Below are 115,343 nucleotides of genomic sequence, written 5' to 3'. Positions count from 1 at the left end.
GCTCCTCCAATCGAAGTATTTAAAAATACTTTTGCTGATAAAACATTAGACTCTAGATATGATGGAACATTTGCATATGTTTTACGAGGAAACTGGAATAAAGCCGGGCTTACCAATCAAACACTCTATAATGCAAATGGTTTACCTGTAAAACAAGGAGATGCAATTCTTACTTTCTTGGATGAAGAACCAGCTACGGCAATTGATTATTCAAACACGACTTACAAAAGCAATGTAGGAGCAGGAGTATTGCCGGGTAGAGCAGACTATGTTGTTTCTCCAAACGGGATCAGTAGATATATGTGGCCAAACCTTTGGAAGATTGGGACTTACAGAACAGATAACGGAACCGGACTTGGACAGCCCAATGGAGGAATTACCCGTCCTTTCCCGATTGCGAAATTCTCAGAACTTTATTTTGTAGCTGCTGAAGCTGCTGTAAAAGGAGCAAGCGGAGCAATGTCGGCAAGAGACCTTATTAATGTAATCAGAGCAAGAGCAGGGAAATGGAGATGGAGCAACAACGGAAATGTTGTTAAAACAGAAGATAACAGTGCTGCTATGATTGCTGCAACGCCTTCTACAATCACTATTGATTACATTCTTCAGGAAAGATCAAGAGAATACTTCGGAGAAGGATTAAGATGGCACGATTTGGTAAGAACGCAGAAATGGGGAGATGTAGCAAAAACATATTCGATTTCAGGAACTGCAGTAGGAGCTCATACTCCGCAAACGTATACAAGAACAATTCCGAATTATTTATATCTGAGACCTATTCCGCAAAGCCAGATGGAAAGGTTGGATTTAAGTGGAGCAGAATTGGCAGCCTACCAAAATCCGGGATATTAAAAATAACACTTATATTTTCACATTCATATTTAAGAAACAAAGTGGGAGATTCGGCCCTCCTGCTTTGTTTTAATTTAAAATTTAAAAAAAGTTATGGAAAAAGCATGGCGTTGGTTTGGTAAAAAAGACAAGATTCAGTTGAATATGCTTCGTCAGATCGGGGTGGAAGGGATTGTTTCAGCACTTCACGATGTTCCGAATGGAGAAATTTGGTCTTTAGAAGCCATCAATGAATATAAAAACTATATCGAAAGTCACGGATTACGATGGTCGGTTGTGGAAAGCCTTCCCGTAAGTGAAGCGATCAAATATGGCGGTGAAAACAGAGATCAATTAATTGAAAATTATATAAAAAGTCTTGAAAATTTAGGAAAAGCAGGAGTAACAACGGTTTGTTACAACTTTATGCCGGTGCTAGACTGGGCAAGAACGGATCTTTTCCATCCTTGGGAAGATGGTTCTTCATCATTATTTTTCGATAAAGCAAAATTTGCCTATTTCGAAATCCATATTCTTCAGAGAGAAGGTGCGGAAAAAGATTATACTTCAGAAATTTTATCCAAAGTTGAGGCTTTGAACGAAACGATGACGGAATCAGATAAGAACGATCTTATTGATTCCATTATTGTGAAGACTCAGGGTTTTGTGAATGGTAATATTAAAGAAGGAGATCAGAATCCTGTCGCTATTTTCAGAAGTTTATTGGCTTTGTATGATGGGATTGATAAAAATAAGCTTCGTGAAAATATGAAATATTTCCTGAAAAAGATAATGCCTGTCTGCGAGGAATGGAACATCCAAATGTGTGTACATCCCGACGATCCGCCGTTTGCATTGCTTGGATTACCAAGAATTGTAACCAACGAAGAAGATATCGATTGGATATTACAGGCAGTAGATAATTCCCATAACGGCTTAACTTTTTGTACAGGTTCGTTAAGTGCTAATTTGGATAATGATGTTCCAAAATTGGCTCAAAAATTCGCATCGCGAACAAAATTTGTACACCTGAGAAGCACGGAAGTTTTTGATAACGGAGATTTTATCGAAGCTGATCATTTGAAAGGTCGAGGAAAATTAATCGATGTAATCCGTGTTTTTGAAACAGAAAACCCAACGCTTCCTATGCGTCCGGATCACGGAAGATTATTGTCCGATGAGGTGGATAAAGGTTATAATCCTGGTTATTCTTTTTTGGGAAGGATGTTGGCGTTGGGGCAGCTTGATGGTGTTATGGCGACCATTCAAAACGAATTGTCCAAAAATCTTTAGCAAACAGAACCTGAAAGGTTCAAAACTAATAGCCGTAGGTGAAACCTATGGAAAACAGAATACGATTTTCAACGAACCCGATAGGGTTCAATATTATTTAATTATTATTTCATAACAATGAACGAAATATTCAGCATAAAAGATAAAGTAGCGGTGATTACCGGAGCTTCCGGTGTTTTAGGAGGAAGTTTGGCGAAGAGTTTTTTACAGGCCGGAGCAAAAGTGGTGGCTTTGGGAAGAAATCAGGAAACTTTGGATGCCCGTGTTAAAGAACTGACAGAATCTGGCGGTGATGCATTTGCTGTGGAAGCTAATGTAATGAACATTGAAAGTTTAGAAGCAGCTTCCCAAAAAATCATTGAAAAATACGGTAAAATCGACATTCTGTTAAATATCGCGGGCGGAAATATTCCCACAGCAACCTTATCTCCTGACCAATCTTTTTTCGATATGAATATGAACGGATGGGATGAGGTGACCGATCTCAACATCAATGGGACTGTTTATCCAAGCTATGTTTTCGGAAAAGTGATGGCAGAAAACGGGAGCGGAAGTATTGTCAACATTTCTTCAATGGCAGCTTATTCAGCGATTACAAGAGTGGCAGGATATTCTGCCGCAAAATCTGCAATTACTAATTTTACCCAATGGTTGGCTTCAGATTTAGCTTTGAAATATGGAGATAAAATCCGTGTAAATGCCATTGCTCCGGGATTTTTTATAGGAGATCAGAACCGGGCAATTTTATTGAATCCGGATGGCTCATTAACGGACAGAAGCAAAAAGGTGATCGCAAAAACTCCGATGGGACGTTTCGGTGATGCAGAAGAACTCAACGGTGCAGTACAGTTCCTTTGTTCGGATGCAGCAAGCTTCATTACAGGTGCTTTGCTTCCGATTGACGGAGGTTTCAGTGCTTTTAGTGGTGTTTAAAAAAGGTACAATCAATTTTATATAGTTAGCGAACGAGGTCATTCATTTTTTTGCTTGACTTGGCCTTGTTTTTTTTCAGGTTTGAATTAAATCTATTTCACTTATTTCAACGTAAAAATGAAAGATTATCTAGAAATAAGTGATTTTAAATGTAAACTAAATTTTCTTTATTTATAATCGTAAAATACTATGAGAAATCATTTTACAAAATCTTTCTTGGCAGCGGCTGTCTTATTTTTATCCGAAAATAATTCGGCTCAGGTTTTCTCAGATTTTACCTATAAAGGAAACGATAAAATATACACGGAGAATCCCCTCAAAGAAGATGAATTCTATTCTCCGATTTTACAGGGATGTTATCCGGATCCCAGTATTACCAGAAAAGGAAATGATTACTATCTGGTAAATTCTTCGTTTTCAATGTTTCCTGGTGTTCCGATTTTTCATTCTACTGATTTAGTAAACTGGAAACAGATGGGTCATGTATTGGACAGACCATCACAATTGAAAGTGGAAACAGCGGGAGTTTCCGAAGGAATTTATGCTCCCGATATTAAATATAACAAATACAACGATACGTTCTATATGATTACCACACAGATTGCCAGTGGAATCGGAAATATGGTTGTAAAGACAAAAGATCCCAAAAAAGGGTGGAGCGAAGTTCAGAAACTGAATTTTGACGGAATTGATCCCTCTATCTATTTCGATGATGACGGAAAAGCATACATTGTTCACAATGATGCTCCACCAAAAGGAACCGAACAGTACAGCGGTCACAGAGTAATTAAAATTTGGGAATATGATCTGCAAAAAGATCAGGTGGTTGCAGGTTCAGATAAAATTATTGTCAATGGGGGAGTAGATATTACTCAAAAACCGATCTGGATTGAAGGACCACATTTATACAAGAAAAACGGAAAATATTACCTCATGTGTGCAGAAGGAGGGACAGGAGGCAATCACAGTGAAGTTATCTTTATGAGTGACAGTCCGAAAGGTCCTTTTATTCCGGCAGGGAACAATCCTATTTTGACCCAGAGATATTTTCCTAAAGACCGAAAAGACAAAGTGGATTGGGCAGGTCATGCTGACCTGGTAGAAACTCCCGATGGGAAATATTACGGAGTTTTCTTAGCCGTTCGTCCCAATGAAAAAAGCCGTGTGAATACAGGCAGGGAAACCTTTATTCTTCCCGTTGACTGGAGCGGAACGTATCCTGTTTTTCAGAATGGTTTGGTTCCGATGAAGCCAAAATTAAAAATGCCGGATGGTGTTAAAAATCTTACCCAACAAAACGGTTATTTTCCCAATGGAAATTTCACTTTTACAGATCCTTTAAAAAACGCTTCGCTGGATGATCGTTGGATTGCCATGAGAGCGCCTAAAGAAAACTTTATTTCTTTAACTAAAAATGGAGTGAAGATCAATCCTTTTTCTACAAACATTAAGGCAAAAGCTCCTGTGTCGGTTTTATTTCACAGGCAGCAACATGCCTCTTTTGAAACAACGGTAAGTTTAGATTTCAAACCAAAATCAGAAAAAGAGTTAGCGGGAATTACTTGTTATCAGAATGAAAAATTCAACTATGTCTTTGGAATTACGAAAAAAGACAAAGATTTCTACATCGTGCTGGAAAGAACTGAAAAAGGAAACTTAACCCTGATTTCAAGTGAAAAAATCTCATTATTAAAAAATATACAGCTTCAGGTTGTTGCCAGTGGAGATGATTATCAGTTCAATTATTCATTGGATGGGAAAAACTTTACCAATCTTGGAGGTCATGTTTCCGGAGATATTTTATCAACGGATGTTGCAGGCGGTTTTACAGGAAGCCTGATTGGATTGTATGCAACCTCTTCAAATGATATTAAATTATAATAATTCAGAAAATCAGATGCTATGAATTCTTTATCAAAGTCAATAACAATGCTGGTTTTAATTCTGTTCTTCGGAATTAAGATTCAATCTGCGCAGCCGTTTATTATGTTGGAAAAAAGTTCAGACGTAATGGTTGTGAAAGAAAAATCTACCCAGCTTTCTATTTTTTTTGATAAAACAGCGGATAAAGGAATTATAAGAGCGATTCACAATCTTCAGACTGATTTTCAGAAAATAACAGGAAGTTCTCCCCATTTTTTAAATCAAGTTTCGACTTCTCAATCTCCGTTAATGATTATCGGAACAATCGGAACAAATTCTGTAATTGATGAATTGATCAAAAAGAAAAAAATCAACGAAAAAGACTTAAAAGGTAAAAAAGAAAAATTTATTATTCAGAATATAAAAGATTTCAACGGAATCTCTGAGGCAATCGTAATTGCAGGAAGTGACAAACGCGGAACGATCTACGGAATCTACGAATTTTCAAAACAAATAGGTGTTTCTCCGTGGAATTATTGGGCAGATGTTCCGGTAAAAAAATCTGAAAACCTTTATTTTAAAAAAGGAATTTATACCGATGGAGAACCGGCTGTAGAATACCGTGGAATCTTTTTAAACGATGAAGAACCTTCGTTGGGAAGCTGGGCAAGAGCAACTTTCGGAGGAATTAATGCTCAGTTTTACGAAAAGGTTTTTGAACTGATTTTAAGATTAAAAGGAAACTATTTATGGCCTGCAATGTGGGGAAAAGCATTCTATGACGATGATCCTCAAAACGGAGTTTTAGCCGATGAAATGGGAATTATTATGGGAACTTCTCATCACGAACCTATGGCTTTAGCACAAACAGATTGGCATCGCTATATTAAAAAGAATAATGTGCCGAATATCTGGGATTACTCTAAAAATTCTGAAGTTCTTCAACAGTTCTGGAAATCAGGGATTGAAAGAAGTAAAAACTGGGAAAAGCTGGTTACAGTGGGGATGCGCGGAGACGGTGACGAAGCAATGGGAGATAAAACCAATATTGCTTTGCTGGAGAAAATTGTAAATGACCAAAGGAAAATCATAGAAAAAACGACGGGAAAAAAAGCGGGAAAAACACCGCAGGTTTGGGCGCTGTATAAAGAAGTTCAGGACTATTATGATGAAGGAATGAGAGTTCCTGATGATGTTATTTTGCTTTTTTGTGATGATAATTGGGGAAATGTCCGCAAGCTTCCCGATCTGTCAAAACCTTTACACAAAGGAGGATACGGAATGTATTATCATTTTGATTACGTAGGCGGACCCAGAAATTCTAAATGGATCAATATAAGCCCGATTCAGAGAGTTTGGGAACAGATGAATCTGACCTATGAACATGGGGCAGACAAAGTTTGGGTGGTTAATGTAGGCGATTTGAAACCAATGGAATTTCCTACCAGTTTTTTCTTAGATATGGCCTGGAACCCGAAACAGTTTAATGCCGGAAATCTTATCGAGTATACAGAAAAATGGGCTTCTGAACAATTTGGAGCTCAATATTCCAAAGAGATTGCAAGAATGATCAATCTCTATGCAAAATACAATAGAAGAGTGACCCCGGAAACATTAGACTGGAAAACATACAGCCTTGAAAATTACAATGAATTTGAAACCGTGGTCAATGATTACCAAAAATTGGCTCTTGATGCAAACAGGCTTTATAACGAAATTCCTCAGGAATATAAAGATGCCTATTTTCAATTGGTTTTATATCCGATCGATGCGTGTAGCAATTTGTATGAAATGTATTTTAACGTTGCTAAAAATAAACAGCTCGCTTCCGGAAAAGACGTAAAAGCAAATGAATTTGCGGATAAAGTAAAGAAGAATTTCGATTATGATACTTTTCTTCAACATCAATATAATAACGAAATTTCCGGAGGGAAATGGCAGCATATGATGGATCAGACCAGAATTGGATATGAAAACTGGCAGCAGCCTGAAAAAGATAAAATGCCTGAAGTCATCTATATTTCGAAAGAAGAAAGTACAAAAAATAAGATATTTAAAGAGAGGAACGGTTATATTTCCATGGAAGCTGAACACTTTTCCCGCAAAAATCAAACAGAGAAGATTGAATGGAAAGTTATTCCTGATTTTGGGAAAACGCTATCCGGAATTACAACTTTTCCACAAAATATTTCTCCCAAAGAAAATGAAAATGTTTTTGTTGAATATGATGTAGATTTTTCTTCTACAGGAACTTTTGAAGTCCAGTTGTTATTAGCCCCGACTCTTAATTTTAACAGCAACAAAGGACTTCGTTATGAAATCTCTTTTGACGGCGAAAAGCCACAGATAGTAAACTTCAACGGAAATTATCGCGGAGAATTAGGACAATGGCAGTCGGAGCACATTATAAAATCAATAACAAAACATACCATCATGAAACCGGGAAAACATACGTTGCGTTTCCGTGTATTAGATTCCGGAATTGTTTTAGAAAAAATTCTCATTGATACAGGAGGTTTAAAGCCCTCTTATCTTGGAGCTCCAGAAAGTGATTTTGAACAATAATTTACCCTTAATAGTATAATATAAAAGAAACCCAACAATGAGAACGATTCAGATTTCAGATTTTGGAATAACGAAAAATGGCGATGAAATCAAGAAATACACACTCATCAATAAAAACGGAATGCAGGCAGAAATCATCAATTATGGAGGAATTGTCACTTCTCTTACTGCTCCGGATAGAAATGGAAAATACGAAGATGTTGTATTAGGCTTTACAAAACCTGAAAACTACTTCAATGATAACGGATATTTTTTCGGTGCATTGATCGGGAGATATGCCAACCGAATTGCTCATGCAGAGTTCAGTCTTGAAGGTGAAGTTTTCACTGTTGATAAGAATGACAATTCCAATTGCCTTCACGGAGGACGAAATGGCTTTCATACCCAAATTTGGAATGTAGAACCTATTGAAAATAATGAATTTTCTGCATTAAAGCTTACTCATACAAGTGAAGACGGAGAAAGCGGATTTCCCGGAAAATTATTGGTGACAGTGATCTACACTCTTACAGATGACGATACTTTGGAAATTTTTTATGAAGCAACGACTGATAAAACGACCGTGATTAACCTCACTCATCATTCTTATTTTAATCTTTCAGGAGATTTTACTAAGACGATTGTTGACCATGAAGTACAGATCAATGCAGATCAGTTTTTACCCATTAATGATGTGTCAGTTCCAACGGGAGAAAAGAGAATGGTAAAAGAAACCCCTTTCGATTTTACCACTTTTAAGAAAATAGGGAAAGATATTGATGAAAAGGATGCTCAATTGGAAAAAGCAAACGGATATGATCATAACTGGATATTGAACGGAGAAGGCTTGAGAACGATAGCTAAAGTATATCATTCGAAAACAGGAAGAGCTATGGAAGTCATTTCTGATCAGCCGGGTGTTCAGTTCTATTCAGGGAATTTTTTGGACGGAAAATATGAGACGAAAACAGGCGGGAAAAATGCTTCAAGAACAGGATTTTGTTTAGAAACACAACATTATCCGGACACTCCGAATCAATCCTCATTTCCTTCGACAGAATTAAAGCCAGGAGAAAAATATCAGTCTCAGACGATCTATAAATTTTCTGTAAGAAATGATGAGGAAGATTAAGTTTCTTCTAATAACTGTTTAAATTTCTAAGAACACAAGAAATATAGCTTGTAAGTGAATTTTTGGGAGAAAAAAATATGACTTTATTATTTGATTTTCCTCTAAAAACACATTAAAAATACATAAACTTAGTGTTAAAAATATGTTAAAATTTAATGATTGATAAACAGAAAATTTTTAGGTAGGAATTTTTAAGCTTATCCTAAAAAATACGATAAGTTATCAATAGGAATAGTAAATATTTTTTCAAAACTTTCAGTAGATATTTATATAAGGTTAATTGCTTTTTAAAAGGAATTTTTTAGAATAAAAAGGTATTCTTATTTTTTATGATAAGGTAATGTGTTTAGCTCTTATTTTAAAATGAAATCATCTCCATTGTTAAAGCGATTAAACGCTGTAAAAACTGAAAATGTTTTGTATATAAATACTTTCTTTTATTTTAGAAATGTTGAAAATAAATTGTGTTTAAGAATCAATTATTACTGGTAATAGTTTAAAGTTTAACTCATTTTATTTTAAATAATAAATCAAATAAAATAATTCTATCGAAATACGATAAATTGTTAAAATCAAGTAACCTTATTATGAATTGGAATAAAGCAATGGTTCTTTCAGGTGTTTTTCTGTCATTTCTCGCGAATGCTCAGGAAAAGCCTCGTTTGCAGAAAAAAGGAACTGCAACACAGCTTGTGGTTGATCAGAAACCGTTTCTTATTTTAGGAGGAGAATTGGGAAATTCTTCGGCTTCCTCATTTCAGGATATTGAACGAGACTTTCCAAAGCTTCAGAAAATGGGACTGAATACGGTTTTGGTTCCGGCATATTGGGATCTGATCGAGCAGGAAGAAGGAAAATTTGATTTCAGTTTAATTGATAAAGCGATTGATCAGGCTAGAAAAAATGATCTGAAAGTTGTTTTCCTTTGGTTTGGTGCCTGGAAAAACTCAATGTCATGTTATGCACCACTTTGGTTTAAAAAAGACTATAAAAAATATCCTAGAGCCTATTCAAAAGCAGGAAAACCGATGGAAATTGCCAGTTCTTTTTCCGAAAACGTATTGAATGCAGACAATAAGGCTTTTGGAGAATTAATGAAACACATTGCTTCCGTTGATCAGTCTCAGGGAACGGTGGTGATGATTCAGGTGGAAAATGAAATCGGAATGCTGGAAGGTGCAAGAGACTATTCGAAAGAGGCCAATACAATCTTTAATGCACAGGTTTCTGCAAATCTGATACAATTCCTGACAAAAAATAAAAAAGAGCTTCATCCTTCATTATCCGAAAAATGGGGAAAACAAGGTTTTAAAACAAAAGGAAACTGGCAGGAAATCTTCGGAAATGATTTATATACTGACGAATTATTTACCGCGTATTCTTATGCTCAATATGTAGAAAAACTGGCAAAAACTGCCCGTTCCATTCACAACATTCCTTTATATGTAAATGCTGCGATGAACAGCAGAAACAGACAGCCTGGAGAATATCCTGCAGGAGGACCTTTAGCGCATCTGATTGATATTTGGCATGCCGGAGCACCAAGTATAGATATGATTTCTCCTGATTTATATGATGGAGAGTTTACAACGTGGTCTTCAAAATATAAGCTTCACAACAATCCTTTGTTTGTCCCGGAAATTAAAATGACACAAAATAATGGAGTTCAGGCCTTTTATGCGTTCGGAGAACATGATGCCATTGGATACAGTCCGTTTTCTATTGAAAATAATTCTGAAGCCGGAAGCAAAAGATTATCAGAAGCCTATTCAAAATTAAAAGAATTGATGCCTGTATTGGCGAAATATCAAGGACAGGGACAATCTAAAGGATTGCTTTTCGACCAGAAAAATCCCGAACGAATTATCAATTTTGACGATTTAAAAATTACAGCAAGACATTTTTTCTCGCTTCCATGGGATCCAAGAGCAAAAGACGGAAGTGTTTGGCCGGAAGGAGGCGGATTGATTCTGAGATTGACAAAAGACGAATACATCATTGCCGGAAGCGGAATTGTGGTAGAATTTGAAAAAGAAAATGAGAAAAAAGAAGTTCAGGCAAAAGACTTAGGAGAAGATGGTTTTGCGGCTCAAGGAGGAAAATCTCAGGCTCAAAATTCCTGGAATGGCGGAAAAAGAGCAGGAATCGGTCCTGTAGATGAAATCAGTATTGATGGAAATGGAAAATTTAAGTATGTAAGAAGATTGAATGGTGACCAAACGCATCAGGGAAGACACGTCAGAATTGGTGTTGATGATTTTCAGATTCTTCATGTGAAACTCTATGAATATCAATAAGATTGTCAATAGAAACGGGCTTTAGCCCGTTTACGAAATAAAAAACAATTCATAAAGGCTTTAGCCAAAACCTATCTAAATGAATAAAACAAAATTCTTCAAAATCATATTATTTTTCATCAGCATATCCTTCATTGATGCAAAAATTAAACTGCCCCGATTAGTTTCAGACGGAATGGTTTTGCAGCGTGATCAACCTTTAAAAATCTGGGGTTGGGCTGATTCAGGAGAAAAAGTTGAAATCCTGTTTCAAAATAAAAAATATAATACAGTAGCCGACAAATCAGGAAACTGGAAAGTAGATCTTCCGAAAATGAAATCAGGCGGACCTTTTACCATGACGATTAATGAAATTACATTAAAAAATATTCTGATTGGTGACGTTTATGTATGTTCAGGTCAGTCGAATATGGAGCTTCCGATGCGAAGAGTCAAAACATTGTATCCTCAGGAATTGGTAAATGCCAATAATACCCATATCCGTTTTTTTACAGTTCCTCAGAAATATAACTTTAAAGAAGCACAAAATGATCTGGACGGTGGAATTTGGGAAGAAACCAATCCTCAGACTGTTCATAATTTCTCAGCAGTTGCCTATTTTTTCGCAAAAGAAATGTATCAGTACAATAAAATTCCGGTAGGAATTCTTCATTCAAGTTTGGGTGGATCTCCGGTTCAGGCTTGGATGGATGTCAATACATTAAAGAAATATCCTGAATATATTTCTGAAGCTGAAAAATGGAAAAGTGATGATCTGATCTCTCAAACCGAATCTTCAGAAAAAACGTTGAGCAATAACTGGTATGCAGAATTAGAGAAGCTTGATCCGGGAATTGAAAACCATTGGGAAAAATTCGATCTGAATGATGCTGGCTGGAAAAAAATGAATGTACCCGGTTCTTGGGAAGATTTGGAAAAACCTTTTGATGGTTCCGTGTGGTTCACAAAAGAAATTAATCTTCCGAAAGGAGCGGATGAAAACGCTGCATTTCTCAATTTAGGAAGAATCAAAGATGCTGATGTTACCTATATTAACGGGCAAAAAGTAGGAAATGTTACCTACGAATATCCTCCGCGTTGGTACGACATTCCTTCAGGAATTTTAAAAGAAGGTAAAAATATCATCACGGTAAGAATAACTAACGGAAGCGGAAAAGGGGAATTTATAAAAGATAAAGACTATTTCCTGCAAATCGGTTCCGAAAAAATTGATTTAAAAGGAGAATGGAAATATAAAGTAGGAGCTATGATGGATCGTCCTGCTCCCGGACAAACGTTCATCCGTTGGAAACCTACAGGATTGTACAATGCTATGTTGAATCCTCTTATTCAATATCCTATAAAAGCTGTTCTTTGGTATCAGGGAGAAAGTAATACGGCAAAACCACAGGAATATCAGGATCTTTTATCAACGATGATTTTAGACTGGAGAACTAAATGGAATCAGAAAGATCTGCCTTTTTTCATTGTTCAGCTGGCGAATTTCATGCAGACAAAATCCGAACCTGTTGAAAGCAATTGGGCAGAATTAAGAGAACAGCAACGAAAAGTTTCTCAAACTATTCCTAATACCGGACTTGCGGTAACCATCGATGTCGGTGAATGGAATGATATTCATCCGCTCAATAAAAAAGAAGTGGGAAAAAGGCTGGCTCTTCAGGCAGAAAAAGCGTTGTTTGATAAGAATATTATTGCAGACGGACCCGTTTACGAATCCATGAAAATTGAAGGAAATAAAATCATTTTAACCTTTAAAAAAGGAACTGACGATTTTGCACAAGCTTCACAATTAAAAGGTTTTGCTATAAAAGGAAACAACGGAATTTACAAATGGGCAAATGCAAAAACAGAAGGAAATAAAGTCATCGTCTGGAATGATGAAATTAAAAATCCTGTAGCTGTTCGTTACGCTTGGGCAGATAATCCCCAAGATGCCAATCTGAAAAATAAAAAAGGAATTCCAGCTTCACCATTCGCTACTGATTAAGAATCTTAGCTAAGTGAAACGCCTTTGCGAACTTAAAAATATACAGAATAATATAAAAAGAATCTTAGCGCTCTTAGCGTTAAAAAAATAAAATAAAACTATATGAGCAATTCTCAAAAAATATCAGTCATTGAAAAAGTAGGCTACAGTCTCGGTGATTTGGCAGCCAACCTTGTTTTCCAGACATTGGTGACCTATTTGGCCTATTTCTACACAGATATTTATGGCTTAAAACCCGAAGACGCTTCAATTATCACTTTGGTTGTTGGGTTAATCGCAGGTTTTGGTTTCAATCCTTTGATTGGAGCTTTGGCAGACCGTACGCAAACCAAATGGGGAAAATTCCGTCCATGGATTTTGTTTTCTGCCGTTCCGCTGGGAATTGCGGCTTTGATGGCTTTCAGTACGCCAGATTTTTCTTACAAAGGAAAAATGATATATGCAGCGATAACGTATACACTATTGCTATTATTATATGCTTCCAATAATCTTCCGTATTCTGCTTTAAGTGGGGTAATTACCGGAGATATGGGCGAAAGAAACAGTATTTCTTCCTATCGTTTTGTGGCTGTGATGTTCTCACAGTTTTTTGTGCAGGTGTTCATGTTGCCTATCATTTTATCAGTTGGAAATGGTGATAAAGCAATCGGAATCGAAATCGTAATGACTTGGTTGGCAATCATTGGTTCTGTTATGCTATTAATTACTTTTTTTACAACGAAAGAAAGAATTATTCCTAAACCGGAGCAGCAGTCAAGCTTTAAAGAAGATTTAAAAGATCTATTTAAAAATAAACCTTGGCTGATTATGCTTTCCGTTACGGCGTTGATTTTCATTACTCTGGCGATGAAAGGAGGTTCTTATGTTTACTATTTTAATAATTATGTAGATGAAACGGCTTTAAAAAACTTCATTTCTCCCATTACTTCATTTTTTAACTCTATTGGAATGAATTTCTTTGGTGAAGACGCAAAATCTGCCGGTTTCGGATTGTTTAATGCCGGTGGAATTATTATGATGATTATCGGGATCACTTTTTCAAAGGGATTCGCAGATAAATATGGAAAAAGAGACGTTTTCATGGCATCGCTTTTCATTTCTACACTATTCGTTTTAATCTTTATTTTCTATCCTCCGAAATCTGTCGGCTTGATGTTCTTATCGCAAATCTGTCACGGGTTTTTCTATGGAATCAGCACACCGATTTTGTGGGCGATGATTGCCGATGTAGCCGATTATTCAGAATGGAAAACCAACCGTAGAGCGACGGCAATTATTTTCTCTGCAATGATGGTGGGTTTAAAGGTTGGATTGAGCATTGGAAGTGCTTTAGTGGCATCAATTATTGGAAAATACGGATATATTTCCGCATCAGGAAATCAGCATATTGTTCAACCTGAAACGGTAGCAACAGGAGCAAAAATGCTGGTGAGTGTTTTCCCGGCTATTCCTTTTTTTCTGGCTTGCGGACTTCTTTTCTTTTATGAAATTAATAAGAAAATGGAAGTGGAAATTGAGAAAGACTTAGCAGAAAGAAGAAAATAAAGTAATGAATATGAAACGTATCATTTTATTAGGTTTAATGACTTTAGCTGTTTCGAATGTAACAGCTCAAAAGTCGGAAGGTTCTTTGAAGAAAGCTTATCAGGATAAGTTTTACATCGGAACAGCGATGAATCTGGAACAAATTAACGGAACAGATAAAAAATCGGTAGAGATCATTAAAAAACAATTCAGTTCTATTGTTGCGGAAAACTGTATGAAATCGATGTATCTGCAACCTCAGGAAGGACAGTTTTTCTTTAAAGATGCTGATAAATTCGTTGAGTTTGGAGAAAAAAATAAAATGTTCATCATTGGTCATACGCTGATCTGGCATTCTCAGGCTCCCGATTGGTTTTTTGTAGACAAAGATGGAAAAAATGTTTCTCCTGAAGTCCTGAAACAGAGAATGAAAAATCATATCACAACCATTGTTTCCCGATACAAAAGAAGAGTGAAAGGTTGGGATGTAGTGAACGAAGCTATTTTGGAAGATGGTTCTTACCGAAAATCTAAGTTTTATGAAATTTTAGGTGAAGAATTTATTCCATTAGCTTTTAAATATGCTCAGGAAGCAGATCCGAATGCCGAATTGTATTATAATGATTACAATGAATGGCATCCAGGAAAAGTAAAAAGAGTCACTATGTTAGTTAAAGATTTAAAATCAAAAGGAATCCGGATTGATGGAGTAGGAATGCAGGCTCATATTGGAATGGATACGCCTTCTATAGATGAATATGAAAAAGCGATTCTTGCATACGCAGAAAGTGGCGTAAAAGTAAATATCACAGAACTGGATATCAGTGCACTTCCTTCACCGTGGGGAACTTCCGCGAATATTGCTGATAAAGTAGCTTATGACGAAAAAATGAACCCTTATAAAAAAGGACTTCCAAAAGAAGTTCAGACGCAATGGGAAAATCGTTATGAAGATTTTTTCAGTTTGTTTTTAAAGCATAAAGACAATATTCGAAGAGTAACTCTGTGGGGAGTAAGTGATAATCAATCCTGGAAAAACGACTTTCCAATTAAAGGCAGAACGGATTATCCTTTACTTTTTGACCGTCAATTTAAAGCAAAGCCTATTGTCAGAAAACTGATTAAACTGGTAGAAGAAAGTAATTAAGATTTCTCCCGCAGATCTAGCAGATTACGCAGATTCTTTAACACAATTAATCATCTGCAAAATTTGCAAAATTCGCGAAAGATTAAAAAAATAGATGAATGAAATATTTCACTATAAAGCAAACATTTCAAAATAAATTAAACTTAAAATATAATGAACAACTCAAAATATCTATTTCCAAACGACTTCATGGCAGATCCATCCGTTCACGTTTTTGAAGGGAAACTTTACATTTATCCCTCTCACGATCGCGAAAGCGGTATTGAAGAAAACGATAACGGCGATCATTTCGATATGAATGATTACCATGTTTTTTCTTTGGATGACGTGGAAAACGGAGCAATTACAGATCACGGCGTAGTCCTTTCCGTAAAAGATATTCCTTGGTCGGGAAGGCAGCTTTGGGATTGTGATGTAGCGTACAAAAACGGGAAATATTATATGTATTTTCCATTGAAAGATAAAAATGATATTTTCAGAATTGGGGTTGCGGTGAGCGATAAACCTTACGGCCCTTTTGTTCCTGAAAAACACCCGATGATGGGAAGTTATAGTATCGACCCTTGTATTTTTGAAGAAAACGGAAAACATTATATATATTTCGGAGGAATTTGGGGCGGGCAATTGCAACGGTACAGAAATAACAAAGCGTTGGAATCTGCTGTAATTCCTGAAAATAACGAACCTGCAATTCCGTCAAAAGTGGCTCTATTAAGTGAAGATATGCTTGAATTTGCTGAAGAGCCAAAAGATGTTTTAATTCTTGATGAAAATGGAAATCCTCTGCTTCATGGAGATGAACATCGTTTCTTTGAAGCTTCATGGATGCACAAATACAATGGGAAATATTATTTTTCTTATTCTACAGGTGATACCCATCTTTTATGTTATGCGATTGGGGATAATCCTTACGGACCTTTCACGTATCAAGGAGTGATTTTGACTCCAGTTGTAGGATGGACGACACATCACAGTATTGTAGAATTTAAAGGAAAATGGTATTTGTTTTTCCATGATTCCGTTCCGAGTGGGGGAAGAACCTGGCTTCGAAGCATGAAAGTGGTGGAACTGGAGTATAATGAAGACGGAACTTTCAAAACAATTGAAGGATTGGTCGATAATTAATTAAAAATCAATAAGCTAGAAGACTTTTGATCTCTCGCAGATTTAGCAAATTATGCAGATTTTTTAACACAATCATCTGCATAATCACCATAATCTGCGAGAGAAAAATTAATAAAAATAACAAATCAGAAAAACTTTCCTATGAACAATTTCCGAAGGTATTTATTGATCTTTCTTTTATTTCCGCTCCTGTTTTTTGCAGAAGACGGAAGTAAATTGTGGCTTCGTTTTCCCAACGCAAAAACCGGTATTTCTGCGGATAAAATTATTTCAAAAGGTAAAAACCCAACGATTGAAATTGCGAAGAAAGAATTGATGAATTACTGGCAAGGTCAGACCATTGAATTGCGGACAGAAAAATCGTTAAAGAATCTGAAAGATGGCTATACCATAAAATCGAATTCAGATAAAATCATTATTTCAGCAGCAAAAGAAAGTGGATTATTGTATGGAGTGTATCATATTCTAAGACTTCAGCAAACGAAATCTGATGTTTCTCAATTAAATATTACAGAAAAACCTTCTTATGATGTAAGAATTCTGAATCATTGGGATAATTTAGACGGAACCATCGAAAGGGGATATGCTGGACATTCTTTATGGAAATGGGAAGATTTGCCGAACAAAATTTCACCGAGATACGAAGAATACGCAAGAGCAAATGCTTCAATCGGAATTAATTCAGTGGTTTTGAATAATGTGAATGCTTCGCCTAATATGCTACGTACAGATTACTTACAAAAGGTAAAGGTCTTGGCTGATATTTTCAGACCGTACGGAATTAAAGTATATCTGTCGGTTAATTTTTCTTCACCTAAAGTTTTGGGTGGACTGGAAAATTCAGATCCGTTGAATAAAAATGTGCAGCAGTGGTGGAAGGAAAAAGCTTCTGAAATTTATAAACTGATTCCGGATTTTGGAGGATTTTTGGTAAAAGCCAATTCAGAAGGACAACCCGGACCGCAAGATTACGGAAGAACGCATGCAGACGGGGCCAATATGATGGCAGATATATTGAAACCTTATGGCGGAATTGTAATGTGGAGAGCTTTTGTGTACAGTCCGAGTAAAGAAGACCGCGCAAAACAGGCACATTTGGAATTCGTTCCTTTGGATGGAAAATTCAGAGATAATGTGATTGTTCAGATCAAGAATGGACCGATTGATTTCCAGCCTCGGGAAGCATTTAATCCGTTATTCGGAGCTTTAAAGAAAACTTCGGAGATGGTAGAATTTCAGATCACACAGGAATATCTTGGCTTTTCCAATCATTTGGTGTATTTGGCTCCATTGTTTAAAGAAACTTTGGAAAGTGATACCTATTCTGAAGGAAAAGGCTCTACGATTGCCAAAATCACAGACGGAACTTTAAGACCTAATAAAATTACAGGGATTGCGGGAGTTGCCAATATCGGAGAAGATGAAAACTGGACGGGAAATCATTTTGCACAGGCCAATTGGTATGCTTTCGGAAGATTAGTATGGAATCATGAATTAAGTTCTGAGCAGATTGCGGATGAGTGGATTAAAATGACGTTTACAGACGACCAAAATTTCTTGAATCCTGTAAAAGAAATGATGCTTTCTTCAAGAGAAACGACGGTAGATTATATTATGCCTTTAGGATTGCACCATATTTTTGCTTCCGGACATCATTATGGCCCAGAACCGTGGGGAGATTACAAAGGTGGAAGACCTGATTGGTCACCTGTTTATTATCATAAAGCTGATGCAAACGGAATAGGATTTGACAGAACGGAAACCGGAAGTAACGCGGTTTCACAATATTTTCCTCCGTTAAATGAAATCTATGGAAACATCAAAACCTGTCCTGAAAATTTGATCTTATGGTTTCATCATGTACCATGGAATTACCAGATGAACGATGGGAAAACATTGTGGGAGGAATTGTGTTTCAAATATGATACGGGGGTGAAAAATGTAAGAGATTATCAGAAATTATGGGATAAAATGCAGCCATATGTTGATGAACAAAGATTTACGGAAGTTCAGTCAAGGTTAAAAATTCAGGCAAGAGACGCGGTTTGGTGGAAAGATGCTTGTCTGCTGTATTTCCAGACTTTTTCAAAAATGCCGATTCCTTATGAAATTGAACGTCCTGTTCATGAACTTGAGGATTTGAAAAAAATTAAATTAGATCTTAAACATCATAACTAATAAGAAAGCTGTTCCAAAAAAAATGGAACAGCTTTTTTCATTTTAATACTATTTTTTAATCACTTTTTTGGTCAATTCTTTTCCGTTGTCCAGTTGAATTTTGATAAGATAAGTTCCTTTTGGAGTATTGGAAATATCAATGGTATTTTCTGTAGTGGGAGAAGCAATTAATTGTCCAGTAATGCTATAAGCCTGTGCTGATTTTATTCTTTGTTCACCTTGCAAATGAATAATTCCTGAGGTTGGATTTGGATAGATTCCTACATTCTCTTTTTGAACATCTCGTACTGAAAGATTCGTAAGAGAAAGCTTTTTTACCATAATCCCGCTTTGAGAATAGGTAAGTATTAAAGTATTACTTACAGGATCTATTGCAATATCATTGAAAGTAGCGGCTCCGTCTGAAATAATATCTCCTCCGATTTTTATCCAGCTTGTTGTAGCCGAATTATATTTGTATACCTGATTTTTGGAATGATTGGCATTGCTGCTGTCCCATATACTTGCAGCAACATAAGGCGTACCATCCGAAGATACCGTTAGTGAAGTATAATTAACTACAGAATCAGAAAAGTTGGCGTTTCCAATTTGCACCCAGTTAGTACCATCAAACTTTTTTACATTAAGCTTTCTTCCTTCAGCGGTACTGGAAACATACGCCACATAAGGAACATTATAGCTGTCTAATGCTATATCTGAAAACGAATTATCAGAAGAATAAGCAGTACCTACAGAATTTCCGCCTACTAAAGTCCATGTATCAGAACTCGTAGCAGTAGTGCTTATTTTATAGACTTTAACACCACTTGCTACATGACATACATAGATATTGTTGTCTGAACCGATCACCATTTCTGCAAAAGTAGCTCCGGTGGAAAATCCTGCATTTCCAACTTGTTCCCAAGTTCCGTTATTATATCTTCGTACAGTACCGGAACCATCTGAACTATAGGAAAATAAGGTATTATTTGAAGAAACAGCAATTGCCTGATAATTCACACTTGCTGTGGTAGCATTAGTTAATTGAGACCAAGCTCCTGAGCTGAACTTTCTGACTTCCATTCCTGTTCCCGGATAACCAAGTTGATTGCTGTAGTAGAGATTTCCGATTCCATCCATAGATAATGCACTATAGGTTGCCGTTCCGGAAGTTATTCCTGCAGCTCCACCAAGATAAGACCATGAAGAGCCATTGAATTTTTGAACAGAAGCTTTAGATACGGAAAGATCATAATAAGAAACGTAGTAATTTCCGGAGTTGTCAATCACAAGATTGTTATAGCTGGAACTGCCCGCTGAGATAATACCGGGAGTTCCTACACTTTCCCAAGTTTGGGCGTTGGCTGAAAAAAAAGTTAAGCTTATTCCGCCGATAAGAAACATTTTTTTTAATGATAGAAAAGAGTTTTTCGTCATACTGGTAGATTTATATATATTCAAAAATTATTATGATTTTTTAGAAATGTTAAAAGAGAATTTTCTTTTGTTTTTCTTGTGAAAGAGATCATAACAAATTTATGAGGATGACGATGAAAACACGGTTTTTGTTGTGGAAATGAAACTTATTTACATACTCATTACATACTTTTTATGTTTTTTAGAAGTGATTTTGAATGTTATTTTACGGTAAATGTAATTTTATGAGTAACGAATGGGAGAGAAGATTAATCGTTTTTAGAATGGTTTTTAAAATAAAACGGATTGTGTTTAATATAATGAAAACGGGTTTTATTTATTAAATTAAAACTGGTTGATCCAGATGTAAATGTCAAGATTTGACGGAATTTCGAATTTTTTTCGGAGTCTGTATTTTTTGTTTTGAACCGTGCGAGTTTCGATGAAAGTGTATTTGGCAATTTCTTTTGTGGTTAACTGCATTTTCAAAAGCGCACAAAATTCAATTTCTGATTGCTGAAGATCTGAGTTTTTAGCTAAAAGGTTTTCCTGAAATTTTGGATATACTTTTTCAAAAGCAAACATAAATGCAGGATCTTTCTTTTCCAAAAGATCAATAAGATGATGATAGTATTCAGGTAAAATGGTCTCTGTATTCAGAATTTCCGATGCATTTTTAGTTTTTCTTCTAATGAAGTAATAGGTAACACCTCCGACAATTCCCAAACCAAGAAAAATCCAGAGAAAGTAATTTTTTGAAGACTTTTTTTCTTCCTTTTTGTCTCTGTTGATTACTTCTTGTAGCGAATTGTATTTGCTGTTCAGGACTTGAAGATCATATTCCTTTATTTTGTTTTGATAGAAAGCGGCGCTGTCTTTCATGCCTAATTCCTGGTACATATCCTGTAAAGGTTTGTAGACTTCACTCATGTTGAGATCCGTACCATTATTTTTATTGATAAAAAGAGCTTTATTAAAATTAGAAATGGCAGCTTTATAATCTTTCTTGTTCTTAAAATAATTTCCGATGACTGAATAATTGGTGATCATGGACTGATCATCCGGAGAGTTTTTTGCTTTTAGTTGTATCGATGTTTTCGCATAATGATAGGCAGAATCTATATTCAGCTGAGCATAAATATTGGCAAGATTAGAATAATTTAAATATTGAAATCTGTTTTGTTCTTCAGGATTGGTAATTTCTTCTCCGCTTTGTATCTCTTCAAATATCTTTTTGGCGGCATTTTTAGGCTCATTTTTATCCAAATAGATATTGGCAAAACTATTTAATACATTTGCTTTTGCGTAAAATATTTTTTCACTTTTCGGATTTTCTTTTTGCAGGAGATCATAGGCTGAACTTAAATATTTGATCGCTTTATCATGAAATTTATTCATAGAATAGGTTTCAGCCATGTAGATATTCGACATTGCTTCATAATAAGCATTGTGATACTCACTTGATTTTTTCTGAAGTTTTTCTGAAGAAATAATGAGGCTGTCTAATGTATTTTTGCTGTAAAAATATCTGCATTTTCTGTCCAGTATTTTTAATTCAGAAAGAGAATCTTTCAATTGCTGAGACTCTTTAAGTAAAGGATTTAATTCTTTATACGCTTTGTCAATATTGGTTTTAAAAAGCTTTGAATTGGAAACGATTTTATTTTTAAGATCTTTTTTGGATTGCGCATTGCATATACTTCCAATGATGAAAATCAAAAGTAAAATCGCTCTGCCCAAGTGTTTCATGTTTCTCTTAAATATAATAAGAATCAGTGTAAATATTGTAAAAAGTAGTGTAAAAGTAGCGAAAAAGTATTAATAATTCAATAATAAAGGCATAAAGGATTTATTACTGACGAACAACACATCAAATTTTTAAAATAAATTTCGCGTAGGGATATGACAAAATGTATAATCTATTTACATTCATTTTGTTAAATAGTATTATATAAGTAAGCCCCAAAAACAGCTAATTAAAATCTTAAATTAAAAGGTTTTAAAATTGATAAACGAAAGCATTAATATTCATTCCTGCACCTACAGAAGCAAACAAAACTACATTTCCTTTTTCTATTTGATGTTTTTCCAGTTCTCCTTTTAAGATCATGGCGAGTAGAGAAGGAATGGTTGCCACACTGCTATTTCCTAATTTATCAATCACCATGGGCATGATATTCGGCGGTAGTGGTGTGTTGTACAATTGATAAAATCTTTCAACAATGGCTTCGTCCATTTTTTCATTGGCTTGATGAATAATGATTTTATCTAAATCATGAATTGAAAATCCACTTTTATCCAGACATTGTTTCATCGCTTCAGGAACGTTGGTCAGAGCAAATTCGTAGATTTTTCGTCCATCCATTTTGATGTATTTTACACTTGGACAGCTTTCATTATTATATGATTTTCCAAAGTATAAATAATCTTTTTCCTTGTATGTGAAAGAAGCTGACAAATGAGATTGAATTCCGGATCCGTCTTCCACAGATTCCAGAACAACGGCTCCAGCACCATCTGCATAGATCATACTGTCTCTGTCGTGGATGTCAGAAACTCTGGAAAGTGTTTCAGCACCTATGACAAGACATCTTTTTGCTATTCCGGATTTGATAAAAGCATTGGCTTGAATTACCGCTTCAATCCATCCAGGACAACCAAATAATACATCATAGGCAACGCAAAAATTGTTTTTGATTTGTAAGGAATGTTTCACCCTTGAAGCGAGACTGGGAACCATATCCGACTGAATGGTACCAAACTTTACATCTCCAAAATTATGGGCAAAAATGATATAATCTAAAGTTTCAGGATCTATTCCTGAATTCTCAATCGCTTCTTGAGCGGCAATGAGCCCCAAATCGGAAGTTACTTCATTGCTGTGAGCGTAGCGTCTTTCTACAATGCCTGTTATTTTTTGTAATTTTCTGGTGATAGAGGCATTATCTTCTTTTAAAGCATCTCCTTGTTCGTTTAGAAAAATATGTTTATCGAAAAATAAATTAGTAATGGTTTCTGAAGGGATGTAATTACCTACGCCGATGATTTTGCTTGTCATTAAATGTAAACTTTGACTTTTTCAGTCTTTTAAATAAGGTGGTTAAGCGAATAATTGAGTAAAGATACTAATTAAAACAGGTGAATTATATTTTTAACTAAAAATTAAGTAAAATTAATAGAGTTTTGCATAGTATTGAAGTTTTTTATAAATGGTTTTTAAAAAAAATTAACTTTTTTTGAAACCTTTAAAATTTGAATTTTAATACAGATTGTAGTTAATGTTTTTAATGTGAAATATAATGGCTGAAAAAAATAAAACCACTGCAATTAATTTAATTACAATGGTTTCGTTGAATATAGTAAGTGAAATTTTTTTCTTTATTGCTTCATATTTGCTTTAATTCTTTCTTCAATAATTCTCCAATCGTACAGATGAAAAACTTTGCCATTGCTCATGGCAACAAAAACTCCTTTGGGAAATTTTGCCCCAAGATTTACATTCGTAACTTCGGAACCATCACTTTCCTTTGTGGAAACAGGAATTTCTGCAATTCTTCCTTTCGTAGGATTTTCTCTTAAATAGACATTAAAAGTGTCTTTCTGCTGATTGGAAACTAAAATGTAACCTGTATTAGCAGAAGTAGTGTAGATGGAGATTCCTTCCACATCAGATTTAAAATCACCTTTTCCGAAAACAGCCAGTTCTTCAGTTCCTTTTTCGGGATCAGTGTAATATTGATGAACCCCAAACATTTCGTCAGAATAATAAATGTATCCCATTTCATCATCTACAGCAATGCTTTCGATTTCTTTTAAACCGCTGTATTTTCCAAATTTTCTTACAGCTTCTCCTGTTATTTTACCGTCTTTTTCAATCAGTTTATATTGCCAAAGATAGCCGTCATTAGGTCCTGATTTTCTTCCTACAATAGCGAAAATTTCTCCGGTTTGAGGATTTTTATACATCGAAATTCCCATGGGACCACGTTCGGTTTCACCCTCGAAAACAGAGATTTCTCCAACCTCTTTTAAATCAGGAAGTGAGTACAATTTTACCTTATTGGTTTCTCGCTCCGTTGTTGCAGCAATGTCTGTTTTTTGTCCGTTTAGCTCAAATCCATATTCGATATCAACATTATTCGGACGCTTTAATCCTAGTACTTTATTAATGATTTTTCCATCCAGATTGAAAGCGTACAACCCTCCATTGGTATCTTTATCGGTACCGATAATAATACTTTTTGAAGCATCTTGAGGATTAATCCAAATCGCAGGATCATCAGTGTCATACATTACAGTTTCTGTAACGACAGTAGGTTCTAACTTTTTTCCTAATTGGCTTTGCCCGACGCAGCTTACCACGAATGGTAAAACGGATAAGGCTATACTATAATTTACTTTTTTCATTTAAATTGTAAAACGGGTTTACTTTTTCTAACAGTTGTTTGTCATTCTGACGAAGGAGGAATCTCAGCAATATAAAGATTCTTCACTCCGCTTCGGTCTGTTAAGAATGACAAACTGAACGGTTGGTTTGGATGTGTTCAATTAAAAATCAAACTTCACTCCAAGATTAAACTTCGGTCTGTAATATTCAACCTGAGCTGTTCTGTCTTTAATTCCCTGATAATATCTCAACGGTTGATTGGTTAAATTATTCGCTTCAGCAAACACTCTTAACTGACTTGTGATTTTATAGGAAGCATTGGCGTCAAGGAATAATTGATTGTCATAATAACGGTCTTCAAAAGAATTTCCACCCAGCTCATCAATATAATGAGAAGCATAGTTCATAGAAACTCTTGCAGAAAAACGTTTGTTTTCCCAAGAAAGAGATCCATTGAACATATGCGGAGCCGTTCCCGGAAGTCCTACATCTGTTCTTTCCAAACCATCTTCATTTGTGATTCCTTTTGCTTTAGAATGTGTATAGGTATAGTTTACATAAACTCCCAACCCTTTCCAGAAAGCGCCCGGAATGAAATCCAATTGTCTTTGTAAAGCAACCTCAAAACCGTATAATTTTACATTATCTCCGTTTCTTTGCTGTGTGAAGCTCCAGTTGTTTTCTCCTGCCGGAATGGGGTTGTTTTGTCCTCCAAAATCGTTAGCAAAGTCATTCGCAGAGTAATTTCTTCTTGAATACGTATAAATAAAATCCTTTAAACTCTTATAGAAAACACCTCCGGAAAGAATACCTACCGATTTGAAATATTTCTCTGCCATAAAGTCGAAATTATAAGCATAAGTGGCCTTCAGATTCGGGTTTCCTGCAGAAATTGCTTCGTCTCCTGAAATGACATTCAGGTAAGGAACCAAAGCGTAATAATTCGGACGTGCCAAAGCGGTAGTAAACGCTGCACGAAGAACCAAATTCTGAACCGGAACATATTTAAATGATACATTCGGAAGGATATTGGTGTACGTATTGGTATTGGTGATTTTTCCTACTAAATCCTCTTCATCCAGCACATAATTTCCCGTGTAATTAATTTTTGTAGTTTCAATACGGGCTCCAACAATCATTGAAAGTTTATCGTTGAAATCCTGATCCCAACGAATATATCCTGCATAAATATTTTCTTTGGCATTATAGTTTCCGGAAAGGAATTCTTCAGGTTTCGACTCTGAATTAAATAAATTAGGATTAAATAAATCTAATCCTCCCAGATAAGAAGCGCTTGCAAAAGTTCCTGGAACATAATTTCCCGGTTGGAAGTTGTGTCCGTTGAAATAGGTGGTGGGAACATTCAACAAACTTCCCATATCGTTGATGGGTTCGAAAGCGAAATAATCATTTTCTCTTTCTTTAGTTTTCAATCGTAAACGTCCACCCACACGGATTCTTCCTTTTTGATCTTCAATCACAGAGAACGGAAAGCGTAAATTAACTTTTGCTCCAAATTCTTTTTCCTGTGTAAAACTGTTGGAATCTGAAAGATCACTCAATTGGTAATCTCCAAGATTATCAGGAGAAGTTGGAAGAATCATTGGTTTTCTAGGATCAAGTAAATTGGATGAAAAACTTAGATCTTCATTTTCAAACTCAATATATCTTTCATGAGGCTTCTTTTCACTTGCTATGGCATAGTTCATTGCCCAGTCCAGGTCAATCTTTGAACCTAAAAGATGTTCTCCTCGTAAAGCATAGTTTTGCACTTTCTGTCGCTCCAAACGGGTATTGTCATTGTTATAATCTCCTGCTTTATCCTGTCTTGTGATACTTCCTTCCCAATCCTCGATCGTTGATTTGTCAGCACTGTAGATAGGTTTTATTTTGTAGCCTAAAGCATAGCGGTTTTCCTTATCATTTCTGAAATTGTACATCGCAGAAGCATAAATTTTGTTCTTTGAGTTGAATTCATAATCCAAATTCAGGTCAAAACTATGTCTGATACGGTGTTCATTGTAATAACGGATTCCCATTTTGCTTACATAAGCAGTTTGTGCTGCGTCTTTCGCAAGACTCCATGTAGGCTCTATATTATCTGAACCAAAATTGTTGTTATTGTATGAAAAACTGAATACAGCTCCCAGTTTTTTGTTTAGAAAACGGTCTCCGTACACCAATCCTGCAGTATAATTTCCTTTTTCACGAATCGGACTGTAACCTCCTGCAACGGTCGCCGAAATTCTCCGTCCATTCGGAGAAGCTCTTGTGATTAGATTTACAGAACCTCCGATAGCATCGGCATCCATATCGGGAGTCAATGTTTTATTAACTTCAATCGTAGAGATCATGTCTGAAGGAATCAAATCCATCTGAACATTCCTGTTATCTCCTTCGGCAGAAGGAATTCTATCACCATTTAAGGTTACCGAGTTCAGATTGGGAGCAAGACCTCTGATGATTAGATTTCTCGCTTCACCCTGATCATTTTGAATGGTGATTCCCGGAACACGTTTTAAAGCATCACCGATATTGGCATCAGGAAAACGTCCGATCTGGTCAGAAGAAATAACATTGGTAATATTGGCGTTACTTTTTTGTTTATTTAAGGCTCTTGCCTGATTTTTTAAGGTTGCTCCTGCTACTACCACTTCTTCAATCGTGGTTTCCTTTCTTGCAAAAACAATATTCTGTTTCGTATTTTTATCAGATTCTACGGTTACATTATATTCGTGGGTTCCATAACCGAGATAATCAATTTTCATCGTATAATTTCCGGCAGGGACATTTAGGAAAACAAAATTTCCATGATCGTCTGAAGTTGTGTAAATATTTCCGGGAGTCAGGGAAATTTTTGCTCCGGGAAGTGCAATTCTTGAATCATCATTAATATTTCCCGAAACAGTACCTGATTGTGCGTAAAAATAAATGGAAGCACATAAGAGAACTGAGGTAAAAATTTTCTTCACTTTCGTTAGATTTAATCTTGGCAAAATTAAATGCTTGTTTAGAAAATGATTTGAAGAGAACTTTAAGATTGTTTTAATGAATTGTTACGATAAACAGGTGTTTTCAGGGTTGAAATTAAACTATTGTTAAATCTTTTGTTGTTGAATTTTTTACGGTTATTTTTTATTATTTAAAGTAATTTTTGACCAATATGATAAATTGGCTTATTATTTTATGCATAATTAATTTTAAACTGATACTTTTGCAGAAGTGAATAAGTTGATGGGAATTTAAGGTAAAGACATTTATTTTAATCAATATAAAAAATGATCAAAAAACCTTTGCACAATTTCCATATTCCCGTGATGGGTTTGGCGTACACCATAGACAGTCCTATTCGTGTAGCGCAATACGGCATTTCTTCCGTAGTTTCTATAATTGATGATGAGATTATAGAAAAAATGAAAAATTTTTACAGCAAGAAATTTAATCTGAATTATTCAGGGATTTCTACTAAAATTGATGACTATCGTGCCAAGAGAATTACGGCGTATCTTGACATGATGGATGATATCGTCAATGAAAAATTTGAAGCCTTTAAAGAAGAAATTTCGAAAAGTAAAACGACTCTGAAAAATTTCATGGAGATGCTTCCGAATACTTCAGAGCTGAAAAACCACTTTCAGGTTTTCCTTAATCAGAAAGAAAATATTACTTCTTCAATCAAACATTTTGTTGAAACCCATCTTTCTCCTGGAAGTATTGATGTCAATATTATGACAAAAGTAGATAAGGATAATTTTCACAATAATGAACAATTGCCTGTAATCTATAACGATGCGCATGCTTCGCTGAGAGGATTTGCAAACAGTAAATTGTCTTCTTCGATGGTACTTTCCGCAGGAATGAATCCCCGTTTGTACAGTTATATTGAAGAATTTGAAGACTTTTTTCCGGATGAAAACGGTTTCCTAAAGAAGAAAATTATTCTGAAAGTCAGCGATTTTCGTTCTGCAATGATTCAGGGGAATTTTTTAGCAAAAAAAGGACTTTGGGTTTCTGAGTACAGAATAGAATCAGGTTTGAATTGTGGTGGACATGCCTTTGCAACAGAAGGTTTGTTGCTCGGTCCGATTATGGAAGAATTTAAACAGAGAAAAAACGAACTGATAGAATCTGCTCATTCTTTAATGCTTAAAACGTTGGAGCAAAAAGGAAAACATTTGGTTTCTGAACCGTTGGAGATGAAAATTACGGTTCAGGGTGGAGTAGGAACCGCAGAAGAACACGATTTTCTTTTAAAAACGTATAGTGTTGACAGTATTGGTTGGGGATCACCGTTTCTTTTAGTTCCCGAAGCGACTTCAGTAGATGATGAAACCCGTGAGTTATTGGCAAAATCTAAAGAAAATGATTTTTATCTGAGTCATCTTTCCCCTTTAGGAGTTCCTTTTAATACGGTGAAAGGAACTTCAAACGAAACTTTTAGACGAAGTAAAGAATCCAAAAATAAATATGGAAGTTCATGCCCGAAAAAGCTCTTGGCATTGAGCAAAGAATATTCTTCACCACAGGGAATTTGTACAGCTTCTAGAAAGTATCAGGCGATTAAGCTTGGAGAGTTGGAGCAGGAAAAAGAACAAATGAGTGAAGGTCTGTTTCAAAAAAAGAAAGAAAAAATTACGGAAAAAGCTTGTCTTTGTGTAGGGTTAGTAAATTCGGCTTATATGGAACAAAATTTAGAAATAAAAGGGGAGAAGCAAGGTGTCGTTATTTGTCCGGGACCCAATCTGGCCTTTTTTGATAAAGAAGTTTCCCTTTCCAATATGGTGCAGCATATTTATGGAAATAGCAATGTATTGTCCGATCATCACCGTCCGAATATGCTGATCAATGAGTTGAAGCTATATGTAGATCATCTGAAAAAAGAAATCACTGATTTTTCAGAAAAAATAACCAATTCTCAGATCAAAAAGTGGAAAACTTTTAAAGAAAATCTTCTTAATGGAATTGCTTACTATCAGCAAGTTCTTTCTACTTCAGATTTCTTTAAATTGGAAACAGATACGATTAAAAAGCAATTGGATAGCTATAGGGTGCTATTGGAAGAGATTGAAATTCCTGAGAACTAAAATAAAGAATGAATAAAGAGGCGGTTATATTAAACTGCCTCTTTTATTTTTGAATATCCCACGAAGTTTTCCGGAAAATTTTAAAATAGAAAATATAATTTTTTATCCTGAAACATAGAGTTATAAGTGCTTTTTTAAATAATTGTTAAAAAATAATTTTGGCAATATCAAAAATAGTTCTATATTTGCACCACTGAAAACGACGATAGAATCGGAGTTTATGGAGAGTTGGCAGAGTGGTCGATTGCGGCAGTCTTGAAAACTGTTGACTGTAACAGGTCCGGGGGTTCGAATCCCTCACTCTCCGCCATTTGGAAATCCAAAATAAGCTAAAACGCTGTAAGCATGAATGTTTACAGCGTTTTTTGTTTTAACGCTAGTTTCAAAAATTAGGATTATGCTAAGGGTTAGAAAGTTTTTTAGTCTAGTTTGAGATTTTCATAAATGAAAAACAGAAAATTTATCTTTTGTATAGAAATATTATGGTTTTGTATAGAATAGTGGTTGAAATTTTTAACAATTATATAAATTAGTACGTTCAAAAGTAATAATGGAAGGGCTGAATAGTGAAATTAAGGAGAGCGCAGTTCTCAATTTTTTTATACATGAAAAATTGAGTGTTTATCGTAGAGCTCTTTTTTTTTCAGTGGTTTTTGTGTTTTTTATATTTACTTTAATTATTACTCACGACGAGAGTCTGAAAACTTTGTGGCTTTTTAATTTAGGACTTCTTATTGCTATTTTTTCACCCATAATTTTTAATATTTTTTATTTTATTCCTAAGATTTTATGTAGAGGAAAATATGGAAGGTATATTGTTTTATTATTTTCTTCAATTGTTGTATTTTATATAGTTTTAGTCTTTTTTACCTGGATTTATTTTATTTCAAACCCTCAAATGGAACCGGAGTATATTTCTCAGAAAACCTTTTGGTGGGGAGGTTTAGTATACAGTATCGTTATCGTTTTACTTTGTGCAGCATCTGCTGCTTTTAAATTATTTCAAAAGTGGATTAAAGGTCATTATGTTATTCTTGAGCTTAAAAATAATCTGATACAAACAGAACTCAATTTGTTAAAGGCTAATATAAGTCCTCATTTTCTTTTTAATATGCTTAATAATACGGAAGTTTTAATAAGAACGGAACCTGCAAAAGCAATTTGCATTCTAGGTGAGCTTTCTGATTTTTTAAGATATCAACTTTATGATGCAAGTCGAAATATGGTTTTGTTGAGCTCAGAGATCTCTTTCTTGAGAAATTTTTTAAACCTAGAGAAGGTGAGAAGAGATTGTTTTAATTTCGAAATTGTGAAAATCGGGATTCATACACAAGTCGAAATTCAGCCACTTATATTCATGCCTTTTGTCGAAAATGCAGTAAAACATAACGCGAATTCTGATAGTAAAGCATTTGTTGATATTGTATTTGAATGGTCATCTGAGGAACTGGTTTTTACTTGTAGAAACCCAAAAGAAAATAATTCTAAGCTTCGAAATCGACAGGAAGGATTTGGGCTTCCCAATGTTAAACAGAGATTGGCAATACTTTATCCGGATAGACATAATTTAACTATTGAAGATGAGAAGGATTTTTATACGGTTATTTTAAAAATCAATTTATGAAATGTATTATTGTAGATGATGAACCATTAGCAAGAGTAGGATTGAATATGTTACTTGAAGAGTATCAGAATATTAAAATCATAGGTAGTTTTAGTAAAGCCGCAGAGGCATTGGCTTTTTTGGTGAATAAGTCTGTAGACCTTATATTCCTTGATATACGTATGCCGGGAATTAACGGTATTGACTTCGCAAGATCTATACGTAAAAATGCAATGATTATTTTTATCACCGCACATGCAGAGCATGCTTTAGACAGTTATGAGGTGGAGGCAATAGACTATTTAGTAAAACCTATAAATAGAAATAGATTTCATAGGGCTGTTAATAAAGCGATTGAATACTCAGATTTACTAAAAAATAATTCTGTGGATTCGTCAGTCGAGTTTTTAAATAATTATATTATGGTAAGAGCTGACCGTCAATTTGTGAAAGTTGACATGAATACAATTTTATATATTGAAGGGCTAAAGGATTACGTCATTATATTTCTTGTGGATGGAGAGAGAATCCTCACCAATCTGAACCTTAGAACCATTCACAATCAACTTTCTTTAGATTATTTTATAAGGGTGAGTAAATCGTATATAGTTAATATTTCATACATTTCCAGCTTTGATAATAACATTATAAAGATTCTTGATCGGGATATCCCGATTGGAAACATTTATCGGGATGAGTTTTTAGACAAGCTGGTAAGAAAAAGTCATAAGAAATAACATAAAATATTTAATTACAAACATCTAGTTGATGCTTTACCAAGTTGTAGTAAGTGGATTTATTTTTCAGAAGACTTTGATGATTTCCGATTTCAGCGATTGTACCATCTTTTAAGACAACAATTTGATCAGCACTTTTTATGGTGGATAGTCGATTAGCAATAACAACTACCGTTTTATTTTTAAAACATTCCTGTAAATTATCATATATTATTCTTTCATTATTGGAGTCAAGTGCGCTCGTAGCTTCATCAAAAAAGAGGTACTTAGGATTTTTATAAATAGCTCTTGCTATCAATATTTTTTGCTTTTCTCCTCCCGAAATAGGATGTTCAATACCAATTTTTGTAGTAAGACTTAAAGGGAGATTGGCAATAAATGGCCCAATATTCGAAATGTATATTGATTTATCTAACATTTGATAATCGATATTTTTAGCTCCGACTGTAATGTTTTTTTCTATGGTATCTGAAAAAATAGTTCCATTTTGCATTACTGCACCGCAATGATCCATAAGATTTAAGTGGGAAACGTTCTTAATCTCAGGATTATTATATTCAATCATACCATTAGTCGGAGTGTAGTGCATTAATAAGATTTTCATTAGAGTAGTCTTGCCGCTTCCGCTTTCTCCAACTATTGCTGTGGTTTTTCCTTCTGGAATAAAAAAGGAAATATCATTTAGAACAGAAGATGATTGAAAACCTCCAAATCGAAATGAAACATTTTTTATAGCAATACCTTTTAGGTGGTTTGTTGTATTTTTTAGATCATTTTTATGTGTGGTATAATGTTTTAACTTGGTTGTATACTCGTTTTGGATGTGTAAATCTTCCATTTAATTTTGTGAAAAAGTGTTTATTCTTGCTAAGGTGAAAAAAATAGATATAAATAAAATTAAATCTATACAAAAGCGAGTATTTACTAGACGAAACTATGTGTAATCTTTTAAAGTAATCAATTTATTGCATCAATATATTGTATCTTTCAAAAAAAAATAAATGAAGATAACCCGACTACTGATTTTCCCTCTTTTTATTGCCAATTTCAGTTACGCCCAAACCATATTAATGGATAGTTTAGTTCAAAAAAACTATTCTACCTTTCAAAAAAACAATACCAATACTTTCGAAGGCAAAGGATGGATAACCCTACAGGATGAAATCAACAAAAACAATTCTGTGTTATTAGGTGAGGCGCATTTTACCAATGAAGTCCCTTACTTTACGAACGCCATCATCAATACGGTTAAGTTCGACAACTATATTCTGGAAGTTGACCCTTATACAATCAACACTATATCGACAAAAATTAAAACTTTATCTCCTGCTGAACTAGACAAATTCCGCAATGAATCTGGTTCGGCTTTATCTTTTTTACAAGGCGAAGCTGAGTTTGATTTATTCAAAAATATAATTCAGCATAATATCAAAGCATACGGAACAGAGCAAATTAGTTTATTTTCAGACCGATTATTATTTTCGGAATTGAGTAAACAGTCCAAAAATGCAAAAGCAAAAGAAATTTATGCGCAGTTGATCGCTAATTCCGCTGCTTATGATACAAAAAACAATACCACATTCTATTTGTTCTCAGATGATTTCCTGGCAAAAATGAACGCATTGAGCTCTCTCAATTTATCAGCCAATGAGAAAGAGCAGCTTGAAGCGCTAAAACTAAGCAGGAGTTTCTATTTAAATCGAATTCATCGGTTAAGAGTTCAATATATGAAACACCTGGTTTTTGAAAAACTCCCTGAATGGAAAGACAAAAAGAATCTTTTTAAATTTGGAGCTAATCACATGCCTAAAGGAGAGAGTTTGATGGAAGTATTCGATATTGGTAACCTGGTTTCTAATATTGAGGAAGCAAATTACCGAAATTCATTACACATCATGATCGTTGGAAAAGAAGAGGATGATAAATATAAATCTTTCTTATCCGTTATAAAAGATGACAATTGGTATGCTTATGATTTAAGACCTTTGAAACAAGCAATTTCTAAAAAGAAACTTAAAGTTGAGGATTTGGAACTGGATAGAATTATAAAAGGGTACGACTATTTGATTTTCATTCCAAACATTACCAAAACTCCAAAAAGAGGTAAGCAAGACCATTAATTCAAAGATATAGAAGGTTACGATTGAAAGTTTTCATCTACACTGAAAATAAATAAAAACCTACTGAATATCAGTAGGTTTTTTATTATCATAAATATTTTTCACTATTGCTATTTAAAACAAAAAGGAATAGTCATTAATTTGATTTCTCAGTCGGTGCTTGACCAATCAATTCCATGAATTGATCCAGTTTTGGAGTGATGATAATTTGCGTTCTTCTGTTTTTAGCACGTCCGGCTTCCGTATCATTGGCAACCAAAGGATTGTATTCTCCACGTCCTCCGGCGGTTAAACGGCTCGGATCAACGCCATATTTATTTTGAAGTTCCTGTACCACGGATGAAGCTCTTAAGGTACTTAAGTCCCAGTTGTTTCTTATGTTTTCTCGGGATATAGGGACGTTATCGGTATTCCCTTCAATAAGAACGTCATAATCTTTGTAATCTTTAATGATTTTTGCGATTTTAGTTAACGTAGCTCCTGCTACATCGCTTACGTGGTAATCTCCTGATTTATAAAGCATATTATCTGAAAGTGAGATATAAACAACGCCTTTAAGAACTTGTATATCAACATCTCTTAGTTCCTCTCTACTCAATGAACGCGTAAGGTTATTGGTAAGAACCATATTTAAAGAGTCACTTTTATTTTTGGTATTTACCAAATGCTGAATATATCTGTTAGACTCTTTAATCTCATCTACCAGCTTTGCAATATTAGCGCCTCCTTGTTTGCTTCCGGCTAAACAGTCAGCCAATAAGTTTTGTGAAGAACTTAATGTTTTTTGCAGTTGAAGATTAGATTTCTTTTCAGATTCAATGGCTTCTTCAAGGCTATTTATCCTTGTTTTTCCCGAAGCGAGTTCAGTTTTATATCTTACATTTTCTGAATTCGCAGCATCAAATCTCGATTGGAGTTCTGTATACTTTTTTGAACTTACACAGCTTGTTAAAGCCAATGCAATCACAATTAGAAAAATGGGTGATTTCATAATAATATGTTATTTGGGTTAGTATGTATGTGAATGAACGGTAAAGGCCATACATGACAAAAAAATATTCCTATGAAGAGGCAGACTCTAATTCATACAACATTCAAATCAAATGAATTAGGAATATTGTAATGATGTAATTATAGTATAAAGGTACTTGATTTTTTTTGAAAAATACTTCAATTTAGTATGATAAACATCAAGATATTGAAATGATTTACTATAGATTTGAAAAAATAAATACATTTTATTTGATAAAAATTTAATGGTTTTATGTCCATTTTTTTACGACTATACTCATTGTACATATCATAGGAATAGGGCAGATTATTACTTCATGGAAATAAATGAAATCGGTTATTATAATGAGCTTTTCGTTCAATTATTTTATTGCCTTATCATTTTTTAATATTCTTAATTTTGATTTAAAATATTAAATAAAAATTAACTTAAATAATATATTTTACTAACTTATTTTTAGATTTAATTTTTTATTTTAATTATTATTAATGAATAAAATTGAATTAAATATAGTAATTGATTTATTTTTTCACTACATTTGGATAAAATTAACTAATCAGATAATCAGTGTATTAAATTTTTATGGTGATAAAAATGATCACATAAAATTTAATTTCGACCCTTAACAATAATTTAATATATAACTATTATAATTAGATTATTTGTATTTTCTTATAAGGATACGCAGAGTATATATTTTTCTTCTGGATCATAAAAATATAAAAGTTACATTTTCTCATAATATTAAGATTTCCCCTCAAAATAAAAACTTAATAATAACCCAAATGCACAAAAATTATGAAAAACAAAGTAACGTTGTTGGCATGTTTCATGCTGACGGTAATCATCAAAGCCCAAGTAGGTGTTAATACGCCCAATCCGCAGGGAGTCCTGCATGTAGATGGGGCAAAAGATAACCCTTCTACCGGAGTTCCCTCTACTACACAACAAGCAAATGACTTTACCATTACCTCTACCGGAGCTACCGGGATTGGAACGACATCTCCGGATGCTTCTTCGATGCTGGACATCGTTTCAACCAACAAAGGGATGCTTGTTCCAAGGGTAAACTTAACCTCTTCTACCTTCCAGCTGAGTGCTGCTGCCAATGCGACAGGATTATTAGTCTATAACAGTGGGAGTACTCTTTCACAAGGTTATTACTTTTGGAATGGAAGCGAATGGAGAGCCTTAATATCCGCAACATCTACACCGCCTTCTATTTCTACTTTGGAATGTGCCGGAGCTACCTTAAGTCCGTCCAGTTATATTTCAGGGACGCCTTATGCAGGAATTGTGAAAATTCCTTATACCGGAGGAAATGGAGGAAAATACAGCCCGGGAGTTTCGGTGACTTCTAATGGCTTAACACTTATTCTGCAGGAAGGATTACTTGAAGCGGGGAATGGAGAATTAACCTTTGCTATCACAGGAACTCCAACTGTAAGTTCTCCAACCACCACCTCTTTTACAATTGATAATACGGTAATCCCTTTCTATTCCGGGACATGTACCATTACTATAGGGCAGCAACAGCTTGCAGAAGTGAAGAATATTGCCGTAATGGGGCCTTTGGTTGCCACTTCAGATAATGGAAGAAACGGATATGCGCTCTCAATCACCACTCCTGACGGTAAATTTTCCGTAAGAACCTTTATTCCGGAAGGAGTTGCCTTTTCACAAGTGAATTTGCAAATACGAAATAACAGCAGTGCGAATGTTGAAGTGATTTCAAACGGACACTATTTATGGAGCGGAGCAGGAGGGTACCAACACAATCAGCTTAGACTTCCTCCTAATGCCTGGGCTGGTGATAATGCGACATCAAGTGCGAGTCTCATCGACGCTACTACAGGAGCAAGAATTCAGACCGGATCTACCAACCCATTTTGGGGAGATCCTGAAACCTATGCCGGAGGAATGCCGGAACAGCGTCTATATTCTTGGACGACGAATGATGGAAATGAAAAGGTATTCTATAAACTGTATTATATGATGGGTTCTTCATCTCCTGCCAGTGTAGGAAATACAACAACATGCCCTTCAGGAACATGTAGTACCACTAAAGCATTCTTTATGATCGATCAAATAATGGCACCATAGAACACAAATCTTTATATATTCTATTGAGGGAGTCTTTTCGGCTTCCTCAATTCCCCCAAATAATAGAGGCTAAAGCAATCAGTTGCTTACAGCATTCAACAAAAACTAATAATTCAATATATACCATAAAGCAGGAAGAGCATTTTTTCTTCCTGCTTTTCTCTTTTATCCGGTCAATATGTGATGTCTGAATGGAGTTCAGCCAGGAATAGCGTAGAATAACCGATTTTAAATCGGGAAATTATCTTATATTTCGTTTGGTTATCCATCAAACTTCTCAATCAACGCTATGGAAATAAAATCATTAAGCAATATCAGTTCAGACGTATTATTCGATACTTTTCAAAAAGCCTTCGCAGCCTATGAAATGCAGTTGAAAAAAGAAGAGCTTCTGGAGATGTTGAAACGTCGTGGCTTTACTCCCGAATTATCTTTTGCCGCTTTCGATGGCGATGTGATGGTTTCTTTTACATTTAACGGAATTGATACTTTTAATGGAGTTCAGACTGCCTATGATACCGGTACGGGAACACTGAAAGAATATCAGGGAAAAGGATTAGCTACTCAGGTTTTTAATCATTCCATTCCCTATTTAAAAAAAGCGGGCGTTGAAGAATATGTCTTGGAAGTATTGCAGCACAATACAAGTGCCGTATCTGTATATACAAAGATCGGTTTCGAGATTGTACGCGAGTTCTATTACTTTAGAAAAAAAGCTGAGGAAATAAAAAATACGGTCAAGACTGATGGAGCAGAGATTGAATGTAAATCTTTGCGTTAAAAAAAATGAGTGATCGCAATCTCAACGCAAAGTTTTAATAGTAAAAATAGATGATTTTAAGGGAGCAAAGATTGGCGACAAAGTCGCTGATGAAGCAAGCTTCTTAAGAATCAATGAAGTTGATTCCATTCTTTGCTCTCTTATTACATTCAGAATTGGATATAAATCTTTGCGTTAAAAGAATAGGGGTGCTTGAATAAGGATATTTTCAGCTAGTTCAATAGAAAAAGTAATATAAAAACTTGAGTCTTTAAACTTTGTATTTGTTTCTATTCTAAGAATAAACATTGGTGATTATTCCATTTGCAATAATCCCGGAGTTATCGGAAATTTCAAAATCCATTCCGGTGTATAATTTATCCAGAAATGAATCTGCGTTAATCAATGCAATATCAAGGGTAGCAGAGTCACCTGGGAAAATAAGGTCTTCTTCTTCAAAAATATGAACACCAATATAAGTTTGTAATTCAAAAGGAAATTGAAAAGCTGCACGAAATCCGGTTGATATAGGACTTACCAATCCTCCTTTTTCAGTGGAATAGTAATTAATGAGCGCTTTAAAGTGTGAAGGTTGTTTCATAATATTTAGAAAGCGCAAATCTAGAAAAGAATTTTTAAAGTTTTGAACATTTGAAATTCATTTACGTGAAGTGATTTAAAAAAGTAAGAGATTAAATCAAAAAATCACTTTTAAATCCAATAGATAGATTTGCAAAGTGATTTTTGATATCAAATTAAAAGGATAACTTCCTTAGAATAATCTGTTGTGTAAAGATCTTAACCCCTCAATTTTATGAATGGAAGGAATCAATAATGATATATTATTTTCACTTCCTCCGTAAGAGATCATTCTGATAGGAATATGTTTTACAGCTTCTGAAACTACAGTGGCATATCCGTGATTGTTTTTTCTGAAATCGCCGACAATACAAATAATAGATTGGTCATTATCGATTTCTACCGTCGAAAACAGTTCCAGTTCTTTTACGATTTCAGAAAGAGAGCCTGTTTCGTCAATAGTAAGCGAAACCGCGACTTCAGAAGTAGTGATCATATCAATAGGAGTTTTGAAACGCTCAAAAATTTCAAAAACCTTTCTTAAAAAGCCATAAGCCATTAACATTCTCGAAGATTGGATACGAATAGCGGTAATCCCATCTTTAGCGGCAATCGCTACAATCTGATTTTGATTGGTTGTTTCTCCTGAAATCAGTGTTCCTTGGGCAGTAGGATTCATCGTATCTAATAATCTTACGGGAACATTGTATTTTCTTGCAGGGAAAACACTTTGTGGATGCAAAATTTTGGCTCCGAAGTAAGAAAGTTCTGCCGCTTCATCAAAGCTAAGTTTGGCAATAGACTTTGTATTCTGAACATATCTCGGATCATTATTATGGAATCCGTCAATATCTGTCCAGATCTGAACTTCTTCCACTTGTAACGCTGCACCTACTAATGAAGCGGTATAATCTGAACCTCCTCTTCGTAAATTGTCAATTTCCCCTTGAGCATTTTTGCAGATATATCCTTGGGTAATAAATAGTTTTTCTTCAGGATATTTTGAGATTTCCTGGCTTAAATGTTCTCGAATATATTCAACATCGGGTTCGTTGTTTTCATCAATCAACATAAATTCCAATGCGGGTAGTAATACGGAAGGAACTTCAATTTCTTTTAAATGTAAATGAAATAGGGTAGTAGAAATGATCTCTCCCTGAGCCAAGATGATTCGTTCGGCAGCTAATGTGAAATTCTTATTTTTAAATTGGTAAAACAGATCAAATATTTTATCAATAAATGTCAACGCTTCTGCAATCCCTTCTTCTGTTTTGAATAATTGATGAACAAACTTTTTGTATTGTTCGTAAAGTGCATCAATGTGTGCATGTGCAGCTTCAATATCTTTTTTTGCATATAATGCAGACAAAGCTACCAGATCATTGGTAGTTCCGGATACCGCAGATAAAACAACCAAATGTTTTTCTGCTTGCTGAGAATTGATAATAGGTAATAACTGCTCGATTCTTTCCGGGCTTCCTACTGAAGTCCCTCCAAATTTTAAAACTTTCATAAATATTTAAAAATGTTAATTATTAAAACAAAAAAAGGAGCTTGTCGTGATGACAAGCTCCTGATGTATTTGATTTCTAACCAAAGGAAAATGACTCACGACGTTTGACGTAAGTACTGTTTCTTTCCCTTTTTTAAGTTAGATAGTATCATTTCTTTTTTTGCTGGGCAAATATAGATAATAAAATGGATATTTTTGATTTTTTTTCATTAATCCAGATTAATTTTAATCATTTTGATGAATATTTTTATTTCAATGTACTAGCTAATGTAAAGCTAGAAAGACTATTACTGAGTGTATATTGCTTTTACTCATTAGGTTGGGCCTTAACGATTTTATCGTAATTGGTATATAAACAATACTTTTCTGGTGAAAATCTATTTTATTTTAAAACTAAGACAAAGTCTGTAAGTTATTAGCCTGCCCAACCTTGTAAAAATTCTAAAAGCAAAGCATTTACCTCTTCCGGACGTTCTTCATGAGGAAGGTGTCCGCATCGTTCGATAGGTACTGCTTTTAAATTACTAGCCATTTCTGCCCAAACTTTAGGCATGTCAAACATCTTACCCACAGCGCCAAAGTCTGCTCCCCACAGCGCTAATGTTGGACAATTTATTTTGACATCAGCATCTTCTTTATCTTGTTCTACGTCAACGGCATTGGCTCGATAGTCAGCCATAGCGCCACGTACTGCGCCCGGAGAACGGTAAGCTCTCACATAAGTGTCAAATGCTTCCCCAGAAATAGTTGCTGGATCATAAGTCCAATCAGAGAAAAACCAACGCAACCATTGTTCTTCTTTCCCCGAAATAAGAACTTCAGGTAAATCGGGAACAAGATGAAAGAGAAAGAACCAATAGGCTTTTGCTATTTCAGCATTTAAATCCCGAGCGACGATACGGGTGGGTACATTATCCATTACAACAAGCCTGTCAACACGTTCAGGATAATCTTTGGCAAATCGGGTTGCAACACGAGCGCCACGATCATGTCCTATGAGGGAAATTTTTTCAATCCCTAGCTTATCCAGCAAAGCAGCAAGATCTTTTGCCATATTTCTTTTGTCATAGCCTGTTGCGGGTTTTTCTGTCTCACCGTAACCACGAAGATCTGGAGCTATCACACGGTATTTTTTACTAAGTACCGGGATCTGATGTCTCCATGCATAATTCGTTTCAGGGAAACCGTGAAGAAGTACAACGGGGGCTCCTTCTCCGGCATCGATATAGTTTTGGCGAATACCGTTTGCATAAATGGTATGATTGGTACCCAATCTATTATTTTCCATTTTTATTATATAAATAATTAAACTTTTTACCAAAAAGGTTGTCGTTAGAAGCGACAACCCTTTGATAAATTTATACTGAATGAAATTATCTCTTTAGCAGATATTTATGTTGCCCTTCAAGTACCAATTCAGATTTTTGATTATATACCGTTACTTTTGTTGTTACAATTCCCTGATTATCTTTTGGAGTTAGGTCTGTTATTGTAAGTGATGAGTATAAGGTATCACCTGAATGTACTTCTTTCAAAAAGTTGCAAGACAGTTCTAAAAAAGCGATGAAAATGTTTCCAAAATAATGAGGAAGCAAAGTAGCACCAGGAGCGGTAAATGCCAATACTTGCAACCCATGAACTACCGGAGCTTCATGCCCAAATCTTTTGGCATACTCAACATCATAATGAATAGGGTGGTTATCACAAGACACCGTTTGAAAGGCAGAGGCATGTGCATCTGTTAATGTTCTGCTTGGAGCTCTGAAAACTTCTCCTACCACAAGTTCGTCAAAACTGCGAAGAGGAACAATAGCAAAGTCGTCCGGATTGAATGTAGATTCTTGAGTATTTGAATTTTCCATCTATAAAATTATTTAAAATAGAGTGTTATTCTTTAATCTATCCTTCAATAAATTCCAAAAGATCTTTGTTAATTGTTTCGTGCTCTGTAGTTGGCATTCCGTGAGGGAAACCAGGATAGGTAATCAGTTTTCCGTTTTTCAAAAGTTTTGCAGATTTTATAGCGGAGTTTTGGATAGGCACGATCTGATCATCTTCACCGTGAAGAACCAATACAGGAATATCAACAGATTTCAGGTCTTCAGTAAAGTCAGTTTCAGAGAACGCTTTAATTCCATCATAATGTGCTACGATTCCGCCCATTAATCCTTGTCTCCACCAGTTTTTCTGGATTCCTTCTTTTACTACTGCACCTTCTCTGTTGTATCCATAGAAAGGAACTGTTAAATCAAGATAAAATTGGTTTCTGTTATTTAAAGTCTGATCTCTGATGTTGTCGAAAACTTCGATTGGCACTCCATCAGGATTGGTTTCGCTTTTCACCATAATTGGAGGAACTGCACTGATTAAAACCGCTTTTTTTGCTCTTCCTTTAGCGTATTTGTTAACATAACGAATGACTTCACCACCACCTGTTGAGTGACCGATGTGGATAACGTCTGTCAATCCTAGAAAATCAACCAGTTCAGCTGCATCAGAAGCGTATTGTTCGATGGTATGATTGTAAATATTCTGGCTAGAGCGTCCGTGACCTCTTCTGTCGTGTGCAATTACTCTGTATCCTCTCTGTAAGAAGAAAATTACCTGTGCATCCCAGTCATCAGATGATAAAGGCCATCCGTGGTGAAACATCAATACTGGTCCTTGTCCTTGATCTTTGTAAAAAATTTCTGTTCCGTCTTTTAATGTTAATGTGCTCATGTTTTTAGATTTTTAATGTTTGTAATTAATATTTTGTTGAATATGTTATGTCTGAATTGTTTAACAAATGTAGTAAGGTTAGATTCAATCCATCTTAACCTAAGTTAAAATCGTATATGTTAATAAAAATTTATTTTTGTTTAATTTGGGCGGTGTAATATTCGCCTAGTTTGTATTTTCTCTTATCAATTGGAGTAAATCTGTTGCACCTCCATTGAATTTTTTATCGTTTATAAAGAAAGAAGGGGTTCCGTTTACTCCGCTGATCACGCCGCTTTCAAAATCTGAATCTACTTTTTCTTCCAATTCAGCTTTTTGTATATCTTCTTTAAATTGAGAAATATCTAAGCCTATTGCTTCTGCCAGTTCGAATAAGTATAATTCATTCAGGTTTTGCTGATTTTCATAAATGGCATCGTGCATTTCCCAGAATTTGCCCTGTAAATTAGCTGCTTCTGCTGCAATGGCTGCAGGTTTTGCATAAGGATGCATTTCTGATAACGGAAAGTTTCTGAAAACAAATTGTACCTGACTTCCGAATTCTCTCATTAATTCTTTCAGCACAGGATAAGCTGCTCCGCAATAGGGACATTGATAGTCGCCGTACTCTACAATGACCAGATCAGCATTTTCATTGCCTTGAGTATGATCATTTTTGTTGACTGATGGTTTTAGTGACATAATTATTTAGTTTTTTAAATTTTCTAACGCTTCTAGAATTCCGTCTGCTCCGGGATTGATAGCCGTTGGAGAAAGATAGCTCCATTGGATGATCCCTTCTTTATTAATGACAAATAAAGCTCGTTTGCATTCTCCTTCTTCATCGTCATAAACGCCATATTTCTTGGCAGTTTCCCCTTTGGCTTCGAAGTCTGCAAGTAAAGGAAAGTGAAGGTTTCGGGATTGTGAAAATGCCAGGTGACACCATTTGCTATCTACAGATATTCCGAAAATTTCTGCATCATACTTTTTGAAAAATTTCAACATTTCATTATACAAAGCCATTTGATCACTACAAACCGGGCTCCAGTCTGCGGGATAGAATGCCAGTATCACGTTTTTACCTTTGAATTCAGATAAAGTAATTTTTTGATCAGGAGTTGCAAACAATGTAAAATCGGGAGCAACAGTATCTTTCTGTAACATAAGGTTTAGTTTTTTTATTTTTTTGTGCTGGTAATTAATCTATTACAAGTTAGTAATAAAACTGCAGGTATGATTAATATCCAGTTTTTTAATACCTGAAGTAGAATAGGAGAGATGGCTGCTCCTGATAAAAAACCGATCCATAAAAGTAAAAGATGAATAGCATTGGCTTTAGATTCTTTCCTTTCATGTTCATCATTACTCATTGTGAATATCGCAGTATTTTTAGCAAGACTGTTCAAAGTTCCTGTTACAAAATCAGTGTTCACTTTCAGATCTCCTACCGAAGTCACGATCGTATTCATCATTCCCATGGCAAAACTGATGAGGGCAACGGAAGGGATAATAGCAATTTGATGATAATACCATATTACAGAATAGAGCATCAGGATTATGGAAACAATGTAAATGGGAATAGTTTTTATTTTACATTTTTCCCACATTGACAAGCAGGTTCCTGCATAAATTCCGATAACAAAACTTGTAATGACAGTTAATGAAGTGATGATAACTTCTGATTTCTCACTGAAAAAAGCGGTTCCTAATTGTGTAGTATTTCCACTCATAAAGGAAACATAGGTTTTCCATTGTATCAATCCTGTTGCATCTGTATATCCTGCAATAAAGGCTAAGAATATTGCCAATTTCTCCTGTATTCTAATCTGTTTGGAAGACAGAAGAGATTTCTCCGCTATCAAAACCTTTATTTTTCAGGTTGAATGAAGACTTTCTTCGCTGGAAATTTTTCAATTTCACCTTCTTTCAACCCAAAATTAGTTATTACGACATCCTTTGGATTTCCGGCTAACCATTCGCTTAAATCAATAGATTCGTAGACTCCGCTGTTGAATCCTATCAAGACTTTGCAAACAGTATCACCTGTATTTTTAATATAATGTCCGGCTCCCATCGGAACATATCCGACATCTCCTGCGTTAAACTGTTCTGTAACAATAGTTCCTTCTGCTAAGAACACCGACATTTCTGCCTGACCGGAAATAAAATACTGCCATTCATCTGCATTCGGATGCCAATGCATTTCTCTTAAAGCTCCCGGTTGCAATTCCAAAACAGAACCTGCCATTGTCTTGCTGATCGGAAATTCTTTACTGGTGACCAATCTTTGCAAACCTCCTCCGGGAATAATTCTTGGCTGTTGAGAATGTAAAGGATAGCGATGTAGATTAGTGAGTTCAATATCTGATTCTTCAGGACGTGCAGTGGCATTGAAAGATAATTCATCAGGAACAATTCCTGCGGCAAAATAAGCTTCTTTTTGAGGTAATGCGGCTACTTCTTCAAGGGTTAATCCTAAATTCTGAGCGACAATTTCCGGAGGAACACTCGAAACAAAATCTGTAACACTGAACGTGTGATCTTCAGAGAAATTTCCATTATCAAAAATCAAAATGAAATGGCATTCTTCTGTTCCTGTTGCCTGAATAGAGTGTCCGTATCCTTTTGGGAAATACCATACATCTCCGGGTTCAAAATTATCTGTATAGCTTTTTCCGTCAGGATGAATGATGGTTGTACGTACCGTTCCGGAAATCACATAGGCCCATTCTGCAGCATTGGCATGCCAATGAAGTTCTCTCATGCTTCCAGGCTGCAATCTCATTGAAACTCCGGCAATACCTATAGAAGCAGGGAAGTCTTTTACAGATGCTCCTCTTGTTGTCCCTCCATCATTAGTGCGGGGTTCTTTTTTTTCTAATTCATATTTGAAACTAAGTAATTCGGTGTTCATACTATTTTTTTTTAGATTAATAAAAGTTTGTCTTTATTTCTATTGTAAAGCTACTCCTGAATCAGCGGATTTTCAGATCTCATTCGATGAATGGGCAAAATGAGTCGTTGAGTTTTAAGATGAAATAGTCAGAGAAATTTGAATGGTTTCTGCATTGAAGTAAAAGTGTTTTTCAAACAGGATTTTTTAGCCAATATAAAAGTTATTTAATCTCAAAAATCATCAGCTTTTATGAGACGTTGGCTTTAGAAATAATGAATCTTTTGAAAGTAACATGTAATAAGTAACGATCAATACTGCGGGAATCAGCATAGAAACTAAACCAAAGGTTGAAGATATTAATGCTCCCAATAGGCAACCTATCAAAAATCCGGTTAGAAGAACTAATGATTTTTTTAATTCAATCAGTTTTTCCAAAGTGTGTTGTGTAGAGAAATAAGAAAAGAAATCTAATAATGCTTTAGTCACATTTCCTGTCATTACTGTGGTTGAACCAAATGTTGAATTCGCGTATAATCGATTGGCCGTATTTTGAATTCCCATGGCAAATACGATCAACATCAGCATTAAATGATAGATAAAGCCGGTTTCAATATGATTTTGTTTTAAAAGAAAGGCAATACAGCCAGCTATAATAAGGAAAAAGCCGATGGATGCAAAGATTCCCCGTTCATTTTTATAAATATTGTCAATTTTTCTGGTTAAAATTACTGCTGAAATAAAAACAGGAAAACTTACCAGGTTGGTAAAGTCGCTCAATGTGTGATGATGAGACAATTTATAGGCAAACACAACAAAGTTTCCCGTAATATGAGCAGAAAACAAACCATCTGCAACAGTAAAGGTACTTGTATCGACAAAACCGGCACTGAACGCCATGAGGAGAGATGAATAGAAGATGGCATCTTTTTTCATTTTTGATGATTTATAAATGGATATAAATAAAATGAGCGTACCTAAGCACGCTCATTATTTTTTTTAGTTCAGATTAAAAAGGCTGATTGTATTTGCCTGTTAATGCTTTATTTTCAATGCTTTTTGCGAAGTTTGGGGTTTCTTCGTGGTTGTGGGCATCGGAAGCTGCCTGTCTAGATGCGGCTGCATCAGCAAGATTTACGTTATGTTCTTTTAAATATTCGAACATTTCGGGAGTGGCTGTCGCGTGAATTTCATTGGTGTACAACGTTGTATTATCATCGATTTTTGTGGCTTTCAGTTCCCATAACACCTGAACTTTTGTTCTTCCGTTTTTGGTAATAGAATCTGAAATAGATAACATTCTGCAATAATCAGGTCTGTACACTGTAGCAACATAATGCTGAACCATTAGTGCATCACCAATTGTTTCCACGTTTAAAGAAACGGGTTCGCCATCATACGTAGTAGAAATAGCTGCTCCGATGTGTTGTGTTGAGCATCTTTGGTATTCTGCATCGGGAAGATTAAGCAACCAGTCAGCGATGTTAACTTTTTCGATAGGGGCACTGATGATAGCTGTTACACTTGAATGAGACAATGCGTTTTCGGGAGTTTGTAAGATTTCCATAATAATTGGGTTTTAATTGTTTGTATTATTTGATGATGTAAAGCTACAAGCAACCTTGTGTAAAATCAATTGAAGTTCGATGAACAGGCAGAATGAGTCGTTGAGTAATGATAAATATTTAGTGGAGAAAAAGAGAGGATGCGATCGCTATAATATTTGACTCTTAATATATTCTAGATTATTATTTTAAATGTCTGGCTGAGATTCCTACGGAATGACAAAAATGATGTTTTAAATAAAAAATCACTGCAAAACGCAGTGATTGTATTGGTTATATAATTTGATAACTTCTCGAGTAAAATTCTGAAAGAATTTTACTCGAAGTGACGAGTGGGGTTAATCATTCTGTAAGAAAATTTTAATTAAAAAGCCATTTTCTGATAAGTTTGGTATAATTAGGCATGACTACGAAAACCATCATAAAAACAATACAACCGGAAATGAAAAGTCCATCATAATAATGATTTGCAGGAATTTTTAATAGTCTTAAACAGGGAAGAAGCAATAAAGGAATCAATAATGATAAAGGATAGATTGCAGACCAAGTGACTAAAAACTGTTTCCAGCGAACGGGAACTTTTGTTTCATTTTCGTTTTCAAATAAGAAGTCGAGACCGGATTTTATTTTATAATGATCATTTTTCCTGAACAGAGAATTGGCTTTTTCGATCTGTTTTTTTCTGTGATCAGATTTCATCCAGTTTCTGAGGTTGTCAATCGTGTCAAATCTTATAATTATCGTATAAACATACGTTAAATCGGGAATAGGTTTTATGACTTGCCAATCGATAAAGCCTTTTGAATGTTTGGTTAATGGGACGATCTCATGTAACCATTTTTCGTATTCCTGCTGTTTCCCATCCAGAATATGATGGGTAATGACTACAGATGCACCATGAGTTTCCATTTCTTCAGATTTTAATTAGGGTTAAAAAGCGCGTTTGTACTGCCAAGGAATTTTTGTATCGAGTTCCAACTCTATAGCAGAATGAATAGAGAAATAGGGATCTCTTAAATGTTCTCTTGCTATAATGACCAGATCTGCCTTATTTGAGGTAATAATTTCATTAGCCTGTTTAGCACTGGTAATCATACCAACGGCTCCGGTTAAAAGACCTGTTTTTTCTTTAATTGTTGTAGCAAAAGGAGCCTGATATCCCGGGAAAACAAGATCTTTGCTCACATTTGTAAAACCTCCTCCTGAAGCGGTAATAAAATCAACCCCGTTGTTTTTCAAAATTTCAGAAAGTTTTATGCTGTTGTCCAATGTCCATCCTTCTTTTGTTTCTACATAATCTACTGCTGAAATCCTTACCAGTAATGGCATTGATTCAGGAATTGCTTTTCTGATTTCCTGAACGGTTTCTACAAGAAACCGGATTCTGTTTTCAAAGCTTCCACCATATTCATCTGTACGTTTATTAATAAGTTCCGAGTAAAACTGATGAAAAAGATATCCATGTCCTGCATGAAGTTCAATGGTGTCAAAACCAGCTTCTACAGCACGAATGGCAGCTTTTGTAAATTTGTTTTTCAACTCCTGAATTTCTTCAATGGTAAGCTCCTTTGGAATGACTCCGTTAATTTCTGTAGGGGATGAACATTTCACAATCCAGCCACCTTCTTCAATAGTGAGAGGCTTCATGCGTTCATTAGGATGTTTTAAGCTTCCTTTTCCTCCTGAATGCCAAAGCTGAATTCCTATTTTTGCCTCTTGTTCATGTACAAAATCTACAATATTTTTCCAGGCATCTTTTTGTTCATTATTCCAGATTCCTACATCGCTTAGGGTTGCCAAGCCTTCTTCTGAAACGGCGGTACATTCTGTCAGGATCAGACCGGCACCACCTACGGCACGGCTTCCTAAATGTACAAGATGCCAATTGCCGGGAATCCCGTTTTTTGCACTGTATTGTTGCATAGGAGATACTACAATCCTGTTTTTAAGTACAAGACTGCGAAGTTGTATCGGACTAAATAGATTCATGGTTTTAAATTTTAATATTCTGTAATTGATGCAATAGTTTTTCAGCTTCCGAAATAGAAGATAAAATGATGTTTTTGACTTCTTCCAAAGCTTTTTCTGATACTGGATTTTGATCAACCGTATTTTCTAAAAGTTCCAATTTTTCTTCCAATAATGGCAGTAATCCCATTATTGCAACACTGGATTTCATATCGTGTGCTCTGAGTTTTACTACACTGAAATCCTGATTTTGATAGGCTATTGTCAATTCTTTCAAATGTGGCGGAAGATTATCGATGAACTGTTGAGTAACAGTTTTCTCAAAATCGTTATTTCCTCCACTTATAGACTGCATATAGGATAGCTCAATATATTGGAAAGTAAGGGAACTATTCTGTTGATAAGAATGGTTGGTAAGGGTTTGTTTGATTCCGAATTTAGAGATTAAATTAAACAATTCATGCTCATTGACAGGTTTTGAAATATATTCATTCATTCCTCTGCTAATGCATTTTTCTCTTTCTCCTGCCATTGCATGAGCCGTCATTGCAATAATAGGAACATCCAGTTTTAGAACTTCTCTTATTTGTTGAGTTGCTTTATAACCATCCATTTGAGGCATCTGAAGATCCATTAATACTAAGTCTGAATGATTTTTTTCAAGATACTCAACGGCTTCCAATCCATTTGAAGCAACATCAAAATCAATATTCCATTGATTCAATAAGTGTTTCATCAGGCTCTGATTGATCGCATTATCATCTACGATAAGAACTTTTAATGGAGTATTGGATCTATCTTTGAATACTTGAGGATCTACCGTATGTACCTCATGAAGCTGTTCTTCAGCAATAGCATAGGGAATATAGAAATGAAATGTTGTTCCTCGTCCAGGTTCACTTATCACTTCAATATTTCCGTTTTGAATTTCTATAAGTTTTTTTACAATAGATAATCCTAGCCCGGTTCCTCCATAATTTCGGGTAATAGAATCTTCGGCCTGATTGAACCTTTCAAAGATTTCGCCCAGTTTTTCTTTATCAATACCGATTCCTGTATCAGAAATTTTAACGCCAAGAACAACCTGTTTTTCTGTCTGATTTTTGTTGTAAACTTCGATAATAACTTCTCCTTTATGGGTAAATTTGATAGCATTTCCGATGAGGTTTACCAAAATTTGGGTCAATCTTGTGGCATCTCCTATGAGTGTATCCGGAATTGTAGCATCTACTTTACTGGAAATTTTAAGTCCTTTTTCTTTTACTCTTTCTAAGAATAAAGTCTCTACAGAGTTGATCAATCCGTTGATGCTGAATATTCCTGGAGTGATTCTCATCATTCCGGCTTCAATTTTTGATAAATCTAAAATGTCATTAATGATGGTCATTAAATTTTCTCCTGATCTTTGAATAGACGATACGAATTCTGTAGAGGTTTCGTCCAAAGGTCTTTTAAGCAAGAGATTGGTAAATCCTAAAATTCCACTGAGAGGAGTTCGGATTTCATGGCTCATGTTGGCCAGAAAATTTTCTTTTGTCTGTGCAGCAATAGATGCTTTTTTCTCTGCAATATCTAAGTTCTGAATGAGCAAGCGTTGACGTTTGAACTGACGAAGGATATGATAACCAACAATGGAACCGCTTAATATTAGAAGAATTAACAAAGAAATATCATAAAGTCTGGCTTTTTGACCCATTTCTTCATTTTTCTTACTGAGGTCTACCATGTGAAGCTTTCTGCTTTCATAGATTTTTGCAGTAATAGAGGTGATTTCATTCGAAATTTTTCTGGCTCTTGGATTGGCAATAGAAGTATTGTCATCCATATTGCCAAGAGTAAGGTAACGGTGGAGTAGTTTGTCCTTCGTTCTCTTTTTGTCCATCGCCAAAACACTTAATCTATGAATAAGTCTTTCTTCTCCAGTATCTGCATTGTCTTTGGAAAGAGAATCCAGAAAGTTTTCTATTTGATAAATCTTTTGATCAATGCCTTCCAAATGAGTGGTGTCATTCGTTGCAATAGAAGCTCTGATTCTGCTTTCAACGCCTAAAATATCTCGGTCGATTTCACGTAAGTGATTGCTGGAACGTAATTCATTCAAAAGTTTATTATTATTTTGAATAAGTTCTTTAGTATTTTTGGCAGAATTGATTTGAACAGCTATTAAGAGTAACGAACCCGCAATGAAGCTTATAATGATAAAATAACTAAATCGCTTGTTGCCCATTACTGAGAATATTTTTTTCATAAATTAAATTTTAAATTAATGAGCAGAAGGAAGTTATTGTAAGAAATAAATGTTTAAAAAACATTCATTCTTTTGTTAAGAGCTTTCCTGTAAGCGTCTGCTACGGGGATAAATTTTCCGTTTATCTTAATTCCGCCATCTTGTAAGGTATCGATTTTACCAACAGAGATAATATACGATCTATGAACTCTGATGAAGCTTTCTTTGGGTAATCGCTCTTCTGCGGCTTTCATTGTCCCATGAATGGCAAACATTTTTTCTTTGGTGTAAAATTTTACATAGTCGCCCATTGCTTCTGCATAAAAAATATCATCCAGTTTCAATCTCCTTGTAATATTGGAGTCTCTTACAAAAAGAAATTCATCTTTGGTAACCTCTACATTTTCTTTTCTACTTTCAAGAATCGCTTGTGCTTTGCTTACGGACTGTAAAAATCTCGCAGGCATTACTGGTTTTAGAAGATAATCAGCAATATTAAGCTCAAAAGCTTCTAGGGCATATTCTTTATTTGACGTCGTAAAAATGATAATGGTATCTTTCCCTGAAAGGTTTTTCGTAAGTTCGATTCCGGTCATTTCCGGCATTTCGATATCCAGAAAAATTAGATCTACAGGATTGGATTGCAAATAACTGTAAGCCTCAATCGCATTTGAAAATTCACTCACAATTGTAAGATTAGGAACCTGCTTTGCTAAGTGTGCTAAAGTTGTTCTTGCAATATCATTATCGTCTACGATAAGAGCTTTCATAGGGCTATTTATTTATGATGTACACAAATATAATTATTCCTTTTTATTTTCTGAAGTATGAACGGATCATCCAAGCCATTTCTTCGTGAGTTTCCATCAATCCGGTAATGAAATCGCTAGTACCATAATCTTTGTATTCTTCAGCAAAAGGAGTGATGTTCCCGCGTAAAAATTCGATGACACTTTCATGATCGCTCAACAAATCTTTCATGTAACCCAATCCATCATTGGTTCTGTCACTGTATTCTGTAAGGTGTGTTAATTCCAAATAGATTTTCATGGCTGCAGGAGCGTAATGTCCTATTTTTCTCATACGTTCTGCTACACTGTCGATGATTTCGTCTAGCTGTTTGTATTGCTCTTCAAAGAAAATATGATTGGCGTGGAAGTTGTCTCCGGTTACATTCCAGTGTGCATTTCTGGTTTTGATGTAGAGTAGGGTTTCGTCAGCCAATAATTTTGCCAATTCTGCTGCAACAGCGTCTGCGTTGGTTTCTGTAATTCCGATTTTTGTTTTCATAATAATAAAATTTAAGGTGAGTAGTATTGTTTTTTTCTGAAGTAAAGTTCTGTCCAAAATCTATTATTTTGAGATTATTTTCGATGAACGGGCAAAATGAGTCGTTGGAGTCGTGATAATTTTGACTTCTTATGAAAAAACAAAAAATCAGCCCCCATTTCTGAGAGCTGATTCTATTTTAAAAATAATGAATTATTATGATTCTTATTCTTTAATGAACTTCTTCTGTACTGAAGTTGAGCCATCCTGAATATCGATCATATATACTCCGTTGATCAGAGCATGAACATCTACCTTGTTGTTTAAGATAATTCCGCTTGAGATTAATTGTCCAGCAGCACTATAAATCTTATAATTGGCACGTTTGCTGATATTCTTTACATTCAATACCGTTGTTACGGGGTTAGGGTAAATCAAAATATCTGTTTGATTCAATAGGCTTGAAGTAGCCTTCTTGGTAATTCTTACCGTATAATCTTCTACTTCTCCACTGTCAAAGTTGGTACAATTTACAGGAAGGCCTCCTTTCATCAATGCTACTCTCATTATGACATACATATAGTCTGCATTGCTTACAAAAGCATCTACTGGCACATTGAATGTGGTAGTCGCTGTTGCTGCTGTGTTTGGTCCGGATACTAAGATTCTTTCATTGATATCAAATTCTCCGTTTCTGTTAAAGTCAATCCAAGCTACTACTCCTGCATCTGCTGTTGCTACTTTATCAATCGTTAACTGATTATTTGATGAACCTTGAATCAATTCAATTTGAGCTTTGGTAACGGCTGTATAATCCGTATACGTTGATCCCGCCGAAGGATTTTCCATCTGTGGTTTTCCGTTAGGAGTAACCGTTACTTTAGAAATGTAATCTCCTGCTGAATTCACTGCTGCCTGCTGACAATAGATCACTGTAGGTGTTGTAAAGTAATACGGCAAAGTAAAGTTACCTGGTGTACCACTACAAATATTCGCTACTTCCATTTCATATTTAGTCAATTCCAATAAGCCGGTAAGTGTATGAATATTATTTGACACTGTAATATTCGTCCATCCCGGAACTCCTATTTTTCTGTATCTCAAGATATACTGACCTGTTGCATCCGGACCGTTGTAAGGATCCCATTGAATTTTTGCACTTGTTGGCTTTAATTCAAGAATAGTTAATCCCGGTGGAGCAATATCACAGGTTCTTTCTGTTGTAAACCTTGATAAGCTTGACCAAGGATTAGGTGTTGTAGAACTCACACATGTACTTCTTACCTGAACTTCATACTGAGTATATGGTGTTAAAGTATTACCAGGAGAAGGAAGAGTGTACGTGTTTGCAGGTGGGTTTGGTAAATTAATTGGCCCAATCCATGCTGATGGGGGATCTCCTACTTTTTTCCATTGCAATTGATAGGTTGCACTTGCCGCTAATGGAGACCAGTGTACAACTGCTGATGTAGATGTAATATTGGTAAATGTTACGTTGGGTGGAGTCGGGTCACATGTTGTTGTAAATTCATTATGTGAATATGCTCCAACATTAATGGTATTACAAACTGCTGCTACTTCCACTTCATATAATGTTGCAGGTAATAATCCCGAAATCGTAATATTTTGAGTAGGATAGTTTGGCGTTACATCCTGACCAATATTTGAAGGTAGCCATCCTCCAGTAGAACCAACCGGACGATATCTTAACTTATAAGACGCTCCACCATCATCCTGTGACCATGTAATTACAGCTGTATTATGAGTGATGGTAGCTGGAGCTACTGTAACTACAGGAGTAGCTGTACTACAAACTCTTAACACAATATTATCTACTGCCGCCGGTGGTTGAGTTCCTGTAGCCGCATTATTTACCCATTCAAATACCAAACGCATTACGGTACCTGCATAATTGGTAAGATTTAAACTTGCATTGGAATAAGATTGCCAAGTTGTACCATTTTGATTGAATTGACCAACCTGAACTCTTCCCGGTGCTGTCGGTGTTCCGGTTACTGCTGTAATCTGCGTTCCCGGTGTTGGTAAGAAGGTGGCGGGTACCAACCACACTCTTAAATAATCTACGGTCGTCTGTCCATCAGCTTTCCAATCAAAAGACAATGTAGCAAGAGAAGTTCCTGCAGGAATCTTAATATCTCTGTATGCTTGCACTATACTCGTTGATGTAATGGTATAAGCATTTGTGACTCCATTGTCATTAGAAATATAAATAGATTTTCCTGTATTTCCTGTGGCAGAACCATGAGCCCATTTATTGGTTTGTGTTCCGTTCAATAATCCTAAATCATTTGTCCCTTCAAAATTCTGAAGATAAGGAAGCGTAGCAGGAATTTGTGTCGTCATAAAACTTGGTCCTTCTGCCCAATAACTACTATCTGTAGGAGAACAAACTGCTCTTACCCACCAGTAGTAAGTAGTATTCGGAACCAAAGTAGGAGTTAAATCTACAGAAGTAGTTGCTGATGGTCCTGTAGGAGCTGCTCCAAAAGCAGGTGGAGTAGGCGAAGTAGAGATATAGTATACATATCCATTTCCAGGTGGAGTTGTTGGAGTTGCCCAGCTGATAATAGCACCTGTTCCTTCTATTGAACTAACGGTCATACCTGTAGGTGGCAAACAAGTAGGAGGTACTCCCACTTCTAAACTATAATCTACATAATTACCATACGGTGCTGCTCCACAAGAAGTAATAGCACCTGAACCTGATGTTGCAAACCTTACTCTATAAATTCCATAGGGTAGTGCGGCAGGTACGTTGATCACTGTTGAAGCACCTGTATTAACAGTAGTAGTGGTTGCCAGAATAGTTTCTCCTACATCATCAAAATCCATATCATTATTCCAGTCTACCCATACATAATAACGATAATAATAGGTGTTTGCTCCTTTTAATGTTACATTAATTGCACTTCCTGGTGAAGTGTTGATTGTATTTGGTGAATTATTAACATATGCTGTATAGGCCGATGCTGCATAATTTAAATTTGTCCATCCTCCGGTTGTTGTAATTTGTGACAAATAATACAATGACGAGCTTGTACCTGCGGAAGGTAAACAATAGGCTGTATACGCCGTAATCGGTCCTGCCCAAGGACTTGCATCGGTAGCATTACATCTTGCTCTTACCCATATATAATAAGTAGTATCTGCTGCTAAACCAGGAATGGTGTACGTTGTGCCTGTTATTCCTGTGATTTGAGGAGCAGTTCCTGTGTTAGGAGCGATATTGGTGGTATTATAATAAATTTCATATCCTAAAGGAGCAGATGTAGAAGCTGTCCATCCAATACTTGCTGATGATGTGGAAGTGGCATTTAAAACTAATGCCGTAGGAGGCATACAAGTTGGTGGAGCACCAATTTCTAAATTATAATCCACATAACTCCCATAAGGAGCTGCTCCACAAGAAGTAATCTGACCGGAGCCTGAAGAGGCAAACCTTACTCTATAGTTTCCGTAAGGTTGTGCAGGAGGTACGTTAATAACTGTTGAACTTCCGGTATTAACTGTTGTAGTCGTGGCCAAAATAGTTTCTCCGGCATCATTAAAATCCAAATCGTTATTCCAATCTACCCATACATAGTAGTAATAATAATATGTACTTGCGCCTTTTAATGTTACATTAATTGTACTCCCAGGTGAAGCGCTAAGTGTATTAGATGAATTATTAACATATCCAGTATAAGAAGATGCCATATAGTTCAAATTTGTCCATCCTCCTGTCGTACTAATTTGTGATAAATAATATAATGACGAGCCAGTTCCGGCAGAAGGTAAACAATAAGCTGTATATATCACTAAAGGTCCAACCCAAGTACTTTGACTGGAAGCACTACATCTTGATCTTACCCATGCATAATATGTTGTATTTGCAGTCAATGGTGAAAGCGTAGCCGTAGTTCCCGTAGTCACTGTCTGAAAAGGTGCAGCCGTAGCTGTTGGTATAGCTGTAGAAGTTGTATAGTATACATCATATCCTCCTGCAGGAGCTGTGGTCGGAGCTGTCCAACTGATTCCTGCATTTGTTGGCGTTAATGTGGTCAAAGTTAAACCTGAGCCTGATGGAGGTGGTACACATGTGGGAGCAGCACCGAATGTCAATCTTATATTGGGTCTATTGGAAGAAGTGTATCCATTAGTGCTTTGCGGCACATTATTCCCATAATAATACATATGCTTAGTCGTAGCTGAAGAATACGTAATTTTACTTCCTGTACTACTTGTTGATCCTCCTGAAGATCCACCAAAGTTTGTTTCAACAAGAACCTGTAAATTATCTGTTCCATTATAATAGTACTGGTTTTGCAAAGTAATTGTATTCCAACCGATCGGTAAATTATTTACCGTTCCATCATAAACTAATACAGCACCTGCTTTTGTAGTCGTCCAAGGCTGTGCTGTCAATGTTGTTGTGGTGCTTGGAACAGATTTTAAATAAATTTTTATCGGAAGATTGAAGCTCATTGCTTCAGTACAGTTCCAGGCTACAGATTGAACACTTCCTCCTGCCGGTAAACTTATTTCCGCAGCAGTATAAAGTGATGCCGACATTTCGTAGGCATAATAAGATCCTAGAGGGTACCTTTGGGTGCTCGCTCCTGTACCGATTGTAACTGTTTGTGCCTGTACAAACAGTCCTAAAATCATACAAGACAATGCAACCAAGTTCCTCAGGAATCTTTTGGTTTTAATCATTTTCATATTTTCAAATTTAATAGTGATAATAGTGTAAAGAAGTAAGTATAACTTTTTCATGAATGTAGTTATACGAATAAAAAGTAATTTTCATTTCATATTAATTATTTTATTGATTTCTCAAATTTAAATATATTTTTCGATTAAAAAATTTGAAATATTTTAATTTATTTGATTAAACGTTATTTAAATATATTTATTTTAATGAATAATTAAAAAAAATATTTTCTTTAAAAAGTATTTATTCCTTACAGATATGAGTTAAAAATTCTCTTATTTGTGAATAATAAAATAGGAAATTAGATTTTTTAAAGAAAAATTTCATTCAATAGCTTATTGAAATGTTTGTTTAAAAAAATATTCACAAAAAAAAAAATCAGCTCCCATTTCTGAGAGCTGATTCTATTTTAAAAGTAATTAATTATTATGATTCTTATTCTTTAATAAACTTCTTCTGTGCTGAAGTGGATCCATCCTGAATATCGATCACATACATTCCATTGATCAGAGCATGAACATCTACCTTGTTGTTTAAGATAATTCCACTTGATATCAACTGACCGGCTGCACTATAAAGCTTATAAGTTGCACGCTTGCTGATATTCTTAACATTCAATACCGTGGTTACCGGGTTAGGGTAGATCAAAATATCATCCTGATTCAACAGATTTGTAGCTGATTTCTTGGTAATTCTTACTGTGTAATCTTCTACTTCTCCACTAGCAAAGTTGGTACAATTCACAGGAATACCTCCTTTCATCAAAGCAACTCTCATTATAACATACATATAGTCTGCATTGCTTACAAAAGCATCAGTAGGAACATTGAATGTGGTAGTTGCTGTTGCTGCCGTGTTTGGTCCGGATACTAAGATTCTTTCATTGATATCAAATTCTCCGTTTCTGTTAAAGTCAATCCATGCGACAACGCCTGCATCTGCTGTTGCTACTTTATCAATAGTCAGCTGATTATTTGATGAACCTTGAATCAATTCGATCTGAGCTTTTGTAACAGCTGTATAATCTGTATACGTTGAACCTGCTGAAGGATTTTCCATCTGTGATTTTCCGTTAGGAGTAACGGTTACTTTAGAAATATAATCTCCTGCTGAATTCAATGCTTCCATCTGACAATAGATTACCGTAGGCGTTGTAAAGTAATATGGCAAAGTAAAGTTACCTGGTGTACCACTGCAAACATTTGCTACTTCCATTTCATATTTTGTCAATTCCAATAAGTTGGTAAGCGTATATGTATTATTTGATACTGTAATATTCGTCCATCCCGGAATTCCTACTTTTCTGTATCTCAAGATATACTGACCTGTTGCATCCGGACCATTATAAGGATCCCACTGAACTTTAGCACTTGTAGGTTTTAGTTCAAGAATAGTTAATCCTGGTGGCGCAATATCACAGGTTCTCTCTGTTGTAAATCTCGATAAGCTTGACCATGGGTTAGGCTCTGTAGAATTTACACAGATATTTCTTACCTGAACTTCATACTGTGTATATGGTGTTAAAGTATTACCAGGAGAAGGAAGAGTGTACGTGTTTGATGGTGGATTTGGTAAATTAATTGGGCCAATCCATGCCGATGGGGGATCTCCTACTTTTTTCCATTGCAATTGATACGTTGCACTTGCCACTAATGGAGACCAGCTTACCACTGCTGAAGTAGCTGTAATACCAGTAAACGTCACGTTTGGTGGAGTCGGGTCACATTTTGTTATGAACTCATTATGTGAATAATTTCCAATATCAATTGTATTACAAACTGCAGCTACTTCTACTTCATACAATGTTGCTGGTAATAAGTTTGGAATCGTAATACTTTGATTAGGATAGTTTGGCGTTATATCTTGACCGATATTTGAAGGTAGCCACCCTCCCATAGAACCAACCGGACGATATCTTAATTTATAAGACGCTCCACCGTCATCCTGTGGCCATGTAATTACAGCTGTATTATGAGTGATGGTAGCTGGAGCTACTGTAACTACAGGCGTAGCTGTACTACAAACTCTTAACACTATATTATCTACTGCTGCCGGAGGCTGAGTTCCTGTAGCAGCATTATTTACCCATTCAAATACCAGACGCATTATGGTACCTGCATAATTGGTAAGATTTAAGCTTGCATTGGAATAAGACTGCCAAGTTCCATTTTGATTGAATTGCCCAACCTGAACTCTTCCTGGTGCTCCCGGTGTTCCGGTTACCGCCGTAATCTGAGTTCCCGGTGTAGGTAAGAAGGTGGAAGGTACCAACCATACTCTCAAATAATCTACAGTCGTCTGTCCTTGTGCTTTCCAGTCAAAAGAGAAACTAGCCAGGGTAGTTCCTGTCGGAATCTTAATGTCTCTATATGCCTGAACTACACTTGTTGATGTAATGGTATAAGCGTTTGTAGTTCCATTGTCATTAGAAATATAAATAGATTTTCCGGTATTTCCCGTGGCAGAACCATGAGCCCATTTATTGGTTTGGGTTCCGTTCAATAATCCTAAATCATTCGTTGCTTCAAAATTCTGAAGATAAGGAAGGGTTGCCGGAATTTGTGTCGTCATAAAGGTAGGACCTTGCATGATATAGCTACTATCCGTAGGTGGGCAAATTGCCTGTACCCACCAATAATAAGTAGTACTAGGAAGTAAATTGGCAGGCAAATCTACCGAATTTGACATTGTACTACCCGAAGGAGTTGATCCTGGTAGGGGTGGTGTAGATGATGTGGAAATATAATATATATATCCACCAGCTGGAGGAGGGGTTCCCATGATCCAGCTTATTGTAGCTGAGTTTCCTGTAATTCCGGATACTGTTAATCCTGTAGGAGGATAGCAGCTAGGTGGAGCTACAACAGTCAATGTGAAGTCTACATAGTTTCCATAGGGTGCTGGTCCACAAGGTGTAACTGTGCCACTCCAAGAAATTGAACATCTTACTCTGTAATCTCCTAGGGTTGTACCAAGAGGTACAGGTATTGTGCCAGTTAATGTTGAAACAGAAGAAGTATTTGAAATAACTAATTCTCCCGGATTAGCAAAAACACCATCTTTATTCCAATCTACCCACACTTTATACAGATAAGTACTTGTCGGTACAGAGCCTGATAAGTTAAGATTTATATTATTTCCTGGAGATGTCAATGCAGCCATATTAGAATTAGTATATGCATTATAAGAGTTTGCTGAATAATTAATATTCGCCCAAGCTCCGGTTGAAACAACATTTTTTAGGTAATAAGTAGTAGAAGTGGTTCCTGCTGTTGGTGTACAATAACATTGTATAGGAGGATTTTGTCCTACAGTAACTGTATTAGAGGTTGCACTTTGGCTGGTATTAGTACATGTGACTACGCATCGATAATCGGTAGCCACTGTTTGGCTGGTTACAGCGTAATTAGGGGCTGTAGCACCTGCAATCGCTGTAAAAGTACCCGCGCCGGCAGGACTGCTATACCATTGATAAGTTATGCCTACTGCAATTGTGTAACCTGTGAGTGCTAGATTAAAAGGAGCACCTACACAGGCATTAGTAATTGTTGCTGCGGCTGTACCTGTGACAGGTGTTCCTGTACAATTCACTGATGGAATAACCGTAATATCGTAATCTTCTGTTTCACCAGATCCGAAATTCGTACAAGCATCGGTTGGAAGGTTTGGATTAGAACTTCCTCTAGTTCGAATACGCATACGGGTAGTTCCTAATGTGGCTGTTACCGGAATAGAAACAGGTACACTTAAAGTTGTTCCGGACGGAATCCCTGCGGAACTACTACCAGGTCCTACATAGAAATGTTCTGTAGAACTTAGAGTTCCATCCTGATTCCAGTCAATCCATACAGAGGTAATGGCACCACTATAAGTGCCTGAAGGTCCTATTGTTATACTTATGTTTTCAGTAGTCCCCCTCATCACAGAAGTCGTTGCACTTGGATAATAAGTATAATAAGGAGATGCTGTGGGCTGAGAAGCGGAAGAATTATTATTAATACCGCCAAACTGTACATTGTTAATAAAGGTACCTGTGCTACCTGAGCTTACTGGTGCACAGTAATTTAAACATGCTATACCAGAGTTTTGTCCTACAGCAACTATATTGGAAGTTTGTGTACTCCCTCCATTGGTACAGGTTACAATACATCTGTAGTCTGTAGCAGCAGTTTGATTAGTTACCGTATGAGAAATGGATGTAGCCCCAACGATATTAGTAAATGTAGCAGCTCCTGCAGGAGAACTTTGCCATTGGTAAGTAACGCCGCTTCCTATTGTAGAACCAGTTAAGGAAAGGTTGAAAGGCGTATTTGCGCAAATATTACTAACGGAAGCCGATGCTGTACCAGCTGTTACTGATCCTGAACAAGTTGTTCCGGGTAAAGTAATATTCCATGTTGTGCTAATTTCAGCTTGGGTAAGTGCTCTATTGTACATTCTGAATTCATCCATAGTACCATCAATTGAAGTACCCTGAGAACCCACAACAAAGTTTGCCCCTACTAATGGATAACTAGCTCCTACTGTTACAGATTGTTGAAATACTCCATTAATATATCCGGATACTGTACCTGCGGTTTGATCATATACATAGTGTATTACACTCGTTCCTGAAGCCCAGGCGGACATATCTAACGTAATGGAAGGAACTCCTCCTGTTAGTCTGATTTTATTTGCAGCACCACCTATAAAACATCTAAATGTTCCGTTCCCGGTAGTGTTCCCAAACATATAACGGGTCGTTGGTGGGGTAGGAACATTCATCCAGAATGAGATGGTCCAACTGCCATTATGAGTCCCTGTCCAACCCGGATTTACTCTATTGGTAGCTGTAGCACCTGCAGCTCCTTGTAGTCCGGTACCAAATTGACCGGTACCGCCTATAGTAAGTCCTAAGATAGGGGCAGGGTTAGTTCCTACCGGAGCACTGGCATTATTTGCTACAGCTGTTCCTGGTGTGTCAAATTTATAATACATTAATTCCGGAACTGCTTGTGCTCCTACGAAATTGTATAGTAAAATATTAAATAACAATAGGATACGCAAATTAGGTTGCGCAAACATTTTTATTGATAACGAAATTGTTGAAAAAAATGAGTAGAGTTTTTTCATATTTATACAATTCTTATTGATTAAACATTAAATTCATTTGATTAAAAAAATGGTTTTTTAATTACTGTGTAGTTTATTCACTGTATTTAATTTAGGTGGAATTAAAGAACAGGTGGTTGGTCATGTTGTTGTAAAGTTTTTTCATAGGCAATATTATTTAAATGTTAAAATGTAGAATTACTTTTAAAGCAAAAAACACCTTCCAAGATTTAAGTTTTTAATTTAAAAAAGGAAGGTGTAACTATAAGCGTATCTTTAAATTATCTTTTAATAATTAATTTTTCAGAAACAACGGTTTTTTCTCGGTCTTTGAGTAGAATCATATACATTCCATTTGCGAATGAGAAAGGATTGCTTCTAGTAGCATTAATATTATTAAAGTCTAAGGTACCTATATGGATATATACTCTATCCAAGGTTTGCAAAAAATCATAATGAGAATTGCCATTTGTTCCGCGATATTTGGGAACTTGTGAATAGAGAATAGTACTGAAATAGAAACAAAAAAGAAAAATAGTAGATTTATATTTCATTCGCATGTGATTTGTTAGTTATTTAAATATAGCTAAAAATTAGTTTGAATAATGTATGATTGTTTTTAAATTAACACTTATGTAATATTTTAATAAGCTTATTGGTTGTTTTTTTATAATCAAAAAGGTTTAGATTTGATAATTTATATTAAGTGAAAATATCAAGCTTAACAATACTTTAATAATTGTTGTTACTAATATAAAAAGGATCTAAATGAACATAAAATTAAAACTAACAACTGTTCTTTTTAATTTAGTAAGTGTGATGGAATTCCTGATAAGTGTGATGAATAAGTTTTGAAATATTTTTGATAGGAAAGGAGGGAGAAAATTAATAACAAAAAAGACTTCCTTATTCATAAGAAAGCCTTTTGTACTTTAGTTTTTGGATATTTTAATTCTAGATTTCTTTTTAGGTTTTTTCTTCTTTTTATTGATATAAATAATAAAACCTGTAATAGGCAATGAAGTTGCTATGAAGGCTGCCAAAAGATAAATCAGTCTGGTTGGAGTTCCGAGAATACTTCCTGTATGCAGATCGTAATTTCTCTCCCTTAATGCAGAACCGGATCCCATATGATCTTTATAAGACTGATATTTTAAAACCTCACCGGAATATTGGTCAATATTATAATGAATATTCCGATAGTATCTGTTGTCAAAATTTACTTCAGCATAATAAGTTCCTTCTTCCGTTCGTGGAAAATTAATCATGGCAGATTTTTTATCATGAAGGTCTTTCAGTACTTTGTCACCTACTAGATTCAAAATATTTTTCTGATGGATGAATTCTCCGGCCGGAATTTTACTTTCAGCTTTTTTTTCCTTGATACTATTGTCGTTTAATGTGTTTTCTACCCATTTATCAATATCTTCAAAGCTCCATATCAATGCGGAATAGCATATTAATAATAACGGAATGACAGCATAGAATCCCAGTACATTATGAACATCATAATTGATTCTTTTCCAGTTGGCTGAGGTTTTAATAAAAAACATCCCTTTCAGCATGGCCTTGCTCATTTTTCGGGGATACCAGATGACCAGTCCGGAAAGTAATAGGATCGTAAATATAAGAGTAGAATATCCCGTTATCATTTTTCCTATCTTCTCTCCGAGTAAAAGTCTGCGGTGTAGATCCAGAACAATTTCAAAGAAATCTTTTTTTGCATTTTCCACCTCCTGAATTTTTCCTGAATAAGGATCTACATAGACTCTGTAATAATAAATATAGGTTCCCCAAAAGGAGAGGGCCTCGTTATTCATTTTCAGAGTACGGAACATATAGGTTCTTGATGGATCGGAGGAGATTTGAACCCTTTTTATTTTCAGACTGTCGGGGAGTGCTTTTTCTGCTCTCAGAGTCAATTCTGAAAGCGGTAATTTTTTCTGTTCTATTTTTTCTACAAAATACCTTTGAGGATGTATAAACTGTTTCAGCTCATCTTCAAAAGCGAGGATACATCCTGTTGCCGCTATAATAACAATGATAAGCCCGGACGTGAGTCCGAGCCATACATGTAATTGATAAGCAATTTTTCTGAATATAAGTTTCATTATTAAAATTTAAGAGTAACCTCTGCAACAAAGTTACGAGGCATCTGGGCAACTATAACACCCTGTCCTGCAAAATACTGGGTATTTCCTAAATTATTCATTTTAAATCCTACTCTGTATCTTTCTTTTTCAAGAGACACGGAAGCATTCACCAAAGTATACGCTGGGAATATAAACTGTCCGGTGGTCACATTGTCTACACTAATCTGCTTCCCAACACGATTGACCCCAAAGCCTAAACCTAATCCCTGAAGCCCTTTAATCGGCAAAATATAACTGACCCATGAATTGAAAACATTAGCAGGCCCCGAAGATGAAGGACGACGACCGTCAACAGACGCGGCAGCTCTTACAAATTTGCTGTCGTTATAAGAATACCCTGCTATAATATTCAGCCCCTGGATCGGGTTCATGGTTGTTTCAATTTCGAACCCTTTGCTTCTTTGTTCTCCATCCTGGATCGTCACATTGTAGTTCTTTCCGTCACGGGTTATTGGTTCTACTCTTAACATATTATCCACAAGAATATCATAATATCCTACGGTAAAATTCACTCTGTTTCTCCAAAGATTTCCTTTGAATCCTGCTTCCCACTGATTGGATCTCTGTGGCTTGAAATCCCCGCTGTAGTCGGCAAGCGGCTGCGCAACAGGAGCGACATTACTGAATCCATTCATATAGTTGGCATAGGCAGACAAATGTTCTTTGATGATCTGATAAGATAAACCAAATTTAGGAGACAATGCATTCTGGTTGAATGTTCCTGTATTGATGTTTGTGTTCAGGTCAAGCTGCCCCTTACTTTCATAATGGTCAAAACGTAAGCTTAGCAAAGCAACCAAACGGTCTGTAATATATACCGCATCAGAAACATAGGCTCCATACATATTACTTGATGCCGTATTTCTTACCAAAGGAGCTGTAGAGCTTTGAATCTTCTGCAATGCCAGATCTCTGGATATATTTCCATATGTACCCGTTACTGGTGATGCTATTGGCGCAGTAGGGTTTCTAGGGTCAATGTAATCAAATACAACAATCGGAGAAAGGTTATTATTCAAAGACTGGTTTAAATAATCTAAGCCAACAAGCAGTTTATTTTTGATGCTTCCTATGTTAAATTCTCCGTTAAAGTTCTGCTGAATACTTGTAGACGCACCTTCACCATTCTGCCACTGTACATTACGTTCCAAAAGGTTATCTGTAGCTCCTCTCATGAACTGGTACTGATACAATCCTTCCGTTTTTCTATAGTTTCTTGAAATTAAAGTCTGAGAACTCCACTGATCTGAAATTTTATAATTCACCTCAGCCTTTATGTTGATAGAAGGAGCCTTTAAGCTCATATCATTATTAGAATATGATTTTTTCCAATCGTATCCAAGCTGATCCGGAGTTGTTGCAATAAATGGTCTGGTTCTCGGTAAAAAGATAATCGGGGTGTTCGTTCCTTCATAGGTATAAATCTGAGCACCAAGGTTGAATTTTAACCGGTCATTCACCTGATAGCTGAATGTAGGTGCCACAAACATGGATTTTCTGAACTCAGAATCTCTGAAACCATTCTGATACTGGTAGGCGGCATTCAAACGGAACAAAGTTTTCCTTGAATTCGTGATCGGACCGTATACATCAGCTGTAACACGGTTCAGATTATAACTTCCCAAAAGATATGAAGCCTCACCTCCAAAATAATCTTTCGGTTTTTTGGTGGTCACATTAATCAATCCTCCAAAGGAATTTACGGTACCTCCGTACAGAGTTCCGGAAGGACCTTTAATCACATCGATACGTTCAATGTCCGCAGGATCAATTTCTGAGTTGGTCGTTGCAGGAACACCATCTACCATAGAAATTCTGGTAGGAAACCCTCTTAAATTATAATAAAAGCTTCCATCTCCTGCTCTACCGGCGCTTCCCTGCATTTTTACAATACCGGGAGCATTTTTTACCGCATCCGAAACATCATAAATAAGCTGCTCTTTAAGAACCTGCTGGTTAATACTTGTGTAAAACTGGGGATTTTCAATGTTTTTTAACGGCATTTTGGCGACGGTGGTACTGTCCCTATCCAAAAATTTGTTTCTGCTGAAAGCATATACTGTAATTCCTTCAATGACGTTGTTTTCTACTGAAGAAGTATAGATTGGAGGAATTTCAAACACATCTTTTTCAATGTGAATCTGCTCACGCATTAACTCAATATCATTCAAAACCACCTGAAGTGTATATTCTCCCGGCGGCACATTATCAAAGTAATATTCTCCTGAACTATTGGTCTTGGCCTGATACGGTGTATTGACTAATCTTAAAAGTGCGTTTTTCACAGGCACTTTTTCAGAGAGCATGATCTTTCCGTTTACACGTTCGCTCTGCTGGGCAGAAACAACCATTGGAAGACCAATAAAAAATAAAAGTAATATAGGGGTTTTAAATATTTTCATGCTGTAAGTTTTGTAGTAAGGGGTAGTTGATTTTACCGTTTTGTGATAGTGGAAATGACTCTATGTATTCTGTACGTATGTATTGTGGGTTGATACTCAGTTTGTTTTTTATGATGTCAATAATATGTTGCGGATCTATTTCCGGATTGTCATACAGAACAATGATTTTTTTATCGCGATCATTAAGACAGGCAAACGTATTTTCTTTCAGTTCATTTTTAAGAATGAATTCAACCTCATCCAGATTCAGGCGGATACCGAAAAGCTTCATAATACGTTTTATCCTTCCTGTGATATAATAGATTCCATCATCACTTTTTCTGGCCGTATCTCCGGTATGAAGTATCCTAGGTTGATTATATGAAATAAGATCTTCCAGTGTATTTGCATATCCTCCAAAAATACTTTTATGGGAGAACAGTAGTTCTTCGGTATCAGGATCAATCCTGAAATCGCCGCCATGTACCGGAGTTCCAATAGAGGTTTCATCATTTAAAAGCCCTTCAGTGGAAAGGTAAGCCATTCTTCCTCCGGCTTCAGTCTGTCCGTATTGGGCAAAGAATTCCTTATTGTACTCATTACAGTATGAAAAAATGATTTTTCTTAATTCACTGTTGATCACTCCGCCGGTATGAGTTAAATATCGTAAGCTGGGAGAGTCTTTTCTGAAAAAACCGATTCTGTTGAGGTTTTCATAAAGGTAAGGAACGCCTCCTAAAGTACTATATCCGTACAGATCCATTTCATCCCAAAAGGCTTTCTGCATGATATCCTTATCAGAACATACGATTCTTCCTGCACGCATACAGTTGGTGGTAAATATGGAAAATCCGTACACGAAGTTAATCGGAACATTTAAAGCCACCACATCAGAGTCCAGAATAGGCATATACTGAAGAATACTCAAAGCATTCTGATAAAGACTTTCATCCGAGAGTTTTACCAATTTGGGATTTCCTGTTGTTCCTGAAGTACTCAGAAGGATCTTGATTTCGGGATTAATAGTCACTTCATGCTTATAATCATCCTTCATAAAGATGCTGATCGTCTCTGAAAACTCTTTCAGGCTGTAGCCGAGAATTTCATTTCTTTGAGGATCAAAGATGTATTTGGGACGATATTCTGCTTCAAGACGGTCTTTGAAATCTGTATGCAGTTTTTGCCCGAGCAAAGCAATGGTATGTGCTGTTCCATAAAAATTAAGAAGCACCTCAATACCCGGAAGCTGATTATCATTATATAGAAATAACAACCCTTTTTCGACGGGGTTTAATCCCAGAGACCGGTACAGTGTTCCCACCGGAATCGTTTTGCCAGTAGAAGCCTCTGTGAATAAGAGGCTTTTATTGGCAATTATATTTTCTAAAATTTTCATAAAATTAGTTTTCTACGAATACTTCGTATTTTTTCATTTTCTCACGGATTTTTCCCACGGTGCCCATTTCCATGATATCGTTAAAGTCAAACTTTACCTGATAGTATTGTTCAAGAGCTTCTACGATAAGAAGATGAGACATAGAATCCCACTCCGGGATTTCCTGATAAGTGAGGTCTTCATTCACCAGTTCTTTTTTTACTGCGATGGCAGCAGCAATAATTTCATAAAATTCGTCTGTAGTGTTCATTTTAAATTTTTATAGTTTTCCATTTTCCATTTTTAAAAATCATCAGGAATAATACAGCCAGTACGATTTCAGAAGAAACAATAGCGGCAAATATTCCTTTCAGTTCCCATTGCAGCCGCACTCCTAAGAGATACGCCATAGGAAGCTGAATGACATAAAACATAATGATGTAAAGCAGCGTAACCTGCATAATATTTCCGGCTGCATTCAGCGCACGGCTTATGACCATGGTAAATCCTAACAGTAAATAAGCCATAGAAACAACATGAATATACTGTACAGCATATCTCGCAACTTCTGCTTCTGTAGTGAATAGCTTGACAACATATTCAGCCGCGATTTGCCAGAATAAAGCTACGGCAACCAAATAGGTCATATTGATGGTTCCGGCTCTCCATACCGTTTTTTCAGCGCGTTCCGAATTGCCGGCTCCTAGATTCTGCCCTGTAAGCACTCCGGCTGCGTTTCCTATTCCCCAGGCAGGCATTGTTGCTACTGAAGCAATACGCTGGGCGATAATGTATCCTGCAAGAGCTGTTGTTCCGAAAGTGGCAATGATTTTCACCATAATCAGCCAGCTTGAGGTGGGAATGATATACTGAACAAGTCCTCCAAAGGCAATTTTCAGGATCTTTTTCAACAATGGAAAATCCCATTGAAAAGGAGTCATAATACGGATACTAGTCTTCCCGGAAAAGAAGATGTATATCTGATACAAAACGCCTAAAAATCTCGACAGTACAGTTGCATAAGCCAATCCCATCAGTCCGAAAGCGGGGATAACTCCTAATCCGAAAACAAGGATAATCGCAAAAATGATGTTGGAAATATGGCAGATCCAGAGAGATTTCATGGCAATATCGGCATCACCTGCTCCCCGAAACAGTCCATTGACAGAAAGGCGAACGATAATTAGTCCTATGCTGAGAAAAACCAACCTTGAAAACTGCAATCCGTCATTGACGCCATGACTGTTTACTCCCAGAAAACTTACAATTTCAGAGGAGAATAGACAGGAAAGTCCGCCAATTAAAACAGCAAAAAACAAAGCCAGCAAAATAATATACTGCGCTGTTCTTCCCATTCCTTCGTAATCTTTTTCACCGGCTCTTCTTGCAGTTAATGTTGCAGCAGCAATCCCGATACCCACCGCAATGGCATAAGCAAAATTGATATAGTTGTCCGTAATCCCGACAAGACCAAGAACTTTATCACCCAATTTGGCAATGATCAAAAGATTGACGCTCACGAAGACGGATTCCATCACCAATTCCATCACCATAGGAATTGCCAGGCTAAAGATGGAACGGTTAATACTTCCGGAGGTCAGCTCGGTTTTTTTTCCGGCTAAGGCTCTATAGGTAAAAACCGATCCTTCTTTTATGAGCGTAAGGAGTTTCCTCATCATACAGATACCGAATTTTTATTGGCAATCTCATACAGAGGATTAGGCAGTGCTCCGTCTTTCCTTGGAATTGCGAATGCTTTATTTTCGCTGTATCCGTTATTTTTCAGACGCAGACTGTTGATGTAAAACCTTTTGAATGTAGGCACATACAAATCATATTTTTCATAACGTTCCTGTAGATGAGTATTTTCTGTTTTATAATGTTCCACACAGTCATGAACAAGCGACCAGAAGGTTTGTTCTTTAAAGTTTGAATACGTATGTAGAATATTTGAAAGATACCTGAAGAAGGCATCAAAAACGCCTAATAAAATAAAAAGAGGAATGTTTTCTTTATTGGAAGACTGGATAAGTCCGTCTGCAAGATGCGGCGGAAGTTTTTCTCTGGCTTCTTTGGTAAGCACAATATCATCTACAAAATCTTTGATGACAATCCTCTGCGGAACACCATTCTTTAAAACCACCATGATGTTTTCTCCATGTGGAGTTACACACAGTGAATGAGTGTAATAAATGTGGAGCAGAGGCGTAAGATAAGCGTCAAGATAGCTTTTCAGCCATTCTTTAATACTCATTCCTGATTTTTCAGCAAAAGCCTGTACTAAAGGAATCCCGTGATCATCTACATAAAGGAGTGATGCCATCGTTACCATTTGTTCATCCTCTTGAAGATAATTTTCAGCACTTTCACGCCATAAAGCCCCAAGAAACTCATTATACTGATAAGGTACTTGTTCTATTGATGAATATTGCGGATGTAAGTATGTAATTGAAGCTTCTTCCCCTAAAAATATAGTTCCTTTGTTTTCTAAATAAACATCATCTTTGATCAGGCTTTTTACCCATTCCGTGATAGAAGGGGCTATTTTCATCTGTTTGGGAGAAAGTCCTCGGATGTTTCCTGTACTCAGAATAGAAACCGCAGTTTTCAGATATCTTTTTTCAGGATGATCTACATTGAACAGTGTACGGATGCTTTGTTGTGGACTGTATACATCTTTTCCTTCCCCCAGATTAATTAAAAGTCCGGTCGCGATATCTCCGGCAAAATGAACCTGAAGCTTATGCTCCCATTGCCACGGATGAACAGGAATAAAAAGATAATCGTCAGCAATTTTTCCTTCATCAGCAAGCTTTTGTGTAAAGTTTTCATATAAATCATCTCCGATTTCTGAACGGTAGAATGCTTCTCTTTCAATATATTCCAATGACTGGAAGGTTGATCTGCTGCGGTGTGAAGCCAGCCAGATAATATGCAGGTTTTCTTCTGCTTCAGGAGCAAATGTCTTAAAATCACGAGGGGAAAACCCAAGTCTGCTTTTGTTAACAATGACCCACGGATGTCCTGTCATATTGTGTTCCACAGTCTGGTAATCCGCCATTGCCAAATCTTTTGAAGAAATGATTCCTTTTGACAGGATCAAAGCATCGCAATACAAAGTATGAAGCAGTTCTTCCGTATATTTAGCCAACGTATTCGGATCTAGATCAAAAACAGGATGCATTTCTCTGAAGAAGTTCGCTACATCGATCAAAGAAATTTTTTCTCCGTTTTCTGTTTTTGTGATACTGTTTTTATCAATATGCCAGTAATCCATCATCCTTTCCTGTCCTCTGAAGCTGTATATAATATTTTCAAAACCTGTTTCGATGGTAAAGACGGAATATCCTGCTTCATCCTCGAAAGAAAAAATAGGTTTCAAAAGTTCTTCATGCATGAGTTCTGCAATCGTTTTTGCCATTAAGTTTCTGTTGGCTTGGTGCCAGTTTTCCTGGCTTATGGTGTTTCTTAACTTGGTGTTCATTGTTTCTGTTAAATTTGGGCGGTTGATATCTGAGCATATTTTTCTACATCAAAATCCTGGAAAGCAATTTTTTTCTCGATATGATAATGCTCTCTTCCCAGAATATCATTAATGATAGAGGAGTTCCTGTAAGCAGCCATTCCAAGATCGGTTGAAATGTAACTATGGGTATGAACTTCTGCATGAAGCACATAGATTTCTCCACCATTATGATCGATAGAATAATTTCTGTTTACATCAAACAAACCATTTGCATCTCTTTTAATTCTGTCCTGAATGTTTTCTAAAAATGCGGGTTCATGGTAACGGTACCCGGTTCCCAGAATCAGATAATCGGCTTCCTGTTCGTAAGGGATTTCCTGCTCTAACTGGGTAAATTCAAGATTGATGAGGTTGTCTCTGCTGTTATCAACGGTATTGAGCTGACTGTTTGGAATAATTTTAAGATTCGGATCGGCATTATCAATAGTAAGATCGTAAATGAAATCATAAATATCATTGATCAGATCATAATTGATTCCTTTAAACTGGCTCTGCTGTTTGCTTAAGATGGTTTTCTTTGCCTCAGGGTTTCTGTTATAAAAATACTCAACATAATCTGGAGAGGTCAGTTCTAAGGTTAGTTTAGAATATTCCATAGGGAAAAACCTGTCCGGTCGCGAATACCAACCTAATTCTGTTTTTATATCTCTGCTCTGAAGAAGGTCATAAAAAACTTCAGCCGCACTTTGCCCTGAACCGATTACGGCTATTTTACTTCCTTTTGAAAGAAGCTCTTCCTTACGGTAAAGATAGCTGCTGGTATGCAGTATACGCTGATCATCTTTAGGAATAAAAGAAGGAATATGAGGCTGCGTTCCGGTTCCTAACACCAAACGTTCCGTCCTGAAAACTGTTTTTTCCTTGGTTTGAGTATTAACCGTAGAGACATGATAAAGACCGTCTTCATAATGAATATCTACAACCTGAGTTGAAAACCGGCATTGTGGAAGCTGCTCAATTACCCATTGGCAATAGCGGTTGTATTCTTTTCTCGGGACAAAGAAATTCTCACGGATGAAGAACTGATAAAGCCTTCCCGTTATTTTAAGGTAATTCAGTAAACTTAAAGGATTGGTAGGATCTGCCATGGAGACACAGTCGCATAAAAACGGAGTCTGTAAAGTCACATGATCGATCATCAATCCGGGATGCCAGTCAAAACCGTCTCTCTGATCAAGAAACAGCGTTTTCAATTCCGGGATGGGGTGGGATAAAGCTGCCAATCCCAGATTAAATGGTCCTATTCCAATGCCAATGACATTATAAATGGGTTCATTATTCATTTTTTATGATGTTTGTGGTGATTTGTATATTTTTATTTTGTGGAAACTTTTCCCAGTACCATTCTCTGTAGCAGAAATTAAGATTGGCTTTTTTATGAGGCATTTCAATGACTTTATCTACTTTGAAGCCTACATGTGCTTTATTCATCATCGAAGCAAGAGAATCAACAGATCCTTCACCAACCATTTTTCCAACTTCCGGCTGTGCAAATACATAATCAACCATAGATTGGGTAGAAGGGGATACGTATTTTTTCTTCGGATCGGTCGGAGCAATGAACTGATGGGTTCCGTAATCTGTAGGTAAAACCTCATAATAATCTCCAACGATATCTCTACACGCCCAATACACTTCAATATTACAGCTGGGTTCATCGTTACTTGCAATAATGTAGCTATGTGCTTCGTCGCTTGGGAGCATCAGTCTGTAATAGGTTTCGAGCTCATCGATCGGCCAGTTCATCTGCCATATTTTTACGGCGTGTTCCCTGTTAAACCATTCATGAAGCATTTCCAGATCATTTTCCAGATCGATAGGTCTCATGCTGATGGTGACGTCTTCTTTAGGAAAATACCGTTTAAAGAAAACTTCCTTTCCCTGAGGATGAATCAATTGTTGTGAAAAGAAATACCTGTGAAGAAGATTGGGAACTTTAGCATAAGAAATAGAAGAAGCATTAATGCCTCCGTCTACATCAAGAATGGCAGACTGAAGATTTGATTTCACCGCCCAATACCTTTGGTGTAAAGCGTAATCTGTAAGATCTGACGGTTCTGACTGATGAAGACTGCTGAATTCGTCATAAAGAATATGGATGAGTTTTTGCTCTTCAATTAATCCTGTTTTGCCTAATGAAGAGATCAAAGCTGCAAAATTGCTTACCAGTAAATGATGGGAAATAATATCCAAAAGACGCTCATCTCTAATGAAAAGATCTTCAATCTCAGGACATTCTTCTATCGCTTTTTTGTATTTTTCTTTGTAGCTTTCCTTCAAAAGATATCCCTGTCCGTCTCTCACATAAATAGTTTGAGGAAGCAGTTCGTCATTAAGCTGGATAAGAAGATTCTGCTGATGGACTTCGGGAGCCATTCCAAATTCTTTAAATAAAGTATTTAAAGGAGGAAGCAGCAGTTGCGAATATCTTTTAAACCAAGTTAGAATTGCCTGTTCCGGTGATGTCTGTAAGGTTTCAGCAAGGTTTTTAAAGAAATCTGTAGTAAAATTATGATCTGTAGACTCGTCCTGACATAATCTCGCCAGTAAAAGCACTTTGTCCTGAGATGAAAAAGGATTTTCACGGACTAAAATATTAAAGCTGTCAATATTTTCTTTTTTAAAGAAAACACTTATGGTAGAAGGTTCTGAAAGCAGTTTGAAGTCTGGAAAAGTCTTTTCAAATAACGTTTTTCTGTCATTCCACCAGGCGGAAGAAGCATATCCTCTTCTGAGATCCTTTAAACTGTTGGTTCTTACAGATCCGGTCATCAAAACATGTAAAGAAAACTTTAGCATCCAGTTGAATTGCGGGCTGTAAAGTGTCCTGATCGATGAGGTAGCATAAAACTCTTCGCCCAGTTTACCGATGTGAATGACTAGTCCGGATCCTATGATTTCAGGATATTCTTCTGTTGACATTAAGTATTTTGCTTCCCAGGGATGGCACGGAACAATATAGTAATCCGCAATATTGTCAAAATAATATTCTTCGGGAACGGATGCCAGTGTGGCAAAAATCTCTTTTGCAGATATTCCAGAAAGAGATTGTTCAGAGATACAGTCTTTATGAATCAGGAAATAATCCAGCTGAAACCCATTCTCAAATTCAGGGGCATACAGTTTTTGCTCTTCTTCAGAAAATCCCATTCTTGATTTGGTGAAAGGATGTAGATTATGTCCTGCAGGAAGAATCTGCTCTGACTCCAAAAATGAATAACTGATGGGGTGTTGTCTCTCAGAAATTGCTTCTGAGGTTATTTGAAGATTCCTGACACTGCTTTTAATTCTTTGGGTAAAACGATCCAGTCCTTCTTCCGTAAAAGTATCGCAGAATTCTATGTAGATCATTTCGATTAATTCTTCCAAATGAACTTCAAAGATTTCGTTGTTGTTATGATCTACTGCCCAAATGGGAAAACCATATTCATGGAAGGTTGTTTTCGATCGATACGAAATGGGAGCGAATAAAAATATTCCGTTTTTCTTCATCTCAAATCTCATGTGAAGCGGATACTTGCTTTTTTCAAGAGCCTGTGCCGTCAACAGATCATGCTTCGGAACTCCCTGATAAAATTTTCCGTTTCCCAGTTCTCTCAACATTCCGTTGAGTACTACTCGAGCCGTTATTTTTTTGGCGCTTTCTCCAGTTTTACTTTTCTGTATTAAAGTCTTTTCCATGTTTTTTGATTGTAGTGAGAATTTGATGAATGTCTTCTGTGGTTGTAATAGGATTTAACAGAGTAAACTTTAAATAGAAGTTTCCGTTCACCTTAGTACTTGCCACCAAGATTTCTCCGCTGTAAAACAGTTTCATCTTAATAAAAAGGTTCAAAGCATTCGTATCTTCAATATCTGATCTGATATATCTGAAAACGAGTACACTCAGATCTGAATCAGAAAGGATTTCAAAATCAGGATCTTCAGAGATCATTGAAGCCGTATCTTTTGTAAGATCAATAACGGTGTCGGTATATTCAGCTAATTGCTCTTTTCCCATCATTCTTAACGTGAACCATAATTTCAAGGCATCAAATCGACGGGTACTCTGAGTGATGGATTTATTAATTTGAGCAGGAATTTCCTCTTCATCCATCTCTTTCGGATTCAGGTAATCGGCGTGATGTTTAAGAATAAGCAGTTCTCTTTTGTTTTTTACGATAAAAGCACTGCTGCTGATAGGCTGGAAAAATGATTTATGGTAATCAATCGTTACAGAATCTGCCCTTTCAATTCCGTTCAAAAGATCACGGTATTTTTCACTTAGCAGTAAGGCACATCCGTATGCGGCATCTACATGCATCCAGATATTGTATTGTTCGGCAATATCGGCGATATCTTCCAAAGGATCAACATTTCCGAAATCTGTGGTTCCTGCTGTCGCAACAATTCCGATAGGAATATTTCCCAGCTGTTCTTCTCTTTTTATGTATTTCTTCAATAAAGAAATATCCATACGGAAACGGTCATCTGTAGGAACTTTAATGATCGATTTTTCACCCAATCCCATGATAGAGGCATTTTTCAGATTACTGAAATGAGACTTATCCGAAACAAATATTCTGAAACGACCTGCTTCCGGCGATAAACCATCCATTTTTATATTGTGATTGTATCTTTTCTGAGAAAAACAGTCACGCATCATTACAAGTCCCATGAGATTACTTTGTGAACCTCCGGCTGTAAAAACTCCGTCACTGTCATTCACATCATAACCAATCTGTTTCGCCGTCCAGTCAATAAGTTTTCTTTCCATAAAAGTTCCTCCTGCACTTTGATCATAGGTATCTTGTGACGAATTGATGGCACTTACCAAGATTTCTCCTGCCAAAGCCGGAATAACTATAGGACAGTTAAGATGCGCTACATATTGAGGAAGGTGAAAAGCTGTAGCGTGTTTTACATAAATATCATCTACTTCAGCAAGAAGTTCATCATACGTTGAAAGTTTTTGATCAAGGTCAATCTGTTGTACCTTTTCTTTCATTTCTTTTGCTTCTATACCGCTGAACGGTTTTTTATTTCTAGAAAGAAATTCCTGAACAAGATCTGTAGTGGTATTGATCGCATTTCGATAATGCTCAGAATTGGCAGAATGAAAAATATTCTCAAAATTCCCCAAATTGTGAGGTAAAACTGCGTTTGAGAGCTCCTCTGAGGATATTAAATTGTTATTCATATACGTTTTTATAAAGTGATTTTGTAAATAGATAGACGGTCTATTATTTTGTATTATTTAAATTAATTTTCTGGTTATCAGTTTTTTAAGTTTTCATTTTTTTGTATTTTTTATTTGGTAGTTTATAAATTATTTCTAAATTTGAACTCGCTATTGTTATTTAGAATAATTAAAAACAAATATATTAATTATTAGCTAACACCAAATTTTTTTTTATGAATTCTACAGAAATTTTAAAAAAAGACCCAATTTCTCAAGTAAAAGTGCTTCCAACAGTGATTGAACTGACTTCAGAGGAACGAAAAATGATCAAAGACGCAGCAAAACATCTTCAGAAAAAATATGAGAACTATGAAAACCGTGAATTTATAAAGCAGATTCATCAGCTAGCTTCTTATTTTTTGCCCGAGAGAATATTAAATATAGCTGCCGATTTTTCCAGTGATTTTTCTAAGAATCAATATGGAGCCTTAATTTTTAAAGGGTTAATGGATATTGATCAGGAAAGTATCGGAACAACGCCTCCTAACTGGCAGTCAGCAGATTATTCAAAGTTCAGTTTATACGGTTTTGCGTGTGCACTGATTCATGGGGCGCTTCCTTCGAAACCTGTACAGTATTATTCGCAGCGTAAAGGAGGAGGACTGATCCATGCGATCATTCCTGACGAAAAAATGAGAGAAACACAGACTGGATCGGGCTCTTCGACGGATCTTTATGTGCATACGGAAGATGCATTCCTGAAACATCAGGCAGACTTTTTAAGTTTTATGTACATTAGAAATGAAGAACAGGTTCCTTCAACTCTTTATTCTATCCGTTCTCACGAATCCATTGGAGAAAATTACAGAGCTCTTTTTGATCGTATCTATAAAATTCCTAAGGATGCCAATTTAGAGAATGAACTTGATGAGGCAGACACATTAGATTCGGTTTTATATGGAAATCATCAGCTTCCATTTATGAGATTTGATGCAGCAGAACAGTTATTTAATCCAAGTATTAAACAAACTGAGGAGGCTCATTATCATCTGAAAGAATTTTGGGAAGAGGCGCGACATCTCATTTATTCAGGATTTACTCCACAAGCGGGAGATGTGATATTGGTTAACAATCATTTATGCGCTCACGGAAGATCTGCTTTTAAAGCCGGGGTGAGAAATGTAGACGGGATAGAAAATGAATGCGAAAGAAGAATTATGCTTCGTATGATGAGTAAAGTGAGTCTTATTGACATGAGAGCGCATACTTTGACAGAAGACCCGTTCTTTGTGATAGAAGAGCATTTAGGGAAAAATTTCCAACATTTTTAACAGAATAAGGAATATTTGAATACTTGATCAATGATTAAATCCTTTTTAAGTTTTATCTTAAGAAGGGTTTAATTTTTCATCAATATGATAAGGATGGAACCAGCGATCATAATTAATGAACCAAAAACTTTTTTTCTGATATCTTTTTCCTGAAAAAATTGATATCCAAAGATTATACTGACAATCGTAGACAGTTGAAACAGGGATAAAGCATATCCAACAGGCATATGATCGAAAACAAAATTGGTGGTGAACTGCATCGTTCCTATGCAGATAATAAGTAACAGAAACTTGAAGATGTTTCCGGTTTGAAGTGTGTATTTTAGCTCTTTACCTACTTTTATTTTGGCGAAAAATAGAACGATAAAGGAAAATAAAGCGCCAAAAGTACACCAGCTTATAAACGCTAAGGTTTTAGAAGAGACTAAAATGATTTTCTTTACAAAAATAGCTTCAATAGCGGTTAAAATCATTGCCCAAACTCTAAACTGAATTTCAGGTTTTTTGAAAAGTTTCCAGAAAAATTTTTCATCGGTAGTGTCTAAAACATAATAGCTTCCGTAAATAATTAGAATAATCCCCAGAATTCCCCAAATGTTTGGAATTTCAGAAAGAAGAAAAATTCCAAAAATAATCCCGACCACAGATTTATAGGAATTTATAGGACCTAAAACTGACAAATCACCCATTTGAAGAGCTTTCACCAAAAATCCATTTCCAACAGCACCTGCAATTCCTCCTAAAATGGAATACATCCAAAAATTTTTAGGTAAAAAAGGAACATCTATAAAGAAAAGTAGAGTACAGCAAAAAACGGATAGTAAAAAGTACGTTAAAAAATTGACGATTAATGGATGATTGTTTTTTGAAGTAAGCTGCTTTTGGTAAACATTTGCTAAAGGATTTGAAATGACTCTCAAAACTACTGCAATTGTTACTGAGACTGTTTCTATCATGTAATCGGCGACTTTTTTATTATTATGTGATTATTTTCTGAGTAAAGTTTTTAAGGTGCTTCAGGTGGTTCCGGAAAATTATTTTTACTCTTAAAATCAAAATTTCGTTTAGTTTCAGTTAATTTCAACGATTTCTTTGTTTCATATATCCAATATGCAAATTTCTCTAAAGACTTTGGAATAGAATGACTGTGAGTTTTAATGGTTTTCTCAATCCCATCTTTTTTTATGTGAAAATTATAATATTCACCATCTGAGTATCTTTCAAAATAAAGAGTGTCAAGAGTTTTAAAGTTGATACTTTCTACAAAACTATCTAGTTTTATTTTTTGTGATGTATTTAAAACTGCAAGATAGTTTGTTTCGCTTTTAGTGGTTTTATTTTGAAATGATGACCAATTTTCACGAATATAAACAGAATCATTTTTGCTGTCAAATTTTATTGAAAAATCTGTTTCAAAAGTATTTCCAAAAGAAAAATCAAACTCATCAAAGGTTTGCTTTTTACAGTTTAAAAGGGAAATTAATAAAATTAAGAGTGATATTTTTTTCATTTGTTTTTTAGAGAGGGAAGTAGGATCAAATTATAATACTCAAAGATAAAAAGTTTTATTGGGCTGCAATTCTTTTAAACTTCAATTTTTCAAATGTAAAATTTTTATACATTTGCCCTAATGTATTTATTCAGATTGCTTTTAACATTCTATTTCGTGGCATTGTCTATCATGCCATGTAATGATGTTGCTGCTAAGCAACTGAATGCTAATATAAGTTTTACTTATGTAAATAATCCGCAGGAACATTCCCATGCAAGCAATGATGCCTGTTCGCCGTTATGTTTTTGCAATTGTTGCCAGATCACGGTAACCTCTTTTAAAATAGAACCGATCATTACCTTTCCGGAGCAGGTTCGTAGCTATTTTTCAAAGAAAATCTTTTTCCAGAAAAATGATTTTGTCTATTTGGTGTATGACCAAATATGGCAACCTCCTAAAATTTAATTTTTATTGATTTTTCATGGAAGACTTCTGTCTTTCATCAATTCGTTATGAAATCTTTGCAATTCCGTTGCATGGAGTTTCTTTTCATTTTTGTCATTCTGTTTAAAGATTTTAAGCAGAACGACTTCAATAAAAATTACATTCAATGTTAGATAAAATCATAAGATTTAGCATCAAGAATAAAATAGTCATTGGAATAATGACTTTGATGCTGGTCATTTGGGGAACTTGGAGTGCCTCAAAATTACCGATTGATGCTGTACCCGACATCACCAACAATCAGGTACAGATTATTACTGTATGTCCTACGCTTGCAGGGCAGGAAGTGGAGCAGTTGGTTACATTTCCTATTGAACAAAGTATTGCCAATATTCCTGATATAGAAGAAACGAGAAGTATTTCAAGGTTTGGGTTATCTGTGATTACGGTTGTTTTCAAAGAAAATGTAGATATTTATTTTGCCCGACAGTTAATCAACGAACAGATAAAGCAAGCCGTTGAAGAAATCCCGAAAGGAGTAGGAATGCCTGAATTAGCTCCTGTAAGTACAGGTTTGGGAGAAGTCTATCAATATATTCTCCATCCGAAAAAAGGAAGTGAGAAAAAATATACCAGCAAAGAACTGCGAACTATGCAGGACTGGATTATCCGAAGACAATTAAACGGAACTCCGGGAGTGGCCGAAATCAACAGCTTTGGTGGAGAGCTTAAGCAATATGAAGTAGCCATCAATCCGGACCGTTTGAAAGCAATGGGAATCAGTATTACCGATATTTTCACAGCACTGGAAAAAAATAATCAGAATACTGGAGGCGCGTATATTGATAAAAAACCGAATGCCTATTTTATAAGAGGAATCGGCATGGTAACGTCAATAGAAGATATAAAAAATATTGCCGTAAAAAATGAAACGGGAAGTATTCCTATTTTTATAAAAGATGTGGCCAATGTAGGTCTTGGACATGCCATTCGTTATGGTGCTTTGACTTATAATGGAGAAGTTGATGCAGTAGGAGGGGTTGTGATGATGCTGAAAGGAGCCAACAGTAATGAAGTCGTGCAAAGAATTAAAGATAAAATTCCGACGATTCAGAAATCGTTACCTGATGATGTGATTATTGAGCCGTTTCTGGACAGAACTGATTTGGTTGACAGAGCAATTAATACTGTAGAGAAAAATCTAATTGAAGGAGCCTTGATTGTCATATTTGTTCTGGTACTTTTTCTTGGAAATTTTAGAGCAGGATTAATTGTAGCTTCGGCTATTCCGCTTTCTCTTTTGTTTGCGTTAGGAATGATGAATGTTTTTGGTGTAAGTGCCAATTTAATGAGTTTGGGAGCGATCGATTTCGGGTTGATTGTAGACGGAGCGGTCATTATTGTAGAAGCAACCATCCATCATTTAGGACTAAGAAAAACAACAAGAATGCTGACTCAATCTGAAATGGATGAAGAAGTCTTCTTATCCGCTTCAAAAATCAGGAGCAGCGCGGCTTTCGGGGAGATTATAATTCTGATTGTTTACATCCCTATTTTAACATTAGCGGGGGTAGAAGGAAAAATGTTTACACCGATGGCCAAAACGGTAGGATTTGCCATTTTGGGAGCCTTGATCTTGTCACTGACCTATATTCCGATGATGAGTGCATTATTTTTATCTAAAAAAATATCTCGAAAAGAGACTTTTTCGGATAAAATGATGAACAGATTGCAAAGAATCTATAAGCCATTGTTGGAGAAAGCTTTAAAAATAAAATATGTTTTAGTAGGAGGGACCATTGCTCTATTTGCGGTATCGATTTTCCTATTTAACAGGATGGGTGGTGAGTTTATTCCGCAATTGCAGGAAGGAGATTATGCTTTCCATTGTATTCTTCCACAAGGAAGTTCACTGAGTCAGAGTATTGAAACCTCAATGCAGGCTTCAAGAATCATCAAACAATTTGATGAAGTAAAAATGGTGGTAGGAAAAACAGGATCGGCAGAAGTTCCTACAGATCCCATGCCGCCTGAAGCTTCCGATTTGATTATCGTTTTAAAGCCGAAAGAGGAGTGGAAAAGCAAAAAATCCTATGATGAATTGGCCGATGAGATTTCCGAAAAACTGGAAACCATTCCGGGAGTATTTTTTGAGAAGAATCAGCCGATCCAAATGCGTTTTAATGAATTGATGACCGGGATCAGACAAGATGTAGCTGTAAAGATCTTTGGTGAAAATTTGGATTCACTGGCAATATATGCAGATAAAACAGCAAAAATAATTTCATCGGTTGAAGGAGCGACTTCGCCGCAGATCGAGCGGGTAAGTGGTCTTCCGCAAATCAATGTGGAGTACGACAGAACCAGAATGGCAAATTACGGATTGAATATTGAACAGGTCAATAATGCTTTAAGCACCGCTTTTGCGGGGCAGACTGCAGGTCAGGTTTTCGAGAACGAAAGAAGGTTTGATTTGGTGGTGCGTTTAGACAGTCTCCACAGAACAAATATTGATGATGTAAATAATCTGATGATTTCTACGAATTCCGGAGCGCAGATTCCGCTTTCTCAGGTGGCGAATGTGAGTTACAAATTAGGACCTGCCCAAATCAGCCGTGAAGAAGGAAAACGTAGAATTGTAATAGGCTTTAATGTAAAAGACCGGGATGTAGAAAGTGTTGTAAAAGATATTCAGGCAAGACTGGACAAAGTGAAATTACCATCAGGATATTATTTCACGTACGGAGGTCAGTTTGAAAATCTGCAGGCTGCAAGTCAACGATTGATGATTGCGGTACCGGTTTCATTATTGTTGATATTTATGCTGTTGTATTTTACATTCCATTCCTTTAAACAGGCGGCATTGATCTTTACAGCGATTCCGATGAGTGCAATAGGAGGTGTTTTCGCTTTATTGCTTAGAGATATGCCTTTCAGTATCAGTGCCGGAATAGGATTTATCGCTCTATTTGGTGTGGCCGTTCTTAACGGAATTGTTTTGATCGGAACTTTCAACCAATTAGAAAAAGAGAGAGAAACCAATATGATAAAACGTGTCATTGAAGGCACAAAAACAAGATTACGACCTGTACTGATGACAGCAACTGTTGCTTCATTAGGATTTTTACCGATGGCCATTTCTACGGGAGCCGGAGCGGAAGTTCAGAAACCTTTGGCAACAGTAGTAATAGGAGGTTTGATTACCGCAACTTTCCTTACGCTGTTCGTATTACCGCTGCTGTATATTATTTTTAATACAAAAGTTGATATAAAAAAGATAAAACCTAAATCAGTAACGACAGTTGTCGTGTTAGGATTTTTATGCTTTGGACAGACTTTTAAAGCACAGCAAAGAACCTCTTTAACCGAGGAACAGGCTGTACAAATGGCGTTGATTAATAATGAGTTGGTCAAATCAAAAGATCTAGATATCAAAGCCAGTGAAGCTTTACAACCTACTGCCAAAGAACTCCCAAAATTGAATTTTGATGCACAAGTAGGGCAATATAACAGTAAAAAGTTTGACCAGTCTTTTTCGATCTCGCAAAATATTCCGTTTCCGACCTTATTTAAAGCTAAAAAAGAGCTGATTGCTGAAGAGATCAAAGGAAAACAGATTAATAAAGAGATCTCTGTCAATGAACTGGCAAAACAGGTCAGAACCTATTATTATCAGATTGAATATTTGCAGTACAATCAATTAAAGCTGAAAAACCTCGATAGTCTGTATCAGGATTTTATAAGAATTGCTACGGTACGATTTAAAGCCGGAGATATTAAAAAAATTGAGATCAATACGGCAGAAACTCAAAAAGGAGAAATTAACCTGTTGCTCAATCAAAATGAGGTATATCTTACCAATGCTTATAAAAGTTTAAAAACATTGCTCAATACTTCAGAAGAGATTACCGTTCCTGCCAATAAAAATTATTATCCTCTAAAAGCTGATGATGTTCTTGACAGTCTTTCTATTGCGAAACATCCCACTGTGAAAGCATTCTATCAGGAAATGGAGATTGCAGAAAAAAATAAGAAGGTTGAAAAGTCTCAGGGACTTCCGGAATTTACGATCGGGTATACCAATCAGTCTTTGATGGGTTTTCAGACAATCAACGGGATGGAGCGGTATTTCAATGGAGGAAACCGGTTTCATTCAGGAACGATAGGAGTTTCCATTCCATTGACTTTCGGGGCAACAAAAGCGAGAATGCAATCCTGGGAACTTCAGAAGCAAATGGCAGAATCTAATGCGAAATTACAGACAAAGCAACTGGAAACACTTTTGGAAAATGCATTCAATCAATATCTGCAAAATGTAAAACAATATGAGTATTATATGAATCAGGCAATTCCGAATGCAGAAAAGATTATAAAAGCAGGACAGCTGGGATATAAAACAGGTGAAATATCGTATGTGGAATATCTTTTCGCTCTGCAAACTGCTGCCAATATTCAGCTGAAATATCTGGAATCCATCCAAAAGGTAAATGAATCTGTAATTACTATCAATTCTATAATTAATAAATAAAATGAACATTAAATATCATATCATCGCTTTTGTATTTATTTCACTTTTTGCCATAAGCTGCGGAAAAAAAGAGGATGCAGAAAAAACGGTGGAACAACCCAAAACCGAGCAGAAAGAAGAAAATCATGAAGAAGCTCCCCAAACGATTGCAGAACTGACCGAAGAGCAAATGAAATCGGTAGGAGTGAGTCTGGCAACGATTGAAATGAAAGAACTGACCTCAACCATTAAAGCCAATGGTTTGTTAAGAGTTCCTAACAATAGAAAAGCAACAGTAACTTCTTTGTATGGCGGAGTTATTAAAACCATTAACGTTCAGATCGGTGATTTTGTGAGAAAAGGTCAGGTATTGGCTACCATAAGCAATCCTGAATACATTCAGCTGCAGGAGCAATATTTGACGATAAACAGTAGAATTACCTATGCAGAACAGGAATACAGAAGACAAAAAGAACTTTTCGATAATGATGCAGGAGCAAAAAAGAATCTCCAAAGTGCAGATGCAGAATTAAAAAGCCTGAGAACTCAACGGTCTTCTGTAGAAAGACAGCTTCAGATGATGGGAATAAGCCCGGGAAAAGTAACAAATGGTAATTTACGATCAGGATTGGTTATTACCTCACCAATCAGCGGGACAGTGAGTAATATCAATGCACAGATCGGAAGTTATGTAGATGTTTCTTCTCCGGTGTTGGATGTTATTGATAATAATTCCATTCATCTTGATCTTCAGGTGTTTGAAAAAGATTTGCCTAAAATGAAAATAGATCAGATCGTTCATTTTAAGCTGACCAATAATCCTGAAACCGAATATGATGCAAAAATATACAGCATCGGTTCCTCTTTTGAAAATGAAAGCAAAACAATCTCAGTTCATGCCAATGTTACAGGAAATAAAGAAGGATTAATTGACGGAATGAATATCACGGGAATTGTAAGTCTGGATAAATCGGTTACTCCTGCAATTCCCAATGAAGCAATCGTAGAAGCAGATGGAAAATATTATGTCTTTGTACAGACCAATAAAAAAGCAGAAGCGCATGAAGAGGAAAAAGGTCACGGGAAAGAACCGAAACAGCATTTAAATACTATGAGTTTTGAAAAAATTGAAGTGGTAAAAGGATCTACGGATATGGGATACACAGCAATTACTCCAGTAAGTACAATTGATCCTGATGCAAGAATTGTGGTAAAAGGAGCCTTTTTTGTGAATGCAAAACTGTCTAATTCAGGAGAACACGAGCATTAAATTTTTCTAAGTGAAATTCTTTTCGGAGGATTTCACTTTTTTACTATTTTTATTTAACCACAAAAGACACAAAAGAATCAGATAATCTATTTAAAGTTTATCATTAAAATGAAAAAAGAAAACACCAGTCTTTAAAAATCTTTGATTTTTATTCTTTTGAGAACTTTATTATCTAATAGCATCTACTGATATAGCTTTTGTGTCTTTTGTGGTTAAATTCAAAGAGCCGATTAATTAAATAGAAAAAGTATAAGCAAGTTTTCTATTAATTTTCAGAAATTTGCCGCTTAGCCGGAAATCAGTAATGGAATTATCAGAAGAATATATACTATTCAATACCAATATCAGTACACTTTCAGTGTATGAATTGCTGAAACATACCCAAAACGGAAGTTTTATGGAAAACAGAGACTTCCAAAATATTTATCCCATTGCTCTTGAACTGAATGTTGGCGTGTTTACTAAAAACAATGCAACCTTTGATTTTCCCAGAGTTTCGGTAAGCCAGATCGGAAATGATATTATTTCATCCTGCTCCTGTGATCATGATGATCAAAAATTGTGTGAACATCAGGCTGAGATCATTCATTGTATTCTTGAGAAAGAAGACTTTCGGATATTCTATGATAATAACCTTCGCCGTAAAATGTTAGTACGATCAGCGAAAGGATATGGCTTGGAAAATGAATCGAATCTGGATGCCTACTTTCAATTAAATTATGGGGATGGAAAGCTGAGTATCGAAAGTAAAATAAAAGAACTGCTGAAAATAGACGAACAGGCTTTTAAGAAAGATCTCATTCCTCAACAACAATCTCTGATCAAGAAATTAGCGGCTCAGGAAACAGATAAAAAACAGATCCTTGTTATTGGAAGGCACCGCTATTACAACCAACTGAGCTTTTTGCTCATGGAAGCGGATATCACACAGACCGGAAAAATTAAAAATCCGGTAAGCAGTACAGATCCGATGAATCTGATATGGAAGGCTGAAAGTACTTTAGCCATTAAATTTTATACAGCCCTTGTTGTTTTCCAGAATAAATACAATGAAGACAATACCGATACTGAACTGGATGCTTTACAGCAAATTATTAAAAATCCCTTAGATTTAGATACCTATTTTCATGACAGAGAGATTTCTGAAACGATATCTTCAAAATCTCTGATTCCTGTAGATGTAAAGGTTTTAAAAGCTGAAATACAGCTGACTGTATTTAAAAAAGAACCGTTTTTTGAAATTACCGGTGAACTTGTTTTTAATGATGTTTCAATTCCTTTCAAAAATGTGGTGATCCGGAATGAAAACTTTGTCTATCATCAGCAGACTTTTCATTATGTAGATCATCCCGATATGCTTCGGGTGCTTAAGTTCTTTAAAGCTAATAATGAAATTTTATTGGTTCATTCTTCCAAATATGAAGAATTTGTTCAGCATGTTTTGGCTCCTTTAGAGAATCTGGTTCATATTAATTACAGCTATATCCGAAAAGCCACTTCTGTAGAACTTATTGAGAAAAAATTTGAAGTAGAACGCATTGTTTACCTTAATCAGACAGGGAATTTCATCTCCATTATTCCTGTCATGAAGTATGGGGAAGCAGAAGTTCCGGTTTATTCCAGAAAGCAGATTTTTGATACTGATCAGAACGGAAATGAATTTACAATAGAGCGCGATTATAATGCAGAAATTGCTCTCACTTCGGTGATCATGAATCAGCATCCTGATTTTAGTGAACAGTTGGAAGGACGTGAATATTTCTATCTGCATAAAGATAAATTTTTAGAAGAAAACTGGTTTCTCAACACTTTTGAAATATGGAGAAATGAAGGAATTAGCATTCTTGGATTTAATGAAATTAAAAATAACAGGCTCAATCCTCACAAAGCCAAAATAACCATAGAGGTCAATAGCGGAATTGATTGGTTTAATGCTAAATTGAAAGTTCATTTCGGAAAAAAGAAAGCCACGCTGAAACAGGTACACAGAGCGCTCCGAAACAAAAGCAAATTTGTACAGCTGGATGATGGTTCTCACGGGATTTTACCCGATGAATGGATCGAAAAAATAAACAGATATTTTCAGGCAGGAGATATAGATGAAGACTTACTAAAAATTCCTAAAGTCAATTTTACGGAAATATCCGATTTATTTGAAAAAGAAGTGTTGAGTGAAGAAGTACAAAATGAAATTACGACTTACCACGAGCAATTTTTAACTATAAACCGATCTGAAATATCAGTTCCTGCTGAGTTGAATGCAGAACTCAGAGATTATCAGCGGGAAGGACTGAACTGGCTGAATTTTTTAGACAATTTCAATTTCGGAGGCTGTCTTGCCGATGATATGGGATTGGGAAAAACCTTACAGATCATTGCCTTTATCTTATCACAAAGAGAAAAATACGGACATACAACCAATTTGGTGGTGGTTCCGACCTCTTTACTGTTCAATTGGCAGGAAGAAATACAAAAATTTGCCCCTTCTCTGAAAATATTTACGCATTACGGAGCAGAAAGGGAGAAAAGTATCACAAAGATAAATGAATATGAGATCGTATTAACGACGTATGGAATGGTATTGTCTGATATTCGTTTTCTGAAAAATTTCCGTTTCAATTATATCTTTTTAGATGAATCACAGGCAATTAAAAATCCCAATTCAGAAAGATATAAAGCCGCGCGTTTATTACAGTCCAGAAACAGAATCGTCCTTACAGGAACGCCTGTTGAAAACAATACGTTTGATCTCTACGGGCAGCTTTCTTTTGCCTGTCCCGGATTGTTGGGAAGCAAGCAGTATTTCAAAGATATTTATGCAATCCCGATCGATAAATTTGAGTACAGCAAAAGAGCATTGGAACTTCAGCAAAAAATAAAACCTTTCATCCTCCGAAGAACAAAAAAACAGGTTGCCAGTGAATTACCCGAAAAAACGGAGATGGTCATTTACTGTGAAATGAATGCGGAGCAACGCAAAATTTATGATAATTACGAACAGGAACTGCGCGAATTTATTTCCGCTTCCAATGATGACGATATCACAAAAAATAATATGCATGTTTTAACAGGGTTAACGAAACTCAGACAAATATGCAATTCTCCGGTACTTTTAAAAGAAGGACATTCCGGAAATAATGCCGTGAAGATTGAAATCCTTACCGAACAGATTGAAAATAAATCCAAAGAACACAAAATATTGGTTTTTTCCCAATTTGTAGGAATGCTCGATCTTGTTAAAGCGGAACTGGAGAAAAAGAATATTCCGTTTGAATATCTTACGGGGCAAACGAAAGACAGAGGAACCAAAGTTCAGAATTTCCAGACCAATGATGAGGTTCGGGTATTTTTAATCAGCTTAAAAGCAGGAGGAGTTGGTTTGAATCTTACCGAAGCAGATTACGTATACCTTATTGATCCATGGTGGAATCCGGCCATCGAAAATCAGGCGATCGACCGAAGCCACAGAATCGGACAGACAAAGCATGTAGTCGCAGTTCGGCTGATTTGTGCGAATACGGTGGAAGAAAAAATCATGAATATGCAAAAGAAAAAACATAAGCTGGCTCAGGATTTAATTAAAACAGATGCTTCTTTTTTTAATAATCTGTCAAAAGACGAGCTGCTGGAAATTTTGTAATTGAAATTAATCTTTAAAAACAACTTTACTGTCAGAGTAAAATAGAGGGAATTCTGCTGATAAAACTATTTTACCAATGATCATATTGAGAAAAAGACTATCAAAACGATAGTCTTTTTTATTTCTAATTATCATAGAATTTAATATAACTATTTGATTTTTAGATTGTAATTTTTTGCTCGTCGAAAAAGGAATATAAATTGGCATCAATGATTCAAAATAATTCTAAAAATGAATCATACAGAAGCAATACAGGAAATCGTAAAAGTAATTCCGGAATCAGAAGAAGAATTCAAAGATACCTTTAGAACCAGAAACTCTTTTATGGTAATTAATGTTTTCACAAAACAAATAAAGAAACTTATTGGGAATAAAGATCAGAAAGTTTTGATTCTCTGCCTTAATAAAATGGATGAGATGTATAAAAAGGGAGATCAGGCTTTGAAAAATGCTATAGAATCTGTTTTTATCTATTCTTTAGACAGCCTTACGTTTACCTGTGACAAAGCATACAAAAATCTGATTTTTGAAAAGATCCCTGTGCCTTTGAAAAATGCTTACCTACACCAAGTTTATAAATCAGGAATTTAAAATATTTGACTATGAAAATAAGAAAACACGGAAGTTGGGAACAGTGGAAAAAAACTTCCAAATTACACGGAACAGAAGTTTTTGCTACCCATATTATTGTGATTGTAGGAGTATTTGTAATTGCAGCTATCATGCAGTATATGTAATTATTTCGCAGTTAATTTTGTTAGTTTTGATAAACAGCAGGCAATTTTCCAGTCTGCTGATTTTTTGTTTGTAGACCTGCCTTCAAAAAATGTGGCTAAATTTTTCATAAAAAGAAAAAACAGGAAAAGATAATTTTAAATTTGTAAATAAAATAAAAGCAGTGAGTAAAATACTGGTTATTGACGACGAAGAGAAAATAAGAACTTTATTATCCAAAATTCTAAGCCTTGAAGGATTTGAAGTATTTCAGGCTTCCGATCTTGCGAATGCCTCAAAGAGATTAGAATTTAGCGACATCGATGTGGTGGTTTGCGATGTCAAATTGCCGGATGGAAGTGGGGTTGATTTCGTAAAAAAAATAAAAGAGAAATATGATGTTGTTGAAGTTATTTTATTAACCGCTTTTGGTAATATTCCCGATGGCGTTCAAGCGATCAAAAATGGTGCTTTTGATTACATTACAAAAGGAGATGACAACAATAAAATCATTCCATTGGTATATAAAGCATTGGAAAAAGCTTCTCTGAATAAGCGTATTTCTCAGTTGGAAAAACAATTGGGAGATAAACATTCATTTGATTCAATAATCGGACATTCAAAAAAACTTAAACTAGCCGTTGAGTCAGCAAAAAAGGTGGCCGTTACGGATGCAACCGTTTTGTTAACAGGAGAAACAGGAACAGGAAAAGAAGTTTTCGCCAATGCTATTCACAATGCCAGTAAAAGAACGAAATATAACTTTATCGCGATCAACTGTTCAGCTTTCAGTAAAGAATTATTGGAAAATGAATTGTTTGGACATAAAGCAGGAGCCTTTACAGGAGCGATAAAAGATTCTAAAGGAATTTTTGAAGAAGCAAATAACGGAACTGTTTTTCTGGATGAAATCGGTGAAATGCCTTTGGATCTTCAGGCAAAACTTCTTCGTGTGTTGGAATCCGGAGAGTTTTTGAAAGTAGGAGACAATAAACCTACGAAAATTGATGTTAGAATCATTGCAGCGACCAATCGTGATCTTGAAAAAGAAATTGAAGAAGGTAATTTTAGAGAAGACCTTTATTACAGAATCAATATTTTCACCATGACTCTGCCTCCGCTTCGTGAGAGAATCAATGATATTGAAGATTTGGCGTATAGTTTTTTAAAGAAATTTTCGGTTAAGATCGGAAAAAAGATTTCAGAACTTTCCCCCGATTATCTGGAAGCGCTTAAAAGGCATCCTTGGAAAGGAAACATTCGTGAATTAAGAAATATTATTGAAAGAAGTATTATTCTGACGGAAGGAGATCATTTACAGGTGGAATCATTGCCTTATGATTTTCAGAATCTAAATGAAGAAAAAATAAAAGGGAAAATCTTGTCGGCTTTTGAATTGGCCAGTGCAGAAAAAATTCATATTCAAAAAGTTCTTAATTATACAAACGGAAATAAAACCGAAACCGCTCGTTTACTCAATATAGCATTAACGACTTTGTACAGGAAACTTTCTGAATACGGAATCACTTCATAAGATGATATAACCCTTTCAAAATACTATTAAGACCCTTTCAAAATGAAAGGGTTTTTCTTTTGGTATATCTGCTGTTTTAATTTTAATGAATTGAAATATAGTTTGTTGTGATTTTTTATTCTTGGCGGTCTTATTATTGAGAATATTCTGGCATACAATAAAAATTTTGGTATGCAAAACTGGAAATTAAAAATAATAAAAAGGTTTAAACCTTGGCATTTACTCTTGCTTCTTTACGGATCAATTGTGTTTATAGGACTTGCGATAAAAATCTTCTAATATAAGAACAATGACAGCTATTTTGACACTTACAGGATTAGTACTGTTTGTACTTTTCTTTTTAATCATTAAATCTTTCGAAAAAATATGATCGCACTATTCGTTATTGCCATTGCCGTATTTGCCTATGTATGCTACGTTTTGGTAAAACCAGAAAAATTCTAAAAGAATGATGAGTCCAAATTCTAAAGAAAAATTGAAGGATTGGCTAGACTTAATTTTTTGGACATCCTTCGTGATAGCCTTTATTTATCTGGTACTATTTGTTAAAGGCTTAGCCTTAACATAAGACACCACCACATCACAAACAGATAAACTACAATAAATTATTATTTAAAAAAATGAATACAGAAATTACAGGAATTGTTCTCATGTATGCTTTAGTGGTTTTGCTTGCAATTCCTCTGGGAAGATATATCGGGAAGATCTTTACTAAAGAAAAAACCTGGCTGGACGGGATTTTTAATCCTATCGACAAAATTTTTTACAAAATCTCCGGGGTAGATCCTGAAAAGGAAATGAACTGGAAACAACATCTTGCAGCATTACTGACGATAAACGTTGTTTGGTTTCTGATCTCAATGTTTGTTCTTACCAATATGAGCTGGCTGCCTCTCAATCCGGATCATAATCCGTCTATGAGTGGAGATTTGGCATTTAATACCTCGGTAAGCTTTGTTACGAACACCAACTTACAGCATTATTCCGGCGAAACAGGAATGTCATATTTAGGACAATTGGTTTTAATGCTTTGGCAGTTTATCTCTGCAGGGTGTGGTATTGCGATTGCTGCCGTAGTTTTTCTTGCCATGAAAGAAAGAGCAACTGATAAATTGGGAAATTTTTACTTCTTTTTTGTAAGAAGCTGTACAAGAATTTTATTGCCAATTGCCATTGTAGTAGCAACATTATTGGTATTCAACGGAACCCCAATGACATTTGAAGGTAAAGACACAATAACCAATTTACAAGGTGATAAAATAGAAGTCAGTCGTGGTCCGGTTGCTGCATTTACGGCAATAAAACATTTAGGAACAAACGGTGGTGGGTTTTTTGGACCTAATTCGGCTCACCCTTTCGAAAATCCTAATTACTTCACCAATATCGTAGAAATTGTAACTCAGATGCTGATTCCTTTGGCAATGGTTTTTGCAATGGGATATGTTGTCAGAAGACGAAAATTAGCTTGGACAGTATTTGGAGTCATGACAATAGGTTTCTTATTGCTTACCATCCCGACGGTTATTACCGAAGTAAATGGTAATCCTGCGATTTCTCATATGGGAATTTCTCAGACCATGGGGAATATGGAAGGTAAAGAAGTTCGTTTTGGTTCTGCAGCATCTGCTTATTGGAGTATTGCAACAACCGTAATTTCTACAGGAAGTATCAATTCTATGCATGATAGTTTTATGCCATTAAGCGGTATGAATCAAATGCTTGGAATGATGGTGAATTGCTTCTACGGAGGAGTAGGAGTCGGATTTCTGAATTTTTATATTTTCATCATTCTTGCCGTCTTTATCAGTGGATTGATGGTAGGAAGAACACCCGAATTTTTAGGAAAGAAAATTGAAGCAAGAGAAATGAAAATAGCCATGATTATTGCGCTTCTTCATCCTCTTTTAATCCTTTCAGGAACGGCGATTGCGAGTTATTTATACTCTCAGGATCCTGAAACGTACGGAAGTTGGTTGAATAACCCGGGGTATCACGGTTTCAGTGAAATGCTATATGAATTTACCTCGTCCAGTGCGAACAACGGAAGCGGTTTTGAAGGACTAGGAGACAACACTCCTTTCTGGAATATCGCCTGCGGAATTGTAATGCTAATGGCTAGATACTTACCAATTATTGGTCCGGTTGCTATTGCAGGAAGCCTTGCCGCTAAAAAATATATTCCTGAAAGTGCGGGAACATTAAAAACAGATACTTCAACATTCGGACTGATGGTATTTGCAGTAATCGCTATTGTAGCAGCATTGTCATTCTTCCCGGCATTGGCTTTGGGACCTATCGCAGAATATTTTTCTATGTAGAAAGAGAAGTGAGAAGTGAGAAGTTAAAAGTTAAAAGTAAGAAGTGGAGTCACTACAGCTCACTTTTTACATATAACTTCTCACCAAATAAAAAAAGATATTACTCACTAAGCAACTTTCGCTTCAAACCATAAACGAGTTTTCCAATTAAATCAAGCTTATTATTTAGCAAATGGAATTCTTCATTAGATAAAAATTCTAATTCAAATGAAATGATCAATAAAGTATCAAGTTCAGCAATAGATCCAATGGATATATCAAGAAAGCGGACAAATTCTTTTTTACTGGTTCTTGCAGCTCCTTCTGCGATATTTAAAGGAATGGATAATGCAGCTCGCCGCATTTGTGAAGTGGTGCCAAAAAGTTCTTCTTTAGGAAAAGATTTGGTAACAAGATATACTTCTTTAATCAAAGAAATACTGTCGCCCCAGGCTTTTAAATTTCTATGTGGTTTCATCAAAAATGTGTTAAAAAATAAATATAAGTATAAAAACTTGAATGTGAATGATTTTTACTCTTTTCACATTTTACTTTCTACTTCTAACAAATAAAAAAATGAAAGGAAATAATAACAACTTGTTTCAGGCTGATTTAGTGAATGAAGCATTGAAACAATCATTTATAAAATTACACCCTGCAAAAATGTTCCGTAATCCGGTTATGTTTATGGTGTATATCGGAACATTGGTAATGGCTGGAGTTTGTGTTTGGATTGCAGCTGGAGAAACTTCTCAGGGAAGCATTATCTATAATATCATTGTAACAGCAATATTATTTATCACCCTGCTTTTTGCCAATTTTGCAGAAGCCATAGCAGAAGCAAGAGGAAAAGCTCAGGCAGATTCTTTAAGAAAAACCAGAGAAGAAACCCCTGCAAAAATGTTCTCTTCCAACGGGGAAATTACAATAGTTCCTTCTAATCAATTAAGAAAAGGAGATGTGTTTTTCTGCGAAACAGGAGATATTATTCCTTCAGACGGAGAAATTATTGAAGGATTAGCTACAATCGATGAAAGTGCGATCACAGGAGAAAGTGCGCCGGTAATTCGAGAAGCGGGAGGTGATAAAAGCAGTGTAACCGGAGGTACGAAAGTACTTTCAGATAAAATTAAAGTAAAAGTTACCACAGAACCCGGAGAAAGCTTCTTAGATAAAATGATTGCTTTGGTTGAAGGTGCATCAAGACAGAAAACTCCGAATGAAATTGCTTTAACGATTCTTTTGGCAGGATTTACATTAGTATTTATCATTGTTACTGTTACGTTGAAGCCATTTGGTGATTACGCCAATACACCGATTACTATTGCAGCATTTATTTCATTATTTGTTTGTCTGATTCCAACTACAATTGGAGGATTATTATCAGCAATCGGTATTGCGGGAATGGACAGAGCTTTAAGAGCCAATGTGATAACAAAAAGTGGTAAAGCGGTAGAAACGGCAGGAGATATTGATGTATTACTGTTGGATAAAACAGGAACCATCACTATAGGAAACAGAAAAGCTACGAATTTTTATCCGGCCAATGGAATTGAAGAAAAAACATTGATAAAAGCAGCGGTTTTAAGTTCTATGGCAGATGAAACTCCGGAAGGAAAATCTATTGTAGAACTGAGTGAAAAGTTAGATTTTGAAGGTGTTTTAAAGAAAGAATTGGCACTTCTTACTTCTAACATCTCACCGGAGTACATCAACTTTACGGCAGAAACAAGAAGTTCGGGAATCAACTATGAAAACACACGAATCAGAAAAGGGGCAACTGACGCAATTAAAAATATTGTTACAAATTCGGGCAATCTATTTCCAACAGAGGTTGAAGAAAAAGTCAGAGTTATTTCGCAAAACGGAGGAACACCGCTCGTGGTTTCAGAAAATGAAAAAGCGCTGGGAGTTATAGAATTACAGGACATTATTAAACCGGGGATTAAAGAACGTTTTGACCGTTTAAGAAAAATGGGGATCAAAACAGTGATGGTAACCGGAGATAATCCTCTGACTGCAAAATTCATTGCTGAAAAAGCAGGAGTTGATGATTTTATCGCAGAAGCGAAACCTGAAGATAAAATGAATTACATCAAAAAAGAACAGACGGAAGGAAGATTGGTTGCCATGATGGGAGACGGGACTAACGATGCTCCGGCTCTTGCACAAGCAGATGTAGGTGTTGCGATGAACAGTGGAACACAGGCTGCAAAAGAAGCAGGAAACATGGTGGATTTGGATAATGATCCTACAAAACTGATTGAAGTGGTAGAGATCGGAAAACAATTATTAATGACTCGTGGAACGTTAACAACATTCAGTATTGCGAATGACGTGGCAAAATATTTTGCAATTGTTCCCGCGTTATTTATTGCCTCCATTCCCGCATTACAAGGGTTGAACATTATGAATCTTCATTCTCCGGAATCAGCGATTCTTTCAGCGGTAATTTTCAATGCGATTGTCATCCCAATGTTGATTCCTCTAGCGTTAAAAGGGGTGGCTTACAAACCCATCGGAGCAAGTGCACTACTAAGAAGAAACCTTTTTATATATGGTTTAGGTGGGGTTATCATTCCATTTATCGGTATTAAGATTATTGATCTTTTTGTATCACTATTTATTTAAAGTAAAAAGTAAAAAGTAAAAAGTAAAAAGTAAAAAGCAGATTACTAAACTTCACACTTTTTACTTTCAACCTCTAACATTCATCATTATGAAACAAAATATATTACCAGCGATTAAATTAACACTTTTATGTGCTGTGTTTTTCTCAGGAATTTATACACTTTTCATCTTCGGAATCGCTCAGGCAAGTCCTAATAACGGAAAAGGAGAAATCATTAAGAGTGAGAAGACTTTAGTAAACAGTGAAAAGGGGAATGGGACTTCTCACATTTCACCGAAAACATCTTACTATTACGCCAACATAGGTCAAAAATTCGATAAAGATGAATATTTCTGGTCACGTCCCTCAGCGGTAGACTATAATGCTGCAGGAGCAGGAGGAAGTAATAAGGGACCTTCTAATCCTGATTATCTTAAGACCGTCCAGGAAAGAATAGACCATTTTATAAAGCACAATCCTGAAATTCAGAAATCAGAAATACCATCGGATATGGTAACTGCGAGTGGAGGAGGATTAGATCCCAATATTTCTGTACAGGGGGCAAAAATTCAGGTAAAAAGAATTGCTAAAATCAGACATATCGATGAAAATAAAATTCAGGAATTAATAACATCTCACACAGAAAAACCACTGTTGGGATTATTCGGAACTGAAAAAATCAACGTACTGAAGCTTAACCTCGCTTTAGATGGTTTAAAATAATTAAAAAAGAAATTTTAGAAATGAAAAAAACAATGAGCCTTGCAATTACCGTATTATGCTTGGCAACCAATCAATGGGCTTTTTCTCAGAAAAAAACTGCAGATTCTGCATCTATTGAAAATGTAAAAAAAGACTCTATAATCACCCAATCTAAAATCCCGTTTGAAGGGTATGACCTTTCTTGGATCAACGGACAAAATAGACAAACTGATTTTCCGCTTACGTTAAAAGATAAAGATGGAGAAACTATTATAACCGGGGTGGCTTATGTTGATTCATATTTTAATTATGACTTTAATCGTCCAAAAGATAATACCCACAACGCTTCTTCGGCAATAGGCCGTTCCAATGAGTTTACCATTAATATGGCGAGTATTGGTTTAGAAACAAATTATAAAAATGTAATCGGTCGACTTTGGTTACAGTTTGGCCAAATGGGATCCATTGTACAAGATCTTGACGGAACGGTAAATCATGGAAAAAACACATCTACAAGCAATTTAAAATACATCCGTGAAGCTGCAGGAGGTTATCATTTTGATGTAATGCACGGTTTAAATGTTGAAGCGGGGATTTTTATGAGCTATATTGGCTTGGAAAGCTATGTTCTTAATGAAAACTGGAATTATCAACGAAGTTTAGTGTGTGATTTTACCCCTTTCTATTTTCAGGGGGCAAGGATTCAGGCGTATCCTTCTAAAAAATTTAAAACAGAAGTTTGGGTAATGAATGGTTGGCAAACCTATAATTCATGGAATACAGGATTGTCAATCGGAAACTCAAACTACTACCGTCCTAATGAAAACTTACAATTGGTTGCTAATTTTTATTTAAACGGAAAAGATACCCGAAATAATCCAGGAGTGAGAAGATTTCACCATGATAACAGTGTTGTTGCAAGATATTTTAACAGAAAAGATAGCAAAGGGATTTCGCAGGCAGCTTTCAGCTTAAATACCCATTATGGTTTTCAATCCGGTGCAGGTGTTAAAGCAAAAGATAATTATATGATAGGAACGTCTTTAGCCAATAGATTATGGTTTAATCAAAACAAATTTGCATTAACTTTAAGAGGTGATGTAATCAGCAATCCGGGAGCCTATTTGGCATTTGCGCCTTCTCCGGTAGCCAATAATGATTTTAATGATGCACTTGCAGCAGGAAAAGATCTGAAAATGTTTCAGGGAACTGCAACTTTCGATTATATGCCCAATCAGTTTTGTACTTTCAGACTGGAATATGGGTACAGAAGCAGCAATATTCCATATTTTGCAGGAAGAGAAGGCACTACAAGTCCGGACGGATGGGCAGATACAGCTGTTGAAAACTGGAGACCGGATTTGAGAAAAAGAGATAGCCGCTTGACATTAGCTGTTATTTTCAGACTGTAATTAAAAATAGTATATTCCTAGTATTAACAAATGACTCACTTACATTATCAATCAATTTTTAAAATGAATAAAAAAATACTGTGTATATTTTTACTACTAGGATTTTCAATTTTAGGATTTGCACAGGAAAAAAAATCATTAACAATTACGGGGTATGCTGAATTGTATTATCAATATGAATTCAACAATCCCCAAAATAACTCACGTCCTGCTTTTATATACAGTCATCATCGAAACAATGAAGTGAACTTAAATTTAGGGTTTATAAAAGCCAATTATGAAAATGAAAAATTCAGAGCGAATATTGCTTTGGCAGCCGGGACTTATATGAATTCCAACTATGCGGCAGAATCCGGAGTTTTAAAAAATATCTATGAAGCTAATGTAGGAGTGAAAATTTCAAAGAATAAAAATCTTTGGATTGATGCAGGAGTTATGCCTTCTCATATTGGTTTTGAAAGTGCTGTAAGTAAAGACTGTTTTACCTTAACAAGAAGTTTGTTGGCCGAAAATTCTCCTTATTTTGAGACAGGTGTTAAAATTTCTTATACGAGCGACAACGGAAAATGGTTTGTAAGCGGATTGGTTCTGAACGGTTGGCAAAGAATTCAACGTGTAGACGGAAATTCTACAGTTGCTTTCGGTCATCAGTTAACATTTAAGCTCAATGAAAAAATTACCCTGAACAGCAGCTCTTTCATTGGAAATGATAAACCGGACAGTCTAAAACAGATGAGATATTTCCACAATTTGTATGGAAGCTTCCAATTGAGCAAAAAATTTGCGTTGATTACAGGATTTGATATTGGAGCCGAACAGAAAGCTAAAGGAAGTGATCAGTACAATATTTGGTATTCACCTGTGATTATTGCTAAATATTCTCCAACAGAAAAATTAAGTTTTACTGCAAGAGGAGAATACTACAGTGATGAAAAAGGAGTCATCATTGCTACCGGAACAGAAAACGGGTTCAAAACTTTTGGATATTCTTTCAATGCAGATTATTGGATTCTTCCCAATCTGGTTTGGAGAACGGAAATCAAAAATTTAAATAGCAAAGATGAGATTTTTCTGAATAGGGATAATCGTCTTAAAAATAATAATCTTATGGCAGTGACATCACTGGCGGTAAGTTTTTAATTGTTTCCAAATTAACTAAACATCCCTGCCGAGAAATCGGTCGGGGATTTTACGATAGGATGTACAAAAATGCGTGTAAATTTTCTAACTTTCCTTAAAATATAATTGAATGAGAAGATTCGACATTTTTAAGAGATACTTAGGACAGCAGATTTACACAGCGAAAGAAGAACATGAGTGGGAAACTTATGGAGAAATAAAAGAAGGAGTCATCTTTAAAGGATTCAATCTTTGGATTTTGGGGTTTGCCATGATTATCGCATGTATTGGTCTTACTACCAATTCGATAAGTGCAGTGATTGGAGCGATGTTGATTTCTCCTTTAATGGGGCCTGTAATCGGATTCGCTTTTGGATTGGCCATTAATGATAAAAATCTTAGAATTGAAGGAGCCCGAAACTGGATTAAAATGACGATGGTCAGTTTAGCTTCGGCAACATTATTTTTCCTGATTAATCCTTTCGATCATTCCACAGAATTGTTGGAAGCATTTCAAAAAGCCTCAATTTTTGATATTTTTCTGGCTTTTTTTGGCGGATTGGCAGGTTTTATAGGGATTGTAAAAAAAGAAGGTGTAAAAATCATTGCAGGTGTCGCTATTGCTACAGCTTGTATGCCGCCACTATGTACGGCTGCTTATGGAATTGCCCACCTTGATTTTACCTATTTTATTGGTGGATTTTACTTTTACTTTATCAACTGCCTTTTTATTGGCTGGGCAACTTTTTTGCTGTCAAGGTATTTTAAATTTGAATCTATTACTAAAGAACGAGAGAAACGATCTCTGAAGAATGTACTTTTATGGGATTTGCTTTTGGTGGTCATGCTCGTTCCGGGAATATGGATCGGATACCAGAAATGGAAAATTGAAGAAGATTCTCCGCCTCAGATGACAGATTCAGAAAAAATCCAAGCATTGGAAAAACGAATAGAAAGTTTGGAACGCAATGTCAAACAAAATTAAACTTAAAATAATAAAAAAATACAATATGTCGAAAGACGGAAATTCTGCGGAAGACTTTCTTAATCTTATCAAAAATTCAAGAAGAGGAAAGTTTAAAGTATACATAGGAATGAGCGCAGGGGTAGGAAAAACGTACCGCATGCTGCAGGAAGCTCATGCCCTTTTAGAAAACGGAATAGATGTAAAGATCGGCTATATTGAAACACATAATCGTAAAGAAACCCATGCTTTATTAGATGGGTTGCCAATTATCCCCCGAAGAAAACTTTTCTACAGAGGAAAAGAGCTGGAAGAATTAGATGTTCAGGCTGTACTGAATCTCCGTCCCGAAGTGGTGATTGTTGACGAATTGGCTCATACGAACATCGAAGGCAGCAAAAACGAAAAACGTTGGCAGGATGTCATGGAAATTCTGGATTCCGGGATCAATGTGATTTCAGCAGTGAATATTCAACATATTGAAAGCTTAAATGAAGAAGTAAAAAATATTACGGATATTGAAGTCAAAGAAAGAGTTCCGGATTCTATGCTTTCTCAGGCAGATGAAGTAGTGAATATTGATTTAACTGCTGAAGAACTCATCAATCGATTAAAGGCAGGGAAAATTTATGATCAGACGAAAATTAATTCCGCGCTCAATAATTTTTTTAGATCTGAAAGTATTTTACAGCTTAGAGAGCTGGCTTTAAAAGAAGTAGCTTCACAGGTGACAAGAAAAGTAGAATCGGAAGTTACTATTCATAAAGCGATTAAAAAAGAAAGGTTTTTAGCGTGTATCAGTTCCAATGAAAAAACGGCTAAAAATGTGATCAGAAAAACGGCAAGACTGGCTAATTATTACAACAGTCAATGGTATCTTCTGTATGTACAGATTCCTCGTGAAAGTTCTGATAAAATCGCGTTGGATAAGCAGCGTCATCTGATTAATAATTTTAAATTAGCAACAGAATTAGGAGCCGAAATTATAAAAGTAGATAATCCGAATGTTGCCCATACGATCATGGAACAATGTGAAGAACGAAAAATTACGACTGTATGCATCGGAAAACCGCATTTGAACTTATGGAAAATTATTCTGGCAACAGATACTTTTAATACTTTACTTAATAAACTGTCACAGGAAAATATTGATCTGGTTATTTTATCATGAGAATTAAAACAAAACTTAATATTGGTGTAGGTCTTTTGTTCATTATGATTATCGTGCTTTCGGTATTAAGTGCATGGTACATCAATCAATTGAAACGGGATACCAATAACATCTTAGTGGCCAATTATAATACGCTGGAATATTCCAGAAATATGTTATTGGCGCTGGAGGAAGTAAATTCAGATCCATTGGCTTTTGGAGTATTTGAAAAATATTTGGACAAGCAAAGAGAGAATGTTACGGAACCCGGTGAAAGAGAAGCTACGGAAGAGGTCGTTATTCATTTTTCTGCTTTGAAAAAAGATCTTCAGAATACGTCGTTAAAGTCCTCCATCAGAAAAGACATTGCAGAATTAATGCAGCTCAATATGGCTGCCATTCAACATAAGAGCAGTATTGCCGATGAAACGGCTAAAGATGCCATTACGGTGATTTCTATTGTGGGAACGCTTTGTTTTTTAATGGCATTTATTTTAATGGTAAATCTTCCGTCGAATATTGCTGATCCGATTAGAATACTCACTGCAAGTATTAAACAGATTGCCAATCAGAATTACAAAGAAAGAGTTCACTTTAAAAGCAACAGTGAATTTGGCGAACTGGCCAGATCTTTTAATACCATGGCCGAAAAGATTCATGAATATTCAGAAAGTAAGTTGGAAAAGATCTTAAAAGGTAAAAAACGTATCGAAACACTGATCGATAATATGCAGGATCCTGTAATTGGAATTGATGAAAATAAAAAGGTTCTTTTTGTAAATGATGAAGCGTTAAGTATTACAGGACTTAAAAAAGAAGATTTTGTGGGGAAATTGATTCAGGATGTTGCTGTTACCAATGATTTGGTAAGGAATATTATCAAAGATATCATCCATCCTAATGCAAAAACCGAATCTGAACTTATGAAAATCTATGCAGATGGTAAAGAAAGCTATTTTGAAAAAGATGTGATCGATATTAATATTGTACCTACAGGAGAAGAAGAAAGTCAGTTTATAGGACAGGTAATTATGCTGCATAATATTACTCCGTTTAAAGAACTGGATTTAGCGAAAACCAATTTCATAGGAACAGTTTCCCACGAGTTTAAAACACCTATTTCTTCTATAAAGATGGGATTACAATTGCTTGAAAATGATAAGGTTGGAAACCTGAATGAAGATCAGAAAAATTTGGTGAACGGAATTAAAGATGATACCAACAGATTATTAAAAATCACGGGAGAACTCTTGAATATCGCTCAGTTGGAAAGCGGATCTATCAAGCTAAATATTAAACCTTCTGAGATTTCAAAAATAGTAGAATATGCAATAGATGCCAATAGAGCAGCAGCAGATCAGAAACAGATCAAATTTCTTGTGAATATCTCTCCTGAAGTTCACTATGTTTTAGCTGACAGTGAAAAAACGGCATGGGTTCTCAATAACTTACTTTCCAATGCTGTCCGTTATTCTTATGAAAACTCTGATATTGCGATAGAAGTCAAAAAACTGGATGATAAAGTCATGTTTTCTGTGACAGATACAGGACAGGGGATTGAACCTCAATATGTTTTAAAAGTATTTGACCGCTATTTCAGGATTCCGGGAACCAAAAAAGAAGGAACAGGATTAGGATTAAGCATCAGTAAAGAATTTATAGAATCTCAAGGCGGAAATATCTTTGTAAAAAGTGAATATGGAGCAGGAAGTACGTTTTCCTTTCTTTTAAAAGAGAATGAGAAAGGGGAAAGTATATAAAATTAGGTAACTATATACAATTTTACATTAATCCTGTTATCTCATTATTATGACTCTGTCATTCTGAATGTAATATAGTGAAATGAAGAATCTAGATTATGTATGAGATTCTTCCTTCGTCAGAATGACAATGGTGTAAGTCGCCTAAAATTAAAATTATTCCGAGAAAATATCAGCTTTTAATGGCTCATTTTCCCGGAATAGTTTTTTTATATCATCAGATCAACGATCAATATTTAATCTGAGTATTCTTTCAGCAATTGTCTGTAACTCATTAAGATTTTAGACTTAGAAATAAACCCAATGAATATATTGTTGGTATCCACTACCGGCAAATTCCAAACACCTGTGTCGTCAAAGATCTGAAGAATTTCCAAAGGACTTTCTTCCGGATGAATGATTGCAGGAGGCGTTTTCATAATCTCAGTAATGGTCATGGAAACTTTATCAATCGTAAATAAATAAGGTCTTATATCATCTAACGTTAATATTCCGCGTAATGTTTTTTGATCATCCACGATGGCGAAAATATTTTTATCTCCGTTTTTTACTAGTTCAAATAGATCATCAATAGGAGCATTCTCTTGAATAATTTGAGAATATCGATCAATAAAATCTTCAGTTTTTAAAGAAAACAATAAATTCTTATCATGTTTATTGGTAAAGATTTTTCCCTGATCAGCCATCGATTTAAGTTCCGGAGAAATAGGAGAGAACCATTTCACAATGAGATACGATAAAATAGATGCAATCATCAATGGAATGAACAAATCATATCCAAAACTAGACTCGGCAATCAAAAAAATTGCAGTTAACGGAGCATACATAACGCCACTCATAGCTCCTGCCATTCCTACCAAAACAAGATTGGTAATTGGAACGTCTGTAAAGCCAATTTGCTGACAAATAATAGCAAATAAATAACCAACAGTCCCACCTGCAAAAAGAGAAGGTGCAAAATTCCCTCCGTTTCCTCCGCTGAAAATAGTAAAAGAAGTAGCAAAAGCCTTTAAAAGAAGAACAAGAACAAGGAAAATAATAATGGTGATCTCCTTGATTTCAAAATATCTGAAAAGACTGTTTTCAATAATTTTGTGAGTATCTCCGTTGGTAAAAGCCTTTATTGTATCATAACCTTCCCCGAATAACGGTGGGAAAAGTACACACAATAAGGATAATACAGCACCACCAAACATGGCTTTTCTTAAACGGGAAATTTGTAATCCTTTTATAAAATGTTCTACTTTTTGAGAAATGATCACAAAATATCGTGCATACAATCCTGTAACAATCCCTAAAATAAGATAATAAGGCACATTACGATAATTGAAAGGCTCTCTTGTGTAAAATCTAAATAAAATATCTTCCTGAAGTAAAACTCTGGATAACAAACTTCCGCATACCGCAGCAACAACCAAAGGAATAAAGTCTGTGAATACAACCCCTGTCAATAATATTTCGAAGGCAAACATAATTCCGGCAATCGGGGCATTAAAAGCTGATGCGATTCCGGCAGTAGCTCCGGCAGCTAATAAAAGTGTACGTTCTTTATAGGTTAGTCGGTAGGTTTGCGCATAATTTGAACCGATGGCTGCACCGGTGACTGCAATCGGACTTTCCAATCCTGCAGATCCACCAAGTCCTACCGTTACGGCACTTTGAACAATTTGAGAATACATTTTAACTGAAGATACAATACTGGAATTCTGTGCGATTTCGTATAATATAGCTCCAATTCCTTTTCTGTCCTGTCCCTTAAATAAAGTAAGAACAATACTTGTCGTTAAAACAATTCCTAAAAACGGAAAAACAATGTAAAATAAGATCTGATATTCAAAATGAACTTTGGTTGTAATAAAATGGTGAATATCGTGAACCAGTGTCTTTAATATCACTCCGGCTAAACCTGCAGTACAGCCTACAAGAATTCCTGATAAAACAAGAAATTGATTTCTGCTGAGTCTGTTATTTAACCAATGAAGAATAAGTTCGTAGCTGCGTGCTTTTTCAAGTCCAAACTTCTGAAAGTCTCTTTTAAACTTCAAAAAGCTCAGTAACTTTTTTTTATTATGAATTTTCACCTGCTTAAATTTGGGAGTGTATAATCAATAGATTGTAAATGTAATGAATTATATTTTTAATGCAGAAAATAGCAAGGTATTCTTGTAATAGATCCTTCTTTCTCTGTTTGAAATTTTAAAATATAAAAACAGAAATACGATCCTAATTATACAATTATAAAAAGGATATTGATGGTTTACAAGTAAACTCTGGTGTTTATTAGTTTAGGGTATAATTAGAAATAACCAATCTTAGAATGAAGTGAACATACTCTTCCTCAACCTTTTTTCTGTTGATAAGCTTGTTTTTATATTCATATGAAGCCAAATTCTGCATAGATCTTTGGTATATTTCAAAATCTTCACCTTTTATTTTGATTCTTCCGTTACCTGCTTTAGTTTTAATTAAATCATTGTCTAACGTTCTGACTTTGAACAGGACATGATTTAATTTTGAGCGAGAACGCATCGTTCCGATATGTCTTTCAACAATATTCACTTTGAACGCATCAAATACGATGTTGTTAAAAACAATGTTAGAACCTGGTTCCTGCGTATTGAGTTCAAGTGTATAGTTCATAAATTTTCCTTTTTGCAAATTTACGCAGTAGCGGAAAAATTTCAAAATAAAAGTCCAATTCTCTTTAGAATTTTTTTTAAAATTCCAAATTTAGCTCAGAATGAGTTTTTTGAGTATTGGAAATGATGATATTATTTTCCAGAATACATGAGGTTGAGATTAATGATTAGTTTGGAAAAAACGACTGAAAAATCAATGCAAAAACTCCGAATGTTGAAGACGCACACAATACTCACTTCCCAAATACAAAGGGTTACCATGTTTTTCAGACCAAAAACCATCCAAAATATCCTTGTTGAGACAACGATATACAGCTACACCTTTATAGATTTTGTGATCATCCCCTTCATAATTAAAATTGATCACCAAAATATGGTTTTTATAAAAACCGGTACCGTTTTGTAAATGATCTCCGATAATCCACTGAGCAATGATTCTGTTATTTTCATCAAGTGATAAAGTTAATATGCCATGATAAGAAACGCTGTCTGTTTCTTCCTGATTACTACCTTGAATTGAATAACTGCCTACGAGATCCTGTATTGTCATTGATTAATTTTTAAGTTGCAAATTTATAAATCTTGTTTTGATGAAAGAAAAAGAGGTGTATTTCTATTTATTGTTGAAATTATTCTTGTTTATAAACTTATAATAGATTTTATTTTAGAAAAATTGGGAATTGAATTCTTAATATTAACTTTATTTAACGTTTTGTGGTGTAACGAATATTCCCGCATTGGTGTCTTATAGATGGAAAACATCATTTTAATGAAAAATATTATAGCGCCAATCGCTTTATTAATGGGGACTTTCGTTTTTGCCCAAGCTGAAAAAGATACAGTAGCATCAAAAATAAAAGAACAAGAAATAGAAGCAGTCACTTTTGTGGCCAAAAAACCTACTGTAGAGTCTAAAGTTGACCGTACTGTTTTTAATGTTGCGAATAGCTCTATTCTTGCGGGAAACACTACTTGGGATGTATTGCGAATGACGCCTTTGGTGAGTATTGATAATAATGATGCCATAAAAGCGGAAGGAGAAACGGTAACGGTGTACATTAATGACCGTAAAACTGTTTTTACAGGGAAAGAATTAAAAGAATATCTAAAGACAATTCCTGCCGATAATCTGATGAAGATTGAAGTGATTACGAGTCCTTCTTCACGATATGAAGCAACCGGATCGGTGATCAATATTGTTTTAAGGAAGCGTGATGATGAAGGAATGAAAGGGAGTGTGACTTTCAATAACAGACAGAATACTAAAAATTCTCAGTACAGCAATCTGAACTTAAACTATCATAAGAAAAACTTTACACAAACGCTTATTGGAAGTTATAGTGACAATACCAATGTACAGAAAAATTCAAGTCTTTATACTTTGTATGAAGATAATTCGACGACTCAGATCAATTCAAAAACGATTGGACGATACAAAAGTCCATCGCTTTCTTCCACTTCAGAATTTGAGTTAAATAATAAAAATACAGTTGGAGTTATTCTGGAATATTACCAAAGTAATTCTAGCTCTTCTTCTGATGCAGACGGATTAAAAAATATTAACGGGGAATTTGATAATTCTTATACGCAGAATCAAACCTCAAGTGGTCTTAATCGAAATCTGGGAACAAATGTTTTTTATAAATGGTATGATAAGGAAAAGAATAAAATTTTAGATGTAAACTTAGGGACAAACTACTATGGACAATCGGATGACAGTTACTACATTAAAGATATGCTTTCCGTAAATGATGGTGCATCAACGAAAGATATAGGCGTAATTACAGATACGGAAAACAGAAATTACTATGTTAAAATTGATTATACTCAACCATTAGGAAAATCAGGTGGAAACTTTGAAATTGGTGGTAAAATGGATTTTAATAATAATGTAATTCCAAATAGTTTGTACGGAAATAATTTGGGCAGCTTAAGTAAAAACGACGTTTTTCATTATGAGGATCAGATTGGTTCAATCTATGGAAACTACAGTAAGACGTTCTTCAAAAAATTAGAAACCAGAGTAGGACTTCGTTACGAGTATATTGATTATAAAATTCGTCAGGATGTTGCTGGAACTTCAAGAAAAGACTCTTACGGTAAATTCTTACCTAATATTTTAGTTAAATATTCCTTTTCAGATAAATATGATCTGAGTTTAACCTATAATAAAAATATATGGCGACCTTGGTATGCAGAATTCAATCCTTTTTTAATTCCTAATAACGATGGTTTTTACAGCCGCGGAAATATCGATTTGGAACCCAATCCAAGTGATAGAGTATATATGAAACTTGGAATTTTGAAGAAATACTTTATCTCAGCAAGATATATGTTTACCGATCAGGATTATTGGACAGATTATGTACAGGGAGATATTAAAAACTCTGAAGGAAAAGACCAGAAAATAACCATTACCCAACCGTCTAATTTTGCGGGAAAAGTTCATAAGTATTATGTGTACGCGAATACAAACCAGACCTTCTTTAAAAATAAATTTACAGTAAATCTTGGGTTAGGTTGGTATTATATCGATAACAGTGATTTTAATCAGAAAAATAAATTGGACCAAGCAAACAGTTATATCAGCTATTTGAGTGCTTCAACCAATCTTTCCTACACCAATCTTTTTAATAAAAACATTAATCTGAGTGCTTGGGTTGAAGTTTCTAACCAGAATAACGGAAACTCTACGACCAATAAGCCGAATGTTTTCCATAATATTTCTGCCACGAAAATATTCCCGAAGACTCAAATGGAAGTTAGTCTTCAGCTGATGAATATTTTCCAACGACCGAATTATGATGCAACAACATATACACAGGGAGCAACTTTCAGAAATGCCTCGAAGTGGGATTGGTACGGAGCTTCTATCTCATTTGTAAAGCGATTTGGAAACCAGAAAGTAAAAGAAAATACCAAAACCGATGTTGAAAAAAACAGTGGTGGAGGAAAATAGTTTCGTATATTTTTAATTGAAGCGGATCATGGTTATATCATGATCCGTTTTTTTATATTTAGAATACCCGTCGTTTTAGCTGGTATTAATTACTTTGAGGATTTTGTTTTGAAAAGCATATAAGACAAACCTAATCCTAAACCGGCAACAATAGCCAGAGTCGTTTTTCTTGAAGGTAAAGGGAACATCGTTTCTCCATAAATACGATGCGGTTCCGATGATGGAATTAAAACATTTCCGGAGTCATTAGGAGCTTTTTTTACCCTCATCAATACTCTCATAGCTGCGGAAGCCGTATTCATAATAGGTTTAGGAAATAATCCATAGACATTTTTGAGGATCATTGAGGTGAAATCTGGGAAAAGATCTTTTTTAGGATGTTGAGCGAGCTGTACAATACTTGCTGCTGTATCTCTCGGATCTGCTGCAAATGGTGGAATTTTAAAATCCAACCCTGAATATTTTGCAGAATGCATATTTCCCGTCGATCTTTGGATTTGTGGATAAAGATTACAGATATGAATATCAGGGAAGTCTGAAACTTCCCCATGAAGACATTCCATCATTCCACGGATTCCAAATTTGGCAGAAGAATAAGCTGCACTGTACGGTGCGGGCATAAAACCTCCGATTGAAATATTATTGATCAAAATACCTTCTTGCTGTTTTTTGAAAACAGGCAAAACACTGTAGGCACCATGCATATAACCGAACAAATTAGTTTTGATGACTTGTTCGTTAAGCTCAATGGGAATTTCTTCAAATTTTCCGCTTGCCATAACTCCTGCATTATTTACCCAGATGTCGATTCTTCCGTTGAATTGCAAAGCTTTGTTGACAAGATTCTGAACGTCTCCGGCTATAGAAACATCGGTCGGGACGCCCATTGCGGCCACATCAAGATCGCGGCATAGACTTACCGTTTCGTCAAGTCCTTCTTTTCCTCTGGCTGCAACTACAATGTTACAACCTTCCAAGGCAAATGCTTCTGCCGCTGCTCTTCCTATACCACTACTGCCTCCTGTAATCACTACGGTCTTTCCTCTTAAACTTTTTGCTGATTTCATTTTGTGGATGGTTTTTGGTTGATATGTAATAATTACCTATTATTATGCCATAAATAGATTCTTATTTTAAATTACAAAGTGAGCATTTTTATTCAGTTTACGATTAAAATTAATGATAAGCTTCGGATGGACCTGGAAAATTTTACTATTTTTTCTTAAATAATCTTAATAAATGCTAAAAAAATGGTTATGTGATTTATTTGGCACAAAATTTTAATAGAAGAATGTAACTCATGTTTAATTTGAGTTTTCATGGTTATTAGTTTTTATCCTCAGAATTTCTGAGGATTTTTTTTTGGATATACTTTAGTTTCGGAAAAAATAATTTTGAACAGATAAAAATGAAAATACAGAGCTTATTATGATTTATAATTGAATCATCATAAATCAATAGTATGGTTTTCTAATGATAAGTAAGGAATTTTTTATTTTCTTTTTATACCAATTAAGCGTAAAGCGGTTCGTGTTAAATAAATATCATGAAGACTGATAAGAGATTCCACATCCTGAAATGATAAGAAACTAAGATCAGTTTTGTTAAAAGACAATTCGATAGAGGTATTGTAAGTAGCAACAATTCTTACCCGGGAATATCCGTTGTAATCTACTTTAAACCCTTTGAATAAGCAGTGTTGTTCTGCAGCTTGATATATTCTGTATTCTTCAAACACAGAAGTATCATTCGTTTCTCCTTTGCTGTTGTGCTCCAATGTTTTCCAAGACGCGTAATTTTTAGGTTCTTTCAGTACATTCCCTTTTTCATCTACAGGAACAAACATTCCTAGATGTAAAGGCTTTTTTAGAAAGTTAGCATAGTTCTTCATCAATTTTAATGTTTGAAGATCTGCATATCCTTCGTGGGAATAATATTCTATGACGAATGTAGTCATTGGAATCAGCTTATGAGAAGCATCAGGCTGCATAATTACAAGGGCTTTTAAAAAACCAATAAAAATAGCATTTTTATTGGTTTTGTCAAGTTTGGGAATGCTATAATTTTAAAATAATTACGTTTTGGCTTTAAGTTGCTTAAAAACAATGAATTATTTCCTGATTATAAAATAAAGAATACGATGAGAAATTCTTCATATCTGTAAAATGTTTCCATTTAACCTTAAAAAGTATCAGGTTTATTTTTAATTTCATTAGTATTTTTGAATATTAAATTAAATGATAATGGAAAAACGGATATTCGATTTAAAAGAATTTGCAGATTATCTTAATGTAAAAGACATTAAAAATAATGATCTGCACATTATCAATTATGAAAAAGAAAAAAATATACGGCTTCATTCCGATCCTGTAACCATAGATTTTTATTTGCTTGCCATAAAACCGCCTTTGGAAAAGAATTATATAGAAACCGTTCATATTGAAGATCAGGGGAAATCGTTTATGTATATGGACTCTCCTCAAAATACGTTGGATTGGGATATCAATATACCGACTTCAGGTTTCAATATATTCGTAAGTGCCAAATACATCAATCAATTGGCTAAAAACTACAATTTTTCCCATTACAATAATCATGAAGCGCTTTTTCTTACTAAAGATGAAGAACTAATCATTTGGGATTTGTTTTCAAAAGTATACGATGAGTTTGAGAAACCTCAGTATTCAAAGGATATTATTATTTCTTATATAGGTTTAATACTTTCTTATACGCAGACCTATTACAATCGCCAGTTCGATACAAGAAGTAAGATGTATAATAAAGTGATTGAAGAATTTTATCAAAACCTGAAAGAATATTTTTATAAAGATGTGGCTGGATTGCCTTCTGTTGCTTATTTTGCTGAAAAAGCGAATCTTTCTGCCAATTATTTTGGGGACCTGATCAAACACTTTACAGGAGAAGCTCCGATAGATCATATTCATAATTTTGTGTTGGAGCAGGCGAAAGATAAGCTCAGAAATACGGATTTATCAATCAGTGAAATTTCATATAGTTTAGGATTTGATTATCCCAATTATTTTGCAAGGTTTTTCCGGAAGAAAACAGAAATGTCTCCCAAGGTTTTTAGAAATCAAAAATAGAGTAAAGCAGTTGAAAGACTGCTTTTTTTGTTTTTTAGAGAAATAAAAACCAATCTGTAAAATGTATCTGTTTTCAGGTAAATTGTTTACGTTTCCAGACTTGTACTCTCTATACCTTTGGATTATCAAAATAGAACAACAAAAATAAATAGTTATGATACAACAAAAGGTAAACTTCAGAAACACGAACAACGGAAATATTACAATGGCAGCTGTAATTAATTTTCCGGAAGGATTTAACGAAAACCAAAAATATCCTGTGATTGTAGTTTCACATCCGGGAGGTGGTGTTAAAGAACAAACTGCAGGTTTGTATGCAAAAAAGTTAGCGGAGCAAGGATTTGTAACGATTGCGTATGATGCTTCTTATCAGGGAGAAAGTACAGGAGAGCCTCGTCAATTAGAAAATCCTTATATCAGAACAGAAGATGTAAGTGCGGTGATTGATTATATGACCACTCTTCCTTATACAGATCGGGAAAATATTGGAGCGATGGGGATTTGCGCCGGAGCAGGATATACTGCAAATGCGGCTATCAACGATCATCGTATTAAAGCAGTAGGAATGGTAAGTGCAGTGAATATAGGTTCTATGTTCAGAAATGGTTGGGAAAATAATGTAAAAGATGCAGATGCTTTACCCTATTTGGTGGCGGGTTCTAATGCAAGAACTGCGGATGCCAATAATCCTGAAGTACAAACAATTCCGTTAGCACCTCTGAAAGAAGAAGATGCTCCTAATGAAGAATTAAGAGAAGCTTGGGAATATTATCATACAGATAGATGTCAGTTTCCTACTGCACCTGGATTTGCTACTGCGAGAAGTCTTTCTCAAATTATTTCTTACGATGCTTATAATAAAGCAGAAGCTTTTTTTACACAGCCACTATTAGCGATCGTTGGAAGCAATGCGGGAAGTGCATGGATGAGTGATGATTTGCTAAACAGAGCAGTTTCGTCAGATAAAAGTAAATATGTGGTAGAAGGAGCTAATCATATGTCTCTCTATGATAGAGAAAATTATGTAGAAGAAGCGGTTAATGAGCTTAATCAATTCTTTAAAAATACACTTAAATAATTCCAAAATAAAAAATTAAAATAGAAAAATGGAAAATCAAATACATCTTGCTGGAGCCGAACAACAGTCGACAGGTAAGCCTAGAATATCAAAAGAAAATTTAGAAAAAGCAGCTGAGCAGCTTAATATGATCTCTCCCGAAGATTATGCTAAAATTATGGGAATGGTTGGGATTGTAAAACGTGATTTCAGAAGCATATTGCATAAAACACCTGATGATTACAATATGGAAGGTTGGGAAGATATTTATTTCCCGGCAGATGATGGAGTTCCTTTAAGTGGTTGGTATATTCCGGCAAAAGGAGGAGAAAGTGATAAATTAATTATTTTCAATCATGCTTTACCAATGTCTCGTGCCGGATTTCAAGGGCATTTAGGAGAACCTTTCAGCAACTTTGATAATGTAGAAATTGATTTTGTAATACAAATGAAGCATTTAACGGATGCAGGCTACAATGTTTTGGCTTACGATATCAGAAATCACGGGCAAAGTGGATCAGCTAATAATAATGTGTCGGGAATCGGTTTGCTGGAATGGAGAGACTGCGTCGGAGTGAAAAACTATGTAGACAATCATCCAAGATTAAGTAAAATGAAAGTAGGGTTGTTTAGTCAATGTATGGGAGGCTGTTCACAATATGTGGCAATACACAAACGATCTGATCTATTCGAAAATGTGACTTGCATGGCGAGTCCGTTAGTTCCGTCAATGGGAGCTATTTATCAGGCATTCTCAGAATTGCAAGGTGTTTCTCAATATCTGGAACTTTTAGATTTGGAATTGATGAAAGCTGGAGGTTTTACCAGAGCAGAAATGGATCCTAAACTCTTTACAGCTAAAATTAAAATGCCTTTGCTCATGTGGCAGGTAAAAGAAGATGCTTGGACGAAAAATCCGGAAGATGCACAAGCTACATTCGATACCATACCAAGTACGGAAAAAGAATTGTACTGGATAGAAAATACCCCTCATCGATTTAAAGACGGATACAATTATTTCGGAAGAACGCCGGAGAAAGTACTTGCTTTTTTTGATAAGCATATGAAATAATCTTTTACAGCCGTGATCATATTGATTGCGGCTGTCTTTTATTTCAATATAAAATTAATACCTATTTTTGCTGAAATTCGTCGGAAAAAATGAAGAATACGCTAAGCTGGGTTTTAGTTTTATTCCTTACCGTTTCACTTTTGAATAACTGTCTGAGCAATAAAGTTCAGAAAGATATTGAGCAGAAAAAATCTTTCATCGCCAAGTTGAGAGAATTATATGCTTCCGGTGATTCTTCAAAATGGCCTGTTCCCATGCTGGATGAAGAAGCAAAACCTTATTTTTCAGAGATAGGACACCTTCCCGATATACAATTTCCAAAAGACAATGAATATTCTTCAGAGAAAGAATTGCTAGGAAAAACTTTATTCTATGATCCGCGTCTTTCGGGT

The 115,343-nt window shown here is 35.6% G+C and carries 82 protein-coding genes and 1 tRNA gene (2 of these 83 cut by a window edge); 41 read left to right on the top strand and 42 right to left on the bottom strand.

Annotated elements, in window-relative coordinates; genetic code table 11:
• The 12 genes from RM51_RS04595 to RM51_RS04540 form a co-directional block, all read left to right on the top strand.
• Window positions 1-852: the 3' end of a RagB/SusD family nutrient uptake outer membrane protein gene (locus tag RM51_RS04595; RefSeq protein WP_039365613.1), read on the top strand. Its footprint begins 1,086 nt before the window's first position; only the last 852 of its 1,938 coding nucleotides appear in the window; its start codon lies off the left edge, out of view; it ends in the stop codon at window positions 850-852.
• Window positions 853-945: 93 nt separating this feature from the next.
• On the top strand, window positions 946-2,124 hold the full coding sequence (uxuA, locus tag RM51_RS04590; RefSeq protein ID WP_039365611.1) for a mannonate dehydratase: 1,179 nt from the start codon (window positions 946-948) through the stop codon (window positions 2,122-2,124).
• A 117-nt stretch (window positions 2,125-2,241) separates the two neighbouring features.
• Window positions 2,242-3,057, top strand: coding sequence for an SDR family oxidoreductase (locus RM51_RS04585; protein ID WP_039365609.1), 816 nt, complete (start codon window positions 2,242-2,244; stop codon window positions 3,055-3,057).
• Window positions 3,058-3,246: 189 nt separating this feature from the next.
• Window positions 3,247-4,938 carry a glycoside hydrolase family 43 protein gene (locus tag RM51_RS04580; protein WP_039365607.1) on the top strand — a complete coding sequence of 564 codons (1,692 nt, stop codon included), beginning with the start codon at window positions 3,247-3,249 and terminating at the stop codon, window positions 4,936-4,938.
• A gap of 21 nt (window positions 4,939-4,959) precedes the next feature.
• Window positions 4,960-7,485, top strand: a complete 2,526-nt coding sequence (locus RM51_RS04575) for a glycosyl hydrolase 115 family protein (RefSeq protein WP_039365605.1) — start codon at window positions 4,960-4,962, stop codon at window positions 7,483-7,485.
• Window positions 7,486-7,522: 37 nt separating this feature from the next.
• On the top strand, window positions 7,523-8,596 hold the full coding sequence (locus RM51_RS04570; protein ID WP_039365602.1) for an aldose epimerase family protein: 1,074 nt from the start codon (window positions 7,523-7,525) through the stop codon (window positions 8,594-8,596).
• Between the two features lie 587 nt (window positions 8,597-9,183).
• Complete coding sequence (locus tag RM51_RS04565; RefSeq protein ID WP_039365600.1) at window positions 9,184-10,893, top strand: GH35 family beta-galactosidase; 1,710 nt, start codon at window positions 9,184-9,186, stop codon at window positions 10,891-10,893.
• Between the two features lie 79 nt (window positions 10,894-10,972).
• Complete coding sequence (locus RM51_RS04560; RefSeq protein WP_084110944.1) at window positions 10,973-12,880, top strand: sialate O-acetylesterase; 1,908 nt, start codon at window positions 10,973-10,975, stop codon at window positions 12,878-12,880.
• 102 nt (window positions 12,881-12,982) lie between these two features.
• The gene (locus tag RM51_RS04555) at window positions 12,983-14,425 is read left to right on the top strand and encodes an MFS transporter (RefSeq protein WP_039365599.1); all 1,443 of its coding nucleotides are present in this window, start codon (window positions 12,983-12,985) and stop codon (window positions 14,423-14,425) included.
• Window positions 14,426-14,435: 10 nt separating this feature from the next.
• Window positions 14,436-15,551, top strand: coding sequence for an endo-1,4-beta-xylanase (locus RM51_RS04550; protein WP_039366423.1), 1,116 nt, complete (start codon window positions 14,436-14,438; stop codon window positions 15,549-15,551).
• A gap of 153 nt (window positions 15,552-15,704) precedes the next feature.
• Window positions 15,705-16,676 (top strand): glycoside hydrolase family 43 protein, encoded by a 972-nt coding sequence (locus RM51_RS04545; protein ID WP_039365597.1) that lies wholly within the window; start codon window positions 15,705-15,707, stop codon window positions 16,674-16,676.
• Between the two features lie 141 nt (window positions 16,677-16,817).
• The gene (locus tag RM51_RS04540) at window positions 16,818-18,854 is read left to right on the top strand and encodes an alpha-glucuronidase (protein ID WP_039365595.1); all 2,037 of its coding nucleotides are present in this window, start codon (window positions 16,818-16,820) and stop codon (window positions 18,852-18,854) included.
• A gap of 48 nt (window positions 18,855-18,902) precedes the next feature.
• Here RM51_RS04540 and RM51_RS04535 read toward each other — a convergent pair whose 3' ends face one another.
• From RM51_RS04535 to RM51_RS04515, 5 genes are all read right to left on the bottom strand, one after another.
• The gene (locus RM51_RS04535; protein WP_165584984.1) at window positions 18,903-20,237 is read right to left on the bottom strand and encodes a T9SS type A sorting domain-containing protein; all 1,335 of its coding nucleotides are present in this window, start codon (window positions 20,235-20,237) and stop codon (window positions 18,903-18,905) included.
• A gap of 357 nt (window positions 20,238-20,594) precedes the next feature.
• Complete coding sequence (locus RM51_RS04530) at window positions 20,595-21,998, bottom strand: tetratricopeptide repeat protein (protein ID WP_039365591.1); 1,404 nt, start codon at window positions 21,996-21,998, stop codon at window positions 20,595-20,597.
• 250 nt (window positions 21,999-22,248) lie between these two features.
• Window positions 22,249-23,307, bottom strand: a complete 1,059-nt coding sequence (locus tag RM51_RS04525; RefSeq protein WP_039365589.1) for a 3-oxoacyl-ACP synthase III family protein — start codon at window positions 23,305-23,307, stop codon at window positions 22,249-22,251.
• 320 nt (window positions 23,308-23,627) lie between these two features.
• A complete protein-coding gene (locus tag RM51_RS04520) occupies window positions 23,628-24,656 on the bottom strand; it encodes a phytase (RefSeq protein ID WP_039365587.1) in 1,029 nt (342 codons plus the stop codon).
• Window positions 24,657-24,797: 141 nt separating this feature from the next.
• Window positions 24,798-27,608: a TonB-dependent receptor gene (locus tag RM51_RS04515; RefSeq protein WP_052248397.1), complete on the bottom strand. Its 2,811-nt coding sequence runs from the start codon at window positions 27,606-27,608 to the stop codon at window positions 24,798-24,800.
• A gap of 306 nt (window positions 27,609-27,914) precedes the next feature.
• On the opposite strand from RM51_RS04515, the gene RM51_RS04510 reads away from it, so the two are divergent.
• The 4 genes from RM51_RS04510 (at window position 27,915) to RM51_RS04495 (ending at window position 32,060) form a co-directional block, all read left to right on the top strand.
• Window positions 27,915-29,720: a hypothetical protein gene (locus RM51_RS04510; protein WP_039365583.1), complete on the top strand. Its 1,806-nt coding sequence runs from the start codon at window positions 27,915-27,917 to the stop codon at window positions 29,718-29,720.
• 222 nt (window positions 29,721-29,942) lie between these two features.
• A tRNA-Ser gene (locus tag RM51_RS04505) sits at window positions 29,943-30,030 on the top strand.
• Window positions 30,031-30,618: 588 nt separating this feature from the next.
• Window positions 30,619-31,344: a sensor histidine kinase gene (locus RM51_RS04500; RefSeq protein WP_165584983.1), complete on the top strand. Its 726-nt coding sequence runs from the start codon at window positions 30,619-30,621 to the stop codon at window positions 31,342-31,344.
• Window positions 31,341-32,060: a LytR/AlgR family response regulator transcription factor gene (locus RM51_RS04495; protein WP_039365581.1), complete on the top strand. Its 720-nt coding sequence runs from the start codon at window positions 31,341-31,343 to the stop codon at window positions 32,058-32,060. Before RM51_RS04500 ends, RM51_RS04495 begins: the two co-directional genes overlap by 4 nt.
• Window positions 32,061-32,070: 10 nt before the next feature.
• On the opposite strand, the gene RM51_RS04490 is transcribed toward RM51_RS04495, so the two are convergent.
• A complete protein-coding gene (locus tag RM51_RS04490) occupies window positions 32,071-32,898 on the bottom strand; it encodes an ATP-binding cassette domain-containing protein (RefSeq protein WP_052248395.1) in 828 nt (275 codons plus the stop codon).
• Between the two features lie 163 nt (window positions 32,899-33,061).
• Here RM51_RS04490 and RM51_RS04485 point away from each other — a divergent pair, with 163 nt between their 5' ends.
• Window positions 33,062-34,180, top strand: coding sequence for a hypothetical protein (locus RM51_RS04485; protein WP_039365579.1), 1,119 nt, complete (start codon window positions 33,062-33,064; stop codon window positions 34,178-34,180).
• A gap of 136 nt (window positions 34,181-34,316) precedes the next feature.
• Here the strand turns inward: RM51_RS04485 and RM51_RS04480 are convergent, their stop codons facing one another.
• The gene (locus RM51_RS04480; protein WP_117590327.1) at window positions 34,317-35,171 is read right to left on the bottom strand and encodes an OmpA family protein; all 855 of its coding nucleotides are present in this window, start codon (window positions 35,169-35,171) and stop codon (window positions 34,317-34,319) included.
• 819 nt (window positions 35,172-35,990) lie between these two features.
• On the opposite strand from RM51_RS04480, the gene RM51_RS19045 reads away from it, so the two are divergent.
• Window positions 35,991-37,295, top strand: a complete 1,305-nt coding sequence (locus RM51_RS19045) for a hypothetical protein (RefSeq protein WP_052248393.1) — start codon at window positions 35,991-35,993, stop codon at window positions 37,293-37,295.
• A gap of 289 nt (window positions 37,296-37,584) precedes the next feature.
• Window positions 37,585-38,076 carry a GNAT family N-acetyltransferase gene (locus tag RM51_RS04470; protein WP_052248392.1) on the top strand — a complete coding sequence of 164 codons (492 nt, stop codon included), beginning with the start codon at window positions 37,585-37,587 and terminating at the stop codon, window positions 38,074-38,076.
• 274 nt (window positions 38,077-38,350) lie between these two features.
• Here the strand turns inward: RM51_RS04470 and RM51_RS04465 are convergent, their stop codons facing one another.
• The 27 genes from RM51_RS04465 to RM51_RS04330 form a co-directional block, all read right to left on the bottom strand.
• Complete coding sequence (locus tag RM51_RS04465; protein ID WP_039365575.1) at window positions 38,351-38,656, bottom strand: hypothetical protein; 306 nt, start codon at window positions 38,654-38,656, stop codon at window positions 38,351-38,353.
• A gap of 171 nt (window positions 38,657-38,827) precedes the next feature.
• Window positions 38,828-40,147: an aspartate kinase gene (locus tag RM51_RS04460; RefSeq protein ID WP_039365573.1), complete on the bottom strand. Its 1,320-nt coding sequence runs from the start codon at window positions 40,145-40,147 to the stop codon at window positions 38,828-38,830.
• A gap of 415 nt (window positions 40,148-40,562) precedes the next feature.
• Entirely contained in the window at window positions 40,563-41,435 is an 873-nt protein-coding gene (locus RM51_RS04455; RefSeq protein ID WP_039365571.1) for an alpha/beta fold hydrolase, read from the bottom strand.
• A gap of 85 nt (window positions 41,436-41,520) precedes the next feature.
• The gene (locus tag RM51_RS04450) at window positions 41,521-42,009 is read right to left on the bottom strand and encodes a MaoC family dehydratase (RefSeq protein WP_039365570.1); all 489 of its coding nucleotides are present in this window, start codon (window positions 42,007-42,009) and stop codon (window positions 41,521-41,523) included.
• 37 nt (window positions 42,010-42,046) lie between these two features.
• Window positions 42,047-42,868, bottom strand: coding sequence for an alpha/beta fold hydrolase (locus RM51_RS04445; RefSeq protein WP_039365568.1), 822 nt, complete (start codon window positions 42,866-42,868; stop codon window positions 42,047-42,049).
• Between the two features lie 165 nt (window positions 42,869-43,033).
• Window positions 43,034-43,549: a DsbA family protein gene (locus RM51_RS04440; protein WP_039365567.1), complete on the bottom strand. Its 516-nt coding sequence runs from the start codon at window positions 43,547-43,549 to the stop codon at window positions 43,034-43,036.
• A 6-nt stretch (window positions 43,550-43,555) separates the two neighbouring features.
• Window positions 43,556-44,014, bottom strand: coding sequence for a redoxin domain-containing protein (locus RM51_RS04435; RefSeq protein ID WP_039365566.1), 459 nt, complete (start codon window positions 44,012-44,014; stop codon window positions 43,556-43,558).
• Between the two features lie 14 nt (window positions 44,015-44,028).
• Window positions 44,029-44,712 carry a YoaK family protein gene (locus RM51_RS04430; RefSeq protein ID WP_039365565.1) on the bottom strand — a complete coding sequence of 228 codons (684 nt, stop codon included), beginning with the start codon at window positions 44,710-44,712 and terminating at the stop codon, window positions 44,029-44,031.
• Window positions 44,713-44,717: 5 nt separating this feature from the next.
• Window positions 44,718-45,764: a cupin domain-containing protein gene (locus RM51_RS04425; RefSeq protein ID WP_039365564.1), complete on the bottom strand. Its 1,047-nt coding sequence runs from the start codon at window positions 45,762-45,764 to the stop codon at window positions 44,718-44,720.
• A gap of 222 nt (window positions 45,765-45,986) precedes the next feature.
• On the bottom strand, window positions 45,987-46,679 hold the full coding sequence (locus RM51_RS04420) for a YoaK family protein (RefSeq protein WP_039365563.1): 693 nt from the start codon (window positions 46,677-46,679) through the stop codon (window positions 45,987-45,989).
• 73 nt (window positions 46,680-46,752) lie between these two features.
• A complete protein-coding gene (locus RM51_RS04415; RefSeq protein WP_039365562.1) occupies window positions 46,753-47,310 on the bottom strand; it encodes a hypothetical protein in 558 nt (185 codons plus the stop codon).
• A 358-nt stretch (window positions 47,311-47,668) separates the two neighbouring features.
• Window positions 47,669-48,217, bottom strand: coding sequence for an antibiotic biosynthesis monooxygenase (locus tag RM51_RS04410; protein WP_039365561.1), 549 nt, complete (start codon window positions 48,215-48,217; stop codon window positions 47,669-47,671).
• Between the two features lie 21 nt (window positions 48,218-48,238).
• Window positions 48,239-49,297: an NADH:flavin oxidoreductase/NADH oxidase gene (locus tag RM51_RS04405; RefSeq protein WP_039365560.1), complete on the bottom strand. Its 1,059-nt coding sequence runs from the start codon at window positions 49,295-49,297 to the stop codon at window positions 48,239-48,241.
• Window positions 49,298-49,301: 4 nt separating this feature from the next.
• A complete protein-coding gene (locus RM51_RS04400; RefSeq protein WP_039365559.1) occupies window positions 49,302-51,524 on the bottom strand; it encodes a response regulator in 2,223 nt (740 codons plus the stop codon).
• Window positions 51,525-51,577: 53 nt separating this feature from the next.
• The gene (locus RM51_RS04395) at window positions 51,578-52,273 is read right to left on the bottom strand and encodes a LytR/AlgR family response regulator transcription factor (protein ID WP_039365558.1); all 696 of its coding nucleotides are present in this window, start codon (window positions 52,271-52,273) and stop codon (window positions 51,578-51,580) included.
• 43 nt (window positions 52,274-52,316) lie between these two features.
• Window positions 52,317-52,793 carry a Dps family protein gene (locus RM51_RS04390; protein ID WP_039366412.1) on the bottom strand — a complete coding sequence of 159 codons (477 nt, stop codon included), beginning with the start codon at window positions 52,791-52,793 and terminating at the stop codon, window positions 52,317-52,319.
• A 204-nt stretch (window positions 52,794-52,997) separates the two neighbouring features.
• Window positions 52,998-57,548 (bottom strand): fibronectin type III domain-containing protein, encoded by a 4,551-nt coding sequence (locus RM51_RS19040; protein WP_052248391.1) that lies wholly within the window; start codon window positions 57,546-57,548, stop codon window positions 52,998-53,000.
• Between the two features lie 373 nt (window positions 57,549-57,921).
• The gene (locus RM51_RS04380; protein WP_084110938.1) at window positions 57,922-62,598 is read right to left on the bottom strand and encodes a GEVED domain-containing protein; all 4,677 of its coding nucleotides are present in this window, start codon (window positions 62,596-62,598) and stop codon (window positions 57,922-57,924) included.
• 911 nt (window positions 62,599-63,509) lie between these two features.
• Complete coding sequence (locus tag RM51_RS04370) at window positions 63,510-64,688, bottom strand: PepSY-associated TM helix domain-containing protein (protein WP_039365552.1); 1,179 nt, start codon at window positions 64,686-64,688, stop codon at window positions 63,510-63,512.
• Window positions 64,689-64,690: 2 nt separating this feature from the next.
• Entirely contained in the window at window positions 64,691-67,132 is a 2,442-nt protein-coding gene (locus RM51_RS04365; protein ID WP_084110935.1) for a TonB-dependent receptor, read from the bottom strand.
• The gene (locus RM51_RS04360) at window positions 67,119-68,507 is read right to left on the bottom strand and encodes an AMP-binding protein (RefSeq protein ID WP_039365550.1); all 1,389 of its coding nucleotides are present in this window, start codon (window positions 68,505-68,507) and stop codon (window positions 67,119-67,121) included. Before RM51_RS04360 ends, RM51_RS04365 begins: the two co-directional genes overlap by 14 nt.
• Before the next feature lie 4 nt (window positions 68,508-68,511).
• On the bottom strand, window positions 68,512-68,757 hold the full coding sequence (locus tag RM51_RS04355; RefSeq protein ID WP_039365548.1) for an acyl carrier protein: 246 nt from the start codon (window positions 68,755-68,757) through the stop codon (window positions 68,512-68,514).
• A 1-nt stretch (window position 68,758) separates the two neighbouring features.
• A complete protein-coding gene (locus tag RM51_RS04350; RefSeq protein WP_228375774.1) occupies window positions 68,759-70,165 on the bottom strand; it encodes an MATE family efflux transporter in 1,407 nt (468 codons plus the stop codon).
• On the bottom strand, window positions 70,162-71,970 hold the full coding sequence (locus RM51_RS04345; protein WP_039365545.1) for an IucA/IucC family protein: 1,809 nt from the start codon (window positions 71,968-71,970) through the stop codon (window positions 70,162-70,164). The genes RM51_RS04350 and RM51_RS04345 overlap by 4 nt, the downstream gene beginning before the upstream one ends.
• An 8-nt stretch (window positions 71,971-71,978) precedes the next feature.
• A complete protein-coding gene (locus RM51_RS04340) occupies window positions 71,979-73,295 on the bottom strand; it encodes a lysine N(6)-hydroxylase/L-ornithine N(5)-oxygenase family protein (RefSeq protein ID WP_039365544.1) in 1,317 nt (438 codons plus the stop codon).
• Complete coding sequence (locus RM51_RS04335; RefSeq protein WP_039365542.1) at window positions 73,288-75,693, bottom strand: GNAT family N-acetyltransferase; 2,406 nt, start codon at window positions 75,691-75,693, stop codon at window positions 73,288-73,290. Before RM51_RS04335 ends, RM51_RS04340 begins: the two co-directional genes overlap by 8 nt.
• Window positions 75,665-77,191, bottom strand: coding sequence for a pyridoxal phosphate-dependent decarboxylase family protein (locus RM51_RS04330; protein WP_039365540.1), 1,527 nt, complete (start codon window positions 77,189-77,191; stop codon window positions 75,665-75,667). The genes RM51_RS04335 and RM51_RS04330 overlap by 29 nt, the downstream gene beginning before the upstream one ends.
• A gap of 215 nt (window positions 77,192-77,406) precedes the next feature.
• Between RM51_RS04330 and RM51_RS04325 the strand changes: the two genes are divergently transcribed.
• Window positions 77,407-78,504 (top strand): TauD/TfdA family dioxygenase, encoded by a 1,098-nt coding sequence (locus RM51_RS04325; RefSeq protein ID WP_039365538.1) that lies wholly within the window; start codon window positions 77,407-77,409, stop codon window positions 78,502-78,504.
• A gap of 68 nt (window positions 78,505-78,572) precedes the next feature.
• Here the strand turns inward: RM51_RS04325 and RM51_RS04320 are convergent, their stop codons facing one another.
• On the bottom strand, window positions 78,573-79,460 hold the full coding sequence (locus tag RM51_RS04320) for an EamA family transporter (protein ID WP_039365536.1): 888 nt from the start codon (window positions 79,458-79,460) through the stop codon (window positions 78,573-78,575).
• Window positions 79,461-79,510: 50 nt separating this feature from the next.
• A complete protein-coding gene (locus RM51_RS04315) occupies window positions 79,511-80,014 on the bottom strand; it encodes a hypothetical protein (RefSeq protein ID WP_039365534.1) in 504 nt (167 codons plus the stop codon).
• 120 nt (window positions 80,015-80,134) lie between these two features.
• On the opposite strand from RM51_RS04315, the gene RM51_RS19035 reads away from it, so the two are divergent.
• The 9 genes from RM51_RS19035 to kdpA all read left to right on the top strand — a co-directional run bounded on the left by RM51_RS19035 (window position 80,135) and on the right by kdpA (window position 94,423).
• On the top strand, window positions 80,135-80,461 hold the full coding sequence (locus tag RM51_RS19035) for a DUF6660 family protein (protein WP_052248390.1): 327 nt from the start codon (window positions 80,135-80,137) through the stop codon (window positions 80,459-80,461).
• A gap of 145 nt (window positions 80,462-80,606) precedes the next feature.
• On the top strand, window positions 80,607-84,968 hold the full coding sequence (locus RM51_RS04305) for a CusA/CzcA family heavy metal efflux RND transporter (protein WP_084110932.1): 4,362 nt from the start codon (window positions 80,607-80,609) through the stop codon (window positions 84,966-84,968).
• Between the two features lies 1 nt (window position 84,969).
• A complete protein-coding gene (locus RM51_RS04300; RefSeq protein ID WP_039365532.1) occupies window positions 84,970-86,217 on the top strand; it encodes an efflux RND transporter periplasmic adaptor subunit in 1,248 nt (415 codons plus the stop codon).
• Window positions 86,218-86,521: 304 nt separating this feature from the next.
• Complete coding sequence (locus RM51_RS04295; RefSeq protein WP_039365530.1) at window positions 86,522-89,857, top strand: SNF2-related protein; 3,336 nt, start codon at window positions 86,522-86,524, stop codon at window positions 89,855-89,857.
• A 231-nt stretch (window positions 89,858-90,088) separates the two neighbouring features.
• A complete protein-coding gene (locus RM51_RS04285) occupies window positions 90,089-90,448 on the top strand; it encodes a DUF7674 family protein (protein WP_039365527.1) in 360 nt (119 codons plus the stop codon).
• 11 nt (window positions 90,449-90,459) lie between these two features.
• On the top strand, window positions 90,460-90,594 hold the full coding sequence (locus RM51_RS19660; protein WP_262483690.1) for a hypothetical protein: 135 nt from the start codon (window positions 90,460-90,462) through the stop codon (window positions 90,592-90,594).
• A 161-nt stretch (window positions 90,595-90,755) separates the two neighbouring features.
• Window positions 90,756-92,105, top strand: a complete 1,350-nt coding sequence (locus RM51_RS04280) for a sigma-54-dependent transcriptional regulator (RefSeq protein WP_039365524.1) — start codon at window positions 90,756-90,758, stop codon at window positions 92,103-92,105.
• Between the two features lie 366 nt (window positions 92,106-92,471).
• Window positions 92,472-92,549: a potassium-transporting ATPase subunit F gene (locus RM51_RS19685; protein ID WP_084110969.1), complete on the top strand. Its 78-nt coding sequence runs from the start codon at window positions 92,472-92,474 to the stop codon at window positions 92,547-92,549.
• A 176-nt stretch (window positions 92,550-92,725) separates the two neighbouring features.
• Window positions 92,726-94,423, top strand: coding sequence for a potassium-transporting ATPase subunit KdpA (gene kdpA / locus RM51_RS04275; RefSeq protein WP_039365522.1), 1,698 nt, complete (start codon window positions 92,726-92,728; stop codon window positions 94,421-94,423).
• A gap of 100 nt (window positions 94,424-94,523) precedes the next feature.
• Here kdpA and RM51_RS04270 read toward each other — a convergent pair whose 3' ends face one another.
• Entirely contained in the window at window positions 94,524-94,880 is a 357-nt protein-coding gene (locus RM51_RS04270) for a four helix bundle protein (RefSeq protein ID WP_039365520.1), read from the bottom strand.
• 98 nt (window positions 94,881-94,978) lie between these two features.
• On the opposite strand from RM51_RS04270, the gene kdpB reads away from it, so the two are divergent.
• The 7 genes from kdpB to RM51_RS04235 all read left to right on the top strand — a co-directional run bounded on the left by kdpB (window position 94,979) and on the right by RM51_RS04235 (window position 104,120).
• Window positions 94,979-97,033 (top strand): potassium-transporting ATPase subunit KdpB, encoded by a 2,055-nt coding sequence (kdpB, locus tag RM51_RS04265; protein ID WP_039365518.1) that lies wholly within the window; start codon window positions 94,979-94,981, stop codon window positions 97,031-97,033.
• Window positions 97,034-97,121: 88 nt separating this feature from the next.
• Window positions 97,122-97,736, top strand: a complete 615-nt coding sequence (locus RM51_RS04260) for a K(+)-transporting ATPase subunit C (RefSeq protein WP_039365516.1) — start codon at window positions 97,122-97,124, stop codon at window positions 97,734-97,736.
• Between the two features lie 20 nt (window positions 97,737-97,756).
• Window positions 97,757-99,127: an outer membrane beta-barrel protein gene (locus tag RM51_RS04255; protein ID WP_039365514.1), complete on the top strand. Its 1,371-nt coding sequence runs from the start codon at window positions 97,757-97,759 to the stop codon at window positions 99,125-99,127.
• A gap of 63 nt (window positions 99,128-99,190) precedes the next feature.
• Complete coding sequence (locus RM51_RS04250) at window positions 99,191-100,267, top strand: porin (protein ID WP_039365512.1); 1,077 nt, start codon at window positions 99,191-99,193, stop codon at window positions 100,265-100,267.
• Between the two features lie 109 nt (window positions 100,268-100,376).
• On the top strand, window positions 100,377-101,231 hold the full coding sequence (locus RM51_RS04245; protein WP_052248389.1) for a DUF389 domain-containing protein: 855 nt from the start codon (window positions 100,377-100,379) through the stop codon (window positions 101,229-101,231).
• A gap of 25 nt (window positions 101,232-101,256) precedes the next feature.
• Entirely contained in the window at window positions 101,257-102,381 is a 1,125-nt protein-coding gene (locus tag RM51_RS04240) for a histidine kinase (protein WP_039366391.1), read from the top strand.
• Window positions 102,378-104,120, top strand: coding sequence for an ATP-binding protein (locus RM51_RS04235; RefSeq protein ID WP_039365510.1), 1,743 nt, complete (start codon window positions 102,378-102,380; stop codon window positions 104,118-104,120). Before RM51_RS04240 ends, RM51_RS04235 begins: the two co-directional genes overlap by 4 nt.
• A 236-nt stretch (window positions 104,121-104,356) precedes the next feature.
• Here RM51_RS04235 and RM51_RS04230 read toward each other — a convergent pair whose 3' ends face one another.
• The 3 genes from RM51_RS04230 to RM51_RS04220 form a co-directional block, all read right to left on the bottom strand.
• Window positions 104,357-106,165, bottom strand: coding sequence for a chloride channel protein (locus RM51_RS04230; protein WP_228375773.1), 1,809 nt, complete (start codon window positions 106,163-106,165; stop codon window positions 104,357-104,359).
• A gap of 235 nt (window positions 106,166-106,400) precedes the next feature.
• Window positions 106,401-106,760, bottom strand: a complete 360-nt coding sequence (locus RM51_RS04225; RefSeq protein WP_039365506.1) for a hypothetical protein — start codon at window positions 106,758-106,760, stop codon at window positions 106,401-106,403.
• 192 nt (window positions 106,761-106,952) lie between these two features.
• Window positions 106,953-107,309, bottom strand: a complete 357-nt coding sequence (locus tag RM51_RS04220; protein ID WP_039365505.1) for a hypothetical protein — start codon at window positions 107,307-107,309, stop codon at window positions 106,953-106,955.
• Window positions 107,310-107,528: 219 nt separating this feature from the next.
• Here RM51_RS04220 and RM51_RS04215 point away from each other — a divergent pair, with 219 nt between their 5' ends.
• Window positions 107,529-109,718, top strand: a complete 2,190-nt coding sequence (locus RM51_RS04215; RefSeq protein ID WP_039366389.1) for an outer membrane beta-barrel protein — start codon at window positions 107,529-107,531, stop codon at window positions 109,716-109,718.
• 89 nt (window positions 109,719-109,807) lie between these two features.
• Here RM51_RS04215 and RM51_RS04210 read toward each other — a convergent pair whose 3' ends face one another.
• Window positions 109,808-110,785 carry an SDR family oxidoreductase gene (locus RM51_RS04210; RefSeq protein ID WP_039365503.1) on the bottom strand — a complete coding sequence of 326 codons (978 nt, stop codon included), beginning with the start codon at window positions 110,783-110,785 and terminating at the stop codon, window positions 109,808-109,810.
• A 425-nt stretch (window positions 110,786-111,210) separates the two neighbouring features.
• Window positions 111,211-111,708 (bottom strand): hypothetical protein, encoded by a 498-nt coding sequence (locus RM51_RS04205; protein ID WP_039365501.1) that lies wholly within the window; start codon window positions 111,706-111,708, stop codon window positions 111,211-111,213.
• A gap of 253 nt (window positions 111,709-111,961) precedes the next feature.
• Here RM51_RS04205 and RM51_RS04200 point away from each other — a divergent pair, with 253 nt between their 5' ends.
• From RM51_RS04200 to RM51_RS04185, 4 genes are all read left to right on the top strand, one after another.
• Complete coding sequence (locus RM51_RS04200; protein WP_039365499.1) at window positions 111,962-112,822, top strand: helix-turn-helix domain-containing protein; 861 nt, start codon at window positions 111,962-111,964, stop codon at window positions 112,820-112,822.
• 154 nt (window positions 112,823-112,976) lie between these two features.
• On the top strand, window positions 112,977-113,900 hold the full coding sequence (locus RM51_RS04195; protein WP_039365497.1) for an alpha/beta hydrolase: 924 nt from the start codon (window positions 112,977-112,979) through the stop codon (window positions 113,898-113,900).
• Window positions 113,901-113,928: 28 nt separating this feature from the next.
• On the top strand, window positions 113,929-114,951 hold the full coding sequence (locus RM51_RS04190; protein ID WP_052248387.1) for an alpha/beta hydrolase family protein: 1,023 nt from the start codon (window positions 113,929-113,931) through the stop codon (window positions 114,949-114,951).
• 89 nt (window positions 114,952-115,040) lie between these two features.
• Window positions 115,041-115,343 carry the start of a cytochrome-c peroxidase gene (locus RM51_RS04185; RefSeq protein ID WP_039365495.1) on the top strand. The gene runs 864 nt beyond the window's last position, so the window shows 303 of its 1,167 coding nt (coding positions 1-303); its start codon is at window positions 115,041-115,043; its stop codon lies off the right edge, out of view.

It is taken from the genome of Chryseobacterium taiwanense, assembly GCF_000813825.1.
Lineage (GTDB): Bacteria > Bacteroidota > Bacteroidia > Flavobacteriales > Weeksellaceae > Chryseobacterium > Chryseobacterium taiwanense.
The sequence above is the reverse complement of the archived record's forward strand: the minus strand, read 5'-3'. Positions and strand labels throughout refer to the sequence as shown.

Coding starts and splice junctions, on each gene's coding strand:
- uxuA (WP_039365611.1), top strand. CDS start 946: ATGGAAAAAGCATGGCGTTGGTTTGGTAAAAAAGACAAGATTCAGTTG.
- RM51_RS04585 (WP_039365609.1), top strand. CDS start 2,242: ATGAACGAAATATTCAGCATAAAAGATAAAGTAGCGGTGATTACCGGA.
- RM51_RS04580 (WP_039365607.1), top strand. CDS start 3,247: ATGAGAAATCATTTTACAAAATCTTTCTTGGCAGCGGCTGTCTTATTT.
- RM51_RS04575 (WP_039365605.1), top strand. CDS start 4,960: ATGAATTCTTTATCAAAGTCAATAACAATGCTGGTTTTAATTCTGTTC.
- RM51_RS04570 (WP_039365602.1), top strand. CDS start 7,523: ATGAGAACGATTCAGATTTCAGATTTTGGAATAACGAAAAATGGCGAT.
- RM51_RS04565 (WP_039365600.1), top strand. CDS start 9,184: ATGAATTGGAATAAAGCAATGGTTCTTTCAGGTGTTTTTCTGTCATTT.
- RM51_RS04560 (WP_084110944.1), top strand. CDS start 10,973: ATGAATAAAACAAAATTCTTCAAAATCATATTATTTTTCATCAGCATA.
- RM51_RS04555 (WP_039365599.1), top strand. CDS start 12,983: ATGAGCAATTCTCAAAAAATATCAGTCATTGAAAAAGTAGGCTACAGT.
- RM51_RS04550 (WP_039366423.1), top strand. CDS start 14,436: ATGAAACGTATCATTTTATTAGGTTTAATGACTTTAGCTGTTTCGAAT.
- RM51_RS04545 (WP_039365597.1), top strand. CDS start 15,705: ATGAACAACTCAAAATATCTATTTCCAAACGACTTCATGGCAGATCCA.
- RM51_RS04540 (WP_039365595.1), top strand. CDS start 16,818: ATGAACAATTTCCGAAGGTATTTATTGATCTTTCTTTTATTTCCGCTC.
- RM51_RS04535 (WP_165584984.1), bottom strand. CDS start 20,237: ATGTTTCTTATCGGCGGAATAAGCTTAACTTTTTTTTCAGCCAACGCC.
- RM51_RS04530 (WP_039365591.1), bottom strand. CDS start 21,998: ATGAAACACTTGGGCAGAGCGATTTTACTTTTGATTTTCATCATTGGA.
- RM51_RS04525 (WP_039365589.1), bottom strand. CDS start 23,307: ATGACAAGCAAAATCATCGGCGTAGGTAATTACATCCCTTCAGAAACC.
- RM51_RS04520 (WP_039365587.1), bottom strand. CDS start 24,656: ATGAAAAAAGTAAATTATAGTATAGCCTTATCCGTTTTACCATTCGTG.
- RM51_RS04510 (WP_039365583.1), top strand. CDS start 27,915: ATGATCAAAAAACCTTTGCACAATTTCCATATTCCCGTGATGGGTTTG.
- RM51_RS04500 (WP_165584983.1), top strand. CDS start 30,619: ATGGAACCGGAGTATATTTCTCAGAAAACCTTTTGGTGGGGAGGTTTA.
- RM51_RS04495 (WP_039365581.1), top strand. CDS start 31,341: ATGAAATGTATTATTGTAGATGATGAACCATTAGCAAGAGTAGGATTG.
- RM51_RS04490 (WP_052248395.1), bottom strand. CDS start 32,898: ATGGAAGATTTACACATCCAAAACGAGTATACAACCAAGTTAAAACAT.
- RM51_RS04485 (WP_039365579.1), top strand. CDS start 33,062: ATGAAGATAACCCGACTACTGATTTTCCCTCTTTTTATTGCCAATTTC.
- RM51_RS04480 (WP_117590327.1), bottom strand. CDS start 35,171: ATGAAATCACCCATTTTTCTAATTGTGATTGCATTGGCTTTAACAAGC.
- RM51_RS19045 (WP_052248393.1), top strand. CDS start 35,991: ATGAAAAACAAAGTAACGTTGTTGGCATGTTTCATGCTGACGGTAATC.
- RM51_RS04470 (WP_052248392.1), top strand. CDS start 37,585: ATGGAAATAAAATCATTAAGCAATATCAGTTCAGACGTATTATTCGAT.
- RM51_RS04465 (WP_039365575.1), bottom strand. CDS start 38,656: ATGAAACAACCTTCACACTTTAAAGCGCTCATTAATTACTATTCCACT.
- RM51_RS04460 (WP_039365573.1), bottom strand. CDS start 40,147: ATGAAAGTTTTAAAATTTGGAGGGACTTCAGTAGGAAGCCCGGAAAGA.
- RM51_RS04455 (WP_039365571.1), bottom strand. CDS start 41,435: ATGGAAAATAATAGATTGGGTACCAATCATACCATTTATGCAAACGGT.
- RM51_RS04450 (WP_039365570.1), bottom strand. CDS start 42,009: ATGGAAAATTCAAATACTCAAGAATCTACATTCAATCCGGACGACTTT.
- RM51_RS04445 (WP_039365568.1), bottom strand. CDS start 42,868: ATGAGCACATTAACATTAAAAGACGGAACAGAAATTTTTTACAAAGAT.
- RM51_RS04440 (WP_039365567.1), bottom strand. CDS start 43,549: ATGTCACTAAAACCATCAGTCAACAAAAATGATCATACTCAAGGCAAT.
- RM51_RS04435 (WP_039365566.1), bottom strand. CDS start 44,014: ATGTTACAGAAAGATACTGTTGCTCCCGATTTTACATTGTTTGCAACT.
- RM51_RS04425 (WP_039365564.1), bottom strand. CDS start 45,764: ATGAACACCGAATTACTTAGTTTCAAATATGAATTAGAAAAAAAAGAA.
- RM51_RS04420 (WP_039365563.1), bottom strand. CDS start 46,679: ATGAAAAAAGATGCCATCTTCTATTCATCTCTCCTCATGGCGTTCAGT.
- RM51_RS04415 (WP_039365562.1), bottom strand. CDS start 47,310: ATGGAAATCTTACAAACTCCCGAAAACGCATTGTCTCATTCAAGTGTA.
- RM51_RS04410 (WP_039365561.1), bottom strand. CDS start 48,217: ATGGAAACTCATGGTGCATCTGTAGTCATTACCCATCATATTCTGGAT.
- RM51_RS04405 (WP_039365560.1), bottom strand. CDS start 49,297: ATGAATCTATTTAGTCCGATACAACTTCGCAGTCTTGTACTTAAAAAC.
- RM51_RS04400 (WP_039365559.1), bottom strand. CDS start 51,524: ATGAAAAAAATATTCTCAGTAATGGGCAACAAGCGATTTAGTTATTTT.
- RM51_RS04395 (WP_039365558.1), bottom strand. CDS start 52,273: ATGAAAGCTCTTATCGTAGACGATAATGATATTGCAAGAACAACTTTA.
- RM51_RS04390 (WP_039366412.1), bottom strand. CDS start 52,793: ATGAAAACAAAAATCGGAATTACAGAAACCAACGCAGACGCTGTTGCA.
- RM51_RS19040 (WP_052248391.1), bottom strand. CDS start 57,548: ATGAAAAAGTTATACTTACTTCTTTACACTATTATCACTATTAAATTT.
- RM51_RS04380 (WP_084110938.1), bottom strand. CDS start 62,598: ATGAAAAAACTCTACTCATTTTTTTCAACAATTTCGTTATCAATAAAA.
- RM51_RS04370 (WP_039365552.1), bottom strand. CDS start 64,688: ATGAAACTTATATTCAGAAAAATTGCTTATCAATTACATGTATGGCTC.
- RM51_RS04365 (WP_084110935.1), bottom strand. CDS start 67,132: ATGAAAATATTTAAAACCCCTATATTACTTTTATTTTTTATTGGTCTT.
- RM51_RS04360 (WP_039365550.1), bottom strand. CDS start 68,507: ATGAAAATTTTAGAAAATATAATTGCCAATAAAAGCCTCTTATTCACA.
- RM51_RS04355 (WP_039365548.1), bottom strand. CDS start 68,757: ATGAACACTACAGACGAATTTTATGAAATTATTGCTGCTGCCATCGCA.
- RM51_RS04350 (WP_228375774.1), bottom strand. CDS start 70,165: ATGATGAGGAAACTCCTTACGCTCATAAAAGAAGGATCGGTTTTTACC.
- RM51_RS04345 (WP_039365545.1), bottom strand. CDS start 71,970: ATGAACACCAAGTTAAGAAACACCATAAGCCAGGAAAACTGGCACCAA.
- RM51_RS04340 (WP_039365544.1), bottom strand. CDS start 73,295: ATGAATAATGAACCCATTTATAATGTCATTGGCATTGGAATAGGACCA.
- RM51_RS04335 (WP_039365542.1), bottom strand. CDS start 75,693: ATGGAAAAGACTTTAATACAGAAAAGTAAAACTGGAGAAAGCGCCAAA.
- RM51_RS04330 (WP_039365540.1), bottom strand. CDS start 77,191: ATGAATAACAATTTAATATCCTCAGAGGAGCTCTCAAACGCAGTTTTA.
- RM51_RS04325 (WP_039365538.1), top strand. CDS start 77,407: ATGAATTCTACAGAAATTTTAAAAAAAGACCCAATTTCTCAAGTAAAA.
- RM51_RS04320 (WP_039365536.1), bottom strand. CDS start 79,460: ATGATAGAAACAGTCTCAGTAACAATTGCAGTAGTTTTGAGAGTCATT.
- RM51_RS04315 (WP_039365534.1), bottom strand. CDS start 80,014: ATGAAAAAAATATCACTCTTAATTTTATTAATTTCCCTTTTAAACTGT.
- RM51_RS19035 (WP_052248390.1), top strand. CDS start 80,135: ATGTATTTATTCAGATTGCTTTTAACATTCTATTTCGTGGCATTGTCT.
- RM51_RS04305 (WP_084110932.1), top strand. CDS start 80,607: ATGTTAGATAAAATCATAAGATTTAGCATCAAGAATAAAATAGTCATT.
- RM51_RS04300 (WP_039365532.1), top strand. CDS start 84,970: ATGAACATTAAATATCATATCATCGCTTTTGTATTTATTTCACTTTTT.
- RM51_RS04295 (WP_039365530.1), top strand. CDS start 86,522: ATGGAATTATCAGAAGAATATATACTATTCAATACCAATATCAGTACA.
- RM51_RS04285 (WP_039365527.1), top strand. CDS start 90,089: ATGAATCATACAGAAGCAATACAGGAAATCGTAAAAGTAATTCCGGAA.
- RM51_RS19660 (WP_262483690.1), top strand. CDS start 90,460: ATGAAAATAAGAAAACACGGAAGTTGGGAACAGTGGAAAAAAACTTCC.
- RM51_RS19685 (WP_084110969.1), top strand. CDS start 92,472: ATGATCGCACTATTCGTTATTGCCATTGCCGTATTTGCCTATGTATGC.
- kdpA (WP_039365522.1), top strand. CDS start 92,726: ATGAATACAGAAATTACAGGAATTGTTCTCATGTATGCTTTAGTGGTT.
- RM51_RS04270 (WP_039365520.1), bottom strand. CDS start 94,880: ATGAAACCACATAGAAATTTAAAAGCCTGGGGCGACAGTATTTCTTTG.
- kdpB (WP_039365518.1), top strand. CDS start 94,979: ATGAAAGGAAATAATAACAACTTGTTTCAGGCTGATTTAGTGAATGAA.
- RM51_RS04260 (WP_039365516.1), top strand. CDS start 97,122: ATGAAACAAAATATATTACCAGCGATTAAATTAACACTTTTATGTGCT.
- RM51_RS04255 (WP_039365514.1), top strand. CDS start 97,757: ATGAAAAAAACAATGAGCCTTGCAATTACCGTATTATGCTTGGCAACC.
- RM51_RS04250 (WP_039365512.1), top strand. CDS start 99,191: ATGAATAAAAAAATACTGTGTATATTTTTACTACTAGGATTTTCAATT.
- RM51_RS04245 (WP_052248389.1), top strand. CDS start 100,377: ATGAGAAGATTCGACATTTTTAAGAGATACTTAGGACAGCAGATTTAC.
- RM51_RS04240 (WP_039366391.1), top strand. CDS start 101,257: ATGTCGAAAGACGGAAATTCTGCGGAAGACTTTCTTAATCTTATCAAA.
- RM51_RS04235 (WP_039365510.1), top strand. CDS start 102,378: ATGAGAATTAAAACAAAACTTAATATTGGTGTAGGTCTTTTGTTCATT.
- RM51_RS04225 (WP_039365506.1), bottom strand. CDS start 106,760: ATGAACTATACACTTGAACTCAATACGCAGGAACCAGGTTCTAACATT.
- RM51_RS04220 (WP_039365505.1), bottom strand. CDS start 107,309: ATGACAATACAGGATCTCGTAGGCAGTTATTCAATTCAAGGTAGTAAT.
- RM51_RS04215 (WP_039366389.1), top strand. CDS start 107,529: ATGAAAAATATTATAGCGCCAATCGCTTTATTAATGGGGACTTTCGTT.
- RM51_RS04210 (WP_039365503.1), bottom strand. CDS start 110,785: ATGAAATCAGCAAAAAGTTTAAGAGGAAAGACCGTAGTGATTACAGGA.
- RM51_RS04205 (WP_039365501.1), bottom strand. CDS start 111,708: ATGCAGCCTGATGCTTCTCATAAGCTGATTCCAATGACTACATTCGTC.
- RM51_RS04200 (WP_039365499.1), top strand. CDS start 111,962: ATGGAAAAACGGATATTCGATTTAAAAGAATTTGCAGATTATCTTAAT.
- RM51_RS04195 (WP_039365497.1), top strand. CDS start 112,977: ATGATACAACAAAAGGTAAACTTCAGAAACACGAACAACGGAAATATT.
- RM51_RS04190 (WP_052248387.1), top strand. CDS start 113,929: ATGGAAAATCAAATACATCTTGCTGGAGCCGAACAACAGTCGACAGGT.